The organism is Rhizobium freirei PRF 81, assembly GCF_000359745.1.
In the GTDB taxonomy this organism is placed as follows: domain Bacteria; phylum Pseudomonadota; class Alphaproteobacteria; order Rhizobiales; family Rhizobiaceae; genus Rhizobium; species Rhizobium freirei.
In genome coordinates this window covers 519,045-604,001 of record NZ_AQHN01000084.1, presented here as the reverse complement: position 1 = coordinate 604,001, position 84,957 = coordinate 519,045, and the positions used below count along the sequence as shown (strand labels likewise).

The 84,957-nt window shown below is 59.6% G+C and carries 78 protein-coding genes and 2 pseudogenes (1 of these 80 cut by a window edge); 45 read left to right on the top strand and 35 right to left on the bottom strand.

What is annotated here, in order from left to right:
* Positions 1-180 precede the first annotated feature (180 nt).
* The 6 genes from glnT to RHSP_RS26135 form a co-directional block, all read right to left on the bottom strand.
* Positions 181-1,488, bottom strand: coding sequence for a type III glutamate--ammonia ligase (glnT, locus tag RHSP_RS26160; RefSeq protein WP_037154506.1), 1,308 nt, complete (start codon positions 1,486-1,488; stop codon positions 181-183).
* 87 nt (positions 1,489-1,575) lie between these two features.
* Positions 1,576-2,904 (bottom strand): FMN-binding glutamate synthase family protein, encoded by a 1,329-nt coding sequence (locus RHSP_RS26155; protein ID WP_004125619.1) that lies wholly within the window; start codon positions 2,902-2,904, stop codon positions 1,576-1,578.
* 15 nt (positions 2,905-2,919) lie between these two features.
* Complete coding sequence (locus tag RHSP_RS26150; protein ID WP_004125617.1) at positions 2,920-3,606, bottom strand: GltB/FmdC/FwdC-like GXGXG domain-containing protein; 687 nt, start codon at positions 3,604-3,606, stop codon at positions 2,920-2,922.
* A 33-nt stretch (positions 3,607-3,639) separates the two neighbouring features.
* A complete protein-coding gene (locus tag RHSP_RS26145; RefSeq protein ID WP_037154503.1) occupies positions 3,640-4,548 on the bottom strand; it encodes a class II glutamine amidotransferase in 909 nt (302 codons plus the stop codon).
* Positions 4,549-4,640: 92 nt separating this feature from the next.
* Positions 4,641-5,324, bottom strand: a complete 684-nt coding sequence (locus tag RHSP_RS26140) for a helix-turn-helix domain-containing protein (protein WP_004125611.1) — start codon at positions 5,322-5,324, stop codon at positions 4,641-4,643.
* 75 nt (positions 5,325-5,399) lie between these two features.
* Positions 5,400-6,359: a GlxA family transcriptional regulator gene (locus RHSP_RS26135; RefSeq protein WP_004125608.1), complete on the bottom strand. Its 960-nt coding sequence runs from the start codon at positions 6,357-6,359 to the stop codon at positions 5,400-5,402.
* A gap of 88 nt (positions 6,360-6,447) precedes the next feature.
* On the opposite strand from RHSP_RS26135, the gene RHSP_RS26130 reads away from it, so the two are divergent.
* From RHSP_RS26130 to RHSP_RS26070, 13 genes are all read left to right on the top strand, one after another.
* Positions 6,448-7,698, top strand: coding sequence for a sarcosine oxidase subunit beta family protein (locus tag RHSP_RS26130; protein WP_004125605.1), 1,251 nt, complete (start codon positions 6,448-6,450; stop codon positions 7,696-7,698).
* 12 nt (positions 7,699-7,710) lie between these two features.
* Positions 7,711-7,989 (top strand): sarcosine oxidase subunit delta, encoded by a 279-nt coding sequence (locus RHSP_RS26125; RefSeq protein ID WP_004125602.1) that lies wholly within the window; start codon positions 7,711-7,713, stop codon positions 7,987-7,989.
* Positions 7,986-10,919, top strand: a complete 2,934-nt coding sequence (locus tag RHSP_RS26120) for a sarcosine oxidase subunit alpha family protein (protein ID WP_004125599.1) — start codon at positions 7,986-7,988, stop codon at positions 10,917-10,919. Before RHSP_RS26125 ends, RHSP_RS26120 begins: the two co-directional genes overlap by 4 nt.
* A complete protein-coding gene (locus RHSP_RS26115) occupies positions 10,912-11,457 on the top strand; it encodes a sarcosine oxidase subunit gamma (RefSeq protein ID WP_004125596.1) in 546 nt (181 codons plus the stop codon). Before RHSP_RS26120 ends, RHSP_RS26115 begins: the two co-directional genes overlap by 8 nt.
* A 363-nt stretch (positions 11,458-11,820) precedes the next feature.
* A complete protein-coding gene (locus RHSP_RS26110; protein WP_240535510.1) occupies positions 11,821-13,302 on the top strand; it encodes an adenylate/guanylate cyclase domain-containing protein in 1,482 nt (493 codons plus the stop codon).
* Positions 13,303-14,048: 746 nt separating this feature from the next.
* On the top strand, positions 14,049-15,011 hold the full coding sequence (locus tag RHSP_RS26105; protein WP_004125590.1) for a TIM barrel protein: 963 nt from the start codon (positions 14,049-14,051) through the stop codon (positions 15,009-15,011).
* 1 nt (position 15,012) lies between these two features.
* A complete protein-coding gene (locus RHSP_RS26100) occupies positions 15,013-16,038 on the top strand; it encodes a sugar phosphate isomerase/epimerase family protein (protein WP_004125580.1) in 1,026 nt (341 codons plus the stop codon).
* A gap of 207 nt (positions 16,039-16,245) precedes the next feature.
* Positions 16,246-17,070: an MBL fold metallo-hydrolase gene (locus RHSP_RS26095; protein WP_004125577.1), complete on the top strand. Its 825-nt coding sequence runs from the start codon at positions 16,246-16,248 to the stop codon at positions 17,068-17,070.
* Between the two features lie 39 nt (positions 17,071-17,109).
* On the top strand, positions 17,110-18,765 hold the full coding sequence (locus RHSP_RS26090; protein ID WP_004125574.1) for an alpha-keto acid decarboxylase family protein: 1,656 nt from the start codon (positions 17,110-17,112) through the stop codon (positions 18,763-18,765).
* A 109-nt stretch (positions 18,766-18,874) separates the two neighbouring features.
* Entirely contained in the window at positions 18,875-21,343 is a 2,469-nt protein-coding gene (locus RHSP_RS26085; protein ID WP_037154499.1) for a glycoside hydrolase family 15 protein, read from the top strand.
* Positions 21,344-21,359: 16 nt separating this feature from the next.
* Positions 21,360-23,249, top strand: a complete 1,890-nt coding sequence (locus RHSP_RS26080) for a GMC family oxidoreductase (RefSeq protein WP_004125569.1) — start codon at positions 21,360-21,362, stop codon at positions 23,247-23,249.
* A gap of 27 nt (positions 23,250-23,276) precedes the next feature.
* Positions 23,277-24,617, top strand: a complete 1,341-nt coding sequence (locus RHSP_RS26075; protein ID WP_004125567.1) for a ferritin-like domain-containing protein — start codon at positions 23,277-23,279, stop codon at positions 24,615-24,617.
* Positions 24,610-25,077, top strand: a complete 468-nt coding sequence (locus tag RHSP_RS26070) for a hypothetical protein (RefSeq protein ID WP_081615357.1) — start codon at positions 24,610-24,612, stop codon at positions 25,075-25,077. The genes RHSP_RS26075 and RHSP_RS26070 overlap by 8 nt, the downstream gene beginning before the upstream one ends.
* A 304-nt stretch (positions 25,078-25,381) precedes the next feature.
* Here RHSP_RS26070 and RHSP_RS26065 read toward each other — a convergent pair whose 3' ends face one another.
* Together RHSP_RS26065 and RHSP_RS35730 are read right to left on the bottom strand one after the other, a co-directional pair.
* Positions 25,382-25,681: a hypothetical protein gene (locus tag RHSP_RS26065; RefSeq protein ID WP_004125562.1), complete on the bottom strand. Its 300-nt coding sequence runs from the start codon at positions 25,679-25,681 to the stop codon at positions 25,382-25,384.
* 184 nt (positions 25,682-25,865) lie between these two features.
* Positions 25,866-26,429 (bottom strand): hypothetical protein, encoded by a 564-nt coding sequence (locus tag RHSP_RS35730; RefSeq protein ID WP_240535509.1) that lies wholly within the window; start codon positions 26,427-26,429, stop codon positions 25,866-25,868.
* Between the two features lie 30 nt (positions 26,430-26,459).
* Here RHSP_RS35730 and RHSP_RS35725 point away from each other — a divergent pair, with 30 nt between their 5' ends.
* Positions 26,460-26,726, top strand: coding sequence for a hypothetical protein (locus tag RHSP_RS35725; RefSeq protein WP_240535508.1), 267 nt, complete (start codon positions 26,460-26,462; stop codon positions 26,724-26,726).
* Positions 26,727-27,051: 325 nt separating this feature from the next.
* Here the strand turns inward: RHSP_RS35725 and RHSP_RS26055 are convergent, their stop codons facing one another.
* Positions 27,052-27,390: a hypothetical protein gene (locus tag RHSP_RS26055; protein ID WP_157385431.1), complete on the bottom strand. Its 339-nt coding sequence runs from the start codon at positions 27,388-27,390 to the stop codon at positions 27,052-27,054.
* A 450-nt stretch (positions 27,391-27,840) separates the two neighbouring features.
* Positions 27,841-28,146, bottom strand: coding sequence for a hypothetical protein (locus RHSP_RS26050; RefSeq protein ID WP_004125553.1), 306 nt, complete (start codon positions 28,144-28,146; stop codon positions 27,841-27,843).
* Positions 28,147-28,630: 484 nt separating this feature from the next.
* Between RHSP_RS26050 and RHSP_RS26045 the strand changes: the two genes are divergently transcribed.
* The 6 genes from RHSP_RS26045 to RHSP_RS26020 all read left to right on the top strand — a co-directional run bounded on the left by RHSP_RS26045 (position 28,631) and on the right by RHSP_RS26020 (position 33,677).
* The gene (locus RHSP_RS26045) at positions 28,631-29,017 is read left to right on the top strand and encodes a c-type cytochrome (RefSeq protein WP_004125550.1); all 387 of its coding nucleotides are present in this window, start codon (positions 28,631-28,633) and stop codon (positions 29,015-29,017) included.
* Positions 29,018-29,252: 235 nt separating this feature from the next.
* The gene (locus tag RHSP_RS26040) at positions 29,253-30,068 is read left to right on the top strand and encodes a cytochrome c oxidase subunit II (protein ID WP_004125547.1); all 816 of its coding nucleotides are present in this window, start codon (positions 29,253-29,255) and stop codon (positions 30,066-30,068) included.
* A gap of 54 nt (positions 30,069-30,122) precedes the next feature.
* Positions 30,123-31,898 (top strand): cytochrome c oxidase subunit I, encoded by a 1,776-nt coding sequence (locus RHSP_RS26035; protein WP_004125544.1) that lies wholly within the window; start codon positions 30,123-30,125, stop codon positions 31,896-31,898.
* Positions 31,895-32,599 carry a cytochrome c oxidase subunit 3 gene (locus tag RHSP_RS26030; protein ID WP_004125540.1) on the top strand — a complete coding sequence of 235 codons (705 nt, stop codon included), beginning with the start codon at positions 31,895-31,897 and terminating at the stop codon, positions 32,597-32,599. Before RHSP_RS26035 ends, RHSP_RS26030 begins: the two co-directional genes overlap by 4 nt.
* Positions 32,600-32,611: 12 nt before the next feature.
* Entirely contained in the window at positions 32,612-33,334 is a 723-nt protein-coding gene (locus RHSP_RS26025) for a heme-copper oxidase subunit III family protein (RefSeq protein ID WP_004125537.1), read from the top strand.
* Positions 33,335-33,344: 10 nt separating this feature from the next.
* Positions 33,345-33,677: a cytochrome C oxidase subunit IV family protein gene (locus RHSP_RS26020; protein ID WP_004125535.1), complete on the top strand. Its 333-nt coding sequence runs from the start codon at positions 33,345-33,347 to the stop codon at positions 33,675-33,677.
* A 366-nt stretch (positions 33,678-34,043) separates the two neighbouring features.
* On the opposite strand, the gene RHSP_RS26015 is transcribed toward RHSP_RS26020, so the two are convergent.
* On the bottom strand, positions 34,044-34,403 hold the full coding sequence (locus RHSP_RS26015) for an SPW repeat protein (protein WP_004125532.1): 360 nt from the start codon (positions 34,401-34,403) through the stop codon (positions 34,044-34,046).
* Between the two features lie 647 nt (positions 34,404-35,050).
* Here RHSP_RS26015 and RHSP_RS26010 point away from each other — a divergent pair.
* Positions 35,051-35,599, top strand: a complete 549-nt coding sequence (locus RHSP_RS26010) for a phosphatase PAP2 family protein (RefSeq protein ID WP_004125529.1) — start codon at positions 35,051-35,053, stop codon at positions 35,597-35,599.
* A 119-nt stretch (positions 35,600-35,718) separates the two neighbouring features.
* Here the strand turns inward: RHSP_RS26010 and RHSP_RS26005 are convergent, their stop codons facing one another.
* Positions 35,719-36,042 (bottom strand): hypothetical protein, encoded by a 324-nt coding sequence (locus tag RHSP_RS26005; RefSeq protein ID WP_004125526.1) that lies wholly within the window; start codon positions 36,040-36,042, stop codon positions 35,719-35,721.
* Positions 36,043-36,459: 417 nt separating this feature from the next.
* On the opposite strand from RHSP_RS26005, the gene RHSP_RS26000 reads away from it, so the two are divergent.
* The gene (locus tag RHSP_RS26000) at positions 36,460-36,975 is read left to right on the top strand and encodes a hypothetical protein (RefSeq protein ID WP_004125523.1); all 516 of its coding nucleotides are present in this window, start codon (positions 36,460-36,462) and stop codon (positions 36,973-36,975) included.
* Here RHSP_RS26000 and RHSP_RS25995 read toward each other — a convergent pair.
* A complete protein-coding gene (locus tag RHSP_RS25995) occupies positions 36,969-37,613 on the bottom strand; it encodes a response regulator (RefSeq protein ID WP_004125521.1) in 645 nt (214 codons plus the stop codon). The genes RHSP_RS26000 and RHSP_RS25995 overlap by 7 nt on opposite strands.
* Positions 37,610-39,043 carry a sensor histidine kinase gene (locus RHSP_RS25990; protein ID WP_004125518.1) on the bottom strand — a complete coding sequence of 478 codons (1,434 nt, stop codon included), beginning with the start codon at positions 39,041-39,043 and terminating at the stop codon, positions 37,610-37,612. Before RHSP_RS25990 ends, RHSP_RS25995 begins: the two co-directional genes overlap by 4 nt.
* A 282-nt stretch (positions 39,044-39,325) precedes the next feature.
* On the opposite strand from RHSP_RS25990, the gene RHSP_RS25985 reads away from it, so the two are divergent.
* Positions 39,326-40,024: a hypothetical protein gene (locus RHSP_RS25985; RefSeq protein WP_004125516.1), complete on the top strand. Its 699-nt coding sequence runs from the start codon at positions 39,326-39,328 to the stop codon at positions 40,022-40,024.
* 60 nt (positions 40,025-40,084) lie between these two features.
* On the opposite strand, the gene RHSP_RS25980 is transcribed toward RHSP_RS25985, so the two are convergent.
* Positions 40,085-40,825, bottom strand: coding sequence for a DedA family protein (locus RHSP_RS25980; protein WP_004125513.1), 741 nt, complete (start codon positions 40,823-40,825; stop codon positions 40,085-40,087).
* A gap of 318 nt (positions 40,826-41,143) precedes the next feature.
* Between RHSP_RS25980 and RHSP_RS25975 the strand changes: the two genes are divergently transcribed.
* Together RHSP_RS25975 and RHSP_RS25970 are read left to right on the top strand one after the other, a co-directional pair.
* Positions 41,144-41,818, top strand: a complete 675-nt coding sequence (locus RHSP_RS25975) for a response regulator transcription factor (protein ID WP_004125511.1) — start codon at positions 41,144-41,146, stop codon at positions 41,816-41,818.
* On the top strand, positions 41,818-43,194 hold the full coding sequence (locus RHSP_RS25970; RefSeq protein WP_004125509.1) for a sensor histidine kinase: 1,377 nt from the start codon (positions 41,818-41,820) through the stop codon (positions 43,192-43,194). Before RHSP_RS25975 ends, RHSP_RS25970 begins: the two co-directional genes overlap by 1 nt.
* A 48-nt stretch (positions 43,195-43,242) precedes the next feature.
* Here the strand turns inward: RHSP_RS25970 and RHSP_RS25965 are convergent, their stop codons facing one another.
* Positions 43,243-43,518 (bottom strand): hypothetical protein, encoded by a 276-nt coding sequence (locus RHSP_RS25965; protein ID WP_004125507.1) that lies wholly within the window; start codon positions 43,516-43,518, stop codon positions 43,243-43,245.
* A 339-nt stretch (positions 43,519-43,857) separates the two neighbouring features.
* On the opposite strand from RHSP_RS25965, the gene RHSP_RS25960 reads away from it, so the two are divergent.
* The 6 genes from RHSP_RS25960 to RHSP_RS25935 all read left to right on the top strand — a co-directional run bounded on the left by RHSP_RS25960 (position 43,858) and on the right by RHSP_RS25935 (position 47,900).
* Positions 43,858-44,820 (top strand): LysR family transcriptional regulator, encoded by a 963-nt coding sequence (locus RHSP_RS25960; RefSeq protein WP_004125505.1) that lies wholly within the window; start codon positions 43,858-43,860, stop codon positions 44,818-44,820.
* Positions 44,821-44,905: 85 nt separating this feature from the next.
* On the top strand, positions 44,906-45,616 hold the full coding sequence (locus RHSP_RS25955) for an SDR family NAD(P)-dependent oxidoreductase (protein ID WP_004125503.1): 711 nt from the start codon (positions 44,906-44,908) through the stop codon (positions 45,614-45,616).
* 26 nt (positions 45,617-45,642) lie between these two features.
* Positions 45,643-45,915 carry a tautomerase family protein gene (locus RHSP_RS25950; protein WP_004125500.1) on the top strand — a complete coding sequence of 91 codons (273 nt, stop codon included), beginning with the start codon at positions 45,643-45,645 and terminating at the stop codon, positions 45,913-45,915.
* Between the two features lie 186 nt (positions 45,916-46,101).
* Complete coding sequence (locus RHSP_RS25945) at positions 46,102-46,791, top strand: type 1 glutamine amidotransferase domain-containing protein (RefSeq protein ID WP_004125497.1); 690 nt, start codon at positions 46,102-46,104, stop codon at positions 46,789-46,791.
* A 216-nt stretch (positions 46,792-47,007) separates the two neighbouring features.
* On the top strand, positions 47,008-47,187 hold the full coding sequence (locus tag RHSP_RS25940; RefSeq protein ID WP_037154491.1) for a hypothetical protein: 180 nt from the start codon (positions 47,008-47,010) through the stop codon (positions 47,185-47,187).
* A 2-nt stretch (positions 47,188-47,189) separates the two neighbouring features.
* A complete protein-coding gene (locus RHSP_RS25935) occupies positions 47,190-47,900 on the top strand; it encodes a glutathione S-transferase family protein (protein ID WP_004125494.1) in 711 nt (236 codons plus the stop codon).
* Between the two features lie 60 nt (positions 47,901-47,960).
* Here RHSP_RS25935 and RHSP_RS35720 read toward each other — a convergent pair.
* From RHSP_RS35720 to RHSP_RS25925, 3 genes and pseudogenes are all read right to left on the bottom strand, one after another.
* Positions 47,961-48,167: pseudogene (locus RHSP_RS35720) on the bottom strand (phenazine biosynthesis protein PhzF); the annotation flags it as partial.
* A gap of 111 nt (positions 48,168-48,278) precedes the next feature.
* Positions 48,279-49,205, bottom strand: a complete 927-nt coding sequence (locus RHSP_RS25930; protein ID WP_037154486.1) for an MYG1 family protein — start codon at positions 49,203-49,205, stop codon at positions 48,279-48,281.
* Between the two features lie 158 nt (positions 49,206-49,363).
* Positions 49,364-49,732 carry a nuclear transport factor 2 family protein gene (locus RHSP_RS25925; protein WP_037154483.1) on the bottom strand — a complete coding sequence of 123 codons (369 nt, stop codon included), beginning with the start codon at positions 49,730-49,732 and terminating at the stop codon, positions 49,364-49,366.
* A 210-nt stretch (positions 49,733-49,942) separates the two neighbouring features.
* On the opposite strand from RHSP_RS25925, the gene RHSP_RS25920 reads away from it, so the two are divergent.
* The gene (locus tag RHSP_RS25920; protein WP_004125491.1) at positions 49,943-50,842 is read left to right on the top strand and encodes a LysR substrate-binding domain-containing protein; all 900 of its coding nucleotides are present in this window, start codon (positions 49,943-49,945) and stop codon (positions 50,840-50,842) included.
* Positions 50,843-51,313: 471 nt separating this feature from the next.
* Here the strand turns inward: RHSP_RS25920 and lpdA are convergent, their stop codons facing one another.
* The 7 genes from lpdA to RHSP_RS25880 form a co-directional block, all read right to left on the bottom strand.
* On the bottom strand, positions 51,314-52,702 hold the full coding sequence (gene lpdA, locus RHSP_RS25910; RefSeq protein WP_004125489.1) for a dihydrolipoyl dehydrogenase: 1,389 nt from the start codon (positions 52,700-52,702) through the stop codon (positions 51,314-51,316).
* A 4-nt stretch (positions 52,703-52,706) separates the two neighbouring features.
* A complete protein-coding gene (locus RHSP_RS25905) occupies positions 52,707-54,005 on the bottom strand; it encodes a dihydrolipoamide acetyltransferase family protein (RefSeq protein ID WP_004125487.1) in 1,299 nt (432 codons plus the stop codon).
* 2 nt (positions 54,006-54,007) lie between these two features.
* On the bottom strand, positions 54,008-55,021 hold the full coding sequence (locus RHSP_RS25900; RefSeq protein WP_004125485.1) for an alpha-ketoacid dehydrogenase subunit beta: 1,014 nt from the start codon (positions 55,019-55,021) through the stop codon (positions 54,008-54,010).
* Position 55,022: 1 nt separating this feature from the next.
* Entirely contained in the window at positions 55,023-56,255 is a 1,233-nt protein-coding gene (locus RHSP_RS25895; protein WP_004125483.1) for a 3-methyl-2-oxobutanoate dehydrogenase (2-methylpropanoyl-transferring) subunit alpha, read from the bottom strand.
* A 68-nt stretch (positions 56,256-56,323) separates the two neighbouring features.
* Positions 56,324-57,451 carry an acyl-CoA dehydrogenase family protein gene (locus tag RHSP_RS25890; RefSeq protein ID WP_004125482.1) on the bottom strand — a complete coding sequence of 376 codons (1,128 nt, stop codon included), beginning with the start codon at positions 57,449-57,451 and terminating at the stop codon, positions 56,324-56,326.
* Between the two features lie 25 nt (positions 57,452-57,476).
* Positions 57,477-58,664 carry an acetyl-CoA C-acyltransferase gene (locus tag RHSP_RS25885; protein ID WP_004125480.1) on the bottom strand — a complete coding sequence of 396 codons (1,188 nt, stop codon included), beginning with the start codon at positions 58,662-58,664 and terminating at the stop codon, positions 57,477-57,479.
* Positions 58,665-58,804: 140 nt separating this feature from the next.
* Entirely contained in the window at positions 58,805-59,572 is a 768-nt protein-coding gene (locus RHSP_RS25880) for a 3-hydroxyacyl-CoA dehydrogenase (protein WP_037154476.1), read from the bottom strand.
* Between the two features lie 198 nt (positions 59,573-59,770).
* On the opposite strand from RHSP_RS25880, the gene RHSP_RS25875 reads away from it, so the two are divergent.
* From RHSP_RS25875 to RHSP_RS25840, 8 genes are all read left to right on the top strand, one after another.
* Positions 59,771-60,778 carry an AraC family transcriptional regulator gene (locus RHSP_RS25875; RefSeq protein ID WP_037154473.1) on the top strand — a complete coding sequence of 336 codons (1,008 nt, stop codon included), beginning with the start codon at positions 59,771-59,773 and terminating at the stop codon, positions 60,776-60,778.
* Between the two features lie 507 nt (positions 60,779-61,285).
* Complete coding sequence (locus RHSP_RS25870) at positions 61,286-62,509, top strand: ROK family transcriptional regulator (RefSeq protein WP_037154470.1); 1,224 nt, start codon at positions 61,286-61,288, stop codon at positions 62,507-62,509.
* Positions 62,496-63,755 (top strand): M20 family metallopeptidase, encoded by a 1,260-nt coding sequence (locus RHSP_RS25865; protein WP_004125470.1) that lies wholly within the window; start codon positions 62,496-62,498, stop codon positions 63,753-63,755. Before RHSP_RS25870 ends, RHSP_RS25865 begins: the two co-directional genes overlap by 14 nt.
* A 35-nt stretch (positions 63,756-63,790) precedes the next feature.
* On the top strand, positions 63,791-64,852 hold the full coding sequence (locus RHSP_RS25860; RefSeq protein ID WP_037154467.1) for a substrate-binding domain-containing protein: 1,062 nt from the start codon (positions 63,791-63,793) through the stop codon (positions 64,850-64,852).
* A gap of 66 nt (positions 64,853-64,918) precedes the next feature.
* On the top strand, positions 64,919-65,980 hold the full coding sequence (locus tag RHSP_RS25855) for a substrate-binding domain-containing protein (RefSeq protein ID WP_004125465.1): 1,062 nt from the start codon (positions 64,919-64,921) through the stop codon (positions 65,978-65,980).
* A gap of 26 nt (positions 65,981-66,006) precedes the next feature.
* Complete coding sequence (locus RHSP_RS25850) at positions 66,007-66,984, top strand: ABC transporter permease (protein ID WP_037154464.1); 978 nt, start codon at positions 66,007-66,009, stop codon at positions 66,982-66,984.
* A gap of 11 nt (positions 66,985-66,995) precedes the next feature.
* The gene (locus RHSP_RS25845) at positions 66,996-68,195 is read left to right on the top strand and encodes an alanine racemase (protein WP_037154461.1); all 1,200 of its coding nucleotides are present in this window, start codon (positions 66,996-66,998) and stop codon (positions 68,193-68,195) included.
* A gap of 10 nt (positions 68,196-68,205) precedes the next feature.
* Complete coding sequence (locus tag RHSP_RS25840) at positions 68,206-68,961, top strand: ATP-binding cassette domain-containing protein (RefSeq protein ID WP_004125459.1); 756 nt, start codon at positions 68,206-68,208, stop codon at positions 68,959-68,961.
* A gap of 246 nt (positions 68,962-69,207) precedes the next feature.
* Here the strand turns inward: RHSP_RS25840 and RHSP_RS25835 are convergent, their stop codons facing one another.
* The 7 genes from RHSP_RS25835 to RHSP_RS25805 all read right to left on the bottom strand — a co-directional run bounded on the left by RHSP_RS25835 (position 69,208) and on the right by RHSP_RS25805 (position 77,688).
* Complete coding sequence (locus RHSP_RS25835; RefSeq protein ID WP_004125456.1) at positions 69,208-70,650, bottom strand: M20 family metallopeptidase; 1,443 nt, start codon at positions 70,648-70,650, stop codon at positions 69,208-69,210.
* A gap of 125 nt (positions 70,651-70,775) precedes the next feature.
* The gene (locus tag RHSP_RS25830) at positions 70,776-72,317 is read right to left on the bottom strand and encodes an ABC transporter substrate-binding protein (RefSeq protein WP_004125453.1); all 1,542 of its coding nucleotides are present in this window, start codon (positions 72,315-72,317) and stop codon (positions 70,776-70,778) included.
* 29 nt (positions 72,318-72,346) lie between these two features.
* A complete protein-coding gene (locus RHSP_RS25825) occupies positions 72,347-73,210 on the bottom strand; it encodes a serine hydrolase (RefSeq protein WP_004125449.1) in 864 nt (287 codons plus the stop codon).
* A 1-nt stretch (position 73,211) separates the two neighbouring features.
* Positions 73,212-74,852: a dipeptide ABC transporter ATP-binding protein gene (locus RHSP_RS25820; protein ID WP_004125445.1), complete on the bottom strand. Its 1,641-nt coding sequence runs from the start codon at positions 74,850-74,852 to the stop codon at positions 73,212-73,214.
* Positions 74,849-75,667: an ABC transporter permease gene (locus RHSP_RS25815; RefSeq protein ID WP_004125441.1), complete on the bottom strand. Its 819-nt coding sequence runs from the start codon at positions 75,665-75,667 to the stop codon at positions 74,849-74,851. The genes RHSP_RS25820 and RHSP_RS25815 overlap by 4 nt, the downstream gene beginning before the upstream one ends.
* Entirely contained in the window at positions 75,664-76,608 is a 945-nt protein-coding gene (locus tag RHSP_RS25810; RefSeq protein ID WP_037154457.1) for an ABC transporter permease, read from the bottom strand. Before RHSP_RS25810 ends, RHSP_RS25815 begins: the two co-directional genes overlap by 4 nt.
* Before the next feature lie 174 nt (positions 76,609-76,782).
* Entirely contained in the window at positions 76,783-77,688 is a 906-nt protein-coding gene (locus tag RHSP_RS25805) for a LysR family transcriptional regulator (protein WP_037154455.1), read from the bottom strand.
* Positions 77,689-77,961: 273 nt separating this feature from the next.
* Between RHSP_RS25805 and RHSP_RS25800 the strand changes: the two genes are divergently transcribed.
* The 5 genes and pseudogenes from RHSP_RS25800 to RHSP_RS25780 all read left to right on the top strand — a co-directional run bounded on the left by RHSP_RS25800 (position 77,962) and on the right by RHSP_RS25780 (position 82,798).
* Positions 77,962-78,621, top strand: a complete 660-nt coding sequence (locus RHSP_RS25800; protein ID WP_004125436.1) for a MarR family winged helix-turn-helix transcriptional regulator — start codon at positions 77,962-77,964, stop codon at positions 78,619-78,621.
* A gap of 37 nt (positions 78,622-78,658) precedes the next feature.
* Positions 78,659-79,375, top strand: coding sequence for a hypothetical protein (locus RHSP_RS25795; protein ID WP_004125434.1), 717 nt, complete (start codon positions 78,659-78,661; stop codon positions 79,373-79,375).
* Positions 79,376-79,696: 321 nt separating this feature from the next.
* Positions 79,697-80,187, top strand: a pseudogene (locus RHSP_RS25790) (Lrp/AsnC family transcriptional regulator).
* Positions 80,188-80,349: 162 nt separating this feature from the next.
* Positions 80,350-81,561, top strand: coding sequence for a diaminopropionate ammonia-lyase (locus RHSP_RS25785; protein ID WP_037154452.1), 1,212 nt, complete (start codon positions 80,350-80,352; stop codon positions 81,559-81,561).
* Positions 81,562-81,649: 88 nt separating this feature from the next.
* Positions 81,650-82,798 carry a M20 aminoacylase family protein gene (locus tag RHSP_RS25780; protein ID WP_004125423.1) on the top strand — a complete coding sequence of 383 codons (1,149 nt, stop codon included), beginning with the start codon at positions 81,650-81,652 and terminating at the stop codon, positions 82,796-82,798.
* 145 nt (positions 82,799-82,943) lie between these two features.
* On the opposite strand, the gene RHSP_RS25775 is transcribed toward RHSP_RS25780, so the two are convergent.
* Positions 82,944-84,176, bottom strand: coding sequence for an MFS transporter (locus tag RHSP_RS25775; RefSeq protein WP_004125421.1), 1,233 nt, complete (start codon positions 84,174-84,176; stop codon positions 82,944-82,946).
* Positions 84,177-84,416: 240 nt separating this feature from the next.
* A protein-coding gene (locus RHSP_RS25770) for a LysR family transcriptional regulator (protein WP_004125419.1) crosses the window boundary here: on the bottom strand, positions 84,417-84,957 show its 3' portion. It continues 377 nt past the right edge of the window; only the last 541 of its 918 coding nucleotides appear in the window; the start codon falls outside the window, past its right edge; it ends in the stop codon at positions 84,417-84,419.

Here is an 84,957-nt window from a genome sequence, read left to right as displayed (position 1 = left end):
TTGGTCGGCGAGATAGCCGGTGATCGCGGCAACGATGCCACGGGTCGATTTGCAGGATACGGTCAGTACGTAGTTCTTCATGCCGGTCTTCCTCCGCCGTCTGCGGCCAAAATTCCACTCTTGCGCCGGGGGATCGCGCCCCGGCACATGGGTCAATTCAGGCATTTTTCCGCTGCGCACTCAAATATCGAGCGTGCTGTCGCGCTCCCACTGCGTGAAATGCGAGCAGTAGGCGTTCCATTCCTGGTGCTTGAGCTTCAGATAGGCTTCGGAGAACTCCGAGCCGATTGCCTGCTTCAGACCCTCGTCCTCGTCATAGGCCCTGAGCGCATCGAGTAGGTTAAGCGGCAGGCGCGGCGCGTTCTTCACGAGATGCCCCTCCGCATACATGTCGATATCATGATGAGGTCCGGGATCGGCTCTATTGCGCAAGCCGTCGAGGCCGGCAGCGATGATGATCGCCTGAAGCAGATAGGGATTGACCGCCCCATCAGGCAGACGCAGCTCGAAACGGCCAGGACCCGGCACACGTACCATATGGGTGCGATTGTTGCCGGTCCACGTCACGGTATTGGGAGACCAGGTGGCTCCGGACGTGGTGCGCGGCGCATTGATGCGCTTGTAGGAATTGACCGTCGGATTGGTGATCGCTGCCAGCGACGAGGCATGCTTCATGATGCCGCCGAGGAAATGCTTGCCCTCGGACGACAGGCCAAATTCCGCCTCTCTGTCGGCAAAGACATTGATCCTGCCGTCATTGCTCCATACGGAGATATGGCAATGGCAGCCGTTGCCCGTCAGGCCCTTGAAGGGCTTCGGCATGAACGTTGCTCTGAGGCCGTGCTTTTCGGCGATCGACTTGACCATGAACTTGAAGAAGGAGTGCTTGTCCGCCGTCTTCAGGGCATCGTCGAATTCCCAGTTCATTTCGAACTGGCCGTTGGCATCCTCGTGGTCGTTCTGATAGGCCCCCCAGCCGAGCTCCAGCATGTAATCGCAGATCTCGGCAATGACGTCATACCGCCGCATGACCGCCTGCTGGTCATAGCAGGGCTTTTCCGCCGTGTCGTATTCGTCCGAAATCTTCGAGCCGTCGGCCGTGATCAGGAAGAATTCGGCTTCGACGCCGGTCTTGACGCGCTTGCCTTCCGCCTCGGCCTGCTTGACGAGCTTCTTCAAGACGTTGCGCGGCGCCTGGGCGACCAGCTCGCCTTCCATCATGCAATCCGCCGCGACCCAGGCGACATCCTTCTTCCATGGGAGCTGGATGACGGAGGAAGCATCCGGTACGGCAAACAGGTCGGGATGGGCGGGCGTCATGTCGAGCCAGGTGGCGAAGCCGGCAAAGCCTGCGCCGTCTTCCTGCATCCCGGCGATTGCTTGCGCAGGCACCAGCTTGGCGCGTTGCCCGGAAAAAAGATCCGTATAACTGATCATGAAATATTTGATGCCTTTGTCTTTCGCAAAAGCAGCAAGATCCAGTGTCATTCTCGTTCCCCTTTGGATTTCTCAGAGACACTTCGATTTATGCATGCAGCCGCCGGGCTCTTCGGCCCGGTCGGACAAGTCAGATGGTTAGTAGCCTCCCTTGCCCGGATACCAGTTCGTGCCGGCAAGCGGGATCTGCGCCATGGCTGCGGCCTCCATCGTCAGCGCGCACAGGTCCTCCGGTTCGAGATTATGCAGATGATTCTTGCCGCAGGCACGCGCAATCGTCTGCGCTTCCAGCGTCATCACCTTGAGATAATTGGCAAGGCGTCGTCCAGCCACGATCGGGTCCAGCCGCTTTGAAAGCTCCGGATCCTGCGTCGTGATGCCGGCAGGATCTTTGCCCTCATGCCAGTCGTCATAGGCGCCGGCTGTCGTACCGAGCTTCTGGTACTCTTCCTCCCAGCGCGGATCGTTATCGCCGATGGCGACCAGTGCCGCCGTGCCGATCGCAACCGCATCGGCACCGAGCGCGAGCGCTTTCGCTACATCCGCGCCGGAACGAATGCCGCCGGAGATGATCAGTTGCACCTTGCGGTGCATGCCAAGATCCTGCAGCGCCTGAACGGCGGGACGAATACAGGCAAGGGTCGGCATGCCGACATTTTCGATAAAGACATCCTGGGTCGCGGCCGTGCCGCCCTGCATGCCATCGAGGACGACGACATCGGCACCAGCCTTTACGGCAAGGGCGGTATCGTAATAGGGGCGCGCACCGCCGACCTTGACGTAAATCGGCTTTTCCCAGTCGGTGATTTCGCGCAGTTCCATGATCTTGATCTCAAGATCGTCCGGTCCGGTCCAGTCCGGGTGACGGCAAGCCGAACGCTGGTCGATGCCTTTCGGCAGATTGCGCATGTTGGCGACACGGTCGGAAATCTTCTGGCCGAGCAGCATGCCGCCGCCGCCGGGCTTAGCCCCCTGCCCCACCACCACTTCGATGGCATCGGCGCGGCGCAGATCCTTGGGATTCATGCCGTAGCGCGAGGGAAGATACTGATAGACCAGCGTCTGCGAATGGCCGCGTTCCTCATTGGTCATGCCGCCATCGCCGGTCGTCGTGGAGGTGCCCGCAAGCGTGGCGCCGCGGCCGAGCGCCTCCTTGGCATTGCCGGAAAGGGCCCCGAAGCTCATGCCCGCGATGGTGATCGGCGTCTTGAGCGTAATCGGTTTCTTGGCAAAGCGGCTGCCGAGAACGACCGTCGTGTCGCATTTCTCACGATAGCCTTCCAGCGGATAGCGAGAAATCGACGCGCCCAGGAAAAGCAGGTCGTCGAAATGCGGCACCTTGCGCTTGGTGCCGGCACCGCGAATATCGTAAATCCCCGTCGCCGCGGCGCGGCGGATTTCGGCCAGCGTGTGATCATCGAAGGTTGCGGACTTGCGCGGCGGCGTAAGCGGGTTGTGATAGCTCATGGTGTCCCTTTCGCCTCAATACGCGTCGGCATTGTCAATGTTGAAATTGTAGAGCTTGCGCGCAGATCCGTAGCGCTTGAACTCTTCCGGCTTTACGCCCCTGACGCCCGCCCTTTCGAGAAGTTCGGCAAGCTTATCGATATGCTCGGGACGCATCTCTTTCTCGATGCAATCCGAGCCGAGGCTTTTCACCGAACCACGGACGAAGAGCTTTGCCTCGTAAAGGCTGTCGCCGAGCGCATCGCCGGCGTCGCCGAGTACGACGAGATGGCCGGATTGGCCCATGAATGCGGACATATGGCCGATGTTGCCGTGCACGACGATATCGATACCCTTCATCGAGATACCGCAGCGTGATGCGGCATTGCCCTTGATGACCAGAAGCCCCCCCTGCCCGGTCGCGCCTGCATACTGGCTGGCGTCACCTTCAATGACGACGGTGCCCGACATCATGTTTTCCGCGACACCGGGTCCGGCCGAGCCGTGCACGGTGACCGTGCCGCCATCGTTCATGCCGGCGCAGTAATAGCCGACGGATCCCCTGATATCGACGGTGACCGGCGTGTCGATGCCGACCGCGACGGCATGATGGCCTCGCGGATTGACAACCTCAAAGGCGGTATCATTGGCCCCAACGGTGAGGCTGTGAAGCATGCTGTTAAATTCGCGCAGCGAAGTAACGGATAGATCGAAAACTGGCATGAAAGAACTTTCTCGATTGCACCAGGACTAAAACTAGGCGGCCTTTTCGTGATCCCAGAAATAGACGGTTGCCGGTTCCGGCTCCCAGATGCGGGCATTCTCGATGCCCGGCAGGTTTACGAGCGCCCGGTATTCGGAGCCGAAAGCGACATATTGATCGGTCTCGGCCATGACGGCGGGCTTGCAGGCGATGGGATCGCGAACAACGCCGAAGCCGGACTTCGTGCCCACAACGAAGGTGAAGAAGCCGTCGAGATCGCTGAGCGCGCCTGTCAGAGCCTCGCCGAGATCCTTGCCCCTGGCCATCTCGGCCGTCAGATAGGCGGCGGCAACTTCGGAATCGTTCTGCGTCTCGAAGGTCATGCCTTCGCGTACGAGTTCACGGCGAAGATTATTGTGGTTCGACAATGAGCCGTTGTGGACCAGGCACTGGTCGGAGCCGGTCGAGAACGGATGGGCACCGAGCGTGGTCACGGCGGATTCCGTGGCCATTCGGGTGTGTCCGATCCCATGTGTTCCGGACATGGTGGTAACGCCGAAACGGGATATGACATCCTTCGGCAAGCCCGTTTCCTTGTAGATTTCGATGGCGTCGCCGCTGCTCATGATCCGGACATCCGGCCGCAGCGCCGCAATCGCCGCCCTGCCTTCGTTCAGCTTGTCCTTTGCGAGAGCGATGACCGCGTGCGTACTCTTGACTGCCATGGACACCGGCGCATCGAGCGCTCGCCGGAGGTCATATTCCAGCCCGTCGAAGTCCTTTGTCGGATCGGCAGACTGAATGGTTATTTTCGCCTTGCTGCCGTTATCGTTGCCGTAAATCGCAATGCCCGCACTATCAGGTCCGCGATCGGTCATCGTGACCAGCATGGAGGACAAAAGCGCTCCGAGTTTTGGCTCCAGCGCCTTATCCTTCAAGAAGAGACCGACAATTCCGCACATGCCCAAACCCTCCATTTTCGCATCTGCAAAATGGCTAGCAGTTTGATCGCGGCTTTTCAACTCAAAAGAATATTTTTTTCTTTTAAGGCAAGTCAGTCGGTCTTGCCGCGCTGCGGGTAGCTGATGATCGAAAGATACTTCGCCGGCAGTTTCACAAGGACCTCCGGTCCGTGCGGCGCATCGGCATCGAAGAAGAGGCTGTCGCCTGGCTGCATCGGGAAAAGCTGGTCGCCATGGCGATACATGACCTCGCCCTCGAGCATATAAAGGAACTCCATTCCCTCGTGCTGGAAGGTCGGGAAAACGTCGGAATCGGCCGTCAACGTGATAAGATAGGGTTCGACGATGACGCCGCTCGAGTTATTGTCGATATGGCCGAGCACATTATACTGATGGCCCGCACGCGTGCCGCGCCGCTCAAGCTCCACCCCCTGTCCCGCTTTGACGAAGACCGCATTGTGCGGCTCCTCGTAGCGCCGGAAGAAAGCCGTGAGCGGCACTCCCAGCGCACGGGAAAGCGATTGCAACGTCGTCAGGGACGGCGAGATATTGCCGTTTTCGATCTTCGATAGCATCCCGAGAGAAATTCCGGTTGCTGCAGCAAGGTCCGTGACTGTGATGCCAAGTTTCTTTCGATAGGCGCGCACCTCATGACCGATCGCCATCTCGAGATTATTTTCCTTCGGCTCGCGCAAAGCGTGCGGATCCTGCGAGAAAGCCGGCCGCCCGCCATGCGGATGCTCCTCGCTCGCTGTCTTGCCGGGCTTGGTTTTCATTTATAGTTCCTTGCGACCATTTGTTATCGCTGCCATTCTATCTTCACGGTGAAATTTTCTCAACTAAGACGAAAACTACGTCCTGCGCGTTTCCCTCGGTGCGATATCGTAAAGGTTGCGGTAGGCTCGGGAAAAATGGGCGCCGCTGGAAAAGCCGGTGGCAACGGCAATTTCGGAAATCGATAGCGGGCTTTGTTCAAGCAGCCGTTGGGCGTGGGCCAATCTGATGCGTCGATATTGATCGAGGAATGTCGTTCCGAGATGCGCGGCAAACAATCGATCCAGATGGCGCGGCGTAACGCCGGCGATCCTTGCCATGGCGGCTCGATCCAGCGGCATCTCGATCGTTTCCTCCATCCTCTCCAGCACACTCAGCAGACCGGGATGATGGACGCCATAACGCTCGGCAAGTGAGCCGCGCTGCGGTGCCGTCGGCTCGCCGACTTCCGTATGCAGATACCAGTCGCTCACCCGGCGAGCGAAATCCGGTCCCATACGCTCGGAGATCAGCACGTGCATCATATCGAGCGGCGCGATACCGCCGCCGCAGGTTATGCGGCTGCCGTCGATGACGAAACGGGCCTGACGCGGCGACAAGGCGGGAAATGACTCGAGCAGCGCCGGAGCATGCTCCCAGTGGATGGTGAAATCCCGGTCGGCCAAAAGACCGGCAGCGGCAAGCAGATAGGGACCGCCGGAAATGCCGCCGATGCGCACCCCCTCGCGCGCCAGCTGCCTGAGACAGGCGAGCACCGCCGGATAATGCCAGTCTCGCGGCGATCCGCCGGCGCAGACGAAGACCGTTCCAAGCCCGGAACCACGGGCGGGAAGCGCGCCTGCCGGGACGGGCACGCCGCCCGATGACGTGGCGGACGTGCCATCCGGCGAGAAGGTCGACAAGCGGTAGATCTCGCGGCCGCCCAGCAAATTGGCGGCGCGAAGCGGCTCGCTTGCCGAGGCATAAGACATCAGCGCGAACCCTGGGATCAGGATGAAGCCGATATTCTGGACGTTTTTGACATCGATCGAGGACATGTCCCTTTTCTATCGAAATATGTCCTGAATGGGCAAGTCGGCAAATGCCTTTCTGCCATCATGGATGCAATTCCACTTGGATTGATCCATGCGCTATTCAGCTTTCTCCATTTTCCTCAACGGTCTTCGCGGCAATGCCGGCTGGGCACCCGCATGGCGCCAGCCGCAACCGAAGCAACATTATGACGTCATCATCGTCGGTGGCGGCGGACATGGGCTGGCGACGGCCTACTATCTCGCCAAGACCTTCGGCATCACCAATGTCGCCGTTCTGGAGAAGGGCTATCTCGGCTCGGGCAATATCGGCCGCAACACCACGATCATCCGTTCGAACTATCTGCTGCCCGGCAATAATCCCTTCTACGAGCTCTCGATGAAGCTGTGGGAAGGGCTGGAGCAGGACTTCAACTTCAATGCGATGGTCTCGCAGCGCGGTGTCCTGAACCTCTTTCATTCCGATGCCCAGCGCGATGCCTACACGCGACGCGGCAACGCCATGCGCCTGCACGGCGTCGATGCGGAATTCCTCGATCGCGAGGCCGTTCGCAAGAAGCTGCCCTTCCTCGATTTCGACAATGCCCGCTTCCCCATCATGGGCGGCCTGTTGCAGCCGCGCGGCGGCACTGTGCGACATGATGCCGTCGCATGGGGCTACGCCAGAGGTGCGGACAGCCGCGGCGTCGACATCATTACCGGCTGCGAGGTGACCGGCATACGCAGGGACAACGGCCGGGTGACCGGCGTCGAGACCAGCAAGGGCTTCATCGGATGCGGCAAGCTGGCGCTTGCGGCCGCCGGCAACTCGACAGTCGTCGCCGACATGGCGGGTCTGCGCCTGCCGATCGAGAGCCATGTGCTGCAGGCTTTCGTCTCCGAGGGATTGAAACCGTTCATCGATTGCGTCGTCACCTTCGGGGCCGGACATTTCTACGTCTCGCAATCGGACAAGGGCGGCCTCGTCTTCGGCGGCGATATCGATGGCTACAATTCCTATGCCCAGCGCGGCAATCTCGCGACTGTCGAGCATGTCGCCGAGGCCGGCGTCGCCTTGATACCGTCGCTAACCCGGGTGCGTTACCTGCGCAGCTGGGGCGGTGTCATGGACATGAGTATGGACGGCTCGCCGATCATCGACCGAACCCATATGGACAATCTCTATCTGAACGCCGGCTGGTGCTATGGCGGTTTCAAGGCCACACCGGCCTCCGGCTATTGCTACGCCCATCTGATCGCCCGCAACGAGCCGCATGAAACGGCGCGGCAATTGCGGCTCGACCGCTTTCGGCGGGGCTATCAGCTCGATGAAAAAGGCGTCGGCGCACAGCCGAATCTGCACTGAGGACATGACGAGATGGCCAGCCTGATTTCCTGCCCTCACTGCGGCAGCCGACCCAAGGAAGAGTTTACCATCAAGGGCGATGCGAACCTTGCCCGCCCGTCACCGGATGCCGGCCCGGATGCCTGGTACGACTATGTCTATCTGCGCGACAATCCGAAGGGCCTTCACAAGGAATATTGGCACCATTCCTCCGGCTGCCGCCGCTGGCTGATCGTCGAGCGCGACACGGTCTCTCACAAGGTCCTTACCGTCAGCGACGCGGCTCTCGCCAAGCTTGGAGGTGAAGCATGAGCAGCTACCGCCTCTCCTCCGGCGGCCGGATCGATCGCTCGAGGACGATCGACTTCACCTTCGACGGCACAGATCTTCAGGGCCACCCCGGCGATACGCTCGCCTCCGCCCTTCTTGCCAACGGTGTCCAGCTCGTCGGGCGCAGCTTCAAATACCACCGGCCACGCGGCGTCCTGACGGCGGGAGCTGCCGAGCCGAATGCTCTTGTCACGACAGGCACCGGCGGGCGGACGGAAGCGAACTGCCGTGCCACGATGATCGAACTTTATGAACGGCTGGCCGCGCGCAGCCAAAACCGCTGGCCTTCGCTCGCCTTTGATGTCGGCGCCGTCAACGGCCTGCTCTCGCCCTTCCTCAGCGCCGGTTTCTACTACAAGACTTTCATGTGGCCGGCCGCCTTCTGGGAAAAGGTCTACGAACCGCTGATTCGCAGAGCTGCCGGTCTCGGCAGGGCATCCTACGAGAAAGACCCAGATTCCTACGAGAAGTGCTGGACACACTGCGATCTGCTCGTCATTGGCGGCGGGCCGGCAGGTCTGGCCGCAGCGTTGACGGCAGGACGCGCCGGCGCTCGGGTGCTGCTTGCCGACGAAGGCTTCGCCCTCGGCGGCGGCCTGCTAGCGGAGAACGACCCGGCGCTCGACGGCATCATGAACGAGCTGAAAAGCCTGCCGAACGTGCAGTGCCTGCCGCGAACGACAGTCATCGGCTGGTACGACGACAATGTCTTCGGCGCGGTCGAACGCGTCCAGAAGCATATGGCAGCGCCTGACCCGCGACGACCAGTGGAACGTCTGTGGCGCATCATCGCCAAGCAGGCAATCCTTGCGGCTGGCGCGGAAGAGCGTCCACTCGTCTTTGGCGGCAACGATGTCCCGGGCGTCATGATGGCGGGCGCGATGCGTAGCTACCTGAACCGGCAGGCGATTGCTCCCGGCAAGCGCACTGTGGTCTTTACGACAAACAGCTCCGGCTATCGGACCGCCGCCGATCTCGAGGCAGCCGGCGTCGAGGTGGCTGCTATCGTCGACAGTCGCTCGAGCGCCGAGGAGAGCTGGAGTGGCAGAGCGCAGGTGTTGACCGGCGCACGCGTCATCGACGCGCACGGGGGCAAGCAACTGCGCCGGGTGACTGTTGCAACCTCCTCCGGCCACCGCGATATCGAGGCCGATGCGCTTGCCATGTCCGGCGGCTGGAGCCCGATCGTTCACCTTGCCTGCCATCGCGGTGCAAAACCGGTCTGGTCGGAAAAGCATGCGGCCTTCCTGGCTCCGGAAAAACAGGAAGGACTGACAATCGCCGGCGCGGCGGCCGGCCTCGCCTCCACCGAAGCTTGCCTCGGCGATGGCGCCCGCAAGGCTGCCGAGGCGCTGCAGGTGATTGGCATTGCCGGAGTTGAGCCGGCCTTTGCATCGTTGCAAGAAACATCGCCGACAAGTGCGCCCCTCTGGTCCATCAAAGGAGCCAGGGGCAAAGCCTTCGTCGATTATCAGAACGACGTGCACTTGAAGGATCTCGGCCTTGCCGTGCGCGAAGGCTACGGCGACGTCGAGCTTGCCAAGCGCTACACCACCAACGGGATGGCGACCGACCAGGGCAAGCTTTCCAATATCAATGCCATCGGCATTCTTGCCGAAGCTCGCGGCGTCTCGCCGGCAGACGTCGGAACCACGACCTTTCGGCCCTTCTACACGCCTGTTTCCTTCGGCGCTCTGACTGGCACTTCACGGGCCAAGCACTTTCAGCCTGCGCGCAAATCGCCACTGCATGAGTGGGCGAGAAAGAATGGGGCAATCTTCGTGGAGACCGGCCTCTGGTATCGCTCCTCCTGGTTCCCGCGCGAGAACGAGAAAACCTGGCGCGAAAGCGTCGATCGCGAAGTGCTGAACATCCGAAAGAATGCCGGCATCTGCGACGTCTCGACGCTCGGCAAGATCGAGATCTTCGGCAAGGACGCGGCCACCTTTCTCGACCGTATCTACTGCAACGGCTTTGCCAAGCTGCCGGTCGGCAAAGCCCGTTACGGCATCATGCTGCGCGAAGACGGCATGATCTATGACGACGGCACCACCAGCCGCCTCGCCGAGGATCATTTCTTCATGACCACGACGACGGCGCTTGCTGCCGGCGTGCTGACGCATCTGGAATTCTGCGCCCAGACGCTCTGGCCCGAGCTGGAGGTCTATTTTGCGTCATCGACCGACCAATGGGCGCAAATGGCGGTGGCGGGTCCCCGATCGCGAACGATACTTTCAGAGATCGTCGATGAAGACATCTCCGATGCGGCTTTCCCCTTCATGAGCGCGCGCACGGTTTCACTCTTCGGCGGCAAGCTCGAAGGCCGGCTCTTTCGCATCTCATTTTCGGGCGAGCTCGCCTACGAGCTGGGCGTCCCTGCGGCCTATGGCGAGTTTGTTGCCGATGCCATCATGCAAGCGGGTCGGAAGCATGAGATTTGCGCCTACGGCGCCGAGGCGCTCGGCGTCATGCGCATCGAAAAAGGTCATGTGACCCACGCCGAGATCAACGGCACGGTAACACCGGGCGATCTCGGCTTCGCCCGCATGGTCTCGACGACGAAGGCCGATTTCATCGGCAAGGCGATGCTCGTCCGCGAGGGCCTTCAGGCTGCCGATCGCCCCCGGCTCGTCGGCGTCAAGCCCCTGGATCCGGCGGCGAGCTTTCGCACCGGCGCCCATATCCTGGCGGATGGCGCAGCTGCAACCCTGGAAAATGATCAGGGTTATGTAACCTCGAGCGCCTTTTCGCCGAGTCTCGGTCATACGATCGGCCTCGCATTGGTCAAGAACGGACCGGAGCGGATCGGGGAAAAGGTCCTGATCTGGAACGGCCTTCGCAACGAATACACCGAGGGCCAGCTCTGCAGCCCGGTCTTCATCGATCCTGAAAACGAGAAGCTCCATGCTTGACCTTTCCGTAAGAAAAGCTGTCCTTACCGGCAAGCCCGCCTTGCAGGGCCCAGGCATCCGGCTCGAAGTCTTACCCGAGGGTCATCTGCTGCACGTGATGGGGGCAATCACGGCCAATGACCTTGAGAGGCATCTTTCTGCCCTCGGCATCAAGGACACGGCGGTGCGTCCGGCCGGATACCGGCAATGGTTCGTGGTCGGCAGCGAGCGACTATCCGATGCGCTTGTGCGGGATCTTGCCGGCGCTCTCGCCGGCAGCGCCTTCGTTTCGGATCAGAGCCATGGCCGCGTTCGTGTCGGCGTTTCAGGTCCGCTTGCCGCCGAACTGCTAAGCAGGGGAACCGCGGTCGACCTTCATCCGTCGGTCTTCCCGGAGGGTCGGGCAGCCATGACGCTCTTTGGCCACATCTCGGTGCAGGTGACGCGCATCGCTGCGCACGGCTTCGAGCTGACCGTGTTGCGTAGCTTTGCAGAATCTCTCTACGAAGAGCTCGAGGCGCTGGCGCTATCTCTCGGTGCCTCGCGCATCTCCTCCTGAACCGCTCTACGCCTAGAGTGCAACGTTACAGCGCCGATGGGAACCTCGAGCGTCGTCCGATCGCTTCTTCTCTGATTAGACCTTTGATCTGGTGATTGATCCCAAGATCGCGGAACGGGCCAGCAGTTCTTGCCCTTCTTCTCGCGGTATGTAACCTATCCCTGTCTTGGATTTGTAACGGCAAGGTCTGTCGGTGCCGGCGATCGCCGGGCAGATGGCCGCCGATCAAAACGCAATCGGCAAATATATCGAGCGTGATCTCGATCTCGGAAGCCGAGATGGGCTCGCTCCGAGATCATGAATTGTGTATTTACGTTTAACGGAACGCCGAGAATGGTCGAGGTGTCATCGCAGTATAATCCTATGATCGACGAAAAAAAGCTTGAAGAGCGCTTGGTCGTGGTTGAAAAGGCCAAATCCTGGAGCCCGCGCGTCGTCTCGCGGCTCGAGATGCTGCTGCGCTCGGGCATGGACGAGGCACTCTATCGCATTAATCCGATCCTGTTCGCAGAGGAGAAATCGATCGCCGAAGCTGAAGCGGTCGACCTTTTCCTCCATGCATGCGTAGCTGGGCTATTCGACATGGATTGGCTACTCGTTTGTCCGATGTGCTCCGACGTTGTCGAGAGCTTCCGAAGCCTGCGCAAATTGCATACGCATTTCCACTGCCACCTCTGTCAAAGCGACTACGACGCCGCACTCGACGATTACATCACTGTGACATTTACGGTTTCGCCCGCCGTTCGCAGCATCCGCTTCCACAAACCGGATGCGCTTTCAGCCTGGGATTATGTCTTCCAATATAAATTGACGTCGGGCGGCATAATGCCCGATGGCGTGCCATGGAGCGAGACGGCCAAACAGCTGGTAAGGGTACTTACGCGAATAGAGCCAGGCTCTACTGCCAATCTCGAGGTTGATGCCACCGAGGGCGCGCTTCTGGGCCAGGATTTCGACAGCGACGCCCAATTTTTCTTCCCCGTAGAAAGGGGGACGGGTGTAACGCCATCCTATGTGCCGGTTACACTCGACCGCGGCAAATGCGTGGCCGCCGCCGCGCGCATCGCGCCGGGTAAGGTCGTGTTCGAAGTTCGCAACGATGGTAAGCTGCCGGTGGTATTCGGCGTCCTGCAGCTTCCGGAGGCGGCGTCTCAGCGCCCGAAGCTTCACTTCACGCCGTCGCTGTCCGGCAAGCGACTGCTGACGACGCAAACCTTTCGCGATTTCTTCCGCTCAGAGGTAATCAGCGCCGCTGAGGGCATTGCGGTTCTCGACGTCACCCTCGTATTCACCGATCTCAAGGGCTCCACGGCGCTCTACGAGCGGATCGGCGACCTTAACGCCTACATTCAGGTGCAACGGCACTTCCAGCATCTTCTCGACGCAACCGTTCGGCACAATGGAGCCGTCACCAAGACGATCGGTGACGCGGTGATGGCGGCGTTTTTGACTTCGGCCGATGCAGTACAGGCGGCGCTTGACATGCGCGAGGCCGTAGATCAGCTAAACCGAGACCGTCTGCAACGTGATTTCATCCTTAAAATCGGCGTACACCGGGGCGCCGCGATCGCTGTTACGCTCAACGAGCGGCTCGATTATTTCGGCCAGACGGTGAATATCGCCGCGCGGGTGCAAAACCTCGCCGATGGCGACGAGATTTGCATCACCGAGGAAGTTTACAGTGCGCCGGCCGTGGCGGAAATCATTGCGCCATATCCCGTGGTAAAAAGCGAAGCCGAACTCAAGGGCGTCAGCAAGGCCATGTCGGTCTATCATCTAGCGCGAATGGAATCCCAGCCTGCAAATCAGCATGGGGATGCCGATGCCAAGACCTATCATAAGTAATTGGTTTCGCTGACACGATTGGGGCCACGGCCCGACGCGTATTCACACAATGGACAGCCTGATGGAATTGGGCCTGCCTTCTCCTTCGCCGCCGAGCGCCCTTTCGTTCAAGCAGACTTTGGAGTGAGGAAACCGTCGCTGCAATTTCCAAGATAAAGACGGCGAGTTCACGGGCGATAGCAACGATGACTGTTTATCCATGACAGCGGCGGCATGCCCAACTCAGCGATCACAAACAGCTTTCGCGATCAGCATATACCGAGCTTCAATTCGCTGACAGGGAAAGCCTAAGATAGCGGCTGGGAGGACAAAATGATCAGTCAGTTTACCGAATAACTGACTTACGCCACTTGGCCACGACAGCGGCCGCGGCCGGATATCACCCAGATGGAGCAGACGGAGCGGCGGATGATGGAAGCCATCGACGTGTACGGTTGCAGATGATTAACGAGATTCTCGTCTTTAAGCGCGAAGCAACAATTATCAATTGCAGCCGCCGGTCGAACATGCTATTTCCACAGCATCCCCAGCACTCCAAAGCACAGCAAATTTTGGGGACGATAATCGAATTGTCATAATAGTTCGTCAAGCTCCAGAAATGGCGAAAGTCGTTTGATGTGCAGCTTGGTATATCTGAGACATGCCTGCCGGGATCACCATCCTAGCAGATAATTCGATGCTATCCTACATTTCAATAACTTATCGGGCAGCTTGTATCGAAATAGATCACAAGAAGGCGCAGATCCATGGACACTTTTCCCGTAAAGATGACACTTGGAATACAGCCGACCGGTTGGACAAACGACGATTTTCCCGAAATTGGCAATGACGTTCCATATCAGACCATTCTGGAGCAGACGGCAAAGGCGGGCTTCGAAGGCGGCAGCACCGGACACAACTATCCGACTCATGTTCCATCACTCTTACATGCACTGAGTTCTCGGAACCTTAAAATAGCTGCGACGTGGGACGGCACGACATTCACCACAGGTGTCGACATCGAAGAGGCATTTTCGGCATTCCAGGCTCAAGTAGCCTTTTTGAAGTCGGTGGGTGCGCAGGATGTCGTCGTCGCCGAGCTTGCCAATGCCGTTAATCAGGTTCGAACGAAATCGGTGTTGACCGACCGCCCCATTTTCAATGAACCACAGTGGTATCTATTGACTAGCCTACTGGATAGAGCGGGTCAGTACGCACATGAACAAGGCATGCAGCTAAGCTATCACCCGCATGTAGGAACGGGCGTTATGACGATCAAAGAGACCGTCAGGTTGATGGAGTCAACCAATCCCAGCTATGTGGGGCTTTGCCTGGATACCGGTCATCTGCACTATGGAGGCGCAGTAAACTACAAGGATTATGGGGACGCCAAGCACTACAGGGAAGCTAGTCAAAGCGAAATCGAAGATCTGACAGAGAGATATGCGAGCCGCATCAAACACGTTCATCTAAAGAACGTACGCCGGAATGTCCTTCCGCTCGCCGTAGACAACAAATTTAGTTTTTACCAGGCGATCATGCAGGGCATCTTTACTGTCCCGGGCGATCCGGACGGGGATTTGGACCTTCGTCCCATTATGAGAATCCTGAAAAGTGCGGGTTATGACCGGTGGATGGTCATCGAGGCAGAACAGGACCCAACAAAAGCAGATCCGCTTCAATGCGCTAAAACAGCGCGAGCATTTCTGCGCGAGGAGCTGGGGTGGTAAAATGACTGGGACATCCAATCGAGAAATCTACTTCAGCTTCTTTATGTTCACGGCCGATTTGCGACCGGACGATACCGATTATACGCAGGTTCTCGTCAAACATCTTAAGGCCCTCACCGAAATGGGCTATAGCGGTTTTGACCTGCATATCGCCGCCGGGCCTGCGGGCATCAATCATGCGCTTGAGGTCGAGAGCTATGTTCACCTCAAGAAGGCCTTCGATAAGGCCGGCCTGGAGGATGCGAAGTTCACAACCAACGTTGGAACCACGCGAACCTTCGATCCCACGTCACCTTATGAAGAACAGCGCAGGCAAGCTCTGTCCTACCTCAAATCGCGCGTCGACATCACATCGGCGCTAGGCAGAGGGGATTCGATCATGTCAGGGCCGTTCCTCTACCCTTACGGGGTCTTTCCACTGACGGACTCCGGTGACCCGATCTGGAGCGATGCCCTTCTGGATTGGATGACGCCACGATATATCGCGGCGCGCTCCGTCTTTCAGGAGCTGACGGAATACGCCTCCAGGAAGGGCGTGAAGCTTGCCATCGAGCCGGTGAAGAGTTGGGAAACGCCCCCACCCAACATGGTTTCGGAGGCGTTGGATTTCCTGGAAGGTGCCGAGGCGCCGCGATGTGGCGTAACGATCGATACCGCTCAAGTTCTTATGGAAAGCCAGGGGCCTGCGACGTTCAAAAGAAATGTAGCCCGGGCTGTACAGCAAGACCGGCTGTATTACGTCCATGTCTCCGCGCCGGACCGTGGTGCGATAAAGGACAGCTGGATCCCCTGGGATATCATGTTGGGCGAGATCGAGCCGGTTTACCGCGGACCTTACCTGATCGAAGTGTTCAACGCGATTCCCCCGTTCGACAGCTCGATGAGGATGGCACGTCGGCGCTTCTGGCGGCCGGGCGAAGACAAGCCCGAGCCGGATCGCGACAGCGCCTATCAGGTTGCAAGCGCCGCGTTGGCGACCCTGAAAGAGCAGCTCGCTTCCTTCGCTCGTTTTCGATCTCATCCGTAGCATCGACCCGCGACACACGCCGGCGATAGTTAATCGGCACGGGATGCTGCGTCATCCCAGAACAAGGCTCTGGGATGACACGCGAGAAAGGCGGCGGTCTCGTCCGCAACCTTTAAGATAATTCTACGGGCGAGCGACTGTGCTCGAACCCATAGCAAACATGAACGACAAAGCGCCTCAAGTATCCATTGAATCATGGAGATTCCTATGGTGACTCAACTCCCGGCTCCCCTAATAATCGCAAAACGGATGGGCGATGTCCGTATCCACACGTTCATTTCGTCTTTCGCAGACGATAGCATTGCGAATGCAACCCATATTATTGAAAGTAAAAACAAGCTCGTTCTTGTCGACGGACAATTTCTGGTCCCCTACGCAAAGCAATTCAGAGCCTATGCGGACAGTCTCGGGAAACCGATAGACAGGGTCTATCTTTCGCACAGGCACCCCGATCATTGGTTTGGATTGGCAGCCGCATTCAGCGATGTTGCCATTTATGCGCTGCCCGAAACGATAAGCTTTCTCAAGGCGCATGGAGAGGATTCGCTGAACGACCATTGGAAAATGGGCGACCTCGCGCCCAATAATATAATTATCCCGGAAAGAAGCGTTTCGCCTGGGGATGAAACTATAGATGGCGTCAAATACGTCTTTAAAAAGATAATAGATACCGAAATAGATTTCCTTCTCGCAATCGGCCTCCCGGAACACCAAACTTATATTGTGCAAGATCTAATTTATAGCGGAACGCATCTCTATTTAACGAAATATATGAATCACTGGATTCGAATCCTGGAAGAAATGCTGGTATCGGATTACGAATTCTTCATGCCGGGCCACGGCTTTCCGGCCGATAAAACCGAAGTGGCCAGAAATATCGAATACCTCTCTGCAGCCATGCAGGCAGTTGGCGACGGATTAGCGAACAGCGCCTTTAAAGATTTCATGCTCCAAAGATACCCCGAGCGTAAGTGTCCGGGAATATTCGACATATACCTGCCGCGGCTATTCGATGGCGCGAGCGAGTTTTAATGCCCTTGTCACTTGCAGTTAACAACGGAACTTCAAGCCATGGACAACAAATATACTGTAGGACAATATCTGGTCGACAGGCTTCTTGAACTGAAGCTGGAGCATCTGTTCTCTATCGCTGGTGACTATTCGATAGACTGGGTGAACAACTATGTCGAACCAAGTCACATCCAGGTCATAGAAGAAGTCAACGAACTCAATGCAGGCTATGCCGCGGATGGATATGCCAGGCTGAGAGGAATTGGCGCACTCTGTGTCACTTATTCGGCCGGCGCATTGTCTGCGGTGAACGCCATTGCAGGCGCCTATGTGGAGAAGGTGCCGGTCGTCCTGATCAACGGGACACCGAGCATACAAAGAACGCTCACATTCGAGCAGACCGGCTTCAGCTCTCACCACTTCATCAGCGGGCGAGAAACCGATCTTCAGGTTTTCGAATACATAACGACCGCAGCCGTCAGAATTGACAGCCCCGACCTTGCCCCGATGCTCATAGACTATGCATTAACGCAATGCATAACGGAAATGCGCCCGGTTTATATCGAGCTTCTTGAGGATATAGTTGACTTGGAATGTGACCGTCCGGCAAAGGCTCTAAAGGCGGCTCGGATTTTCTCAAACCCGCAAAGTTTGCGTCAGTCGATCGATCAAATCAACGAAAGATTGGAAAACGCTGCCAAACCCCTCATTTGGATCGGCGTGGAGATCGACCGATTTGGCCTGCGCGAAAAGGCGGAAGACCTGCTTCGGCAACTAAAAATCCCATACGTTACGGAGCTTTTGAGCAAAGCTGTCTTGTCCGAAGATGATGCGCTGTTTGCCGGCGTATTTGACGGCCAATCGTCGGCTGCATCCGTCCAGGAACTGGTCACGGATTCCGATTTTATATTGGCTTTGGGTGTTTGGCTGACGGACATCAACGCGCTGGGCTGGCCTACCGATTTCGAGCATACCGCATTTGTTTCGCTGGATACGGTTAAATATGGCGCATATTTCAGCGCGCAGGTTTCCTTGGCGGACTTGATCGACGGTTTGCTCGAAAAAGGGGTTACGCGCGGGACACGATATTTTTCGCGCCCCCCAGTTCCAGAAGCGCCTGAGGGGAATTTGGCGAACCCGATCACTTATCAGGGATTCTATGATTTTATTCCCGAGTTTATAGGAAAAGATACCATCGTCGGCAGCGATGCGAGCATGAACTATTTCGGAAGCCTGCTGCTTAAAGTGCCGACCCCCAGAAGTTTTATCTCGCAATCATCCTACTCGGCCATAGGCTATATCGGCCCGGCTGCAACAGGTGTCTGCCTGGCGAAGGAAAGCCATCAGCGGGTCATGATCTTTGCTGGCGACGGCGGATTTCAAATGACCGCCCAATGCCTCTCGACGCAAACCCGCTTCGAACTCAACCCGATAATTTTCGTGATCGACAATGGCATCTATGGTGTGGAGCAGTGGCTCGCCGATACCGCGGCTTTCCGTGGGACGAAGCCGTTTTACAAATCATGCCTCCTGCACCGGTGGAACTACAGCAAGCTGGCAGACGTCTTCGGTTGCCAGGGGTGGAAAGTTCACACCTACGGCGAGCTGAAGGATGCCGTCCTGGGTGCATTATCGAATTCGAACAGTCCATCGATTATTCAGGTTGTCGTGCCCGCCACGTCGATCCCTGACAATGCGACCTGGAAAAAATCATAGCAAGAGATTGCGCAACGGCTTCGAAACGGCCGGCGCTGCCCAATGCCTATTCTTCCGTCACCTAGAATGGCCCACGAATTTGTGGCCGTAAACCGAACGCGAGAAAACCATGGCAACTCTGCTTACCGACAATCCCGCCCCCGGCGGTCCCGGAGCCACCGCCATGTGGACCCGGGCTGATAAAGACGCCGTCGGAACCGCATATTCTTCAGCCAGCCAAATCTGGTTTACCGTTGTTGGCGGCATCGTCACCGAAATCTATTTCCCGGACGTTGATACGCCTCAGATTCGCGACTTCCAGCTGATGTTCACTGACGGCGTCAGCTTTTTCCACGACGCCCAGCGGGACTTTACCCACACCTGCGAGCCTATCGATGCGCGTGCGCCGGCCTATCGGCTGACCAGCACCGCCATAGGGCAGCCGTACACCGTGATTCAAGATATCATAGCGTCTGCAGACTCGTCGTGTCTCCTCGTCCGCACCCGGTTGGTAAGCGACCATCCGGACCTGCTTGGCCGGCTCAAGGTCTATGCACTGCTGGCGCCGCACCTCCAGGGTCAGGGGGGGGACAACTCCGGCTATGTTGCCGTCACGACCGACGGTAAGAAGCTTGTCGCCCGGCATGCCGATTACTGGCTCGCTCTCAACGCGAGTTGCGGCCTCGGGCACACCAGCTGCGGCTTCGTCGGCGTCAACGACGGTTGGACGGACATCATCGGCAACCGACGTCTGCCGATTTGGGACTACAACTGCGCTCAGAACGGCAACATCGCTTTGATGGCGGAGATTGCGCGGGGTAGCGACACGGAATTCGTGCTTGGGCTGGGCTTCTGTCAGAACCGCGAAGGCATGTCTTCGCAGCCGAATCCGGCCATGGTCATGGTCCGGGAAGCATTGAGTTATCCCTTCGACCAGGAGTCACCCCCCGGCCAGCTCCAGGCCTACATCAGCGATTGGGTCGCGGCTCGCGCCGCTACCCCAGGGTTTCAGCCGGTTCCGAAGACGACCGGCGACAACGATCGTCTGTTCAACATGAGCCATAATATTCTCATTGCTCACGAGGACAAGAATTCGCTCGGCGCCCTGGTTGCTTCCCTCAGCATCCCGTGGGGCTACAACAATCAGGACGGCAATTCCGGCTATCATCTGGTTTGGCCGCGCGACATGTGCCAAAGCGCCACCGCGCTGCTCGCTGCGGGGGAAAAAGATCTGCCTCTGCGCGCGTTGATGTTCCTCGCCACGAACCAATCACCCGACGGCGGCTTCCACCAGAATTTCTTCATCAACGGCGTCCCCTATTGGGATGGCACTCAACTCGATGAGATCTCCTACCCAATTATCCTGGCCTATCACCTGAGCCGGGAGGGCGCTCTTCAGAACTACAATCCAAAGCGTCTGGTGCTGGCCGCGGCCGGAGCGCTCATTGCCAAGGGACCGATGACGCAGGAAGAACGCTGGGAGGAGAACGAAGGCTATTCGCCCTCCACCTTGGCCTCCAACATTGCCGGCCTCATTTGCGCCGCCGATCTGGCGGAACACAGCTGGGGCGATCCGGTAACCGCCCAGTTTCTGCGAGAACATGCCGACTTCCTCGAGTCCCACCTGGAAACCTGGTGCGTCACCACCGCTGGCAGTCTCGTCGCCGGGATCAATGAATATTATATCCGCATTCTCCCTACCCAGGTAAAATCGGTCGGCAGCAATCGCAATCCTTCGCTGCCGGAGGACCCCAACACCGCCACCGTTTATCTCAAGAACATCCCTCAAGGAGGGGCGTTCCCTGCCCGAGACGTCGTCGATGGCGGCTTCCAGGAGCTCGTCCGGCTCGGCATTCGTTCCGCCGACGACCCAATCATCAAGAATACGATCAACGTCATCGATGCGGTCCTGAAAGATGATCTACCGAATGGTCCTTGCTATCGCCGCTACAACCATGACGGCTACGGGCAAGGCAACCGCGGTGAGGCTTTTGGTCCGCAGGGCGTCGGTCGGCCTTGGCCTTTGCTGACCGGAGAACGCGCGCATTATGAAGTCGCCGCCGGACGCGACGCAAAGCCTTATCTTCGCTATCTCGAGGCATTTGCCGGCGCACGCGGCCTGCTCGCGGAACAGCTTTGGAATGCTCCCGACCTGCTTGATGTTCAGCCTCCGCTCATCAAGGGCGGACCGACCGGTTCCGCCATGCCTCTGGCGTGGGCCCATGCGGAGTATATCAAGCTTGTCCGCTCCGTCTCCGACGGCCAAGTCTTCGACCGCCTCGATGTCGTCGCCGAACGTTATCAAAAACCGCACCCGAAGAGCTTGCTCGAGGTGTGGAATTTCGATCGCCAATTCCTCTCCATGGCGGCCGGCAAAACGGCACGCATTCCCCTGACGGCTCCGTTCCGTCTCCGCTGGACCAACGATGGCTGGAACACCTGGCAGGATATCACCACCACGACCACCGCCGTTGGCATCTATTATGTCGACCTGCCGACGCAAGCCGCTCAGGCTGGTTCATCGCTCACCTTCACCTTCTTCTGGCTCTCCAGTCAAACCTGGCAGGGGAGCAATTTCTCCATCAATCTTCACCCCTAGAACGCGCGGCCAGCCCATGTCAGACGCAATACATCACAGCGCGCCCCTGGCGCCCACCATCGCCGCGGAAGACGCCGCTGCAAAAAGTTACGATGCCGTCATCGTTGGCGCCGGCGTTTCCGGCGCCATCCTGGCGCACGAACTGACGAGCAAGGGACAGCGCGTCCTCATCCTGGAGGCCGGGCTCGGACGCGATCTTTCGCAGGACGGCTATCAGCGATACCTGGAGACTTTCTACTCCAACCCCACCAAGGACAATAACGCGCCCTTTCCGCGCAATCCCAATGCCGAAATGCCCCGTGGTCCCGATCTGCGGAAGCTTGCACCCGGAGAGACGAATACCGAAGCCTACTGGGTACAATCCGGCCCTTATGTCAGCGACTCCGTCTACACCCGTGTGCTCGGCGGCACCACCGTTCACTGGGAGGCCAAGGCCATCCGCATGCTGCGGGAGGACTTCAGGCTGAAAAGCAATTTTGGCCAGGGCCTCGACTGGCCGATCGGCCTCGACGATTTGATGCCATACTACGACAAGGCGGAGTTCATCCTCGGCGTATCGGGTGATGCCGCAGCCCAGAGAAAGGTTGGCGTCGAGTATAGCAGCGACGACTACGTCTACCCGATGGTCGAGCTGCAAGCGAGCTATCTGGACCAAATCGTCGCCAACGGCCTCCAGGGCATGCAGGCGCAGATCGACGACGAAAAGATCGACATCGATTGGATTACCTTTCCTCAAGCCAAAAATGCCGATCCCAATCCCGGCTATGCCAAATGGAACGGCGGCCGCCCTTATCAACCGGTGGGCGCCATCAGCATGCACCAGAGCCAGGAAGGGGAACGGTGCCAGGGCAATACCAACTGCGTGCCGCTCTGTCCCGTCCAGGCGCGATTTGATGCGCGCAAGCTCCTGATCAAGGCGATCAAGACCGGGCGGGTCGAACTCGTCAACCAGGCTGTGGCGAGCCGCGTCTTCATTCATCCGGAAACGGGAGCGGTGACAGAGATCGAAGTCAAGCGCTACGAGGATCGCAGATCCGCGAATTACAAAACCTATCGCGTGCGGGGCAAGATCTTCATCCTTGCCGCGAACGCCGTCGAGAACGCCCGGCTCATGCTCGCCTCGGCCGTCCAGAACGGACAAGCCGCCAACGATCTTATGGGCCGCCATCTCATGGACCATCCATACCTCTTGTGTTGGGGTCTCTTGCCGGTCGATGCCGGCGTCGGGCGCGGCCCCTCATGCACCTCCGGACTTTGCAATTTCCGCCGCGGGAATTTTCGCCGGAAATTCGCTTCCTTTGCCGCCGACATTCACAACGATGGCTGGGGTTGGGCGACCGGCTCACCCGGCACCGATCTCACGGAGTTCGTCGATGGCTGGAACCTTCACGGTCGGGCTCTCCGCGAAGAACTTACCCGGCGCCTTTCCCGCCAGCTATTGCTCGCCTACATGATCGAAATGCCGGCCGATCCCGAAAGCCGCGTCACGGTCGACGAACAGTACATCGATCGATTGGGCAACATGCGGCCCATCGTTAATTTCAAGCTCTCAGACTACAGCATGGCGACTGCCGAGTTCGCGCGCGGGCTTTCGAAGGAGATATTCCAGAAACTGGGCGCGCAAGATTACACCCAGTACAGCAGTGCGGATTATGGCTACGTCACCTACAACGGCAATGGTTATGCCATTCGTGGGGGCAACCATCTCTCGGGCACGCATGTCATGGGTACCTCACGCAGCAACTCTGTCGTCGATGTCGATCAAAAATCCTGGGATCACCGAAACCTCTACATCATCGGCCCAGGCAGCCTTCCTTCGATCGGATCTTCCAATACGACTCTCACCACGGCGGCGCTGTGTCTCAAAACGTCCGAAGCGGTCCTCAAACACCTCGCATCGCTGTGATCAACCAACTAGGAACGAAGTGCTATCATGCAAACGCCAAGCACCGTAATCGAGAATGTCGAGCAGCTGAAGGAGTATCTTCAGGTCGCCATTCAGCTCGAGCATGCCACGATTCCGCCCTATCTCACCGCCGCCTATAGCGCGAAGTTCGAGGTCAACAAACCTTCCATCGATATCATTTGCGCGGTCGCCAAGGAGGAGATGCTCCACTTGACGCTTGCGGCCAATCTGCTGAACGCCATCGGCGGTCAGCCTGATTTCGTCTCCGCCGATTTCGTGCCGCGTTACCCCGCGCATCTGCCCACCGGTCAGGACGATTTCGACGTCGGCATCGAGAAATTCTCCGATCACGCCCTCGAAACTTTCCTCTCGATCGAGCGGCCGACCTCACTGAAGCCCGAGCACGCGGAAACGGTCCAGTACATCCAGAAAACCATCCCCATTTCAGGCGAGCACATCGACAAATCCATGCTCGAGAGCGAAAATCCGTTGGTTCCCATTACCGCGGTGGGCGACGGCAAGTATGAGCTTCACTACAAGATCGCCGTCGTCCCGCACCATCGGCTGACCACCTATCGCAGGGGGATCTCCGAGGCGGGTAAATCTCTCTTGCCTCGTGTGCCGGCGAAGAATTCCTCAACAGAGCACATCGAGCTCCACTATTGGAGCATCGGTGAGTTCTACAAGGCCATTCACCTCGGTTTCGTCGAGCTGGCGCACAAGATGGAAATGAAAGCCCTCTTCGCCGGCGATCCGAAGAGGCAGGTAGACTCTAAGTATTACTATTCGGCCGGCGGCGAATTGACAGCCATCACCGACCTCAAGCACGCTCTCATGGCCATCGACTTCATCGCCGACCAGGGTGAAGGCAGCAATCAACACGTCTACGACGCCGAGGGCGAACTCGCCCATTATTACCGCTTCGATCAGATCCTGAAAAAACGGTATTACCGGGACCCGAACCAAGACGGCGCTCGCGATAACCCCGGCCATCCTCAAGGCGGGGAATTTCCAGTCCATATGGAAGCGGTTTTTCCAATCAAGGCAAATGCAAAGATCAGCGACTACTATGGCCATCCGGAGTTGGAGGAAAACGCTCTTCTCTTCAATGGTCAATACAAACGCTTCCTCGAACGCCTGAACACAGCCTTCAATGGTCAACCCGAACTCTTGGGCGGTGCGTTCACCGCGGAGATGTTCCGCATCAAGGTTGCCATGGAACGGCTCATTCACTGCCCGATTCCCGGCACCGGCGAGAATGCGGCACCCACCTTCGAGATGGACCAATTCAAAGACCCGCCGGCTACGTCGCCGTCGTCGTTCACACCCGGTCCGACCACCCCTGCTACAGGTGGCTCCCATGTCTGATCATTTTGAGAACTTCCTCCGGCTTTCGGTGCGGCTCTGCGGAATATCGAGCTATGACCTGATGGGAACCGGCTACGCCAATCGTTACTTCGAGACGATCGAGCGCATTGTCGGCCGCGATCTGCTTCACCGGCTGCTGCAGACATTCACCGCCCTGCCCCCCGGCCCCGCCGACGAGGCGTTGAAGGCCGCCATCCTCAATCATCCGGAATTCGGTCCCATAGCCCGCAATATCACCAAGCTTTGGTACACCGCGACCTGGTTTCAGCTACCGTCCACATGGCGGGAGAATTTTGGTGCGTTGCCCGAGGACCGGACCTTCGTTCCCTACCCCTACGCCTACGCCGAGTCTCTCCTGGGGCCAGCCGTCGGTGCCCACCCGGCCGGCGCCAAGCCAACAGGCCATCAATCCTGGACACTCCCTCCGGTATATCTGCCCATTCCACCCGAGTGCGAATAACTCCCATCGGTGACGTCCTGCCGGGATGGCACCCGCCTGGCAATGTGATTTCAGAAAAGCGGTTGGCAAGCTCCGGCACCACGAACCAACCTCTGCTAAACCCTGCCCGGCGACAAAGCGGCGTCGCTTATCGTCATTGTTGTGAATATACAACATGAAATTGAATAATGCTTCCGTAACAAACAATATCCAGGATTCACGGGAGTAGAAAATTGCCTTCCCAGCGCTCCCGATAGTATTGAATAGAGAATTGCAAAAGCATGAAAGCTGAAACAAAACACTGCGGGCAGGCCGGCGTACCGTGTTACTTCAGCTCAGTATCTTTTTTCTGGAAAGCGTAATCGAAAATCGACGCCGCGTTTTGAGACTGCTTGCTCGCCCTCAAGTCATTCTCCTCAAAGGCGTATCGGCGCAGGAGCGCGAAAAGCGCTTCATTCATCTGGGCACCGTCCAACAGGTCGGGATTGTCGCAGATGACGTTGATGGTTCGCTGCACGATGCGGTCTGCTGCCACATCGGAATCGACAAATTTTCCTGCCCACTGCCGCAGAAGAGTATGAAGACGCGAGTCTTTCTGCATGTCTGCAGAATTAAAAAGAGGCATGAAGCTTCCCCAGTTGCTTGCAGGCGAGGGCAAAAGACAATCCGCAATCGATGCCAATGCATCGATTGCGGACGATAGCACGATCCTATCAATTGAGCTTCAGGAGTCCACCGTAAATCTTGAAGCCGACACGCTGAAAGACGCCTCACACCTTTGTTGGAATGGCTCTAAGCCTGCACTCCGATCAATAGGTCGTTGAGACCAACGATCTGGCCTGCGGCTTCAAGTTCGGCTCGGATGCAAGCATGATGGCTGCCGTGGCTTCTTCAAACGCATTGTTTAAGATGAGCAGCTTACACGCCTGCGCACCGGCATATTCCTCGTAGAAACCACGCGAGATCCAGATCGGCGAGTGCCCCCGCCGCCCGCTCCAACCCATCCCCCCGATCGATTCGGCTGCAGAGAGCTTGCGGCTGGTATGAGCTCGAGACAGGCCGGAGGATCGAGCCAGGTGGGAAATAGCATTCACATCTGTCTGATATCTGTTCGGTTCCGCCAGTTCCTCCGGACTGATTCCGGCAACGAGGCGATCCATCAACAACCCGCCGGCGTCGGCCCAGGTAAAAATCGCATAAAAGGGTCTGGGAGCACGCACATCCGGGCTTGACAGCAAAACGTCGGCAACGCGCGGCTGCATGCAGGCAAGCATGCTTTCGGGCTGGGCCAGGAATCGGGCGGCCCTGCACCCATTGTCGACAAGGTCGAGGGCCTCGAAATGGACGGCATACCACCGGATCAGCATCGACAAGGCCGCAGGGGACGGAACCGCCTGTGCCGCATGGCCATCGGCGGCGCCGCCTGCCGAGCGAATAACATCGTATTTCAGCACCTCGTCGAAGAACGCGTGAGCCGTATTCCGGCTGGCGATACCGTGCTGGAGAGCGACGTGGGCAAGAGTCCGCCGCGTCAAACCGGGGCCATCCGCATTGGCTACACGAAAATGACAGGCAAGGGCTGCGTGGCACAGGAGCCACCGCTGCTGCGTCGCAAAAAGAGCAGCGCCCCTCGGGTAAGTCTCGTATCCCGCTATGAAACTCCGCGCTAGCAACAGGACTGCGCGCGGGAAGGCTTGCGCCCCGATCAGAAGATCCACCTCGCCCTTCGCAGTTGCGCAGGTCTCGGGCGCAGCGTTCGGTGGCCGGGATGTTGGGAAATTATAAACTTCACCCATGGGAAATCGCTTTGGGCACTATCGGCCGACAGCTATCCGAATCACAGGCGAGTTGCTCCAGGACGGTCCTGCACTCCTGAATGATCGTACTCGACGCAATACCGGTCCGCGGTGGAGATCCTCCTGTCCTTCGCTTCAATTTGCTGTCGAACATTGCTCCTCGATTCATAAGCGACTTCCGCAGTTCGAAACCGATAACTCAGATGCGGAACCAGCGTCCTGAAGAGGCGCGGATGCGGTCCTGAAGAATTTCTGATTTTTCGCTGAAATCGACTGTCGCAGCCGGCATGATTGGCCACAGGCGGCGACTGTTGCTTTTGTTATGCGAGACACGCGGTCCGGTTATCGTGGCCGGCGGATCGATTTCCCCAGCCTCGGCATGGGCATGCCAGCACCGACGCACAGCACGCGGCTCTCCATATTGCGCAGCTGTCGCGTCGGGGATGGTCGAGAGCAGGTGATTTGTTTTTCCGGTTTCGTTTTCGATCCGGTTACCTCCAAAGGACTTTGAACTGTCGAGACGCTTCGTCGCAGACAATCGTTGCGTTCTCGACAGGCAGGAATTGACGGAGGTGGCCCGGCCCGGGATCGGTATCTGGAAGAAGGCAACCTGCTTCAGGCTATCCGCGAAATCGCGGCAGCCCTCGATGACAACCAGCGACGGATGGCCAGGCTGGCGTCGGGCAAGCAAGCCGTTGAAGGCCACGGAGCCGACCCTCTCGTTGGATGCGTCGGCCCCTTCGATATCCGCAGCTACTGTTTCGAAATGTGCAGAGTTTTGAGGACGCCACCAGAGCTATGTTCACGCCGGGCGTAACCCGCTTGGCACAAAATTATGACATGAAATCAATATTTTGGGCGCTCCCGGATGAGGTGAGGGTTCAAAGCCCATTCGCAGCCAATCTTGCCGCTTCGCTTATGAGACCGACCTGGCAGCGACGGCTGCCAGATCCATCACCCAAGGATGGCTCTCCTATGCACGATTCCGTCAATTAGGCTTGTGGGATTGCTGGAAACCAGCCACGTCGTACTGAGATACACTCTTCGGATTCTTGGAGTTCTGCGACTGGTTACCCGCATAGTGCGTGCCTGCGTTTCCGCTTGGGTTGAAGGCGGAGCCCGGGGCATTGCTGGCATTGCCCGGCGTGACATTCCCTGTCTGGGGAGTTCCAATTGTCTGGCTGGGCTGACCATTTGTCCCCGTTACCGTGTGGACGTTGGCCGCAGAAACGGTCATGGCAGGAGCAACGGCGAGAATAGCACCAGCGATCAATGAGAGATAAATCCGGGACATTACGATCTCCTTTACCATAAAGGCCCATGTGACTTCTCAGCCGGACGCTGGTCCAGCCTTTACCTACAACACGCGAGAACCAGCTTTTATTCGCGACGATTTTGACGATCGTCTGGAGTAATGAGGCCGATGGTCTCCGCACACTGCATTGCTGGGCGATATAGTGGTTGTCAAAGGGCGCGCTTGTCGCAAATTTCACTACCGCGGGCGGATATCATCTTCCGGCCATCCGCCTAGAAAGGCGCCAATCATTTCGGCGCAAGAAATAAAGAGCATCTAATTTTCTAATTTAAAGGATAGGCGACAAAAGCGAAGAGATTTGATAGATTTATGGAGGCCGATTGTAGTTTGACGTTTGGATGGCAACCTGTCGAGCGTCTTGAATTCACAAAGGAAACCTCTCCGGGATTAACCTCCAAGCCGTTACGATCGCCTGATGAGAGTCGTGTAGCTTGGGATAGCGATAAAGGGAATGAGGATTGCAATGTCTTACCGTCTTCCTCCGATGTTTCTGCTTTTCGCCATTGCCTCGCCGGTTGTCGCTCTTGCTCAAGAGGGCGACCCCACAGCAGGGGCCATCGTTTTCAAGAAATGTGCCATTTGCCATATAGCCGAAACGGATCAGAACAAGATCGGCCCTTCGCTGAACGGTCTGTTCGGCCGAACGGCCGGCACACACCCGAATTTCGCCTATTCGCCGGCGATGCAGCAGGCAGGCAAGGATGGCCTCGTCTGGAGCGAGACGTCGCTCCGCGACTATTTGCACGATCCCAAGGCGAAGGTGAAGGGCACGAAAATGACCTTCATTGGGCTTAAGGATGATACCGAAATCACCAATCTGATCGCCTATCTGAAGCAGTACTCCAAATAGCCATATGCCGGGTGTTCAGGAGCTGTTCTCTGCGTCGCCGGGTGGATCGGCGCGATACGGCCCAGCGATTTTATGCCATAGACCTGTTCGCGCGGCGTCAAATCGCCTCTTGCAGCTTGCCAAGATGAACCGTCGCTGTTGGCGTAATTGCTCAGCGGACCCGTTCATGAGATAATACTAAAACGCTTCGCGATGGGATTGTGGAAATATTCGCGGCCGGGTCAGGGAGGTGACGATGGCTGTCGTTGTGGTTCTCGTTCTGCTGGTGGTGGGATCGATCGTGTTCCATCTGCTCAGCCCATGGTGGTGGACGCCGATCGCGTCGAACTGGAGTTACATCGACAACACGATTGCAATCACGTTCTGGATCACCGGCTTTGTTTTCGCGGCCGTCGTGTTGTTTATAGCCTATTGCGTCCTGCGCTTCAGGCACCGCACCGGAAATCAGGCGGCATATCAGCCCGAAAACAAGCGTCTGGAATGGTGGCTTGCCGGGGGAACCGCGATTGGCGTGGCTGCGATGCTAGCACCGGGTCTGGTCGTTTGGAAACAGTTCGTCACGGTCCCCGCCGATGCCAGCGCGGTCGAAGTCGTCGGACAGCAATGGCAATGGAGTTTCCGGCTGCCGGGCGCGGACGGGCGGCTCGGGCGGGCTGATACGCGCAATGTTACCTCAGACAACCCGCTCGGTTTAGACAAGAATGATCCTGCAGGAATGGACGACGTCGTCGTCCAGGGTGGAGAGTTGCACCTACCCGTCGGCAAACCGGTCAAATTGCTTCTGCGCTCGATCGACGTCATACACGATTTCTACGTGCCGCAATTCCGGGGCAAAATGGACATGATCCCTGGCACGGTCACCTATTATTGGTTCACGCCGATGCGGACGGGAACGTTCGAAGTTCTCTGTTCGGAACTTTGCGGCGTCGGCCATCCGCAGATGCGCGGCACCGTCGTTGTCGATACCGAGACCGCCTATCAAGCCTGGCTGCAGCAACAGCAGACTTTTTCGCAATCGCTGGCGTCGGTGGGAAAATCGGCGGCCAAGTAAGTGCCATGCATAGTTGAAGGAAAGCTGCATTGGAGGGAACAGGGAGGATGTAATATGGTCGACATCGGATCCGGCACCGAGCAGGTCATCCGGCCCGCTGAAGTCGAGGATGTGGAGCTTTATCACCCGAAAAGCTGGTGGACGAGATACGTCTTCAGCCAGGATGCCAAGATCATCGCCGTTCAGTATGCCCTAACCGCCATTTCGATCGGCATGGTGGCACTGGTGCTGTCCTGGCTGATGCGCCTGCAGCTCGGCTTTCCAGGCTACTTCTCCTTCATCGATTCGGAGCACTATTATCAATTCATCACCATGCACGGCATGATCATGGTAATCTACCTGCTAACCGCGCTGTTCCTCGGTGGCTTCGGCAACTATTTGATCCCCTTGATGCTTGGCGCGCGTGATATGGTGTTTCCCTATGCGAACATGCTGAGCTACTGGCTCTATTTGCTTGCAGTCATCGTGCTGGTCGTCAGCTTTTTCGCACCAGGCGGACCTACGGGTGCCGGATGGACACTCTATCCACCACAAGCCCTTCTGTCGGGTACGCCGGGAGGGCGTGACTGGGGCATCATCCTCATGCTGTCGTCGCTGATCCTGTTCATTATCGGCTTCACGATGGGCGGGCTGAATTATGTCGTCACGGTGCTGCAGGCGCGCGCGCGTGGCATGACGCTGATGCGAATGCCCTTGACGGTATGGGGTATATTCACCGCGACCGTCATGGCGCTTCTCGCTTTCCCGGCGCTCTTTGTCGCCGCTGTCATGATGTTGTTCGACCGGTTGCTGGGCACGAGTTTCTTCATGCCCGCCATTGTCGAGATGGGTCAGCAATTGCAACAAGGGGGCGGCAGCCCCATTCTGTTCCAGCACCTGTTCTGGTTCTTCGGCCACCCGGAAGTCTATATCGTGGCGCTTCCGGCGTTCGGCATCGTCTCGGATCTGATCAGCACCCATGCACGCAAAAACATCTTCGGCTACCGGATGATGGTCTGGGCAATCGTCATCATCGCAGCGCTAAGCTTCGTTGTGTGGGCGCACCATATGTATGTCAGCGGCATGAATCCGAACTTCGGGTTCTTCTTCGCGACCACGACGTTGATCATTGCCATCCCGACGGCGATCAAGGTCTATAATTGGGTACTGACGCTTTGGCGCGGCGATATCCACCTGACATTGCCGATGCTGTTTGCGCTGGCCTTTATCGTTACATTCATCAATGGCGGATTGACGGGCCTCTTTCTCGGCAATGTCGTGGTCGACGTGCCGCTGTCCGATACCATGTTCGTCGTTGCCCATTTCCATATGGTGATGGGGGTTGCACCGATCCTGGTGATCTTCGGCGCGATCCATCATTGGTATCCGAAAGTCACGGGTCGCATGCTGAACGTCGTAATGGGTCATATCCACTTCTGGATTACCTTTCTCGGTGCCTATGCCATATTCTTCCCCATGCACTATCTCGGCCTGATGGGCGTGCCGCGCCGCTATTACGAGCTGGGCGAAACCGCTTTCATTCCACCGTCGGCGCATACGCTGAATATGTTCATCTCCGTCGCCGCGCTGATCGTCGGCGCCGCTCAACTTCTGTTCCTGTTCAATCTTGCCTGGAGCCTTCGTTGGGGTAGGCAAGCGGGCGGCAACCCGTGGCGGGCAACGACATTGGAATGGCAGACGCCGCAGACCCCGCCGGTTCATGGAAATTGGGGCAAGGAGCTGCCGATCGTCTATCGCTGGCCGTATGATTACAGCGTTCCCGGAGCGGACCAGGATTTCCTGCCGCAAAACCAGCCGGCGTCAGGCGGGCTGTCCGAGAGGGCGTCATGAGCGTCATTCTCGTTTTCATGGGCGGGATCGGCTGCATTATTGCTTGGTGGATGGCAAGGCAGCGGCTGACCTCAAAGCCCTGGCTGGAAGTGGGCCTGGCAGACGATGCGCCTGGGATGCGGGGATCATCGGCGGCAATAGCGAAACTCGGGCTCGGCATTTTTCTTGCGGTCGTCGGCGCGCTGTTCGCACTGCTCATCAGCGCCTATCTCAGCCGCATGGGCGGCTCCGACTGGTGGGGTATCCCGATCCCGCGGCTGCTGTGGGTGAATACTGCAGCCCTCGCCGCCAGCAGCATGGCGCTGCACTGGGCGAAATCGGAAGCGCATCTTGAGCGCGGCGACATGCTGAATACGGCTCTTACTGTGGCGTTTGCAACGGCCGTTCTCTTTGTTACCGGGCAGGTTCTCGCGTGGCGGCAACTGATGTCGGCCGGCTATGTGCTGGCGGATAACCCGTCAAACAGCTTCTTCTACATGATCACCGGATTGCATGGCCTGCACATATTGGGCGGACTTTTCGTGCTTGGACGAACCACAATCCGCGCCCGGATCGGCCTGGTGCCGGCAAGAATTCGTCTGAGCGTGGAACTCTGCGCCATCTACTGGCATTTCATGCTGATCGTCTGGCTGGTCCTTTTCGCGCTCTTCTCCGGTTGGGCGAATAGTTTTGTCGATCTCTGCCGTCAATTGGTCACCTGAGGAGGTTCGACGATGACCGAATCCATGGAAAGACCGCTAAGCGATCCACCACTACCGGCCACAGGACTGCGCGGCGTTGCCGTTGATCTGTCGTCCGACCAGCGAGCGTTTAAAAACGTCTCCTGGGGCAAGGCGATGATGTGGATATTCCTCCTGAGCGACACTTTCATTTTCGGGTGTTTTCTGTTGGCCTATATGACCGCGCGCATGTCGACCACGGTTGCCTGGCCCGATCCCAGCAAGGTTTTCGCCCTGACGATCGGTGGGAAAGAAATTCCGCTGATCCTGATCGCCATCATGACCTTCGTCCTTATCAGCAGCAGCGGCACGATGGCTATGGCCGTCAACTTCGGATACCGCCGCGATCGCCGCAAGACCGCCGCCCTGATGTTGGCGACGGCGGCCCTCGGCGCGACATTCGTTGGAATGCAGGCATTCGAATGGACCAAACTGATTACGGAAGGTGTCCGCCCCTGGGGGAACCCGTGGGGTGCGGCGCAGTTCGGTTCGTCCTTTTTCATGATCACCGGATTTCACGGCACCCACGTCTCGATCGGCGTCCTGTTCCTTCTGATCATGGCACGCAAGGTGTGGCGGGGAGACTTCGATCAGGAAAGACGGGGATTTTTCACGAGCCGGAAAGGTCACTACGAGATCGTCGAGATAACGGGGCTTTACTGGCACTTTGTGGATCTGGTCTGGGTATTCATCTTTGCATTCTTCTATCTGTGGTGAGGACAGCATCATGGCGCAGGAACAGGCTCATTCCGGGCAACAGCATCCGCTGAAACTTTACATGGTGGTCTGGGGACTGCTTTTCGTCCTCAGCACCTTCTCCTACCTCGTCGACTATCTCGGCATCCAGAGCTATCTCAGATGGTCCTTGATCCTCCTCTTCATGGTCCTGAAGGCCGGGCTGATCGTTGCGATTTTCATGCACATGGCGTGGGAGCGGCTGGCATTGATCTGCGCCATCTTGTTTCCCCCGGTCTTCGTGCTTGTCTTCACCGCTTTGATGGTGTCGGAATCGCACTATACAGCCCTCACCCGACTGACCTTTTTCGGGGCGGGTCCTTAGGAGCCGGCGTCACGCGCACAGGGGAAGTACAGCTCTCCTGACTCTGACCAGTCTGGCCCAACCAACGTCGGCGCCGTTGATGCATCAATCGCCCGTGATCTCGGAATCCGTTATCACTTGACCGGACCGCAGCTTCAGTGCGGTTAAGACGACGCCTACGGACGCACGCCTGCATCTATAAGAACGCAAAGGTTCCGTACCCTCGTGCGGTCGACCGCGGGTCATCATTGTGTATTTTGCTCTTTTGGTATCGTCCCCTGCCCGCCAGCCCGTGTGGATAGCGGGCAAGGTGGATGCTGCCTGTCGATTTGAGGCGGCGGCTTACGGGTTGCGTCAAGCGACCACCCATAGATGCGATACGGGCGCCTAAGCGTGGGCGTGTGGATGATGAACGTCCCAGACTGCCCACAGCGAGGCAGCCGCAACCAGCACGCCGAGAACGATATCCGTCCACATCGCGTTTGCATTTGCGGCAAAACCAAGCAGCCAGGGGGATGCAATCAACCAGAGACCAAGCACCATTTTGGCCCATTCCTCCCATTCGGCGAATGCGGAAAGTGCCGCAGACGCCAGCAAACCCAACATTACGGCAACTATCCACGCATTCCAGCTTGGCATTGCCTCACTTGTGAAGCCGAAGATCCACGGAGAGACAAATAAGCACACGGCCAGAAGCAGGCATACCCAATCCTGGGTTCTTCTTCCTTCCTTCAAAGTGATTGCCATGACAACCTCCTCACACAAGAAGCCTAACGACGGCTCCGTCCAGCGTGAATTTCACGCCTAAGTATATAAGTAATATCTACAATAAACAGTTCAAGATGGTGTCCAAGCGATGCCTGCGTCATTATGCTTGAAATTTCAGCTGCACTGGCTGATAGCATCCCCAGCTCTGGCTCGGTGACGAAAGGGCAGACAAAACAACCGGATTCCTCACCCCGTCCACTACCATTGACGCCGCCAAATCGTTCCGACTGCAATGCCACCGCAAAATGTGTCGTTTACAATCGTCGCTTGCAGCGGGCTTCTTCGAAATCGAGGCTTTCTGCGAAGATTGTTCAAGCCGAGCATATCGGCTCTCAACGCCCCTTAAGGACAACATCCAATATATTGATCTGATTACATAACATTGCGCCAAATCCTGTTTCGTTCGATACGAAGATAACCCCTATTAATTTCTCAATTTCCGACATGTTTCCAGATGGTTGTCCCGGACATTACCGGGGTGGGCGTTCTCCGCGGATTCCCGGCTTGCTCTCAAAGAGCATCTCAGACGCGCTGGGTTTTCTTTGCAGCGATCACAACATTGCCCTGATACTTCAGGCAGGCGTCAGTCGATTGAGGCATCCCATCACGAGACGATAGGAGACCAAATGTACAAACTCGACGCCGCCATTACCGGATGGATCAACAGCTTGTCCGGAAACAGCCTTCTGGATCATGTCGTGATCACCATCTCCAACCTCGGTGTCCCATTGCTCGTCCTGGCCGTCGCCGCCCAATGGTGGGCCGGCACCGAGCGGACAAAAACGCGCCACATCCTGATCGCCGCTGGTCTGACCTTTGTGATCGGTTTGGGGATCAACCAGATCATTCTCCTCTTCGATCAACGCCTCCGGCCCTATGACGCCGGTGTCACCCGGCTTCTGATCGAGCGCAGCAGCGATCCATCATTCCCGTCCGATCATGCGACGGCAACCTTTGCGATCGCCGCGGCCTTCCTGATCCATAATCTGCCGAGGCGCGGCCTCGTCTTCCTTTTGGCGGCAATTCTGGTGTCATTCTCGCGCATCTATATCGGTACGCACTACATCAGCGACATCATGGGTGGCGCACTGACGGCGCTCTTCGCGGCGCTCCTGGTCAAAGCCCTCTACAAGCCGGAGACAGGCGTCGATCGCTTTCTGACAAACATCCTCTAACGGGCGGTCGTCTTAAGCGCATTTCTGCTTTTCTTCGAATCGCGAAAGCGCCGCCATCCGACGGACGGAGGCAGGCGACTGATAGAATGATGTCGAGTCCAGAGATCCGCCGGAGAAATTTACGCCGCCTCGATGCGGTTCTGCTTTGAGGCCTGTTGCGAGCAATATTCAAGCTCGATCTCAAGCAGCCTCATTGCCCGGGCCAGTGCGTCCTCGGCCTCTGCGAACAAATGTGACTTGTCGCCCATTCTGGCCGCGCCATAATTTGTGGCGCGCAGCAAAACGAGGTCGGCCAGGTCGACGCATTCCGGCGTCGCTTGGACGAGGTTCATGCAGTAGCGCAAATTGATGGCGACTTCGAGAACGAATTCGGCGGCCGAAAAATCCGATATCGCACCTGGCGGCGCTGAACGGGCCAGAAATACCCTCCAGTGTTGGGTCATCATAATACCCCTCTCATCGGACCGATCGCGGTGGCAGCGATGTATCGCACGCACCAATTTTTGCGGAGACGTTATTGCGATCCGAGACACCGATTCTGCGTCGGCAAGGCCCCGGCGTGCCCGCAGTCATATCGACAAGAGGAGGGCGTTTTCAATAATGAGATCATGCAATTGGGCTTCAGTCTACCTCCATTTTCCGACGTTGGTCTGATCCCGTGTCGGTAAAAGGTCCCGATCGTGATTGCTGAAGTCCAAGCCGGCTATTCTTAGTATGATAAAACTTGACCGCGCGCCGTCTTATGGCGATCTGATATGGAGATCAGAATCTTGTCATTCGGCGATGTGGAGCGGCATTTTCGTGCCAGGGAACAATATCCGCTCGTCGCCAAATCCAGTTGAAGCCTCGGGAGGCTACAGGTGCAGTTGCGTCGTAAGCTTATTGCTATCTTGCCATGTCTGTCGCTGACCCTCGTCAGCACGGCACTGCCCTATACCGTAAAACTTCACGGCGCTTCGGCAACAGTCGTGCAGCAAACGGCTGAGGCCAAAGGGGGGAACGGCAATGGTGGCGGCAACGGCGGAGGCAACGGGAACGGCGGCGGAAATGGGAATGGGAATGGGAATGGTGGAGGCAATGGAAACGGCGGCGGAAATGGAGGGGGGAACGGCAATGGCGGCGGCAAAGGAAACGGGAGCGCCAAAGGTAATGACAATGGTCAGTCGTCGAGCACCAAGAGCGTAACGCAAAGCCAGGTTGATTCCGATCAGTCTACGGATGAAGGCAACGGCTCGATTACTGTTCAGCACAAGGATGGGATGAGCGAAAAAATACAGAGCGGACGCTATGTGATGAAAGATTCAAAGGGGCGTACGATCGTCAACCGCAATGCGACCGTCGCAGACGAGCAGCGGCTCAAATCCCTCCTTCACTGACGACGCTTTTCAAGCTCATCTCGGAATGCCATCGCAGCTTCCGTCCGGTTGCTCACCTCAAGCTTGGTGAAGATTTGCGTCATGTGATGCTTGACGGTCTTTTCATGTAGATCGAGCTTCAGACCGATATGCTTGTTGCTCAGGCCTGCGGAGGCCAATTCCAGCACTTCCCTTTCCCTGCCCGTCAGCGCGTTGAAGGGATTCACCCGAGTGCGCGATCCGGTTTCCGAAATCAGACGAGCCGACAAGGTCGGCGCGACATAGCTGTCACCGGCCGCGATGCCGCGAATGATATCTGCAAGCGTCTGAGACCCAACGCCTTTCAAAACATAGCCCTTCGCACCGCTCTTGAGTGCGGCCATCACGTCATCGCTTGCCTCGGATACCGTCAGCATCACGATCTTCTGATCGGGTATCTGTTCGAGTATGAGCGGAATGGCCTCCAGCCCTCCTCCAGGCATCGAGATATCGAGCAGCAGTATGTCTGGATGGCACTCGGCTGCTATGCGCAGTGCGTCCTCCTTGCTGCTGCCTTCGCCGACCACGCTAAATCCATCCATTTCAGTCAAGCTTCGGATGACGCCTTCCCTGAAAAGCGGGTGATCGTCTATGACTGCCAAGCTGATCGCAGCTGTCATGCCTGCTCCATTTCCTCGATGTTCAGAGACATTCGAACGGTGGTTCCCCGATTCGATGATAAAAGCTGAAACGTACCGCCTAGACTTTCAACCCGATCTCTGAGGCCGGCAAGGCCCAGTTTTTGCGGGCCGACGTCCTTCGGATCGAATCCCTGTCCCTCATCGGCAACCTCGACCACGACTAGACCCTCTTCAAACGATTGCGCAACCTTTTGCCCCATCCCGCCGGCATGGCGATAGCCATTGTTCAGGGCTTCCTGGACAAAGCGATAGACGCATATCTTTGCCGAAGTGGACAGGTCGGCCGGTATCTTGCCCGTGGAGAGCGTGACGGTGACGCCCGTGCGCCGCTCGTGCGCGCGGATTGCGCGCTCCAGGAGATCTGCCAGGTTGTCCGTCTCGATGTGGGGCAGCATCAGCCCGCTACAGATACTCCTGATCTCCGTCATGGCGTCATCAAGGCTGGTCTTGATGGTGCGCAGCGACGCCTCACGCTCGCCCGATGGGGCGGCAGGGCTAGTAAGCGTCCGGCTGTCGAGACGCAAGGAGGCGTAGGCGACCAGTTGAGCGGGACCGTCATGCAGGTCGGCGCCTATACGTCGCAAATAACTCTCGTTGAGCGCGGCCGCGCGCTGTGTTGCGCGCTGAACGCGGGCACGCAGCGCCTTGTTTTGCTCCAGGAGCGCTGAAAGTTCTACGATGCGGCCGTTAAGCGCCTTGCGCTGATTGTCTATGGTGCGGCTGCCACGCAGGACAATGATCGACAGAAGGGCGAAGAATGTAAGCGTGAACAGGGCAACGACAAGCCAGCTTAACAGACGAGCTTGGTTGAGGCTCCCTTCGAAGTCGTTGGCGACCTCGTAAAACTCGGAAACGGCGACGACCTTGCCCGACCAGGGTTGAAGCACCGGATTGTAGATCTCCAGAAGTGGCTTGCCGCTATCGCGCTCTGCGACGCTTTCTACGTCGTCGATCTGATTGAACTTGGCGACCATTTGGCCGGAAAAAGCCGTCTTAAGGCTGTCTGAAAGCGGAAACTGTCTGCCGGAGAGGTCCTTGGTGTTGGAGTAGAGTATTGTGCCGTCGCTGCTCCACAGCCGAAACGAAAACAGCCGCGTACCGAGAGCACCCTGGCCGAGCGTCTCGTCGAGAGCCCGCGCTACCGTGTCATCGAGAGCCCGGGTGGTCTGCATATCGGGAAGAAGCGGCGCGATGACGCTGTCCACGTAAAGGGCCGTGGTCGCAGCGGAATTGCGTGTCACCGCGTTTTCGATCAGACCGGCAACGATGGAGCCGACAACGAGCATCGCGCAGATCGCGACGAAACCTCCGGCAAGCAGGAACTGTCTTGCCAAGGATTGAGCGTTCCAGCGTGCGATCAAACTTGCCAGAGATAGCATATGTCTACTGTTTGTCTGCAGAACTGGCATCGTCCGCACTGATCTCCCAACCCCTTATAGCTATCCCACCGGGATGGGGTGTCAATCGCTGCAGGTTGGCATCACTCATGTCATCACCTCAAGATGGCCTTGTGACGGGGCTCATAGGATCTAAGGGACCATCGGGGATGCTCAATCAGACTATGGTCCTAGTGCACAAGGCATAAGTCCAAGCGGTGTAGAAACATGAGATTTCGGCAATATTGTAGTGCGTAGTGATTTGCTGGATACGTCCGCTGCACCAGGCTGCGGGCGTCTATAAAGGAAGTGCGCATGAAAATCCGTTCTGTCATTGGTGCTGCTGGCCTCGGTCTGGCACTCGCTGTTGCTCCCATGGGAGGAACCGCCCTTGGCTTCATAGGGGCCGCCTTCGCGAAGGGTGGAAACGGCGGCGGCAACGGCAACGGTGGAGGCCATGGCGAAGGAAAATCCGACCATGACAAGTCTGGCCGCGACCGCGACCGTGACGATGTAAGCCGCACGTCCACAACTACGACTACGACCACAACGCAGGATGATCCGTCGTCGCTGAAGCCGCATCATTTCGACAGGGATTCTGACCGGCATTCCAAAGCACATCATGCGAGCTCGAAGACGCACACCGCAAAGTTAGAAGGCAGCCTCCATTCGCTCGGGAGAAACTACCACGCCTATCTGAACTCGAAGGATCCCAAAATGGCAGCGCTCTCGGCCTATGTGAAGTCATATGCCGAATTCGAAATGAAATACGGAACGACAGCCGTGCCCACAGATCCCGCGCTTAGCGACAACGCATTGCGTTCGGCGCTGCAGCAGCTGTCGAACAAGCCGGTGACGAACCAGGAGCTTGCGGAAGCAAAGAGCATCCTCGGCGTCGGAACGAACACGGGAAAAATCGAGGAAGTTCGCGAGGCACTGGAAAGGAAAGCCGAAAAGTTGGAATCTCAGAGTGGGACGGAGGAGACTGAGACTGACCCTGACACTGTCAACTGAGGTGCTGAAATAGCGGCTTCGAGGAATTGGCCCATCGCGCCGGTCCTCTGAAGTCATCCGCTAACGGATTGGGGTCGACGGACGCCAGTCCATAGCCGGCCCGCCCGCCGGCTCTATCGCTGGGTCGGGCCTTTTCCCCCCGGACCCTGCCCGATCCGGCGATAGGCTATGGTGCTCTCTGCCGTTAGCAGCCTTGTTGCGTAGGCTCACGGCAATCAACACAGCCCCCTCGATTATCACGATTGCGATGGCAAGCCAGAAGCCAGTCTGGGTCACATCGCGTCCACTATGACGCAAGACATAGCCGAGGCAGAGGAACGGCCCGTTCCACGTCAAGCAACCAAGCGACGTCGCAGCGATGAAGGTCACAGGTTCGAGCCGCAGAGCACCAGCCGGCAGAGCCAGGTAGATCCTGACAGCCGGGATGACCTGACCAGAAAATGTCACCCAGAAGTGGTTGCGGCGGTAGGCATCGGCCAGCCGGTCGTAGAAGGAGAGCCTGAGCAGCACGCATCCGCCATAGCTGGCGACGGCTCGCCTCACCCTATGCGGCCCAAACACCCAGCCGATACCATACCAGCCAAGCCCGCCGACGACCGAGCCCGCCGTCACCGCCGCAATGAAGAGGGCGAGCATGGGGAGATCGGGCACCATCAGTCCCAGAAGCATCAAGAGGATGTACGACGGAAAAAGCGGGACGAATTTCTCAAGGATGGCGAGACAGAATATCCCTGCAAGTCCGAAGCTCATCAATAGCGTGACAGCGCCGGGCGCCTGTGCAGCCAGTTCGTGCGCCGTCATGTGAGAGGTGCCTCCAGAGATCCGGTATCGCTCGGGACGTTGCAATCTCGCGCTTTGGCGATCCGATAGTCGGGCGCTGGCGGAAAAGTCCAGACTGTGGGCATCGGTTCTTCCTTTCGAAATGAGGAAGCGAGGTCTCACACAGCCGGATTGCGAAAACCTGTCACGTCGAAAGACTTCTAAAAATGGCAAGGCATTTTGCCCGCGAAGGCCTAAAAAGCCACGGCATCGAACCGGGTCTGCAAGGTTATCTCAATGGAGGGATGCTAATAGCGCGTGAATGCCCTATCGACGCGGGCAAGCGATGGAGTTCACTGAATGCGTGTGCTTTTGGTCGAGGACGAGAAACCTATGGCCGCTGTCTTGCGCAACGGGCTGGTGCGCCACGGCATGGTCGTGGACAATGTGGAGAACCTGGCGGACGCCGACGCCGCCCTTTATGACGACGTTTACGACGCCGTGGTTCTGGATCGCAGATTACCTGACGGGGACGGCCTTTCGCTGTTGAAATCGCTGCGTGCGAGGGGCGATATCGTGCCGGTGCTGGTATTGACTGCGAAGGGCGACCTGCTCGACCGGGTTGCCGGTCTCGACAGCGGCGCGGACGACTATCTTGGCAAACCCTTCGCTTTCGAGGAACTCTTGGCCCGGCTGCGTGCAATCCTGCGCCGTCCGGCGAACCTGCAGCCCGATATCGTCAGACTTGGCCGCATGTCATTCGATTTCGCTCATCTTGAGGCGCATGTGGAAGATGTTCGCCTGCGTATGCCGCGCCGGGAATTGCTCGTGCTTGAAGCTCTGATGCGGCGCATGGGGCGCATGGTGCTGCGTGAGACGCTGATGGAGGCCGTTTTCGGCATGAACGACGAGATCGAGTCGAACGCGCTCGATACGCATATCTCCCGCCTCCGCCGCAAGCTCGCCGACGCCCACGCCGGTGTCGCCATTAGCGGCATCCGCGGTGTCGGCTATCTCCTCAGTGAGACGACATGATGCGACAGCCTTCGCTGAAGTGGCTGCTCGTCAGCAGGCTGGTGACGCTGCAGGCATGCATGATCGCGACCGCCCTGCTCATCATCACGGCAGCGCTCTGGAGCACCGGCTATCTGCTCGACGATTATGAAGGCGCCAGCCTCGACGTACTGGCCGAGGCGACGGAGCGGGATATGGCTGGCGAATTGGTACTACGAGAGACCCCTGACCTCGTCAATCTTCGGACTGGGGTGCCCGACCTGTGGTTCGCGATCCGCGACAAACAGGGGCACCGCCTGCAAAAGGGCAGTATTCCGCCAGCCTATCTGCCTGCTATCGCGATGCTCGACCAGATCAGCGACGCACGGCTGAGCAACCGGCCTGAATTGGCCGGTAAACCCGACGCGGTGATCAAATGGGTCGACAGCCCCGTCGGCCGGATCCAGATCCTGACGGGCACGAAAGGGCAGATGTCCGTGCAACGACTTGCAAGAGGTATTTCAGGCGGGCTCACCTCATTAATCCTGCCCGTCATCGTGTTGATGGCGCTTGCAACATTGCTCGCCACACCGCTGGTGGTTCGCCGGGCGCTGGTCGGTCTCCGCCGAACCGTGGCACAAGCCGCTCACATCGAGTTCGACAAGCGCGGCACCCAACTGCAGGCGAGTGACGTGCCCATCGAGATCAGCGCGCTTGTGAGGGCAGTCAACGATGCGCTGCTTCGCCTCGATGCAGGCTACGAGCGGCATCAACGTTTTCTGGCCCAGGCGGCCCATGAACTGCGCACGCCGATCGCCATCCTGAATGCGCGTATTTCAGCTCTGCCCGCCGGCACGGACAAGCGCGACCTGTTGGAAGACGCCGCGCGGCTGACGACACTCGCCGGTCAGCTGCTCGATCTTCAGCGCCTCGACCAGAAGCGCAATCACTTTCAACCCGTCAATCTGACCGCTATGGCCAAGCAGGTGCTGTTTGACCTCGGTCCCCTGGCGCTGGGTGCCGGCTATGAGGTGAACTTCGAGCCGGAAGGCGACGAGGTGTTGGTGATCGGCGACCAGACGTCGCTGGAGCGGGCTTTGACCAATCTTGTCCAGAACGCCATCGATCACGGCGGACGCCAAGGAACGATCACGGTGAGGGTGGGCAAAAGCCATTTCATCGAAGTTTCCGACGAAGGTAACGGCATCGCCTGGGACGCGCGCGAGCAGATCTTCGAACCCTTTAACCGCCTCGGCTCCGACGGACGCGGTGCCGGATTGGGGCTCAATCTGGTTCGGGAGATCATGCAGCTCCACGGCGGCGGCATTGCAGTCGTCAACGCCGGCTCCAAAGGCGCCTGCATGAAGATGACGTTTCCTTCCGAAAAGATTGCCGATGGCGGGGTGCGAGTGGCCTAAGGGGCGCAAATAGAACACCGCCGTCGCGCTTCTGCGCAGGATTGCATGCTATTCGGCGCCGATCAGAACCAGACACGGCGACGAAATCTTATGGATCGGTATGTTCGCGTGGGCCGGATCCCGCGCAACTTTCTCGATACAGGCAAAAAGATCCATCACCTTGCCGACATCCCGCTTGGCCGTTCTGGCGAGTATGCTCTTCGCTAGATCCAACCGAGCATCCGTTCGGCTATTCTCCCACTCGGCAAGTGTCGATTGACTGGTCAAACGACCGGCTAAAGCCGGAGTTGCGACCAGCGCCGCCAACCCCGCGATAACAAGCATTCTTTTTCTCACACGGTCCCCTTTCAGCTTGCGTTGGCCCAGGCAAACCGATTGCAAATCCCGAACAATGATTGTGCGCCTCGGACGGAATCGAATCGGTGATCCATACATTCGCCCCCAGCGTAGCGTCTTGGAACTAACGTGTTGAAATGTTTTCGTCCGCCGGCCGCCACCTTCCGGTTCCTCAGCGAAGACACAGCTTTGACGTTCATCCTGTGAATCGTTCCGCTTTCCTTCCGAAGTCAAACTATCCCAACCACTTCTGCCGGGTTGCTCGATTGCCGAATTCCGAACGGTTGACTACGTTATGGCCGAGATTGTTTCGCAAATCGGAATGCCATGGATCGCATCGATGCAATGAGGGTTTTTGTCGCGGCACTCGACGAGGGCAGCCTGGCAGGCGCTGGGCGCAAACTCGGCAAGTCGCCGGCCGCCGTAAGCCGGGCCATCGCCTTCCTAGAGGAGCGGGTCGGCACGGAGCTGCTTCACCGCACCACGCGCTCGCTCAAGCTGAGCGAAGCAGGCGAACGCTATGCCGTCGCCTGCCGGCGCGTTTTGACTGACCTCGAGGAGGCCGACATCGCCGCGGCCGGTGAGCGATCCGCGCCGCGGGGATTGTTGACCATTACCGCCCCCGTCGCGGCCGGCGAGGAGATCCTGCGGCCGATCGTCGATGCCTTCATGGATGAGCATCCGGCCGTCAATGTCCGGCTTTACTTCCTCGACCGCCCCGCCAATCTGATCGACGAGGGCATCGATCTGGCGCTACGTATCGCGCATCTTGCGGACTCCACGCTGGTGGCTCTTCGTGTCGGCGAGGTGCGCCGCGTGGTTGCCGCCTCTCCGCGCTATATCGATGCCAATCCGGTGATCCGTGAGCCGGCTGATCTTGCCCGCCACCAGATCGTCGCCATGACGCATTTCGGCATCGATAGCTGGAGTTTTCCGCCCGCCCCTGGGTCGACGGTGCCGCGTGCCGTCCAATTTACACCGCGACTGATCGTCAACAGCATTCGCGGCGCGGTTGCAAGCACTGTCGCCGGGCGGGGTGTCACGCGTATGTTTTCCTATCATATCGCCCCGCAGCTGCGAGACGGATCGCTCAAGATCCTGCTTGCGAACGACGAGGCGCCGCCGCTGCCCGTGCATCTGATTGCGCCGCACGGCCGGCTTCAGGTGCCCAAGGTGCGCGCTTTCGCCGATTTCGCCATCGCACGACTCAAGGCTCATTTCGCACGCTTAAGCGTGGAGGCCGATCATGCCAATATTCAACCGAATATCGGAAGAATGTCTTCCGAATAGCGTGTATTCGCTCAAATTCCGATGAGATGTAGATCTTTTGCGTCCGGTCAAGAACCGGGATCAACGCAAACATCGGATTTCGAACATGAGCAAGGAACGCAAAGTCGCCGTCATCACCGGCGCATCGCAAGGCATCGGCGAGGCCCTGGTCAAGGCCTATCTCAACCGCAACTATTGCATCGTCGCCACATCGCGGTCGATCAAACCGTCCAGCGATCCCGACGTTCTCACCATCGCCGGCGACATCGGCAATCCTGAGACAGGCCAGCGCGTCATCGCCGAGGCGCTTCGCCAGTTCGGTCGCGTCGACACGCTGGTGAACAATGCCGGCATCTTCCTCGCTGCACCTTTCACCGAGTATTCTCCTGAACAATATGTCCAAGTCGTCTCGACCAACCTCAACGGCTTTTTCTATATCACTCAGGCAGCCGTCGCAGCGATGGAGACGCAGGGCAGCGGCCACATCGTCAGCATCACCACGACGCTGGTCGAGCATGCGCTGTCCTCGGTTCCTTCCGTTCTCGCTTCGCTGTCGAAGGGTGGCATCGCTGCCGCAACGAAGAGCCTCGCAATCGAATATGCCCGTCGCGGCATCCGCGTGAATGCAGTCGCGCCGGGCGTGATCAGGACCCCGATGCACAAGCCCGAAACCCACGAGTTTCTCGGCGCGCTGCACCCGGTCGGCCGGATGGGCGAGATCGCAGATATTGTCAATGGCGTGCTCTATCTCGAAGCCGCGCCCTTCGTAACCGGCGAGATCCTGCATGTCGATGGCGGCCAGAGCGCCGGCCACTGATCGAAAATCCCAAAGGAGACACGTCAATGCCATTCGTTACTGTTAAACTAACCCGAGAAGGCACGGAGCCCGGGGTCGATCGCACGACGGCCGCGCAGAAGGCCGAGATTTACAAGGGCATCAGCCAGGTTCTGTTCGATGTACTCGGCAAGCCGCCGGAATGGACCTGGGTGGTCGTCGAGGAAGTGGAGATGGAAGACTGGGGCTGGGGCGGCATGCCCGTTGCCGAATATCGCAACAAGCTGGCCGCACAAGGTTCGGCTTCAAAAAAGCCCCAAGAAGATGGCACTAGCAACTGAACCCGCTGGTGCATCCCGAGAGGCGGAGCCTCCTTTGAGGCTCCCGACAAACGCAACATGAGGCATCTCGTCGCCGGCAGCATCGATCGGGCGCAAGCCGAACGAGAACGATGGCAGATAAGCGATTGGCCACGACCGCAGCAAAAGACAACAGCAACTTTGGACCGGACACATTAGGAGGTTGAAATGAAAATTCTTATGGTTTTGACGTCGCACGATCAGCTTGGCAGTACCGGTCGCAAGACCGGCTTCTGGCTGGAGGAACTGGCGGCACCGTACTATGCATTCAAGGACGCCGGCGCAGAAATTACCCTCGCATCGCCCAAGGGCGGCCAGCCGCCACTGGACCCGAAGAGCGACGAGCCCTCTTTCCAGACCGACTTGACCCGGCGCTTCAATGCCGACGAAGCCGCCAAGGCGCAACTCGCCGACACGGTGCGCCTCAGCAGCGTGAAGCAGGAGGACTTCGATACGGTATTCTATCCGGGCGGCCATGGGCCGATGTGGGATCTCGCTGAGGATCCGGACTCGATCAGCCTGATCGAATCCTTTGTCGCCGCCGGCAAGACCATCGCTCTTGTATGCCATGCGCCTGGCGTTCTGCATCGTGTGAGGAACTCCGACGGCACGCCCTTCGTGGCCGGACGGAGCGTGACTGGCTTCACCAACGGCGAAGAGGAAGCCGTCGGCCTGACCGAGATCGTGCCGTTCCTGGTGGAAGACGAGCTGCTGAGCCTCGGAGCTATCTTCTCGAAAGTCAAGGATTGGGGTGTCCACACCGTCGTCGATGGCCGATTGATCACTGGGCAGAATCCGGCGTCTTCCGGCCCAGCCGCCGAACTTCTAATCGAGGCGTTGCGCAAGCAAGGCAAGTAGCGCCTGCTCACGGAACTAGCGAGGAGCTTGCCCGCGCCGAAATCGTTCGCAACCGCGAGTTCCAACCATCACAGCAGCATCGGAAAACAGGCCGGGGCGACATAGACAGCCCCGGCTTCCCATTTGAAAGTCACCGCTACACAGTTGGAGGCCTTGGCTATCCCGGTTCATTCTTGACACGACCGTCAAACCTGGTGATCGTACCAAGGAAGGGCCATGGGCGCCGCCGCTGAGGGCCAAAGGATGATCGACCTCCATTGCTCGAACACTTCGAACAGCCGGAAGATCACGGTCTCTCCAGAGAAGATGCGGCAGCATTATCGCGTCGCTCCGGTGACCGAGAATGGCAAGAAAGGCCTCTTCGCTCAGACGACAAAGACCGTTGGAGAGGAGTGACCATGGGTATGGTGCTCTATGAACTCGCCGGACGCGAAGACGATCAGCTTTTCAGCCCGCATTGCTGGAAGGTGCGCATGGCACTTGCGCACAAGGGGCTTACAGCGGAAAGCCGGCCTTGGCGCTTCACGGAGAAAGACGCCATCGCCTTTTCCGGGCAAGGCCATGTGCCGGTGCTGGTCGATGGCACCGAAACGGTGAGCGATTCCTGGCGCATCGCGCAGTATCTGGAAGTCCGATATCCGGATACACCCAGCCTGTTCGGAGGCGACGCTGCCGTGCAGCTCGCCGCCTTCGTCAACGCCTGGGCTGATAAGACCTTGCTGCCCCTGATCGCCCGCATCATCCTGCGCGACATTCACGACTGCCTGGCGCCGGTCGACCAAGCCTATTTTCGCACATCGCGCGAAAAGCGTTTCGGCGAGAGCCTCGAAGCCGTCGTCGCCGATCGGATGGCTCATCTCGCGGCGTTGCGAAGCGCCCTGTCGCCACTGCGATATGTCCTGCGGGAACGCGCCTACCTGTCCGGTCCAGAGCCAGCCTATGCCGATTACTGCGTGTTCGGCATGTTCATGTGGGCACGCTGCTCGAGCCCGGCCGAGTTGCTCGAAGCCGACGATCCGGTCTTCCATTGGCGTGATCGCCTTCTCGATGCTTTCGGCGGGCTCGCCCGCTACGCCCCACATGTCCCCGCCGAAGGGGCACGGCAATAACAAGCCGCTACCGATCGAGGACTTTTCGCGGCAGGCCGCGGACAAGATCCGCTGCGTGAACTAAAGCGAAACCGTCCCTGTTATGCAGGTATTCACGCTTCCGCCGATCCATATTGCATCGCTGTCCTGTATCACGCGGACGCGCCCTCCACTTCCAAGGACGGTTCCCTGGGCCGCAGCATATGCGGTTCCGGCGATGCCGCTGCCAATCAGCCAGCGCGCTATCCCCGCATTGAGACTGCCGGTTACGGGATCTTCGAAACCGTTTGCATTGGGTGAAATAGCGGGCAGGTACGCCCTCGCCTGCCAATCGCCAACAAGCTGACAGCGCCGCCCACACTCAGGCGGCGCGTTTCAATGTCGCGTCCGTTCTCGGCGTTATTGGCCGGCTGTCGCTTCCCTGACCGCCAACTCGGCCATGGCGAGAGCAGCTTCTCGGGTCTTGGCAGCAGCGATGAAACGGCCATTGTGGCAAAAGCTCGCGCCCTTCACGCCGCATGCCACCTCTAGGTCACCGTCGGTCAAACCGGCCCAGGCCGCTGGCAGATCGGCACGCAGCTCGAAGCCCTCGTCCGCGCGGCGAATGCCGGTCAGGCACCAATCCTTTTCGCGCGGATGCACGACAAACAGCAGATGATCGGCACCAGCCTTTACGATGGCCGGACGGAACGGCATTCCCATTCGCAGTTCCAGAACTCGTCCCTCGCCTGCATCCTTGATCGCCTGATAGACAAGCGACTCGGCACGGAGTTTTGCGGCACTTTGAGCTATTTTTGCCTCGACGAAGCTGCGGGCAATGGCAAGGGCGCCATGGAAGCAGCGATCGTCGGCCGCAGGGTCGGTCTCGTCAAAGACGGGCTTTAGTGTTTCAAGCAATGCCGGCAAAGTAAGCCCGGCCAACGGTCCTGCGACCGCGGGGCTGATTGCACCGTTGTCCACCAGATCGACCGGCAGCACGAAGCTCGCATCGAAGGAAGCATGAACCGCCTCGATATGCGCTTCAGGAAGGCCGACGGCGGTGAGATAGTCACGGCCATAGTGCTTCCAGATCAGGCCGAATGAGCTGAACGGCTGACCATCGTCCCGCAATGGCGCGCCGCGCTGATGGTGATCGAAGATCCGCTCCGCCGCATCATACTTTCCGCCCACATCGTAGATGATGCGGTCTGCGCCGGGCGTAATCCATTCCGGCGCCCTGCTGCGGACCACGCGAGCCTGGGGGAATAGCCGGGTGAGGATAACGCTGGAGAGCACCTCATCAGCATGAAAGCCGCCCGAGTGGGTGACAAGGAAATTTGGAATCATGCCGCGACAAACCTCAATGCTAGCGAAAAGCCCTTTCGGGGTTGGCACCAGATAGCCGCTGCGGGATGCCAGCTCAACCCACCAAATTTCCCTTTGGCTGCATTGTGCTGCTGAGAGCGGCCCTCGCCATGCACGGGAGCTTCCTTCCGCTGGGTCGGCTAGAGCGGCAAGGGATCGAAAAACAGATAGATCTCGGCGATCCTGCCTTGCCGCGCAACAATCACATCCGTGCCCGCATATTCCGGCGATGCGCCGGGAGCACCTGAGACCCATTGGACGCGACCCGCCCGATCATCAAGAATTTCGGGCGCCTTCAAGACCGTGTATCGGAAGCTCGGATGAGCGGCGCGGATCACCCCGGCTATACGTACGATCTCGTCGCGGCCGCGATAGACGCCGTTCGGTTCATAAAACACGGCGTCCTCCGTGAAAATCTCCTCCACGACTACCCGACGGCGGGCATCATCGCCCTCGCCGAACACCTCGTGAAGATTGCGGGTAAGCAAGGTGGCAATGTCATAGGACATGATGGTTCTCCAATATGAAAATGATGCGGGGTAGCGATCGGATCTAGGCCCGGCCGCCCGACGCGAACAGAACCTTGTTTTCGAAACTTTTCTTCATTGTCTTTTTCCTTGATTGCCGCCTATCCGTCCGTCGATGAAAAGCATGCCAGGAGAACGATGATGCAGATAGCCGGCATATATGATATCCATCGTTCTGAAGGAGGAACGATGATGCGAACCGACCTGAACGATTTCGCGTATTTTGCCGAAGTGGTGGCGCATGGCGGCTTTGCGGCGGCGGGTCGCGCGCTGCGCGAGCCGAAGTCAAAGCTCAGCCGCCGCGTCGCCGGTCTGGAAGCCCGCCTCGGCGTCCGCTTGATCGAGCGGTCAAGCCGGCGCTTCAGGGTAACCGATGTCGGCCAGAGCTTCTACAAACACTGCAAGGCCATGCTGGCGGAGGCCGAGCGCGCCGAAACTCTGGTGGCGGAAGCGCAATCAGAGCCGCACGGCGTCGTTCGCATGAGCTGCCCGACGGGACTTGTGGAAGCTATCTCGCCCCTCCTCATGCAGTTCCTGGACCGCTACCCTAAAGTTCGCCTTCAGCTCGTCGTCATCGATCGCCCCGTCGACCTCATCGAGGAGCGGATTGATGTTGCGCTGCGTGTTCGAACTTCGCTCGATAGCGATGCGTCGCTGACGATGCGGTCGCTGGGGGAGTCCGTTCGTATCCTTGTCACCAACCCGCAGCTTGCAAGCAAGATCGCCGATATCGACGATCTCAAGCATTTTCCAACGCTGGCGACCACGGAAGACCAAGGGGAGATCGACTGGTATCTGACGACAAACGACGGACGCACACACATTCTTCGGCATGCGCCGCGAATGGGCTGTGCCGATTTCTCCGCGGTTCGCTCTGCCGCAATGGCGGGACTGGGGGTCGCCCTGCTCCCGGATCATACATGTCGGCAGGCACTCGATAGCGGCTCGCTCGTTCGCGTCCTGCCGGCCTGGAGTGGAATGCGGGGGCTGGTGCATCTGGTATTCACCACCAGACGAGGCCTCCCACCCGCCGTGCGAAAATTCATCGATAGTCTTGCCGCCGGATTTCTTCGAGACGCCCTGACACATTAGGCGCGTTTCACATTATCCGGCACAGTCAGAACGAACAGCGATAGCCCTGCGGTTTCTCCACTTCACCTACGAACAACGAATGGCTTCGACGCCAATCTTCGTCCGGCAGCGGTCGTTTTCGCTTCATGTAATCTTGTCGCGATTTTCAATGTCATAGTGCGGCAGGCCGGTCTCGGTCGGCGGAGGAAAATTTGATTGGCCGAGACATTGGCGCAGTCGTCATTCCCGTCTGCGAGGTCATCCCCGCACGAGCATCATATGCGCGCCTTCTCGATATTGCTCCGCGCGGCGATGTCGCCTTTGGCCATCTCTGGAGTGTGCCAAGGTCGGCGAGACGAGACTCGTTCCCGACTGCAGGGATTTTAGCGTCCCGCATGATGCCAAGCCGATCTTCTACTTCAGGGCTGCCAATCTGAGAGATGCTTACGATCATTGCCGACTGAAGGGTCGCATCCATCTGCATTGCAGGCTTCAGATGTGCAGGGCATGGCCAAGCGCCTTCAACGCGGCCTCCTGCAGTCCTTCGCTGCGGGTCGGATGGGCGTGGATGGTGCCCGCGATGTCCTCTAGCCGTGCACCCATTTCGAGCGCCAGCGAAAAGGCACTAGAGAGCTCCGAGACGCCGGCGCCGACCGCCTGCAGGCCAAGCACCAGGTTGGTGTCCGCGCGCGCCACGGCACGGACGAAACCGTCTTCCGACTGCGTCGTCATCGCACGGCCGTTGGCAGCGAAGGGGAAGAGACCGACGCGGATTTCATAGCCCTGAGCGCGTGCCTCCTCGGGGGAAAGGCCTGCGGTGACGATCTCCGGGTCTGTGAAGCAGACAGCGGGGATCGCGCGCTTGTCCCAGGTGCGCTTGCGGCCGGCAACGATCTCCGCGACCATCTCGCCCTGCGCCATGGCGCGATGGGCGAGCATCGGTTCGCCCGTGACGTCGCCGATCGCATAGACGCCACGCATGGAAGTGCGGCAACGCTCATCGATACGGATGAAGCGGCCGGCGCGATCAAGATCGAGCTCTTCAAGACCCCACCCTTCGGTGCGCGGCTTACGGCCGACGGTGACGAGCACCTTGTCCGCGGCAATCCGCTCCTCCGCGCCGGCGGCAATCTCGATCAGCAGTGCCTCTCCGGAATAGCTCTTTGCCTTTGCGCCGGTCAGCACGCGCACGCCAAGCTCATTCAGGCGCTTGGCGACCGGCTTGACGAGTTCGGCATCATATTGCGGCAGGATTTGCGACATCGCCTCGACCACCGTGACCTGCGCGCCCATCTTGGCAAAGGCGGTGCCGAGTTCCAGGCCGATATAGCCACCGCCCACGACGGCAAGGGTGCTCGGGACACTCGTCAGCGACAGCGCTTCCGTGGATGAGAGGACCGCTCCGCCGAAGGGCAGCGGCGGCAGCTCCACCGGTTCGGAGCCAGTCGCGATCACCACCGTTTCGGCACGGACAATCTGGGTCCCGGTCTCGGTCTCGACCTCGACTGTCTTGCCGTCGCGGAACTTTGCCTGCCCATGCACGATCTTGACCTTGGCCTTGCGCAAGAGACCGAGCACGCCGCTGTTCAGCCGGCCGACGATGCCGTCCTTCCAGTGTATGGTCTGGGCGAGATCGAGCCTCGGCGCCTCGACCGTGATGCCGAGCGCGTTGGGGCTCGTCATATGGCTGACCTTCTCGAACTCCTCGGCAGCATGGATCAGCGCCTTGGATGGGATACAACCGACGTTCAGGCAGGTGCCGCCGGCCTTCGTCGCTTCGACGATGACGGTGTCGACGCCGAGCTGTCCGGCACGGATGGCGCAGATATACCCCCCGGGACCGGCGCCGATGACGAGGAGCTTGCAGACGATTTCTTTCATGTCATCAACCTTCGATGAAGATCAGTGCAGGAGTTTCGAGCAGCGCCTTGATCCGCTGCACAAAGACCGCCGCGTCCCAGCCATCGACGATCCGATGGTCGAAGCTCGACGACAGGTTCATGATTTTACGCGGGACGAATTGTGTGCCGTCCCAGACGGGCCGGGTCATGATCTTGTTGACGCCGACGATCGCCACTTCCGGATGGTTGATGATCGGTGTCGTGACGATGCCGCCGAGCGCGCCGAGCGAGGTGATGGTGATCGTGGAGCCGGAAAGCTCCTCGCGCGCGGCGGTGCCGTTGCGGGCCGCATCGGCAAGACGCGTCAGTTCGGCGGCGACGTCCCAGATCGAGCGGGCCTCCGCATGCCGGACGACGGGCACAGTCAGGCCCGACGGCGTCTGCGTGGCAATCCCGATATGGACGGCACCATAGCGGGTGACGACGCCGGCATCGTCGTCGAATGTTGCGTTGACGCCCGGCTGCTCGCCAATCGTCTTAACCAGCGCGCGCATCAGGAAGGGCAATATGGTCAGCTTCGGCTGATCGGATTTGCGGCCGGCATTCATCGTCGCGCGCAGATCCTCGAGGTCGGTGACATCGACCTCTTCGACATAGGTGATGTGCGGAATACGCGAACTCGCAAGACGCATCTTCTCAGCGATGCGGCGGCGCAGACCGGTCACCTTGATCTCTTCGATGGCAGTCTTGCGGGCGAGGCCCGCTGGTGCAACGGCGGCCGGCTGAGCGCCGCGCGCCATGAACTGGTCGAGGTCGTCATGAGTGATGCGACCGGCGGGGCCAGTGCCAATCACCTGACGCAGGTCGACGCCAGCCTCCTGGGCGCGCAAGCGCACAGCAGGGGAAGCAAGCGGTCGCTCCGCCGGCTCGCGAGCGGCAGGACGCTCGACCGATTTTTCCGGCTCGATGATCTTCTCTTCAGCGAACGGTCTGGCAGCGGGCGCCGAGGTTGTCTTGACTTCCACGGGCTTGTCGTTGGCTGGCTCTACCTTCACAGGCGGCTCGGTCGTGGTGGTTTGAGCCTCTTCAACTGCCCCCTCGCCGACGACCTCTATGCGCAGCAAAGGCGCCTTGACGGCGACCGTGTCTCCAACCTCGGCGCCGAGCCAAAGCACGACACCATCGACCGGAGAAGGAATTTCCACCGTCGCCTTGTCGGTCATGACGGCGGCGAGCACCATGTCTTCGCGGACCGGGTCGCCCGGCTTGACGTACCATTCGACCAGTTCAGCCTCGGCCACGCCTTCACCCACATCGGGCATCTTGATGACAAACTCGCCCATCCTCAGCCCTCCATCACTTCTTTCAGTGCCCGGCCAACGCGGGCGGGACCGGGGAAATAGTCCCACTCCTGCGCATGCGGATAAGGCGTATCCCAGCCGGTTACGCGCACGATCGGCGCTTCGAGACTATAGAAGCAATATTCCTGAACCAGCGAAGCGATTTCACCGCCGAAGCCGGAGGTGAGCGTCGCCTCATGCACGACGACACAGCGGCCGGTCTTCTTGACCGATTGGACGATGGTATCGAGGTCGAGCGGCAGGAGGCTGCGCAGGTCGATCACCTCGGCATCGATCCCTGTCTCCGCCGCCGCCGCCAGCGCCACATGCACCATCGTGCCATAGGCGATGACGGTGACGGCTCTGCCTGCCCGGCGGATTTCCGCCTTGCCGATCGGGATCGTGTAATGCCCCTCTGGAACCTCGCCGAGATCATGTTTCGACCAGGGCGTGACCGGCTTCTCGTGGTGGCCGTCGAAGGGGCCGTTGTAGAGCCGCTTGGGTTCGAGGAACATCACCGGGTCCGGGTCCTCGATCGCGGCGATCAGCAGGCCCTTGGCGTCATAGGGATTGGAAGGCACGATCACCTTCAGGCCGCAGACATGGGTAAACAGCGCTTCGGGGCTCTGGCTGTGCGTCTGGCCGCCGAAAATGCCGCCGCCGGTCGGCATGCGCACGACGATCGGGCAGGTGAAATCGCCGTTGGAACGGTAGCGGATACGTGCCGCTTCCTGGGTGATCTGGTCATAGGCCGGATACATATAATCGGCAAACTGGATTTCGACGCAGGGCTTCAAGCCATAGGCCGCCATCCCGATCGCGGTGCCCAGGATGCCGGATTCGTTGATCGGCGCATCGAAACAGCGGGTCTTGCCATATTTGGCCTGGAGCCCCTGCGTGGCGCGAAAGACGCCGCCGAAATAGCCTACGTCTTCACCGAAGACGACGACATTGTCGTCACGTCCCATCGAGACGTCCATGGCGCTGCGCACCGCCTCGATCATTGTCATTCTTGCCATGTCAGTATCCTGCCTTCTGTCGCTGGCGGCGGATATGGGCGGGCATTTCCGCATAGACGCCCTCGAAGATGTCCCGTACCGACGGCTTGCCGCCGGCATGGAGCGTGCCATGGCTTTCGGCCTGCTTCTGGGCCTCGATGACCTCGTCGAGGACCTCGGCTTCCGCCTGGGCGTGGCGTTCTTCAGACCAGACACCGCGCACGATCAGATGCTTCTTCAGCCGCAGCACAGGATCGCCGAGCGGCCAGGCCTCGGATTCGGTTTTCGGCCGATAGGCGCTCGGGTCATCCGAGGTGGAGTGTGCGCCGACGCGGTAGGTAACATATTCGATCAGCGTTGGGCCGAGGTTGCGCCGGGCACGCTCGGCCGCCCATTTGGCCACCGCATAGACAGCCAGGTAGTCGTTGCCATCGACACGCAGCGCCGGAATACCGAAGCCCAGACCACGGGCGGCAAAGGTGCCGGAGCCGCCACGGGCAATACCCTGGAAGGTCGAGATGGCCCACTGGTTGTTGACGATATTGAGGATGACAGGCGCCTTGTAGGTGGAGGCGAAGACCAGAGCGGAATGGAAGTCGGATTCGGCGGTCGAGCCGTCGCCGATCCATGCGGCCGCGATCTTCGTATCGTTCTTGATGGCCGACGCCATGGCCCAGCCGACGGCCTGCACATATTGGGTCGCAAGGTTGCCGGAGATGGTGAAGAAGCCATGCGCCTTCGACGAATACATGATCGGCAGCTGCCGGCCGCGCAGAGGATCGGCCTCGTTCGAGTAGATCTGGTTCATCATCTCGACCATCGGGTAATCGTCGGCGATCAGGAGCCCCGCCTGCCGGTAGGTCGGGAAGTTCATATCCCCCTTGTTCAGTGCCTTGCGGAAGGCGGAGCTGACCGCCTCTTCACCGAGATGCTGCATGTAGAAGGAGGTCTTTCCCTGACGCTGCGCCATCAGCATGCGGGCGTCGAAGGCCCTGAGCTTCATCATGTTGCGCAGGCCCGTCAGCAGTTCCTCGTCCGAGAGCAGCCCAGCCCAGGGGCCGACCGCCTCGCCGTCGCGGTTGAGCACACGGATGATGGAATAGGCGAGATCGCGGATCTCCTCCGGCGCCACGTCGACCGCCGGCTTCGGCACGGAGCCGGCCTTTGCGATCTTGACGTTGGAGAAATCCGGCTGGCCGCCGGGCCGGACCGCCGGCTCGGGGACGTGCAGGCTCAGATTTGGAACCTCATTCATGTCCTGTGATACCTCCCTTGCCGGTCACCCCACCGTCGCTCCCCACGGTGGGCATGGCCGCAAATACCCTACAGATTGCGTGCGATAACGATGCGCTGAACGTCGCTCGTTCCCTCATAGATCTGGCAGATGCGGACGTCGCGGTAGATGCGCTCGACCGGATAGTCCGCCATATATCCGTAGCCGCCATGGATCTGGATCGCATCGGAGCAGACCTTTTCGGCCATTTCCGAGGCAAACAGCTTGGCCATCGACGCTTCGGTCAGGCAGGGCTGCCCTTCCTCCTTCAACTGGGCCGCATGCAGCACCATCTGGCGCGCCACCTCGATCTGCGTCGCCATGTCGGCAAGCCGGAAGGCCACCGCCTGATGATCGATGATCGGTGAGCCGAAGGCCGTACGTTCACGGGCATAATCGCGCGCCGCCTCGAAAGCCGCACGCGCCATGCCGACGGACTGCGACGCAATGCCGATGCGCCCGCCTTCAAGGTTCGACAGGGCAATCCTGTAGCCGTCACCTTCCTCGCCAAGGCGATTGTCGGCAGACACGCGCATATCGGTAAAGGCGATCTGACATGTGTCCGACGAGTGCAGGCCAAGCTTGTGCTCGACGCGCACGACCTCGTAACCGGGTGTGTCGGTCGGCACGATGAAGGCGGAAATACCCCTCTTGCCCGCATCCGGGTCGGTGACGGCGAAGACGATGATGACATTGCCGTTCTTGCCCGAAGTAATGAACTGCTTGGCGCCATCGATGACATAGTGATCGCCGTCGCGGCGGGCGCGGGTCTTAAGGTTCGAGGCGTCGGAGCCGGCCTGCGGCTCGGTGAGGGCAAAGCCGCCGATCCACTCGCCACTTGCAAGTTTCGGCAGGAAACGCTGCTTTTGTTCCTCCGTGCCGTATTTCAGGATCGGCACGCAGCCGACGGAACTGTGCACGCTCATGATGGTCGAGCAAGGACCGTCACCGGCGGCGATCTCCTCCAGCGCCACCGCATAGGCGACCACGCCTGTCTCCGAGCCGCCATAGGCTTCGGGCACCAGCATGCCGAGGAAGCCGAGTTCGCCCATTTCCTTCAGTTCTTCGCGAGGGAACCGGCTTTTCTCGTCGCGCTCGGCAGCACCCGGGGCCAGACGTTCACGGGCAAAATCACGCGCCATGTCGCGGATCTGGATCTGGTCTTCACTAAGGATCATAGTCCGGTCTCCTCCTCGAAACCGTTCAATTCAGTTCGACGGCCATCGCGGTTGCCTCGCCGCCGCCGATACAGAGGGTCGCCATGCCGCGTTTCATGCCATAGCGCTCGAGCGCTGCAAGCAGCGTGACAAGCACGCGGGCGCCGGATGCACCGATCGGATGGCCGAGCGCGCAGGCGCCGCCATGAACATTGACCTTGTCATGCGGCAAGTCGAGGTCGCGCATGGCCGCCATGGCGACGACTGCGAAGGCCTCATTGATCTCGAACAGGTCGACATCCCAGAGGTTCCAGCCAGTGCGCTCACCAAGCTTGCGCAGCGCGCCGATCGGCGCCGTCGCAAAGAGATTGGGCGCCTGCGAATGCGTGGCATGGCCGACGATCGTGGCGAGCGGCGCGATCCCCTCGCGCTCGGCCTGGGACCGACGCATCAGCACCAAAGCAGCTGCACCATCGGATATGGACGATGCGTTCGCCGCCGTCACCGTGCCGTTTTCGCGAAAGGCAGGCTTCAGCGTCGGGATCTTCTCGAGCTTCGCCTTGCCGGGCTGCTCGTCACGGCTGACGACCAGCTCGGACCGCCCCGCCTTGACCGTGACGGGCACGATCTCGGCGTCGAATGCGCCCTCTTCGATCGCATTGCGGGCGCGGGTCAAAGATGTGACGGCGTAGTCGTCCTGCGCGGGGCGAGTGAACTGGTAGGCTTCGGCGCAGTCTTCCGCGAAGGTGCCCATGAGGCGCCCCTTGTCATAGGCATCTTCCAGCCCATCCAGGAACATATGGTCGATGACGCGGCCGTGTCCGAGCCGGTAGCCGCCGCGGGCCCGATCGAGCAGGTAAGGCGCATTCGTCATGCTCTCCATCCCCCCGGCGACGGCGATCGATGCGCTGCCGGCACTGATGAGATCATGCGCCAACATGACCGCCTTCATCCCTGAACCGCACATCTTGTTGACGGTGGTGGCTCCCGTGGCAAATGGCAGACCAGCCGCGATCGCGGCTTGCCTAGCCGGCGCCTGGCCCTGGCCGGCCGGAAGAACGCAACCGAAGATTGTTTCCTCTACGGCGTCGGGGCGGATACCGCTGCGGTCGAGTGCGGCGCGGATGGCAGCCGCGCCGAGCTCCGCTGCGGTGGAATCTTTTAGGTCGCCCTGGAAGCCGCCAATCGGCGTACGGGCCGAGCCAACGATGACGATCGGATCCTGTAGCGTCATATCAAAACCTCCCGTAATGAGCCTGTCTCAGAGCATGATGCCGAAAAGTGTGAGCGGCTTTCGGACGACATCATGCTCTCCTTCTTTGGTGTTAGAGCGGATTCAGATTTTACGTCGAACGGACCTAAAATCATCCGGCTCTAGTGCGGCGCCATGCGCAGTGCGCCGTCGAGGCGGATGACTTCGCCATTCAGCATGACGTTCTCACAGATGTGGCGTACCAATGCAGCGAATTCCACCGGCCTTCCCAGACGCGTCGGAAAGGGTACGCTCTTGCCGAGCGATTCCCGCACCTCTTGCGGCATGCCCGCCATCATCGGCGTTTCGAAGATACCTGGCGCCACCGTGACGACCCGAATGCCGCTGCGGGCCAATTCGCGGGCGATCGGCAACGTCATGGCGGCGACGCCACCCTTGGAGGCTGCATAGGCTGCCTGGCCCACCTGCCCGTCGAAGGCGGCGATCGAGGCCGTATTCACGATGAGGCCGCGCTCGCCCTCCTCATCAGGCTCATTTTTGGCGATTGCCGCTGCGGCGAGCCGGATCATATTGAACGTGCCGATGAGATTGATGCCAATCGTGCGGGCAAAACTGTCGAGCCGGTGCGGACCATTGCGGCCGATCACCTTTTCGCCTGGAGCGACGCCGGCGCAATTCACCAGCCCATGAAGATGGCCGAAGCGTTCCACCGCCAAATCGACCGCGGCCTGTGCGTCCCTCTCCTCGGTGACATCGGTCCTGATAAAGGCTGCGCTGGCTCCAAGTTCTGCGACAATGCCGACGCCTGTGTCCGCATTGACGTCGGCGATCACCACGTTCGCGCCCTCGCCGGCGAGCATCCGCGCGACCGCTGCACCAAGGCCCGAACCGCCACCAGTGATGACGAAACTCTTCCCACGGATCAACATGGTCGCTCTCCTCCAGCGCCTTCGATTTCAATAGGGCGACTTCAAAGCGTCGAGCGGTCGCCCGCCGTGTCCCATCCTCCCGGCAGGGCGCGATTTGCTCGGCGCCTTGCCCTACTGTATCTCCGTGCAATATTGCATACGATGACAGAAGCGTCTCAAACTATCGGCCAGTTTTACCATATTTCACAGGGCATGACGATGACGGAAGCCGCACGGCGGATGATATCACCCTTCTTCGTGAAAGAGGCGCTCGATTGCGTTCGTCGGCAGGGAAAATCGCCCGAACGAGTGCTGACCTCGCTCGGCCTGTCCACCCGGATGGACGCGCCGATCTCCGCGGAAAGCTATGGCGCGCTATGGCTCGCGATCGCGGCCGAGATGGACGACGAATTCTTCGGTATGGGCGGGAGACCGATGCGGCGCGGCAGCTTCACGCTGCTCTGCCACTGCGTGTTGCATGCCAAGACCCTCGACCAGGCACTACGGCGTGCGCTTCGATTTTTGAACATCGTTCTGGAAGATCCGCAAGGGCATCTCGAAATCGCCGACGGGCTGGCGCAGATCGTGCTGACGGATTCGGCAGGCCCGCGCTCCGCCTTTGCCTATCGAACCTACTGGATCCTGCTGCACGGCATCACATGCTGGCTCATCGGGCGCCGCGTTCCCCTGCGAATGGTCGATTTCCGCTGTGCTGAGCCTGATCATGGAGCAGACTACCGGCTTTTCTTCGGCGCACCCGTGCGCTTCTCGCAGCCGGTCAGCGGGCTTGCATTCGATGCCTCCGTGCTGAAACTGCCGGTGACGCGCAGCGAACAAGCTTTGAAGCAGTTTCTGCGCAATGCTCCCGCCAACATCCTCGTACGCTATCGCTATGATGCCGGCCTAGCCGCAAGCGTTCGCGAGCGCCTGCGGCAACTGCCGCCCGCGTCGTGGAAAGCATTCGATGATTTGGCGGCGCAGATGCGCATGTCTCCCTCGACGTTGCGGCATCGCCTGCATGCCGAGGGCCAGAATTACGCCGCCATCAGAGACGAAATCCGCCGTGATCTTGCAATCGAAATGCTGCAAACGACCGGATTCAGCGTTGGAGAGATCGCCACACGCCTTGGCTTCTCCGAACCCAGCGCCTTCCATCGGGCATTTCGGAAGTGGACCGCGAGAAGCCCGGCGGCGTTTCGAAAAGAGACGGCGGCACGAAGACGGTAAGTTCTGCACGCTGGCCGATGCGGATCAGCCATGCGCAACCACGGTTACGAGGCTTCCCCTCAGCGCCGCGTCATCAGCCATCGTAACGAAGTTTGCGGCGGTCGCCTGATGAGCCGGCAGTTTCGCGACGAAAGTTCAAGATCCGCTCTGTCTCGGAGGTTTGGGGAAACAGCTTTTGTTTCACCCCCTCTCCGCCTCGTTCACACCTTGCTTCCAGCACGAGCCCAAACTCTGTTCCAGCTTCGCCCCTTGCGTTTCGATTGCTTCCATGTTTTATTCGTTCCGTGAACGAACTAATTAAATGTTGAACCGGGAGACACACTATGGCGAGGACTTCCCACGAGCGTTTTGACGCGCTTTGCGCGCTCAGGCCGGGACCGGCTCCGCTTTGGCCTCGCGCCATTTCATAGTTTCACGGGCACAAGGCTCGCAACGAGCAGCCAAAATAGAAAATTCCAGCCGTTTCTGCCGCGCAGTCCGGCAAGATCGCGAGACACAGAAGATACAATGAGCGAATTCATCAAGATCGCCCGACAGTTTTCTCAGCGCGCCGTGATGGAGACCATCATTCAATGTGGCCCTATTTCGCGTGCATCCATTTCCAAGCAAACGGGCCTGTCCAAGCAGACCGTCTCCGACGTGATGCGCGATCTCGAATCGGACGGCTGGGTGCGGGAAACCGGACGAACCAGCGGGCATGTCGGCCGCACCGCCGTCAATTACGAACTGGTGCCCGATGCAGCCTATATCGTTTCCGTGGACTTGGGAGGCACCAAGGTTCGGGTCGCCATTTCCAACCTCGCCTGCCAGATTTCTGCCGAAGAAGTGGCACCGACGGAGACCGCCAGCGGGCAGGCGATCGTGGATCAGATCGCTGCACTTTGCTGGAAGGCAGTGGAGCGCAAGGGCATCGCGCGTGACAGGATCCGGCTCGCGGTGGTCGGTGTTCCCGGCGCGCCGGACAATGCCACCGGACGGGTTATGCTCGCCCCGAATATTCCCGACTTCGACAGGATGGATGTTGCCGGAGCGCTTGAAAAAGCTCTGGGATTCGGCGTCATCCTTGAAAACGACGTGAACCTCGCGGTTGTCGGGGAAAGCTGGCTCGGCAACGGACAGGGCATAGACAATCTCGCTTACATCGCGGTGGGGACCGGTATCGGCAGCGGATTGATGGTCGGCGGAAATCTGGTTCACGGCGCGGCACACGCAGCGGGCGAACTGGGCTTCCTGCCGTTCGGTGCCGACCCGTTCGATCCGGAATCACTCCGCTCAGGCGCCTTCGAGCGTGTCGTAGCTTCGGTCGGCATCAAGGCCGCCTATCGCAATCTTACCGGCGATGAGGTGAATGTGCCGGTCATCTTCGAGCGCGCCGCCGCAGGCGATCCTTCGGCTGGACAGGTTCTGGACGAGGTCGCCAAATACCTTGCGCGTGGCGTTGGCGCGATTGCCGCGATCGCCAATCCGCAAAAAGTCATTATCGGCGGGTCGATCGGCCTCAGACCGGAACTGGTCGAGCGGATCACGCGGTTTCTGCCGATGTGCTTTCCCTATCCCGTCGACATCGGCGTGAGTTCGCTCGGTGCTTGGGCGGCCATTATCGGCGGGACGGCGATCGGCCTCGAACATCTTCACAACGCGCTCTTCGGCGCAGATACGCCGGCACATCATCTGACATTGCCGCCTGCCGAAACCGTGAACTTCAGGGAGGCCATCAATGGCGCATTCTGACAACCTTTCAAGGCGCCTGCTAGGCGCCCTCGACCGCGACGATGCGATCAACCTTTTGCGGGCAGCAATCGGACGTGAGAGCATCACCGGCAATGAGGCGAATTTCGTCGCCCTGCTCGAAGATGAAATGCGGGCACGGAAGATCGACGCTGTCCACCGTGCAGATTTCCTGCCGGGAAGGCCGAACATCCACGGCGAGCGAAAGGGTGGCGGCGGCGGCAAGCGGCTGTTGTTTATCGGCCATACCGATACGGTTCACGTCAATGGCTGGCGCGACTACTGGAGCGGAACGGAGCGTGAGGATCCGTTCGGCGCCCCGATCATCGACGGAAGCATATGGGGCCGGGGCGCGGGCGACCTGAAGGCCGGCATCTGCAGCGCGCTGGCCGCACTCTCTCTTCTCGACCGCGCGGGCATTCGCCTCAAGGGCGACGTCGCCTTCGCCTTCGTCGGCGACGAAGAGAGCGGCGAGCCGGGCACCGGCATATCCGCCGGCGTCAAGGCTTACGTTGCCGAAATCGAGGCCGGCGCAGTCGCACGGCCGGATTTCACCGTCTATGTCGAGCCGACGCAGCTCGCGATCTTCACGGCGCAGATCGGCTTTTTGATTGCCGATATCGCGATCACGGGCAAATCCGCCTATTTCGGCGTTCCGGAGCTCGGCAAGGATGCGCTCAAGGCAAGCCATGCCGTCATGTCTGCCTTGTGGCGCCATTCCGACGAGCTCTCCGCCCGCGCCGAGCATGACCTCGTCGGCAAAGGGTTTCTGCTGATCACCGGGTTAACCGGCGGCGGTTTCATCGCGGTGCCTGAGGAATGCAAGCTGTCGCTGATCCGCAAACTGCTGCCGGGTGAGCCGCTCGATGCTGCAGCACAGGAAATGGAAGCGGTCATCCGCGACGCGATCGCGGATCCGGAAATCCGAGTGGACATCAGCTATCCCGCCGGGCGCGATCATCCGCTCGGCGGCTCGGCTGCGGAAATCGACAGAAACCTTTCGGACGTCGCGCTACTTGCCCAATCAGTCTCTGACGCCATGTCCGGGCGCGGCGAAATCAAAGGCGCACCGTTCTGGTCGGAATCACCCTTCTTCGTGAACCGTCTCGGCATTCCAGCCGTCTACTGCGCGCCGGGAAATATCAGCAACTGCCACACATTCCAGGAGCACGTCGAAATCGAGGAATACCTCGCTGGCGTGATGGCATTCGCCACCTTCATGGCTCGCTACTGCGGCACGGAAAATTGAACATCTGTCTTAATAACCAACAGGGGAACACGACAATGCTTATGAAGAAACTAACCGCCTCGGCACTGATATTCAGCGCGCTTTTCTGGTCTGCCGGCGCCCATGCGCAGACGGTCGGACCGTCTGGCGAAGCCGCCACGCCGAGCGCGACAATTACCCTTTCGGACGCCGATCTTGCCGCCTTGAAAGGCAAGAACTACAAGGCGGCGCTCTTGTGGCATACCTCCTCCGATTTCACCAATGCCGTCTCGGCAGGAGCCAAAGACGAGTTCGCCAAGGCAGGCATTCAAATTGTCGTTCAGACGGATGCGGGCTTCGATGCAGCCAAGCAGCGCAGCGACATCGAAACGGCGCTCGCAGCCAAGCCGAATGTCATTCTTGCCCTGCCCCTCGATCCGACGACCTCGGCCGAGGCCTTCCGCCAGGCGGTGACCGATGGATCGAAGCTCGTCTTCCTTTCCAATCTGCCGACCGGCTACAAGCAAGGCACGGATTATGCCGCGATCGTCACCGACGATCTCTTCCAGATGGGCAAGCAGGCAGCCGACGCGCTTGCGAAGGCAATCGGCGGCAAGGGAAAAGTGGGATATATCTTCCACGATGCCTCCTATTACGTCACGAACCAGCGTGATCGGGCATTCAAGACGACGATCGAGAAGGACTATCCCAACATCAAGATCGTTGCCGAGCAGGGCATTTCCGATCCGGCTCGCGCCGAGGAGCTGGCCAATGCCATGCTTCTCAAGAACCCCGATCTCGACGGCATTTACGTGACCTGGGCAGAACCCGCCGACGGCGTTCTCGCCGCCCTGCGGGCCGCGGGCAACAAGACCACAAAGGTCGTCACGCTCGATCTCGCCGAACCGGTAGCACTTGACATGGTCAAGGGCGGCAACGTCACCGCCCTGGTCGCCGACAAGGCCTATGAGCTTGGCCGCGCGATGGCGGCTGCCGGCATGAAGTCTCTTCTCGGCGAGAAGATCGCGCCTTTCGTCGTCGCCCCGGCGCTGACCGTCACCAAGGCAAACGTCTCCCAAGGCTGGAAGGATTCCTTGAACCGCGATGCCCCGCAATCGGTGCTCGACGCGGCGAAGTAAGCCTTCATCGAGGGTGGCGGTTGCAGGGCCGCCACCTTCTTTAAAAAGAATTCCAGGGAGTAGGGAATGATGTACAACAAAGCCGCCCTTGCCTTGCTGGCAAGCCTGATGGCCAGCCATGCCTTCGCCGCGGAAGGAGCAACGACCGGACCACATGGCGAAAGCCCCACGCCGGCTAGTACGGTCGCGTTGACCGCCGATGAGGAGCAGAAAATCCGGGCCGGACGCTATACCGCTGCTCTCGTCTGGCATGAGATGAGCGAATATACCAATGCGGTCAATTCCGGCGCGCTGGACGAGTTCAAACGCCTCGGCATCGAGGTCGTCGCCCAGACGAATGCGGGTTTCGACGCTGCACGGCAGAAATCGGACGTCGAAACCGTCCTCGCCAAGAAACCGTCCATCATCGTATCTTTGCCCGTCGACCCGGCAAGCGCTGCCCCGATCTATGATCCCGCTCTCAAGGCAGGCACCAAGCTGGCCTTCATCGACAATTCGCCAGCCGGATATGAACACGGCAAGGACTATGTGACGATCGTTTCCGACGATCTCTTTCAGATGGGCAACAAGGCGGCCGTCGCCATGGCGGCGGCGCTCGAAGGAAAAGGCAAGATCGGCTATATTTTCCATGATGCGGACTTTTACGTCACCAACCAGCGCGACCGCGCGTTCAAGACGACGATCGAACACCAATATCCGGATATGAAGATCGTCGCCGAGGCCGGTATGGCCGATCCGGCACGCAGCGAGGAAATCGCGCAGGCGATGGTGGTCCAGCATCCCGACCTCGACGGCATCTATGTTACCTGGGCTGAGCCGGCGCTGAGCGTCCTGACAGCCCTGCGCGCCGCCGGCAACACGCATGCAAAGATCGTCACGCTCGATCTCAACGAACCCGCCGCGCTGGACATGGTCAAGGGTGGCAACGTCACGGCCCTGGTTGCAGACGAAGCCTACTCGATCGGCGCCACTGCCGCGCGTTCCGCCGCGGGATCGCTGATCGGCAAGACATCGCCGCCGTTCCTCGTTGTCGATTCCCTCGCCGTGACCCGTAAGAGCGTGAAGGACGGATGGCGGAAATCGCTCAACAGGGACGTGCCGCCATCCGTCGCAGCGGCCGTGCAATAAAGAACGCATAAACGAAGGGGAACATCATGTCCCAAGCAAATTCCTTGCCCACGCCCACGAAGGCACGGCCAAGACGTCTCGCCAATCTCAAGAACTATGTTGTCTATCTCGGCTTCCTCGCGATCTTCCTGTTCTTTGCGATCGTGCTCAAGGACAGCGGGTTTCTGACTGCCCGAAATCTCTCCAATATCGTCCTGCAGACGGCGCCGGCAACGATCATGGCAATCGGACTGGTGTTCGTGATGTCGGCCGGGGAGATCGACCTGTCGATCGGCTCAACGGTCGCCGTCTCTGCATTGGCGGCGGCCGTCGCGCTCGCCGCTTACGGGCCAATTGCCGGCATCGCGGCGGGACTTGGCGCCGGCTTGTTCATCGGACTGATCAACGGCGTACTCGTCGCCTATGTCAGACTGCCCTCCTTTCTTGTGACACTGGCAACCTTGGGGCTCTTTGCGGGCGTCTCCCGCTCCATGACCAACCTGCGCAGTATTCCCGTGACCGACGAGTTCTTTACGGGCTTCTTCGGATCGGGTGCCCTCTTCGGAATTCCCTCGCTGATCTGGTGGACGGTGATCGGCGTCGCCGTTGGCCATATCATCTACAGAGAAACCCGGTTCGGCGCGCATGTTCTGGCGCTTGGCGACAATGCCCGTGCCGCAAGTGTCTCCGGGATCAGCGTCCCAAAGATGCGCCTTGCCGTCTTGATGATCTCCGGCACGCTCGCCGGCCTTGCGGGGCTGCTCTATGCGGGCAGGCTCCAGGCTGCGAAATACACGCTTGGCGAAACCGACCTCATGACCGTCATTGCGGCGGTCATCGTCGGCGGCACGCTGCTGAACGGCGGAAAGGGTTCCATCGTCGGCGCCCTGGTCGGCTCCCTCATGATGGGGATGCTCAACAACGGGCTCATTCTGATGGGGCTATCCGTTTCCGACCAGATGATCGTGCGCGGCTTCATCATCCTTGCCGCCGTTGCCGTGTCACTCCGCGAAAAAGCTCGATAAGGACACTGACCATGTTTCTCGAAAGTCTACGCAAACGTAATCCGGCCTTCATCGAGGCTACGCAAAATCTACACCAGCGCGGCAACATCCCGGCCGATGCCTATGTGATCGACCTCGATACTCTCGAGCAGAATGCCCGCATCCTCAAGGATGAGGCCACCAGGCTTGACCTGAAGATATTCGCCATGACGAAGCAGTTCGGCCGGTCGAGCTCGGCCTGCCAGGCAATCATGCGCGGCGGCATCGACCGCTCGGTCGCCGTCGACATGGCCTGCGCCCGCGCGACACATAAGGCCGGCATGAGAATTGGGCATCTCGGGCATCTTCAGCAGGTCGCTCGCCATGAGGCAAGCGCCGCCGCAAGGGTGCTGAAACCCGACTACTGGACTGTCTTCAACGAGGTGAAGGCGATGGAAGCGGCGGCGGGTGCCGCAGCCGCCGGTCGAACCCAGGATCTGCTGGCGCGCATCCACGCCGAGGGCGACACCTTCTATCGTGGCCATGAAGGCGGCTTTGACGCGGACCAGGTGGCAGAGGTCGCAGACATGCTCGATGGTCTCGAAGGTGGCCGCTTTGCCGGCATCACCACCTTCCCTGCCCTTCTCTACGATCATGCAAGCCGCAAGGTATTGCCGACCCAGAATCTCACGACGCTTTCGAAGGCGGCCGAAGCGCTCGCCAAGGCCGGCAGGCGCGGCATTGAAATCAACGCCCCGGGCACAACGTCGAGCGTCATGCTTTCCGCCCTTGCCGAGGCTGGCGCCACGCAGGTCGAGCCTGGCAATGGCCTGCACGGCACCACGGCGCTGCATGCCGTCGAGGACGTGCCGGAATCGCCGGCGGTACTTTACGTGACCGAGGTCTCGCACCTGTCCGGCGGTAAGGCTTATTGTCTGGGCGGCGGCTTCTACATCGACCCGATCTTCCCGGACTACGACGTCAAGGCAATCGTCTCCAGCGAACCGACGGCGGCCACAAGTGCGTTGCGCAGCGTCGAGGTGCCTCCGCCTTCGATGATCGACTACTACGCCATGATCGATGCCAGCGGCCCCGGTGCACCGAAACCCGGCGACACCGCCATTTTCGGCTTCCGTGGGCAGGCTTTCGTGACCAGAGCCTATGTGGTCGGCGTCTCGGGGATTTCGAGAGGAGAGCCTCGCGTCGAAACAATCGAATACACCAACGGCGAGCCTGCGGCCTGGCCGCTTTAGGAGAGATCCCATGTCGAACAATGCTCCGAACGATGGCTTTCAGCCCGTTCTCGAATTGAAGGACATCCATAAGAGTTTCGATGCCATCGTTGCGATCGAGAATTTCTCTCTCGATGTGCATCCGGGTGAAATCGTCGCGCTCGTGGGCGACAACGGCGCGGGAAAATCAACGCTGATCAAGATCATTTCGGGGGTCTATACACCGACCTCCGGATCGATCCTGATCGATGGTCAGCCGGTGGTCATGTCAAATGCCACGATGGCCCGCAGCCACGGTATCGAGGTCGTCTATCAGGATCTCGCCCTGGCCGACCAGCAGACCGTTTACATGAACATGTTCCTCGGCCGCGAACCGACAAAATCATTTGGCCTGCTCGACCGCAAGAAGATGATTGCCGAGACCGAGGCGCTGGTAAAGGAACTCGACGTTCGCATCCCCTCCGCGCATGCGACGATCCGCGATCTCTCGGGGGGTCAAAGGCAGGGCGTTGCTATCGCCCGCGCAACCCACTGGGCGAGCAAGCTCGTCCTGCTGGATGAGCCGACCGCAGCACTCGGGGTTGCCGAAACCGCCAAGGTCGAGGAGATCGTCGAATCGCTGAAGAAGCGCAATATCGGCATTTTGATCATCAGCCACAGCCTCGATCAGGTCTTCAAACTGTCCGACCGCATCTGCGTCTTGCGTCGCGGCAAGCAGATCGGTGTCCGGAAAACCTCTGAAACTGATAAGAACGAGATCATCGCCATGATTACGGGTCTGCACTGACGGGACTGAAGGAGGGAGGAAATTACGCAAGCGCCGTACTTGGAACTGAGGCCAAGCGGGGACAGTTGGATTTAAGGCGAGGTTTATCGGGCCTGAGCAATCGAGCATTCGGTATGCGTCAAGGGCGGGCTGCAGCGTTTGGGCATCCAGCGCAGATCATGTGGCTGTAAAACGACCACGGGAGCGCTCGGCACGTGCTGCCCCGCGCGCGCCTTAGTCGGCTTGCGCCGAGCGATCCGTCCAGAATCACGCTTTGTCTCCCGGCATGATATCCATGGGGATGGGGCAGACATAGGGTTTGCCCTCCGTCTTCTCCAGCCATTCCGCTTTTGCCCGAGCCACGAGCGACGGTGATATCATCAGCGAGAGCCCAGTTGTCGCAAGCGCCTTTGCGGCATGCGCCATAGCCTTGTGAGCGACGGCACTTTTTCCCTGGGCCACGACCTGCCAGGTATGAGGGTTCGTGCCGATTGCCCAAGCCGGCGTCCAGCATTGCGCCGTCGGCGTCACCCAGCTGACATCGCCGACATCGGTCGACCCGGCGCGGAAATGCGACTGGCCCTCGAACTCGCGCAAGCCGAGATGCAGCGGCGTCGATCCGTCGACCTTCGCATTGGAAAAGACATCGCCCTTGATCTGGTAAAGCCGGATGCTGCTCTTGATCGCCTCGTCCGTAAAGGTTTGCTGGATCGACCGGGCGAAGGTTAGATCCACCTCGTCGAAAGCGACCGGCCCGAGTGCCGTCATGTTCTCATGCATGGCGGTTTCGAGCGTGATGTTGGGCAAAAGATTGGTCGAAGCCGTGTCGAAGACGATCTCTACATCGGTTTCCGTCATCATGGCGGCGCCGCGCGCGACTTTCTCGACGCGTTTGGCAAGATCGAGAGCCTGCGGCATTTCCGGCGCGCGGATCAGATAGAGCACCTCGGCCTTTGCCTGGACAACATTCGCAGCCTTGCCGCCCGTGTCGGTGATCGCATAATGCACGCGGCAGTCTTGCGGCATGTGCTCGCGCAGGAAGTTGACGCCGACATTCATCAGTTCCACAGCGTCCAGCGCCGACCGGCCGAGATGGGCAGCATTCGATGCATGCGCAGCAACGCCCTTGAAGCGATAGTAATATTCGATGACCGCGAGATTATTGGTCGAGCGGACGCCGTTGAAAGGCGCGGGATGCCAGGTCAGAGCGGCATCGACATCGTCGAACAGACCTGCGCGAACCATGAAGGTCTTGCCCGAACCGCCCTCTTCGCCCGGGCAGCCGTAATAGCGGACGGTGCCCGGAAGGGTGTTTGCCTTCATATGGCGGGCAAGCGCAATCGCCGCCATCAGCGAACCGACGCCGAGCAGATTGTGGCCGCAGCCATGCCCGGTCGCCCCCTCAATTACGGCTTCGTGCGCGGCAAGGTTCGCGACTTGGCTCATGCCGGCCAGTGCGTCGAATTCCCCCAGAAAAGCGATGACGGGCTTGCCGGCACCGAAATCGCCGATAAAGGCCGTCTCCATGCCCGCCACGCCGCGCCGCAGCGAAAAGCCGTTATCTTCGAGCGTGCTCGCAAGGAGTTCGGACGAACGTGTCTCCTCGAATTTCAGCTCGGCGAAATCCCAGATGCGGTCGCTCAGCTTGGTAAAATCCGGCTTCATCGCTTCGATCGCTGCCGCAATCGATTGTACGGCCTCTCGGTTCATCGCTCGTCCTCATATCGTGTTAACGCCGTCTAAGGGCGCGGAAAGCCGCTCGCCGCGAAGGCGCTGGCTTCTTCTAAAAAAATGAACTGCCCGCGCCTCGATCCGCATCGGCGCGGGCAAGCAACTCAGTCGACCGACACTTCCCAGAGGCGGGCGTTCGACTGCCAGACCGGCTGCCCTTTCAGCTTCTTGGTCGCGCCCCAGACATCGACCATGTCGTAGAGGAAGATGCCCGGCATATCCTTCAGCATGAGATCGTGGAACTCATCGAAGATCTTCTGTCGCTTGCTCTGATCGGCCTCGACATAAGCAGCCTTCATCAGCTCGACGGCCTTCGGGTCATCCCACATCAGCGAGGCGTTCTTGTCCTTGTCACCGACATAGAAGGAATACATCAGCGCCGGATCGAGACGCGGTGCGACCGACTGCGAAATGATCTGGTAATTGCCGGAACGGCGGCGATCGACCTGGGTCGCATAGTCAAGCACCTCGATCTGCACGTTGAGGCCGATCTGCTGCAGCATGGCCTGCGCCATCACGGCAACCGGAAAGCTCGGCACATTGCCGCGTTTGTTGGCGATGATCGAGATCGGCTCGCCCTTGTAGCCTGCGGCAGCAAGTTCCTTCTTAGCCGCCTCCAGATCATAGGGCAGACGCTTCTTCTGGGTCGCGTCGAAATAAACGGAATCCTGCGACACCATCGATCCATTGGCCTCGCCGGTTCCATTGGACGCGGCACCGACGAGTTCATCGAGATCGAGCGCCATCGCCATGGCACGGCGCACGCCGGGCTTGCCCAGCAGCTTGTCGCGCGTCTGGATATAGAACAGGTTCTTGCCGTTGTTGCGCGCCACGATGAGCTGCATCTTCGGGTTCGATTTGATTTCCGGGATGAGATCGGGCGAAAGTTCGGCCGTGTCGAGCACCCCCGATTCCAGGCCGGCCTTTACGGTCGAAGGATCGGGAATGACCATGAACTTGATGCCGTCGGCAAGCGGCCGCTTGGAGCCGACCATGCCGTCCGGCTTGCCGTCATTTGCCGGCGAGAGGTAATCGGCGAACTTCTTCAGGTGAATATATTCGCCCTTCTTCCATTCGTCCCACATGAAGGGACCGGTGCCGATCGGCTTGATAAGGCTGCCGTCTGCGGCGATGGAATCGGGCGAGATCATCCCGGTATAGCCGCATTCCGGACGCGACATCAGGCCGAGGAAAACGGCTGATGGCTTTTCAAGCTTGATTTCGACCGTCGATGCATCGACTGCCTTGACGCCAGTTACATGCGCAGCACCGCCGGCTGCGAAATCGGACAAGCAAGTCCATTTCGTCTCAGGCTTCAGGTAACGCGTCCAGTTCCATACCACATCGTCTGCCGTCAGCAGCTTGCCATTGTGGAATTTGACATCGGTCCGGAGCTTGAACGTGTAGGTCAGGCCGTCGGCGGAAGTCTCGAAGCTCTTGGCGAGCAGCGGCTTCACTTCGCCGGCGTTATTGTAGCCGACAAGCCCCTCAACGATGTGCAGGATCACCCCGTCGGTATTGCCGTCGCGGTTTACGCCGGGATTGTTGCTGCGCAGGTCGGAACTCTGCGCAACAGTGATATCGCGCGCTGCCGCGACATTTGCCAGTGCGAGCAGGGCCGTGCCCGCAAGAAGAAGCTTTTTCACTGTTCTACCCTCTTATCTATCGTTGATCGTTATGACGCAAATCCGTCCCAGCAAGCGCGCGACAGCCGGCCGATCGTCTCCAGGGCCATCGTATATCCCGGCGTGCCGTCCTGCATGGCGAGCGGCACCTCGTCGGTATAAGCGGAGATGATGTAGAACGGGGCGCCGTCGCGATAGACAATGCCGGCATTCATGCGGCCGCGCTTGCCCGTGCCGCTCTTGTGGGCGACGACCGTGCCGAAAGGCAGGCGGGACGGGATCGCATAGCGCAGAATCTGGTTCTTCAGCGTCTGCAGCGCATAGGCGCAGAGTTCCACCGAGACGCCAAGTTTCTCCAGCATTGCCGCCGAGGTCTGCGCGTCGAGGATCATCTGCAGGAGGGTGGCCTGATCGCGCGCCGTGGTCGTCGTCACCGACTTCAGCGCGTGATCCGGCGACAGGGCGAGCGGCGGGATCAGGAACCGATGGTGCGTGCCGGCAAGGCCGATCGACTTGCAATAGGTGTCGACCTCCTGCAGCGTCAGGCGTTCGAACACCATCTTGGTGCAGACATTGTCGCTCAGCACCATCATGCCAGTAATGGCATCGCGCAGCGAAATGACGATGCCGGGGGTCAGATAGCGGAACATACCGCTTGCCACTTCCTCGGCAAAGCGCGCTTCATAGGTGACCGGCTCGTCAAGATCGAGCCGACCATCCTGCGCCGCCTTCAGCGCGGCCATCATGATCGAGGTCTTGCGGGTGCTTGCCGAAGGGGTTTCTTCGTCGGCGCCGCGTTCGATCGTTTCGCCGGTCAAAAGGTTGCGCACCAGGAAGCGGGTTACGAAGGGCTGCGCGTCGCAGATTTCTGCGAGCCGTTTAGCAACCAAAGCGGAATCGGAAAGACTGCCCACATCAATTCTCCAGGCGCCATTTCAGTGTCACGCCGCCCTTTTCATTCTGGTCGAGGGCGGGAATGGCCGAAAGGAGCCGGCGCGTATAGGCCTCCTTCGGATTGTCGAAAATCGTGTCGCGGTCGCCTTCCTCGATGATGCGCCCGTCCTGCATGACGACGACGCGGTCGGCGACCTGTTCGACGACGCCGAGGTCGTGGCTGATGAAGAGGCACGAGAAACCGTAGCGCTTCTGCAGGTTGGAGAAGAGCTCCAGCACCTGGGCCCTGACCGTCACATCGAGCGCGGAAACCGGTTCGTCGGCAATGAGAAAGCGGGGGCGCCGGGCGATCGCACGGGCGATCGCCACGCGCTGGCGCTGGCCTCCCGACAGTTCATGCGGGTAGCGGTTGGCGTAGTCGCCGCCGAGGCCGACTTCCTCAAGTGTTTCCAGCGCCCGCTTGCGCCTGGCATCGCCGTCGAGGTCGAGCACGAGCCTGAGTGCCTCCTCGACCAGCGCCTGGATCGTCATGCGCGGATCGAGCGAGGAATAGGGATCCTGAAACACCATCTGGCAGTTCAGGCGATAGTCGCGCCAGTCTTCATCGCGTGACCGGCCCTGAAAACGAATGTCGCCGCCGCTCTCCTTGACCAGACCGGCAATGGTCCGGCCGAGCGTCGTCTTGCCGGAACCCGATCCACCGACCAGACCGACGACCTCGCCTTCATGGATATCGACGCTGACGCCATGCAACGCGCGCTTGGGGCTCCCCCTCTTGAGCAGCGATTTGCGACCGGCATAATCGACCACAATGTTGCGGGCGGAGACCATCGGCACTCGCGCGGTATCGACGCGGCGGGTCTCCGAGCGGAACGGCAGAGAAGACAGGAGCTTCTTCGTATAGGGATGCTGCGGCGCCTCCAGCAGATCCTCCGTCCGTCCCTGCTCGACGACCGCGCCTTTTTCCATCACGACGATACGGTTCGTGTATCGCGCCACCATCGGCAAGTCATGACTGATGAGGAGAACGGCCGTTCCTTCTGCGCGCGTCAGTTCAACCATCAGCTCCATCACGTCGCGCTGAATGACGGCATCGAGCGCCGTGGTCGGCTCATCGGCGATCAAAAGCGCCGGCTTCAGGAGCATGACCGAGGCGAGCATGATGCGCTGGCGCATGCCGCCGGAAAACTCGTGCGGATAGGAGGTGAGCGCCCCTTCCGGATCGCGGATGCCGACGCGCTTGAGCATATCGATGATGCGGACACGTCGCTCATCGGGCGAGAGCTTGGTGTGCAGAACAAGCCCCTCCTCCAGCTGCCGCCCGATCGTCATCGATGGATTGAGCGAGGTCATCGGCTCTTGGAAAACGACGCCGATCTCCGCACCGCGCAACGCGCGAAGCTCCCGGCCCTTCATCGCCAGCACGTCGCGTCCCTTGTAAGTGGCGGCCCCGCCGGCAACGCCGATCGCCTGCGGCAAGAGCGATATCAGCGCACGCGTTGCCAGCGTCTTGCCGGAGCCGCTCTCGCCGACAATGCCGAAGATCTCGCCGGCCGCGATATCGAAACTGACGTCTTTGACCACCCTGTGGCCGGATCTTACGACCTCGAGCGAGAGGCCGCGCACACTGAGAAGAATGTTCTCTGCCGTTTCGGATGTCATTTCAGACCTCTCATGCGCGGATCGAGCCTGTCACGAAGGGCATCGCCCAGAAGATTGATGCCGAGCAGCGTCAACGCGATGCAGAGGCCGGGGAAAAGGCCAAGCCATACGGCCTGCTGGATGAGCGGCCGGCCGGCGGCCAGCATATTGCCCCAGGTCGGCGCCGGCGGCGGCACGCCGAGACCAAGGAAGGACAGCGCGCTTTCAGACAGAATGGCCCAACCGAACATCGAGGTCGCCAGCACCGTGATCGGCGCGAGACAGTTGGGCAGAACATGGCGAAACATCGTGTAGAGCTCGCCATTGCCCATCACCCGCGAAGCTTCGATGAATTCGCGCTCGCGCAGCGAAAGAACGGCGCCGCGGACGACACGCGCCATGGACGGCGTGTAGGCGATGCCGAGCGCGAAGATGATGCCGTATTGATTGGCACCGAAGACTGCGAGCAAGCCGAGCGCCAGGAGAATGCCCGGAAAGGCGAGCAACGCGTTGTTGACCGCCATGATCACGCCGTCGACCCAGCCGCGAGCATAGCCGCTGACAAGCCCGATCATGGTGCCGAAGACCGTTGCCAGAACCACGGTCAGCGCACCGATCCAGACGCTTGCGCGCGCCCCGACCATCAGGCGGCTCAGCACGTCCCGGCCGAACTCGTCGGTTCCGAGAGGATGGACGGCGCTCGGTGCGGCAAGCCGCGCAGTGAAGGAGAGTTTCGTCGGATCGAATGGCGTCCAGAACAGTCCGACGGCGGCGGTGATGAGCAGGATGGCGACGAGAATGCCGCCGACCAGCCCGTTGAGAGCAAGCTTCTTCATTCGGCAACCACACGCGGATCAAAGAGAGGATAGAGAAGGTCGACGACGAGGTTGACCAGGACGTAGGAAAGCGACACGAACAGCAGGCAGCCCTGAACGACCGGATAGTCGCGCGCGAAAATGCTGTCGACCATCAAACGGCCCAGGCCGGGAATGGTGAACACCGTCTCGATCACGGCAATGCCGCCGAGCAGGTTGCCGAGGATGAGGCCGATCATCGTCCAAGTCGGCCCGAAGGCATTCTTGAAGGCGTGGCGCCAAAGGACCGCGCTTTCGGAAAGCCCCTTGGCCCGTGCATGGGTAATATAGTCGAGACGCAGCACTTCCAGCGTCGAAGCGCGCGCCATGCGGATCAAGACACCCATTTCGTGAATGACCAGCGTCATGATCGGCAGCACCAGATAGAGAAGGCCGCCCACGACATTGTTGCCGATCGAGACATAGCCCAAAACCGGCAGCCAGCCGAGTTTGAGGCCGAAGAAGAGCAGCAGCAGCAGCCCAAGCCAGAAGGTGGGAACGGAGAGCAGCACCGTCGCGGTTCCGATCAATGCCAGATCCGTCAAGCTGTTCTGGCGCCATGCCGCGATCAGTCCGGCCGGAACGGCGATCAGGCTGGCAAAGAAAACCGCGACGACGACGATCTCGGCGCTGACGAGAAAGCGCGATGCGACAAGCGGCAGGACGGCCTCGCCGTTGACGATCGATTTGCCGAAATCGCCCTGCAGCACGTTGCCGGCCCAGATGACGAATTGCTGCGGCATCGACTTGTCGAGGCCGAGCTCGGTGCGCATCGCGGCAATCTGATCGGGCTGCGCCATATCGCCGAGCATCAGCGCGGCGGGATCGCCCGGAATGAAACGGATCAGCGCAAATACGGTCACGGCAACAAGCGCGATCGTCGGAAGCGCCATTACCAGACGACTCAGGATAAATCTCAGCATTCTTTCCCCACGATTGGTGGCCGCTTTTCCCCGGCCGCCATCGACTTCGTTGTGCGAGACTATGACGGATTGCGGAAAGTCGCGCAATATTATGCGATTTCGTCATAGACTTATGCAGAGTCTGGAGCATTCTCCGGCTTGATTTCGGGCACTGCCATGACACCGCCGAAGTTCTTATCCGTCCTTCTGGGAAAGCTGGATCTGCCTCTTCAGCGCGTCGCTCAGTGCCTGGGCGGCGATGGAAAGAGGAACGCCGGCTGCCTTGGCCAATCCGAACGCCTGCGTCGAACGCGGCACGAAAGGGCGATGCACGACGGGAAGATGGCGATAGAGCTTGGCGTAGAAGCTGCTGATGATGGTGACCCCGAGACCATGCGCCACATAGGAGCAAGCGGAGCTGTTGGTATGGGTTTCGATCTTGACCATCTGCTTCACCCCCGCCCGCGTGAAGGCCTGATCGAGCGCCATGCGGTTCGGCCTCTGCCGCCCGATCAGAATAAGGGGTATGTTGCGCAGGTTCTTGACGGTGATTTCGTCCAGCTGCGCCAACGGATGGTCCTTGGGGACGACGCAGACGCTTTCGCCGGTGGCAACCTTTTCGATGTCGATTCCCGGTCCGGTCTCGCCTTCCATTCTCAGGAATCCGAGATCGATGACCCGCTCCTCGACCAGTTTGTTGATGGCAATTGTCGATTCGAAGAACGTTTCGATACGCACGCCGGGAAAATCCCGGACGTAATCGATCAGCATGGCGGGGGCGAAATTCTCCCACATGCTGCTCGGCAGACCGATCCGGACGATTTCCGGCCCTGATGCGCCATTGCGCAGATCTTCGGCATGGCCGGCCATGCGCTCGACGGCGAGAAGCACATTTTCCGCATCCCGCGCCAGAACCGCCGCTTCCGGCGTTGCGATCAGCCGCCCACGGTCACGGACGAAGAGCGTGATGGCAAGATCGCTTTCCAGCTGCTGCAGCATGCGGCTCACGCCCGATTGGCTAAGCCCCATGGCTTTTGCCGCCGCAATGGTCGAGCCGGTGGCGAGAAGCGTGCGAAGCACTTCCAGTTGCTTGATATTCATCAGCCGTCCCCCAATGGCCAATCGGCGATATTGTGAAGGAAGAGGCCAGCCGCCTTCGGCAAAGGATGCTTTTTACCGCTGACGAGGCTGCAGGTCGCCGACAATTCCGGCTCAAGCGCAGCGGCACGCCTGTATATTGCCACGCGATGAGATCGTCCAGAGCCACTCAGCTCCGGATAGCAGCTTGAGCCAGGCGCGCCGACAAGGCTCCTCTTTTCGACGCAGCCTGACATCAATTTCTGCACAATCCGCGCTTTACTAAATAGGAATCCTATGTATATTGAGGCCATGGAGACACCGAAGAACCCAGTATCGATCGATTACCGTATCCGCGAGGGCCTAGCCCGCATTGCGATGGCGATGCGTCTCGACGATTGGAATAAAGCCAAAGGAATGGGCCTGAACCCGACGCAGCTGGCGATCCTCAGCTTGTTGCTCGGACGTGAAGCGGGGCTCGGCGTCAAGGATATTGCCGCACATCTTGGGGTGTCGCAGCCAACGGCGACAGATTCGATCAACGCACTTGAGCGCAAGGGCTATCTCGAAAAGCAACCCGATCAATCCGACCGACGGGCCGTGATCGTCGCGCTGACGGCCGAGGGCCTGGCCGCTGCGAGGGTGGAGGATAGTGAACCTGGCCTTGCCGAGCAGGCCGTCAAGGCGCTGGACGGCGGCGAGCAGGAAGCCTTGCTCCTTACTCTCGTGAAGATGATCCGGCAATTGCAGGAAGCAGGCGAAATTCCCGTCCAGCGCATGTGCGTGACCTGTCGATACTTCGCCCCTTTCATGCATGCCGATGCGGCCCGGCCTCATCACTGTCATTTCGTGAACGCACCCTTCGGCCAGCGTGAGCTCCGTGTCGATTGCCGCGATCATCAACACGCCGATCCCACATCCCGGGCTGCCACCTGGGAAACGTTCCAAGCGGGATAAACCAACCCTCCAGGCAAAACGAAAGGAAGATCTCCCTATGTTCAGAGCATTCATAGCCGGCACGCTTGTCGCCGGAACGGCCTTGCTGTGCCATGCGCCGGCGAACGCCCACCCGGTGAAGGCCGAGCCGAACCAGGCTGTCCAGGCAGCCTTCGATATCATCGAGACGAAAATCACGACCAAGGGCGACACCGCCGTCTTTTCGACGCGGGTACGTGGCGAGGCCGGCAAGGACAAGCCCGATGCCGCCGGCAAGTTCGAAGGTTCCAGCGTCTACGCCTATGTCTGGCCGACCAGCCTGGACAGCGGCGAGATTGGCTTCGACCAAAAGCAGGGCATCGTGGCGCTGGCCGTCACCTTCCATCCGGATTTCGATGACGCCGCCAGCGGCGGCAAGAACCGCCACATCTGGCATCCGCACTGGGTCGTCATGGCTAAGGACAAGGCCTGCGGCGGCGGGCTCAAGGTCGTGGACATTCCGGCGGGCGCGAAGCCCAAGGTTCCGAAGACATGGCCGGGCGTGCCGCTGCTGATCGACAGTCCGGACTATCCGACGAGCTTCACCGGCGACACGGTCGATGTCGAAATCCCGCTTTCGCTGATCGGCACCATCAAGGGTGCTTCCTTCGACGGCGTCGCCGCGGGCCTCAAGGTCAACGGCAACCTGCATGCGCCGCTCTTATGCGTCGACAACGTCTTCAAGGTCGCTTCCGGAAACCTCAGCCTTCCCGGCAAGGTCGAGCCGGCGAAGTGATCTTGTCGCGCCGGTTCGCCGACTGCCATCGGCAAACCGGCATATTCTCCCCTCCAGGCTAATAGAGAGAAAGAACATCAGCAGAATTACCCCTATTAATCCTCCGAATGCAACAAGGGCGGCCGAAAGCCACTTTCGCCAGATCAGGTCAGCCTTCGGCTCCGGGCTGAACCTGTGCCCGTAATCCATCCAGCCGCGCGGCAAACGGACCGGCGAAATGGAAGACTTGTGCCGGCCAATGAAATAATGTTCGGCGCAATTTAGACACCACGCCCTCGGACAGGCGTAGGGTGCAATTTTGTTGCAGAAGGCACTTTGAACATGACCGAAAAGCCGAAACATGGCGCCGCCGAACTCGACCGGCTGGACCTGAAGATTCTCGACGTTCTGCAACGTGACAACAAGACGCCGCAGCGTAGCATTGCGGAGATGATCCATCTCTCCGCTCCTGCCGTGCAGCGTCGCATCAAGCGCATGGAGGAGCTTGGCGTCATCCAGGCCAATGTCGCGCTCGTCGATCCCGCGAAGGTCGATCAATCGATCACCCTGTTCGTCGAAGTGGAGATGGAAAGCGAGCGGGCGGAGCTTTACGAGGCCGCCAAACGCTCCTTCTCCGCCGCACCGGAAGTGCAGCAATGCTACTATGTCACCGGCGAAGCGGATTTCTCATCCTGATCATCATCGTGCGCAGCATGTTGGACTATGAGGCGCTGACGCGAAAGCTGTTCTTCGGCAACAACAACGTGAAGCGCTTCCGGACCTTCGTCTCCATGGAACGCGTCAAGGTGGGACTGAGCGTTCCCTTGGAGTGAGGTCACATTTCCGCTTGCGAGATGCGCACTGTGCCGCGAACCAAAAGTCAGCCAAGCTAGCCAGAAACGAGACAAAATTGCATCGCAATCACTGAAATACAGCGCCTCTCTTGCCTCTCTTGAAATATTGTTCAGCCAGATGTCTGGTTCGAGGAGATTCCGATGCGTGCCACGCCCTATCTGATGAACGCCATGCCGGCATACCGGCAGCCTCTGGATGCGCGCGATGCTGAAACACTTGGCCTCGCAGCAGCAGACCGGGTAGTGCAAGTCCTTGCGCTCCGCGAAAACAGTGATGCAACGCCGCTCCATGCCCTTCCCGGCCTTGCCGAGGAGCTGGGGCTCGCCTCGCTGCATGTCAAAGACGAGGGGTTTCGCCTGGGCCTCGGCTCTTTCAAGGCGCTCGGCGGTGCCTACGCACTCATGATCCTGGTGCAGGAAGAAGCCTCGCGCCGCTTCGAACGCAAGGTCGCCATCGACGAGCTCATGTCGGACGAGATCCGCGCCATTGCCGCCACAATGACCTTCGCCTGCGCCACCGACGGCAACCACGGCCGTTCCGTTGCCCAGGGTGCGCAGTTGATGGGCGCGCGCGCCGTCATCTTCGTCCATTCCGGCGTCAGTGACGCGCGCGTTCAGGCCATCGCTCGCTTCGGCGCCGAGATGGTAAGCGTCGACGGCAATTATGATCTTTCCGTTGCCGAGGCGGCGCGCGTCGCAACCGAACAGGGCTGGACGATCCTCTCCGACACGTCGTGGCCCGGCTACGAATACGTCCCCGGCCTCGTTACGCAAGGCTATACGGCGATGGTGCGCGAAATCCTTTCGACACTCGCCGAAGCCCCGACCCATGTCTTTCTTCAGGCCGGCGTTGGCGGCTTTGCAGCTGCCGTCAGCGGACATATGGCCGTTGCGCTGGGTGACCGGCGCCCGCATGTCACTGTCGTCGATCCGGCGCGCGCGGCTTGCATCTATGAAAGCGCCAGAGCCGGCCATGTGGTCAAAGTGAGAGAGACAGAGCCGACCGTCATGGCGATGCTGGAATGCTATGAGCCCTCGATGGTCGCCTTCCGTATTCTCGAACGGGTAGCCGACGGCTTCATGACCGTGGAGGAAGATGCCGCGCTCGATGTGATGCGCCGCCTGGCCGCGCCTGTGGGTAGCGATCCTGCGATTGTCGCGGGCGAAAGCGGCGGCGCCGGGCTTGCAGGCCTCCTGACGGTGCTTCGCGATCCACAAATGGCGGCGCGGATCGGGCTCGGCAAGGAGGCGCGTGTGCTGGTCATCAATACGGAAGGCGCCACCGATCCGGCACTCTATGAAAAAATTGTCGGCCGGAGCCCCGAGGCTGTCCGGCAAAAAGGCCTGATGTGACGTTTCCAATCGATGCCGCGCACCCGATCGACCGCGCAAATCAACTGAGCGCCAAAGCGCTCCTCGCCAACACAAGGAAACTCAGTCGATGACAGATCTCAAAAGCCTTCACGCACAGATGACGGAATGGCGGCGCGATCTTCACCGCCATCCAGAATTCGGCTTCGAAGAGAGGCGGACCTCTGCCTTCGTCGCAGAGAACTTGCGTGGACTGGGTATTGAAGTCACTGAAGGAATAGGCGGCACCGGCGTCGTCGGGACACTGCGGCGAGGAACGTCGAACCGAGCCGTCGCGCTACGGGCCGACATGGATGCCCTGCGCATAACCGAGGCAACCGGCGCGGCCTGGACTTCGACTAAGCCCGGCACCATGCATGCCTGCGGGCATGACGGACACACCGCGATGCTGCTCGGTGCCGCGCAACTCCTCGTAGAGGAAGGTGGTTTCGACGGCACGGTCCGCTTCCTGTTTCAACCCGCCGAGGAATGGGGCCAGGGCGCACGCGCCATGCTGGACGACGGTCTGATGGAGCGCTTCCCTTTCGACGAAGTCTATGGCCTCCACAACATGCCCGGCCTGCCGGTCGGACATTTCGAGACGCGGCCGGGCGCGATCATGTCGGCGGAGGATATTTTCGAGATCACGCTGAAGGGCAAGGGCGGCCATGCCTCTCGCCCGGACTGGGGACGCGAGGTCATGGTCCCAGCCTGCTCGCTGGTCCTCGAGTTGCAGACGATCGTCGCCCGCCGCCTGAGCCCTGCGGAGATCGCTGTCGTTTCGGTCACGGAATTGCTCACCGACGGCACACGCAACGCATTGCCGAGCACGGCACGCGTTCTGGGAGACTGCAGGAGTTTTCATCCCGAGGTCTCGGCGCGCATCGAGGAGGAAATGCGTCGCATCGCACGGGGTATCGCCGAAGGACATGGCGTTGAGGTCGAGGTGAAATACACAAGGGAATTCGTCCCGACGATCAATGACGCCGGCCTTGCCGCCGAAATGATGGCGGCAGTCGGACCGGTATCGCGTGAGGTGGCAACCCGCCCGGAGCCAATGACCGGCTCCGAGGATTTCGCTCGGTTCCTCGCCCATGCTCCCGGCTGCTATGCGTTCATCGGCAACGGTGAGAACTGCCCGCCTCTCCACCATCCCGGCTACGACTTCAACGACGCAGCCTTGATCCACGGCGCACAGGTGCACGCCGCCATCGTGAGGCGCCGCCTGCCGTTGCAATAGCAGAGCCTAGCTCTGCTATTCGCCGTTTCCTCGAAATCCAACAGGCTGGCTCTTCGCCGAGGCACATGGCCGCGTCGAGGCCACACCTCATTTTTCACCTGGCCGCCTGCCGGAACGCGGGCAGCACTGTGGCTGGCGTTGGGGCCTAAGGCGTTTGCGAGACTCGCTTTCCTTCTGCCCGTTGCAGCTTGAGGGTGAAAATCGCAGCAATCGCGGCGGCGATGGCGCTCGCCGTGATCGGGCCGAGATAGGTGCCCGTGCGGTCGAAGACGAAGCCGGCCAGGGTGGGGCCGAGCAGCGCTGCGATTCCGACACCGGTGTAGAGATAGCCGAGCAAGGCGCCGATATTCGGCGTACCGAAAAGCTCGGCCGCGACGGCGGGATAAAGACCGACGCATCCGCCGTAAGCAGCACCGAAGATAACGGCAAAGACGGCGAGCATCGCGAAATTGGCGGCGAAGGCCCAGAGGATAAAGGAGCCGGCGACCACGGCGGTGAGAAGTGCGAGCAGTCGTACCGAGCCGATGCGGTCACCGAAGCCCGCAAGGACGAAGCGTCCAAACACATTGCCGATGCCGATCAGCGCAATCAGCATGGTTCCCGCATCGAGCGACAGTCCGAGGTCGTGCGCTGCCGGCACAATGTGAACATAGGGGATGAAGATGCAGAAGGAACCAAGGACGATCACGAGATAGAAAAGCGGAAACCCTGGCTTGCGCCATGCGGTCAATGGACTGAGGAGCACAGGCGGCAATGCGTTCGCTCCGCCTCTGGCCTGACGTCGGCGAACCAGCATCATGGCCGGGGGGCCGATCACGGCGATCACCGCCGAGAGCATCAGAAAGGAGCCGCGCCATCCGATCACGGGGATGAGCTTGGCGACGGCGAAAGGCAGCAGCAGCGTGCCGAGCCCGAGACCGGCCGTCGCGATGCCGGAAGCCTTCGCGCGTTTTGCCTGGAACCAGGATTGGACCGCACCGATGACCGGCACATAGGAAAGTCCTATGCCGAGACCAACGCCGACGCCATAAGCGATATAAAGCCCGAAGAGGGAAGACGCCTGACTGGCAACGACATAGCCCGCGGCCATCGCGATGAGACCGGCGGCAACGAGCCTGCGGGTGGACCAGCGATCGGCAAGCGGGCCGGCGATGGCGCCTAGCGCGTAGAAAATAAAAGCGGCAATCGAAAAGACGAGCGCGATCTCGCCTCGCGACGCATTGAACTCGGCCGACAATCCCGGAAATAGCGCGGAGAAAGCATAGGCGGAACCGAAGGTAATGGCGGTGATGGCGTGCGCTCCGCCAACAACCCGCCAGCCATGCCGAGAATCGAGAGCGTCTTCGTTGGATTGCAGCATGTGTACTCCGATGATCATGCGCATTTCGCAAAAAAGCAGGAGGCCGGTTGGCAAAACGCACGCCTACGCATGCCTGGCATCGTCGATGATGTATATACATATCAAGGTAAGGTGCTCGTCAAGCGCGAAAACCGGTCTTGTCACGTGAAGGCAGGCAATATCTGCTGCTGCAAGAATGCCGTCGATTTGGACCAGCGTGGTCGGGAGAACGCTGGCACCATGGTCTTGCAAGCCGATACCGATCGAAAACCCTCCCGATCAGAAGCTCGCCTCCTGGGGAGTACTTGCATTCGCCTGCCGCTGCAGATGGCGGGCTGCGAAATCCATGAAGGCTCGGACCCTTGCCGAGACCATGTGGCCCTCGCCGTGCACGAGATGAATCGGCACCGGCTCCCGTTCGTATTCCGCTAAAACGATCTTCAATCGGCCCGCCTTGATGTCATCCGCCACCTGATAGGACTGGAACCGCGACAACCCAACGCCCGCCACGGCAGCCGCAATCGCCGTATCATTCGTATTGCAGATCAATGAAGCGTTGATCGGAACACGAATATTACGAGCCCTTCCAAATAGCCATTCCGCTTGGCCAAACAGGCCTTCGCGGCCGATGAACCTATGGTGCCGTAGATCTTCCGGAGTCTGCGGCTCGCCAAAAGCGGCCAAATAGTCCGGCGATGCGCAGAGTACCTGCCTGATCGAGCCGACGCGACGAGCGATCAATCCTGAATCGGGCAGCGCCGCAATACGGACGGCGACATCCAGGCCCTCCTCCACCAGATTGGTCACTCTATCGACGAAA

What these genes read in the sequence shown, in the direction of transcription:
- RHSP_RS25780 (WP_004125423.1), top strand. Translation starts at nt 81,650, where the DNA reads ATGACAGATCTCAAAAGCCTTCACGCACAGATGACGGAATGGCGGCGC.
- RHSP_RS25960 (WP_004125505.1), top strand. Translation starts at nt 43,858, where the DNA reads ATGGATCGCATCGATGCAATGAGGGTTTTTGTCGCGGCACTCGACGAG.
- RHSP_RS25865 (WP_004125470.1), top strand. Translation starts at nt 62,496, where the DNA reads ATGGCGCATTCTGACAACCTTTCAAGGCGCCTGCTAGGCGCCCTCGAC.
- RHSP_RS26150 (WP_004125617.1), bottom strand. Translation starts at nt 3,606, where the DNA reads ATGCCAGTTTTCGATCTATCCGTTACTTCGCTGCGCGAATTTAACAGC.
- RHSP_RS26130 (WP_004125605.1), top strand. Translation starts at nt 6,448, where the DNA reads ATGCGCTATTCAGCTTTCTCCATTTTCCTCAACGGTCTTCGCGGCAAT.
- RHSP_RS26100 (WP_004125580.1), top strand. Translation starts at nt 15,013, where the DNA reads ATGACTGGGACATCCAATCGAGAAATCTACTTCAGCTTCTTTATGTTC.
- RHSP_RS25860 (WP_037154467.1), top strand. Translation starts at nt 63,791, where the DNA reads ATGCTTATGAAGAAACTAACCGCCTCGGCACTGATATTCAGCGCGCTT.
- RHSP_RS25840 (WP_004125459.1), top strand. Translation starts at nt 68,206, where the DNA reads ATGTCGAACAATGCTCCGAACGATGGCTTTCAGCCCGTTCTCGAATTG.
- RHSP_RS25990 (WP_004125518.1), bottom strand. Translation starts at nt 39,043, where the DNA reads ATGCCAGTTCTGCAGACAAACAGTAGACATATGCTATCTCTGGCAAGT.
- RHSP_RS25810 (WP_037154457.1), bottom strand. Translation starts at nt 76,608, where the DNA reads ATGCTGAGATTTATCCTGAGTCGTCTGGTAATGGCGCTTCCGACGATC.
- RHSP_RS25925 (WP_037154483.1), bottom strand. Translation starts at nt 49,732, where the DNA reads ATGTCCTATGACATTGCCACCTTGCTTACCCGCAATCTTCACGAGGTG.
- RHSP_RS25835 (WP_004125456.1), bottom strand. Translation starts at nt 70,650, where the DNA reads ATGAACCGAGAGGCCGTACAATCGATTGCGGCAGCGATCGAAGCGATG.
- RHSP_RS25845 (WP_037154461.1), top strand. Translation starts at nt 66,996, where the DNA reads ATGTTTCTCGAAAGTCTACGCAAACGTAATCCGGCCTTCATCGAGGCT.
- RHSP_RS26120 (WP_004125599.1), top strand. Translation starts at nt 7,986, where the DNA reads ATGAGCAGCTACCGCCTCTCCTCCGGCGGCCGGATCGATCGCTCGAGG.
- RHSP_RS25935 (WP_004125494.1), top strand. Translation starts at nt 47,190, where the DNA reads ATGGGTATGGTGCTCTATGAACTCGCCGGACGCGAAGACGATCAGCTT.
- RHSP_RS26090 (WP_004125574.1), top strand. Translation starts at nt 17,110, where the DNA reads ATGGACAACAAATATACTGTAGGACAATATCTGGTCGACAGGCTTCTT.
- RHSP_RS26085 (WP_037154499.1), top strand. Translation starts at nt 18,875, where the DNA reads ATGGCAACTCTGCTTACCGACAATCCCGCCCCCGGCGGTCCCGGAGCC.
- RHSP_RS26125 (WP_004125602.1), top strand. Translation starts at nt 7,711, where the DNA reads ATGGCCAGCCTGATTTCCTGCCCTCACTGCGGCAGCCGACCCAAGGAA.
- RHSP_RS26145 (WP_037154503.1), bottom strand. Translation starts at nt 4,548, where the DNA reads ATGTGCGGAATTGTCGGTCTCTTCTTGAAGGATAAGGCGCTGGAGCCA.
- RHSP_RS25995 (WP_004125521.1), bottom strand. Translation starts at nt 37,613, where the DNA reads ATGACAGCTGCGATCAGCTTGGCAGTCATAGACGATCACCCGCTTTTC.
- RHSP_RS25880 (WP_037154476.1), bottom strand. Translation starts at nt 59,572, where the DNA reads ATGTTGATCCGTGGGAAGAGTTTCGTCATCACTGGTGGCGGTTCGGGC.
- RHSP_RS26010 (WP_004125529.1), top strand. Translation starts at nt 35,051, where the DNA reads ATGTACAAACTCGACGCCGCCATTACCGGATGGATCAACAGCTTGTCC.
- RHSP_RS26110 (WP_240535510.1), top strand. Translation starts at nt 11,821, where the DNA reads ATGATCGACGAAAAAAAGCTTGAAGAGCGCTTGGTCGTGGTTGAAAAG.
- RHSP_RS25985 (WP_004125516.1), top strand. Translation starts at nt 39,326, where the DNA reads ATGAAAATCCGTTCTGTCATTGGTGCTGCTGGCCTCGGTCTGGCACTC.
- RHSP_RS25955 (WP_004125503.1), top strand. Translation starts at nt 44,906, where the DNA reads ATGAGCAAGGAACGCAAAGTCGCCGTCATCACCGGCGCATCGCAAGGC.
- RHSP_RS26095 (WP_004125577.1), top strand. Translation starts at nt 16,246, where the DNA reads ATGGTGACTCAACTCCCGGCTCCCCTAATAATCGCAAAACGGATGGGC.
- RHSP_RS26005 (WP_004125526.1), bottom strand. Translation starts at nt 36,042, where the DNA reads ATGACCCAACACTGGAGGGTATTTCTGGCCCGTTCAGCGCCGCCAGGT.
- RHSP_RS25785 (WP_037154452.1), top strand. Translation starts at nt 80,350, where the DNA reads ATGCGTGCCACGCCCTATCTGATGAACGCCATGCCGGCATACCGGCAG.
- RHSP_RS25980 (WP_004125513.1), bottom strand. Translation starts at nt 40,825, where the DNA reads ATGACGGCGCACGAACTGGCTGCACAGGCGCCCGGCGCTGTCACGCTA.
- RHSP_RS25905 (WP_004125487.1), bottom strand. Translation starts at nt 54,005, where the DNA reads ATGGGCGAGTTTGTCATCAAGATGCCCGATGTGGGTGAAGGCGTGGCC.
- RHSP_RS26030 (WP_004125540.1), top strand. Translation starts at nt 31,895, where the DNA reads ATGAGCGTCATTCTCGTTTTCATGGGCGGGATCGGCTGCATTATTGCT.
- RHSP_RS25950 (WP_004125500.1), top strand. Translation starts at nt 45,643, where the DNA reads ATGCCATTCGTTACTGTTAAACTAACCCGAGAAGGCACGGAGCCCGGG.
- RHSP_RS26135 (WP_004125608.1), bottom strand. Translation starts at nt 6,359, where the DNA reads ATGTCCTCGATCGATGTCAAAAACGTCCAGAATATCGGCTTCATCCTG.
- RHSP_RS25975 (WP_004125511.1), top strand. Translation starts at nt 41,144, where the DNA reads ATGCGTGTGCTTTTGGTCGAGGACGAGAAACCTATGGCCGCTGTCTTG.
- RHSP_RS26115 (WP_004125596.1), top strand. Translation starts at nt 10,912, where the DNA reads ATGCTTGACCTTTCCGTAAGAAAAGCTGTCCTTACCGGCAAGCCCGCC.
- RHSP_RS25855 (WP_004125465.1), top strand. Translation starts at nt 64,919, where the DNA reads ATGATGTACAACAAAGCCGCCCTTGCCTTGCTGGCAAGCCTGATGGCC.
- RHSP_RS25965 (WP_004125507.1), bottom strand. Translation starts at nt 43,518, where the DNA reads ATGCTTGTTATCGCGGGGTTGGCGGCGCTGGTCGCAACTCCGGCTTTA.
- RHSP_RS25970 (WP_004125509.1), top strand. Translation starts at nt 41,818, where the DNA reads ATGCGACAGCCTTCGCTGAAGTGGCTGCTCGTCAGCAGGCTGGTGACG.
- RHSP_RS25850 (WP_037154464.1), top strand. Translation starts at nt 66,007, where the DNA reads ATGTCCCAAGCAAATTCCTTGCCCACGCCCACGAAGGCACGGCCAAGA.
- RHSP_RS26140 (WP_004125611.1), bottom strand. Translation starts at nt 5,324, where the DNA reads ATGAAAACCAAGCCCGGCAAGACAGCGAGCGAGGAGCATCCGCATGGC.
- RHSP_RS25945 (WP_004125497.1), top strand. Translation starts at nt 46,102, where the DNA reads ATGAAAATTCTTATGGTTTTGACGTCGCACGATCAGCTTGGCAGTACC.
- RHSP_RS25815 (WP_004125441.1), bottom strand. Translation starts at nt 75,667, where the DNA reads ATGAAGAAGCTTGCTCTCAACGGGCTGGTCGGCGGCATTCTCGTCGCC.
- RHSP_RS26045 (WP_004125550.1), top strand. Translation starts at nt 28,631, where the DNA reads ATGTCTTACCGTCTTCCTCCGATGTTTCTGCTTTTCGCCATTGCCTCG.
- RHSP_RS25920 (WP_004125491.1), top strand. Translation starts at nt 49,943, where the DNA reads ATGCGAACCGACCTGAACGATTTCGCGTATTTTGCCGAAGTGGTGGCG.
- RHSP_RS25895 (WP_004125483.1), bottom strand. Translation starts at nt 56,255, where the DNA reads ATGAATGAGGTTCCAAATCTGAGCCTGCACGTCCCCGAGCCGGCGGTC.
- RHSP_RS26075 (WP_004125567.1), top strand. Translation starts at nt 23,277, where the DNA reads ATGCAAACGCCAAGCACCGTAATCGAGAATGTCGAGCAGCTGAAGGAG.
- RHSP_RS26040 (WP_004125547.1), top strand. Translation starts at nt 29,253, where the DNA reads ATGGCTGTCGTTGTGGTTCTCGTTCTGCTGGTGGTGGGATCGATCGTG.
- RHSP_RS25795 (WP_004125434.1), top strand. Translation starts at nt 78,659, where the DNA reads ATGTTCAGAGCATTCATAGCCGGCACGCTTGTCGCCGGAACGGCCTTG.
- RHSP_RS26035 (WP_004125544.1), top strand. Translation starts at nt 30,123, where the DNA reads ATGGTCGACATCGGATCCGGCACCGAGCAGGTCATCCGGCCCGCTGAA.
- RHSP_RS25940 (WP_037154491.1), top strand. Translation starts at nt 47,008, where the DNA reads ATGGGCGCCGCCGCTGAGGGCCAAAGGATGATCGACCTCCATTGCTCG.
- RHSP_RS25775 (WP_004125421.1), bottom strand. Translation starts at nt 84,176, where the DNA reads ATGATCATCGGAGTACACATGCTGCAATCCAACGAAGACGCTCTCGAT.
- RHSP_RS35725 (WP_240535508.1), top strand. Translation starts at nt 26,460, where the DNA reads ATGGCCATCGGCGGCGCCGCCTGCCGAGCGAATAACATCGTATTTCAG.
- RHSP_RS26105 (WP_004125590.1), top strand. Translation starts at nt 14,049, where the DNA reads ATGGACACTTTTCCCGTAAAGATGACACTTGGAATACAGCCGACCGGT.
- RHSP_RS26065 (WP_004125562.1), bottom strand. Translation starts at nt 25,681, where the DNA reads ATGCCTCTTTTTAATTCTGCAGACATGCAGAAAGACTCGCGTCTTCAT.
- RHSP_RS25805 (WP_037154455.1), bottom strand. Translation starts at nt 77,688, where the DNA reads ATGAATATCAAGCAACTGGAAGTGCTTCGCACGCTTCTCGCCACCGGC.
- RHSP_RS26080 (WP_004125569.1), top strand. Translation starts at nt 21,360, where the DNA reads ATGTCAGACGCAATACATCACAGCGCGCCCCTGGCGCCCACCATCGCC.
- RHSP_RS25870 (WP_037154470.1), top strand. Translation starts at nt 61,286, where the DNA reads ATGAGCGAATTCATCAAGATCGCCCGACAGTTTTCTCAGCGCGCCGTG.
- RHSP_RS25820 (WP_004125445.1), bottom strand. Translation starts at nt 74,852, where the DNA reads ATGACATCCGAAACGGCAGAGAACATTCTTCTCAGTGTGCGCGGCCTC.
- lpdA (WP_004125489.1), bottom strand. Translation starts at nt 52,702, where the DNA reads ATGAAAGAAATCGTCTGCAAGCTCCTCGTCATCGGCGCCGGTCCCGGG.
- RHSP_RS25900 (WP_004125485.1), bottom strand. Translation starts at nt 55,021, where the DNA reads ATGGCAAGAATGACAATGATCGAGGCGGTGCGCAGCGCCATGGACGTC.
- RHSP_RS26015 (WP_004125532.1), bottom strand. Translation starts at nt 34,403, where the DNA reads ATGGCAATCACTTTGAAGGAAGGAAGAAGAACCCAGGATTGGGTATGC.
- RHSP_RS26070 (WP_081615357.1), top strand. Translation starts at nt 24,610, where the DNA reads ATGTCTGATCATTTTGAGAACTTCCTCCGGCTTTCGGTGCGGCTCTGC.
- RHSP_RS26025 (WP_004125537.1), top strand. Translation starts at nt 32,612, where the DNA reads ATGACCGAATCCATGGAAAGACCGCTAAGCGATCCACCACTACCGGCC.
- RHSP_RS25885 (WP_004125480.1), bottom strand. Translation starts at nt 58,664, where the DNA reads ATGACGCTACAGGATCCGATCGTCATCGTTGGCTCGGCCCGTACGCCG.
- RHSP_RS25930 (WP_037154486.1), bottom strand. Translation starts at nt 49,205, where the DNA reads ATGATTCCAAATTTCCTTGTCACCCACTCGGGCGGCTTTCATGCTGAT.
- glnT (WP_037154506.1), bottom strand. Translation starts at nt 1,488, where the DNA reads ATGACACTGGATCTTGCTGCTTTTGCGAAAGACAAAGGCATCAAATAT.
- RHSP_RS26050 (WP_004125553.1), bottom strand. Translation starts at nt 28,146, where the DNA reads ATGTCCCGGATTTATCTCTCATTGATCGCTGGTGCTATTCTCGCCGTT.
- RHSP_RS25875 (WP_037154473.1), top strand. Translation starts at nt 59,771, where the DNA reads ATGACGGAAGCCGCACGGCGGATGATATCACCCTTCTTCGTGAAAGAG.
- RHSP_RS26155 (WP_004125619.1), bottom strand. Translation starts at nt 2,904, where the DNA reads ATGAGCTATCACAACCCGCTTACGCCGCCGCGCAAGTCCGCAACCTTC.
- RHSP_RS25890 (WP_004125482.1), bottom strand. Translation starts at nt 57,451, where the DNA reads ATGATCCTTAGTGAAGACCAGATCCAGATCCGCGACATGGCGCGTGAT.
- RHSP_RS26020 (WP_004125535.1), top strand. Translation starts at nt 33,345, where the DNA reads ATGGCGCAGGAACAGGCTCATTCCGGGCAACAGCATCCGCTGAAACTT.
- RHSP_RS25800 (WP_004125436.1), top strand. Translation starts at nt 77,962, where the DNA reads ATGTATATTGAGGCCATGGAGACACCGAAGAACCCAGTATCGATCGAT.